General features: G+C 60.9%; 94 protein-coding genes, 2 pseudogenes and 2 riboswitches. Of the genes and pseudogenes, 54 read left to right on the forward strand and 42 right to left on the reverse strand.

Annotated elements, in window-relative coordinates:
- Nucleotides 1-125: 125 nt before the first annotated feature.
- The 4 genes from AC13RC_RS26335 to AC13RC_RS26350 form a co-directional block, all read right to left on the reverse strand.
- On the reverse strand, nucleotides 126-1,007 hold the full coding sequence (locus tag AC13RC_RS26335) for an ABC transporter permease (protein WP_488559005.1): 882 nt from the start codon (nucleotides 1,005-1,007) through the stop codon (nucleotides 126-128).
- Between the two features lie 13 nt (nucleotides 1,008-1,020).
- Nucleotides 1,021-1,839, reverse strand: coding sequence for an ABC transporter ATP-binding protein (locus AC13RC_RS26340; RefSeq protein WP_488559006.1), 819 nt, complete (start codon nucleotides 1,837-1,839; stop codon nucleotides 1,021-1,023).
- A 109-nt stretch (nucleotides 1,840-1,948) separates the two neighbouring features.
- Nucleotides 1,949-2,962, reverse strand: coding sequence for an ABC transporter substrate-binding protein (locus AC13RC_RS26345; protein ID WP_488559007.1), 1,014 nt, complete (start codon nucleotides 2,960-2,962; stop codon nucleotides 1,949-1,951).
- Nucleotides 2,963-3,159: 197 nt separating this feature from the next.
- On the reverse strand, nucleotides 3,160-4,173 hold the full coding sequence (locus AC13RC_RS26350; RefSeq protein ID WP_488559008.1) for an ABC transporter substrate-binding protein: 1,014 nt from the start codon (nucleotides 4,171-4,173) through the stop codon (nucleotides 3,160-3,162).
- Between the two features lie 273 nt (nucleotides 4,174-4,446).
- On the opposite strand from AC13RC_RS26350, the gene AC13RC_RS26355 reads away from it, so the two are divergent.
- The 3 genes from AC13RC_RS26355 to AC13RC_RS26365 all read left to right on the forward strand — a co-directional run bounded on the left by AC13RC_RS26355 (nucleotide 4,447) and on the right by AC13RC_RS26365 (nucleotide 6,074).
- Nucleotides 4,447-4,755 carry a hypothetical protein gene (locus AC13RC_RS26355; protein ID WP_113331586.1) on the forward strand — a complete coding sequence of 103 codons (309 nt, stop codon included), beginning with the start codon at nucleotides 4,447-4,449 and terminating at the stop codon, nucleotides 4,753-4,755.
- 186 nt (nucleotides 4,756-4,941) lie between these two features.
- On the forward strand, nucleotides 4,942-5,400 hold the full coding sequence (locus AC13RC_RS26360; RefSeq protein ID WP_113331585.1) for a helix-turn-helix domain-containing protein: 459 nt from the start codon (nucleotides 4,942-4,944) through the stop codon (nucleotides 5,398-5,400).
- A 434-nt stretch (nucleotides 5,401-5,834) separates the two neighbouring features.
- Complete coding sequence (locus tag AC13RC_RS26365) at nucleotides 5,835-6,074, forward strand: hypothetical protein (protein ID WP_092719326.1); 240 nt, start codon at nucleotides 5,835-5,837, stop codon at nucleotides 6,072-6,074.
- A 205-nt stretch (nucleotides 6,075-6,279) separates the two neighbouring features.
- Here the strand turns inward: AC13RC_RS26365 and AC13RC_RS26370 are convergent, their stop codons facing one another.
- A complete protein-coding gene (locus tag AC13RC_RS26370) occupies nucleotides 6,280-6,957 on the reverse strand; it encodes a TetR/AcrR family transcriptional regulator (protein WP_488559009.1) in 678 nt (225 codons plus the stop codon).
- A 101-nt stretch (nucleotides 6,958-7,058) separates the two neighbouring features.
- On the opposite strand from AC13RC_RS26370, the gene AC13RC_RS26375 reads away from it, so the two are divergent.
- The 4 genes and pseudogenes from AC13RC_RS26375 to AC13RC_RS26390 all read left to right on the forward strand — a co-directional run bounded on the left by AC13RC_RS26375 (nucleotide 7,059) and on the right by AC13RC_RS26390 (nucleotide 12,314).
- A complete protein-coding gene (locus AC13RC_RS26375) occupies nucleotides 7,059-8,363 on the forward strand; it encodes an efflux RND transporter periplasmic adaptor subunit (RefSeq protein ID WP_113331583.1) in 1,305 nt (434 codons plus the stop codon).
- A gap of 9 nt (nucleotides 8,364-8,372) precedes the next feature.
- Nucleotides 8,373-11,516: an efflux RND transporter permease subunit gene (locus AC13RC_RS26380; RefSeq protein WP_145635868.1), complete on the forward strand. Its 3,144-nt coding sequence runs from the start codon at nucleotides 8,373-8,375 to the stop codon at nucleotides 11,514-11,516.
- Between the two features lie 129 nt (nucleotides 11,517-11,645).
- A complete protein-coding gene (locus tag AC13RC_RS26385) occupies nucleotides 11,646-11,891 on the forward strand; it encodes a FitA-like ribbon-helix-helix domain-containing protein (RefSeq protein WP_488559010.1) in 246 nt (81 codons plus the stop codon).
- Nucleotides 11,888-12,314 (forward strand): annotated as a pseudogene (locus tag AC13RC_RS26390) (PIN domain-containing protein). The gene AC13RC_RS26385 and the pseudogene AC13RC_RS26390 overlap by 4 nt, the downstream one beginning before the upstream one ends.
- 106 nt (nucleotides 12,315-12,420) lie before the next feature.
- On the opposite strand, the gene AC13RC_RS26395 reads toward AC13RC_RS26390, so the two are convergent.
- The 4 genes from AC13RC_RS26395 to AC13RC_RS26410 all read right to left on the reverse strand — a co-directional run bounded on the left by AC13RC_RS26395 (nucleotide 12,421) and on the right by AC13RC_RS26410 (nucleotide 21,470).
- Nucleotides 12,421-15,531, reverse strand: coding sequence for an efflux RND transporter permease subunit (locus AC13RC_RS26395; protein ID WP_488559011.1), 3,111 nt, complete (start codon nucleotides 15,529-15,531; stop codon nucleotides 12,421-12,423).
- Nucleotides 15,528-18,647: an efflux RND transporter permease subunit gene (locus AC13RC_RS26400; RefSeq protein ID WP_488559012.1), complete on the reverse strand. Its 3,120-nt coding sequence runs from the start codon at nucleotides 18,645-18,647 to the stop codon at nucleotides 15,528-15,530. The genes AC13RC_RS26395 and AC13RC_RS26400 overlap by 4 nt, the downstream gene beginning before the upstream one ends.
- On the reverse strand, nucleotides 18,644-20,146 hold the full coding sequence (locus AC13RC_RS26405) for an efflux RND transporter periplasmic adaptor subunit (RefSeq protein ID WP_488559013.1): 1,503 nt from the start codon (nucleotides 20,144-20,146) through the stop codon (nucleotides 18,644-18,646). Before AC13RC_RS26405 ends, AC13RC_RS26400 begins: the two co-directional genes overlap by 4 nt.
- 214 nt (nucleotides 20,147-20,360) lie before the next feature.
- A complete protein-coding gene (locus AC13RC_RS26410; protein ID WP_488559014.1) occupies nucleotides 20,361-21,470 on the reverse strand; it encodes an RHE_PE00001 family protein in 1,110 nt (369 codons plus the stop codon).
- A gap of 171 nt (nucleotides 21,471-21,641) precedes the next feature.
- Between AC13RC_RS26410 and AC13RC_RS26415 the strand changes: the two genes are divergently transcribed.
- The gene (locus AC13RC_RS26415) at nucleotides 21,642-24,149 is read left to right on the forward strand and encodes a heavy metal translocating P-type ATPase (protein WP_488559015.1); all 2,508 of its coding nucleotides are present in this window, start codon (nucleotides 21,642-21,644) and stop codon (nucleotides 24,147-24,149) included.
- Between the two features lie 339 nt (nucleotides 24,150-24,488).
- Here the strand turns inward: AC13RC_RS26415 and AC13RC_RS26420 are convergent, their stop codons facing one another.
- A complete protein-coding gene (locus tag AC13RC_RS26420) occupies nucleotides 24,489-25,679 on the reverse strand; it encodes an acetyl-CoA C-acyltransferase (protein WP_488559016.1) in 1,191 nt (396 codons plus the stop codon).
- Between the two features lie 167 nt (nucleotides 25,680-25,846).
- On the opposite strand from AC13RC_RS26420, the gene AC13RC_RS26425 reads away from it, so the two are divergent.
- Together AC13RC_RS26425 and AC13RC_RS26430 are read left to right on the forward strand one after the other, a co-directional pair.
- On the forward strand, nucleotides 25,847-26,074 hold the full coding sequence (locus AC13RC_RS26425; RefSeq protein WP_488559017.1) for a type II toxin-antitoxin system VapB family antitoxin: 228 nt from the start codon (nucleotides 25,847-25,849) through the stop codon (nucleotides 26,072-26,074).
- Nucleotides 26,074-26,469 (forward strand): type II toxin-antitoxin system VapC family toxin, encoded by a 396-nt coding sequence (locus AC13RC_RS26430; RefSeq protein ID WP_488559018.1) that lies wholly within the window; start codon nucleotides 26,074-26,076, stop codon nucleotides 26,467-26,469. Before AC13RC_RS26425 ends, AC13RC_RS26430 begins: the two co-directional genes overlap by 1 nt.
- A 23-nt stretch (nucleotides 26,470-26,492) precedes the next feature.
- Here AC13RC_RS26430 and AC13RC_RS26435 read toward each other — a convergent pair whose 3' ends face one another.
- The 7 genes from AC13RC_RS26435 to hutI form a co-directional block, all read right to left on the reverse strand.
- On the reverse strand, nucleotides 26,493-26,798 hold the full coding sequence (locus AC13RC_RS26435; RefSeq protein WP_112341489.1) for a hypothetical protein: 306 nt from the start codon (nucleotides 26,796-26,798) through the stop codon (nucleotides 26,493-26,495).
- 103 nt (nucleotides 26,799-26,901) lie between these two features.
- Nucleotides 26,902-28,341, reverse strand: a complete 1,440-nt coding sequence (locus AC13RC_RS26440; RefSeq protein ID WP_113353752.1) for an MFS transporter — start codon at nucleotides 28,339-28,341, stop codon at nucleotides 26,902-26,904.
- A gap of 197 nt (nucleotides 28,342-28,538) precedes the next feature.
- Nucleotides 28,539-29,201, reverse strand: coding sequence for a sulfite oxidase-like oxidoreductase (locus tag AC13RC_RS26445; protein ID WP_113353753.1), 663 nt, complete (start codon nucleotides 29,199-29,201; stop codon nucleotides 28,539-28,541).
- 735 nt (nucleotides 29,202-29,936) lie between these two features.
- On the reverse strand, nucleotides 29,937-30,506 hold the full coding sequence (locus tag AC13RC_RS26450; RefSeq protein WP_488559019.1) for a HutD/Ves family protein: 570 nt from the start codon (nucleotides 30,504-30,506) through the stop codon (nucleotides 29,937-29,939).
- Between the two features lies 1 nt (nucleotide 30,507).
- A complete protein-coding gene (hutU, locus tag AC13RC_RS26455; RefSeq protein WP_113331567.1) occupies nucleotides 30,508-32,193 on the reverse strand; it encodes a urocanate hydratase in 1,686 nt (561 codons plus the stop codon).
- Nucleotide 32,194: 1 nt separating this feature from the next.
- Entirely contained in the window at nucleotides 32,195-33,730 is a 1,536-nt protein-coding gene (gene hutH, locus AC13RC_RS26460; protein WP_488559020.1) for a histidine ammonia-lyase, read from the reverse strand.
- The gene (gene hutI, locus AC13RC_RS26465) at nucleotides 33,727-34,983 is read right to left on the reverse strand and encodes an imidazolonepropionase (protein ID WP_488559021.1); all 1,257 of its coding nucleotides are present in this window, start codon (nucleotides 34,981-34,983) and stop codon (nucleotides 33,727-33,729) included. The genes hutH and hutI overlap by 4 nt, the downstream gene beginning before the upstream one ends.
- 101 nt (nucleotides 34,984-35,084) lie before the next feature.
- On the opposite strand from hutI, the gene AC13RC_RS26470 reads away from it, so the two are divergent.
- Together AC13RC_RS26470 and hutC are read left to right on the forward strand one after the other, a co-directional pair.
- The gene (locus AC13RC_RS26470) at nucleotides 35,085-36,428 is read left to right on the forward strand and encodes a formimidoylglutamate deiminase (RefSeq protein ID WP_488559022.1); all 1,344 of its coding nucleotides are present in this window, start codon (nucleotides 35,085-35,087) and stop codon (nucleotides 36,426-36,428) included.
- Between the two features lie 79 nt (nucleotides 36,429-36,507).
- On the forward strand, nucleotides 36,508-37,227 hold the full coding sequence (gene hutC, locus AC13RC_RS26475; protein ID WP_488559061.1) for a histidine utilization transcriptional repressor HutC: 720 nt from the start codon (nucleotides 36,508-36,510) through the stop codon (nucleotides 37,225-37,227).
- Between the two features lie 17 nt (nucleotides 37,228-37,244).
- On the opposite strand, the gene AC13RC_RS26480 is transcribed toward hutC, so the two are convergent.
- Nucleotides 37,245-37,397 (reverse strand): hypothetical protein, encoded by a 153-nt coding sequence (locus AC13RC_RS26480; protein WP_173002556.1) that lies wholly within the window; start codon nucleotides 37,395-37,397, stop codon nucleotides 37,245-37,247.
- 312 nt (nucleotides 37,398-37,709) lie between these two features.
- Between AC13RC_RS26480 and AC13RC_RS26485 the strand changes: the two genes are divergently transcribed.
- A complete protein-coding gene (locus AC13RC_RS26485) occupies nucleotides 37,710-38,324 on the forward strand; it encodes a single stranded DNA-binding domain-containing protein (RefSeq protein ID WP_488559023.1) in 615 nt (204 codons plus the stop codon).
- Nucleotides 38,325-38,420: 96 nt separating this feature from the next.
- On the opposite strand, the gene AC13RC_RS26490 is transcribed toward AC13RC_RS26485, so the two are convergent.
- Nucleotides 38,421-38,891, reverse strand: coding sequence for an Lrp/AsnC family transcriptional regulator (locus tag AC13RC_RS26490; RefSeq protein WP_069611593.1), 471 nt, complete (start codon nucleotides 38,889-38,891; stop codon nucleotides 38,421-38,423).
- A 149-nt stretch (nucleotides 38,892-39,040) separates the two neighbouring features.
- On the opposite strand from AC13RC_RS26490, the gene AC13RC_RS26495 reads away from it, so the two are divergent.
- The 5 genes from AC13RC_RS26495 (at nucleotide 39,041) to AC13RC_RS26515 (ending at nucleotide 44,909) form a co-directional block, all read left to right on the forward strand.
- Complete coding sequence (locus AC13RC_RS26495) at nucleotides 39,041-39,790, forward strand: tryptophan 2,3-dioxygenase family protein (RefSeq protein ID WP_488559024.1); 750 nt, start codon at nucleotides 39,041-39,043, stop codon at nucleotides 39,788-39,790.
- A gap of 381 nt (nucleotides 39,791-40,171) precedes the next feature.
- Nucleotides 40,172-41,530, forward strand: a complete 1,359-nt coding sequence (locus tag AC13RC_RS26500; protein WP_488559025.1) for an Nramp family divalent metal transporter — start codon at nucleotides 40,172-40,174, stop codon at nucleotides 41,528-41,530.
- Nucleotides 41,531-41,662: 132 nt separating this feature from the next.
- Nucleotides 41,663-43,534: a peptidoglycan DD-metalloendopeptidase family protein gene (locus AC13RC_RS26505; RefSeq protein ID WP_488559026.1), complete on the forward strand. Its 1,872-nt coding sequence runs from the start codon at nucleotides 41,663-41,665 to the stop codon at nucleotides 43,532-43,534.
- Nucleotides 43,535-43,696: 162 nt separating this feature from the next.
- Nucleotides 43,697-44,353 (forward strand): TetR/AcrR family transcriptional regulator, encoded by a 657-nt coding sequence (locus AC13RC_RS26510; RefSeq protein ID WP_113353759.1) that lies wholly within the window; start codon nucleotides 43,697-43,699, stop codon nucleotides 44,351-44,353.
- 178 nt (nucleotides 44,354-44,531) lie between these two features.
- Entirely contained in the window at nucleotides 44,532-44,909 is a 378-nt protein-coding gene (locus AC13RC_RS26515) for a DUF427 domain-containing protein (protein ID WP_488559027.1), read from the forward strand.
- Here AC13RC_RS26515 and AC13RC_RS26520 read toward each other — a convergent pair.
- The 4 genes from AC13RC_RS26520 to AC13RC_RS26535 form a co-directional block, all read right to left on the reverse strand.
- Nucleotides 44,906-45,976 (reverse strand): ABC transporter ATP-binding protein, encoded by a 1,071-nt coding sequence (locus AC13RC_RS26520; RefSeq protein ID WP_113331557.1) that lies wholly within the window; start codon nucleotides 45,974-45,976, stop codon nucleotides 44,906-44,908. The genes AC13RC_RS26515 and AC13RC_RS26520 overlap by 4 nt on opposite strands.
- Nucleotides 45,977-45,998: 22 nt before the next feature.
- Nucleotides 45,999-46,847 carry a carbohydrate ABC transporter permease gene (locus tag AC13RC_RS26525; protein WP_015341575.1) on the reverse strand — a complete coding sequence of 283 codons (849 nt, stop codon included), beginning with the start codon at nucleotides 46,845-46,847 and terminating at the stop codon, nucleotides 45,999-46,001.
- Complete coding sequence (locus AC13RC_RS26530) at nucleotides 46,840-47,778, reverse strand: carbohydrate ABC transporter permease (protein ID WP_113331556.1); 939 nt, start codon at nucleotides 47,776-47,778, stop codon at nucleotides 46,840-46,842. The genes AC13RC_RS26525 and AC13RC_RS26530 overlap by 8 nt, the downstream gene beginning before the upstream one ends.
- 72 nt (nucleotides 47,779-47,850) lie before the next feature.
- Nucleotides 47,851-49,152: an ABC transporter substrate-binding protein gene (locus tag AC13RC_RS26535; RefSeq protein ID WP_145321946.1), complete on the reverse strand. Its 1,302-nt coding sequence runs from the start codon at nucleotides 49,150-49,152 to the stop codon at nucleotides 47,851-47,853.
- A 221-nt stretch (nucleotides 49,153-49,373) separates the two neighbouring features.
- Here AC13RC_RS26535 and AC13RC_RS26540 point away from each other — a divergent pair, with 221 nt between their 5' ends.
- The 10 genes from AC13RC_RS26540 to AC13RC_RS26585 all read left to right on the forward strand — a co-directional run bounded on the left by AC13RC_RS26540 (nucleotide 49,374) and on the right by AC13RC_RS26585 (nucleotide 60,394).
- On the forward strand, nucleotides 49,374-50,576 hold the full coding sequence (locus AC13RC_RS26540) for an ROK family transcriptional regulator (RefSeq protein ID WP_113421204.1): 1,203 nt from the start codon (nucleotides 49,374-49,376) through the stop codon (nucleotides 50,574-50,576).
- A gap of 40 nt (nucleotides 50,577-50,616) precedes the next feature.
- A complete protein-coding gene (locus AC13RC_RS26545) occupies nucleotides 50,617-51,717 on the forward strand; it encodes a Gfo/Idh/MocA family protein (RefSeq protein WP_488559028.1) in 1,101 nt (366 codons plus the stop codon).
- Between the two features lie 24 nt (nucleotides 51,718-51,741).
- Nucleotides 51,742-52,383, forward strand: a complete 642-nt coding sequence (locus AC13RC_RS26550) for a ThuA domain-containing protein (RefSeq protein ID WP_113331552.1) — start codon at nucleotides 51,742-51,744, stop codon at nucleotides 52,381-52,383.
- A 757-nt stretch (nucleotides 52,384-53,140) separates the two neighbouring features.
- Nucleotides 53,141-54,223, forward strand: a complete 1,083-nt coding sequence (locus tag AC13RC_RS26555) for an ABC transporter ATP-binding protein (protein WP_113421207.1) — start codon at nucleotides 53,141-53,143, stop codon at nucleotides 54,221-54,223.
- A gap of 9 nt (nucleotides 54,224-54,232) precedes the next feature.
- Nucleotides 54,233-55,303, forward strand: a complete 1,071-nt coding sequence (locus AC13RC_RS26560; protein ID WP_488559029.1) for an ABC transporter ATP-binding protein — start codon at nucleotides 54,233-54,235, stop codon at nucleotides 55,301-55,303.
- Between the two features lie 2 nt (nucleotides 55,304-55,305).
- Nucleotides 55,306-56,178, forward strand: coding sequence for a carbohydrate ABC transporter permease (locus AC13RC_RS26565; protein ID WP_113331545.1), 873 nt, complete (start codon nucleotides 55,306-55,308; stop codon nucleotides 56,176-56,178).
- A gap of 47 nt (nucleotides 56,179-56,225) precedes the next feature.
- Entirely contained in the window at nucleotides 56,226-57,098 is an 873-nt protein-coding gene (locus AC13RC_RS26570) for a carbohydrate ABC transporter permease (RefSeq protein ID WP_488559062.1), read from the forward strand.
- Between the two features lie 12 nt (nucleotides 57,099-57,110).
- On the forward strand, nucleotides 57,111-57,398 hold the full coding sequence (locus tag AC13RC_RS26575) for a DUF2160 domain-containing protein (RefSeq protein ID WP_113331541.1): 288 nt from the start codon (nucleotides 57,111-57,113) through the stop codon (nucleotides 57,396-57,398).
- Nucleotides 57,399-57,524: 126 nt separating this feature from the next.
- Nucleotides 57,525-59,255, forward strand: coding sequence for an ABC transporter substrate-binding protein (locus tag AC13RC_RS26580; protein ID WP_113331538.1), 1,731 nt, complete (start codon nucleotides 57,525-57,527; stop codon nucleotides 59,253-59,255).
- A 284-nt stretch (nucleotides 59,256-59,539) separates the two neighbouring features.
- Nucleotides 59,540-60,394 (forward strand): 5'-nucleotidase, lipoprotein e(P4) family, encoded by an 855-nt coding sequence (locus AC13RC_RS26585; RefSeq protein ID WP_488559030.1) that lies wholly within the window; start codon nucleotides 59,540-59,542, stop codon nucleotides 60,392-60,394.
- 477 nt (nucleotides 60,395-60,871) lie between these two features.
- Here AC13RC_RS26585 and AC13RC_RS26590 read toward each other — a convergent pair whose 3' ends face one another.
- Nucleotides 60,872-62,167, reverse strand: coding sequence for an ABC transporter substrate-binding protein (locus tag AC13RC_RS26590; protein ID WP_488559031.1), 1,296 nt, complete (start codon nucleotides 62,165-62,167; stop codon nucleotides 60,872-60,874).
- A gap of 151 nt (nucleotides 62,168-62,318) precedes the next feature.
- Here AC13RC_RS26590 and AC13RC_RS26595 point away from each other — a divergent pair, with 151 nt between their 5' ends.
- The 4 genes from AC13RC_RS26595 to AC13RC_RS26610 all read left to right on the forward strand — a co-directional run bounded on the left by AC13RC_RS26595 (nucleotide 62,319) and on the right by AC13RC_RS26610 (nucleotide 67,067).
- Nucleotides 62,319-63,341 (forward strand): LacI family DNA-binding transcriptional regulator, encoded by a 1,023-nt coding sequence (locus tag AC13RC_RS26595; RefSeq protein WP_488559032.1) that lies wholly within the window; start codon nucleotides 62,319-62,321, stop codon nucleotides 63,339-63,341.
- Between the two features lie 42 nt (nucleotides 63,342-63,383).
- The gene (locus tag AC13RC_RS26600; RefSeq protein WP_488559033.1) at nucleotides 63,384-65,240 is read left to right on the forward strand and encodes a DUF2264 domain-containing protein; all 1,857 of its coding nucleotides are present in this window, start codon (nucleotides 63,384-63,386) and stop codon (nucleotides 65,238-65,240) included.
- Nucleotides 65,237-66,262, forward strand: a complete 1,026-nt coding sequence (locus AC13RC_RS26605; RefSeq protein ID WP_488559034.1) for a hydroxyacid dehydrogenase — start codon at nucleotides 65,237-65,239, stop codon at nucleotides 66,260-66,262. Before AC13RC_RS26600 ends, AC13RC_RS26605 begins: the two co-directional genes overlap by 4 nt.
- 217 nt (nucleotides 66,263-66,479) lie before the next feature.
- Nucleotides 66,480-67,067, forward strand: coding sequence for a transglycosylase SLT domain-containing protein (locus AC13RC_RS26610; protein WP_113331524.1), 588 nt, complete (start codon nucleotides 66,480-66,482; stop codon nucleotides 67,065-67,067).
- Between the two features lie 30 nt (nucleotides 67,068-67,097).
- On the opposite strand, the gene AC13RC_RS26615 is transcribed toward AC13RC_RS26610, so the two are convergent.
- The 3 genes from AC13RC_RS26615 to AC13RC_RS26625 all read right to left on the reverse strand — a co-directional run bounded on the left by AC13RC_RS26615 (nucleotide 67,098) and on the right by AC13RC_RS26625 (nucleotide 71,039).
- Nucleotides 67,098-68,360 carry a Gfo/Idh/MocA family protein gene (locus AC13RC_RS26615; protein ID WP_488559035.1) on the reverse strand — a complete coding sequence of 421 codons (1,263 nt, stop codon included), beginning with the start codon at nucleotides 68,358-68,360 and terminating at the stop codon, nucleotides 67,098-67,100.
- A 139-nt stretch (nucleotides 68,361-68,499) separates the two neighbouring features.
- Nucleotides 68,500-69,921 carry a mandelate racemase gene (locus tag AC13RC_RS26620; RefSeq protein ID WP_488559036.1) on the reverse strand — a complete coding sequence of 474 codons (1,422 nt, stop codon included), beginning with the start codon at nucleotides 69,919-69,921 and terminating at the stop codon, nucleotides 68,500-68,502.
- A 422-nt stretch (nucleotides 69,922-70,343) separates the two neighbouring features.
- Complete coding sequence (locus AC13RC_RS26625; protein WP_113352696.1) at nucleotides 70,344-71,039, reverse strand: TetR/AcrR family transcriptional regulator; 696 nt, start codon at nucleotides 71,037-71,039, stop codon at nucleotides 70,344-70,346.
- Between the two features lie 180 nt (nucleotides 71,040-71,219).
- Between AC13RC_RS26625 and AC13RC_RS26630 the strand changes: the two genes are divergently transcribed.
- The 6 genes from AC13RC_RS26630 to AC13RC_RS26655 all read left to right on the forward strand — a co-directional run bounded on the left by AC13RC_RS26630 (nucleotide 71,220) and on the right by AC13RC_RS26655 (nucleotide 77,654).
- Nucleotides 71,220-72,503, forward strand: coding sequence for an ABC transporter substrate-binding protein (locus AC13RC_RS26630; protein WP_113331514.1), 1,284 nt, complete (start codon nucleotides 71,220-71,222; stop codon nucleotides 72,501-72,503).
- A 61-nt stretch (nucleotides 72,504-72,564) separates the two neighbouring features.
- Nucleotides 72,565-73,476 (forward strand): carbohydrate ABC transporter permease, encoded by a 912-nt coding sequence (locus AC13RC_RS26635; RefSeq protein ID WP_488559063.1) that lies wholly within the window; start codon nucleotides 72,565-72,567, stop codon nucleotides 73,474-73,476.
- Nucleotides 73,469-74,353, forward strand: a complete 885-nt coding sequence (locus tag AC13RC_RS26640; RefSeq protein ID WP_488554933.1) for a carbohydrate ABC transporter permease — start codon at nucleotides 73,469-73,471, stop codon at nucleotides 74,351-74,353. Before AC13RC_RS26635 ends, AC13RC_RS26640 begins: the two co-directional genes overlap by 8 nt.
- A gap of 73 nt (nucleotides 74,354-74,426) precedes the next feature.
- Nucleotides 74,427-75,452, forward strand: a complete 1,026-nt coding sequence (locus AC13RC_RS26645; protein WP_488559037.1) for a Gfo/Idh/MocA family protein — start codon at nucleotides 74,427-74,429, stop codon at nucleotides 75,450-75,452.
- Between the two features lie 7 nt (nucleotides 75,453-75,459).
- Nucleotides 75,460-76,530 (forward strand): Gfo/Idh/MocA family protein, encoded by a 1,071-nt coding sequence (locus tag AC13RC_RS26650; protein ID WP_488559038.1) that lies wholly within the window; start codon nucleotides 75,460-75,462, stop codon nucleotides 76,528-76,530.
- A gap of 44 nt (nucleotides 76,531-76,574) precedes the next feature.
- Nucleotides 76,575-77,654 carry an ABC transporter ATP-binding protein gene (locus AC13RC_RS26655; RefSeq protein ID WP_113421266.1) on the forward strand — a complete coding sequence of 360 codons (1,080 nt, stop codon included), beginning with the start codon at nucleotides 76,575-76,577 and terminating at the stop codon, nucleotides 77,652-77,654.
- Between the two features lie 64 nt (nucleotides 77,655-77,718).
- Here the strand turns inward: AC13RC_RS26655 and AC13RC_RS26660 are convergent, their stop codons facing one another.
- The 7 genes from AC13RC_RS26660 to epmA all read right to left on the reverse strand — a co-directional run bounded on the left by AC13RC_RS26660 (nucleotide 77,719) and on the right by epmA (nucleotide 86,060).
- Nucleotides 77,719-80,187 carry a glycoside hydrolase family 2 protein gene (locus AC13RC_RS26660; protein WP_488559039.1) on the reverse strand — a complete coding sequence of 823 codons (2,469 nt, stop codon included), beginning with the start codon at nucleotides 80,185-80,187 and terminating at the stop codon, nucleotides 77,719-77,721.
- Nucleotides 80,188-80,264: 77 nt separating this feature from the next.
- Complete coding sequence (locus tag AC13RC_RS26665) at nucleotides 80,265-81,224, reverse strand: DUF1839 family protein (protein ID WP_113331600.1); 960 nt, start codon at nucleotides 81,222-81,224, stop codon at nucleotides 80,265-80,267.
- A gap of 8 nt (nucleotides 81,225-81,232) precedes the next feature.
- Entirely contained in the window at nucleotides 81,233-82,141 is a 909-nt protein-coding gene (locus AC13RC_RS26670; protein WP_488559040.1) for an amino acid--[acyl-carrier-protein] ligase, read from the reverse strand.
- Between the two features lie 5 nt (nucleotides 82,142-82,146).
- Nucleotides 82,147-83,340 (reverse strand): acyl-CoA dehydrogenase family protein, encoded by a 1,194-nt coding sequence (locus tag AC13RC_RS26675; RefSeq protein ID WP_488487148.1) that lies wholly within the window; start codon nucleotides 83,338-83,340, stop codon nucleotides 82,147-82,149.
- Entirely contained in the window at nucleotides 83,340-83,591 is a 252-nt protein-coding gene (locus tag AC13RC_RS26680) for an acyl carrier protein (RefSeq protein ID WP_075853503.1), read from the reverse strand. The genes AC13RC_RS26675 and AC13RC_RS26680 overlap by 1 nt, the downstream gene beginning before the upstream one ends.
- A gap of 355 nt (nucleotides 83,592-83,946) precedes the next feature.
- Entirely contained in the window at nucleotides 83,947-84,999 is a 1,053-nt protein-coding gene (locus tag AC13RC_RS26685) for a lysine-2,3-aminomutase-like protein (protein WP_488559041.1), read from the reverse strand.
- On the reverse strand, nucleotides 84,996-86,060 hold the full coding sequence (epmA, locus tag AC13RC_RS26690; protein WP_488559042.1) for an EF-P lysine aminoacylase EpmA: 1,065 nt from the start codon (nucleotides 86,058-86,060) through the stop codon (nucleotides 84,996-84,998). The genes AC13RC_RS26685 and epmA overlap by 4 nt, the downstream gene beginning before the upstream one ends.
- A 151-nt stretch (nucleotides 86,061-86,211) precedes the next feature.
- Here epmA and efp point away from each other — a divergent pair, with 151 nt between their 5' ends.
- Nucleotides 86,212-86,781 (forward strand): elongation factor P, encoded by a 570-nt coding sequence (gene efp / locus AC13RC_RS26695; RefSeq protein ID WP_069611558.1) that lies wholly within the window; start codon nucleotides 86,212-86,214, stop codon nucleotides 86,779-86,781.
- 133 nt (nucleotides 86,782-86,914) lie between these two features.
- Here the strand turns inward: efp and AC13RC_RS26700 are convergent, their stop codons facing one another.
- Complete coding sequence (locus tag AC13RC_RS26700; protein ID WP_488559043.1) at nucleotides 86,915-88,765, reverse strand: ABC transporter ATP-binding protein/permease; 1,851 nt, start codon at nucleotides 88,763-88,765, stop codon at nucleotides 86,915-86,917.
- A gap of 163 nt (nucleotides 88,766-88,928) precedes the next feature.
- Here AC13RC_RS26700 and AC13RC_RS26705 point away from each other — a divergent pair, with 163 nt between their 5' ends.
- The 10 genes and pseudogenes from AC13RC_RS26705 to AC13RC_RS26750 all read left to right on the forward strand — a co-directional run bounded on the left by AC13RC_RS26705 (nucleotide 88,929) and on the right by AC13RC_RS26750 (nucleotide 98,109).
- Nucleotides 88,929-89,771 carry an AAA family ATPase gene (locus AC13RC_RS26705; RefSeq protein WP_488559044.1) on the forward strand — a complete coding sequence of 281 codons (843 nt, stop codon included), beginning with the start codon at nucleotides 88,929-88,931 and terminating at the stop codon, nucleotides 89,769-89,771.
- On the forward strand, nucleotides 89,771-90,193 hold the full coding sequence (locus AC13RC_RS26710) for an NUDIX hydrolase (protein WP_488559045.1): 423 nt from the start codon (nucleotides 89,771-89,773) through the stop codon (nucleotides 90,191-90,193). The genes AC13RC_RS26705 and AC13RC_RS26710 overlap by 1 nt, the downstream gene beginning before the upstream one ends.
- 78 nt (nucleotides 90,194-90,271) lie before the next feature.
- A riboswitch (SAM riboswitch) is annotated at nucleotides 90,272-90,349 on the forward strand.
- A 47-nt stretch (nucleotides 90,350-90,396) separates the two neighbouring features.
- Entirely contained in the window at nucleotides 90,397-91,323 is a 927-nt protein-coding gene (gene metA / locus AC13RC_RS26715; protein ID WP_183809591.1) for a homoserine O-acetyltransferase MetA, read from the forward strand.
- 3 nt (nucleotides 91,324-91,326) lie between these two features.
- Nucleotides 91,327-92,519, forward strand: a pseudogene (locus AC13RC_RS26720) (vWA domain-containing protein).
- Between the two features lie 105 nt (nucleotides 92,520-92,624).
- Nucleotides 92,625-93,119 (forward strand): hypothetical protein, encoded by a 495-nt coding sequence (locus AC13RC_RS26725; RefSeq protein WP_488559046.1) that lies wholly within the window; start codon nucleotides 92,625-92,627, stop codon nucleotides 93,117-93,119.
- 133 nt (nucleotides 93,120-93,252) lie between these two features.
- Nucleotides 93,253-94,278, forward strand: a complete 1,026-nt coding sequence (locus tag AC13RC_RS26730; protein WP_488559047.1) for an aldose epimerase family protein — start codon at nucleotides 93,253-93,255, stop codon at nucleotides 94,276-94,278.
- 122 nt (nucleotides 94,279-94,400) lie between these two features.
- Nucleotides 94,401-95,174, forward strand: coding sequence for a GntR family transcriptional regulator (locus AC13RC_RS26735; protein WP_488559048.1), 774 nt, complete (start codon nucleotides 94,401-94,403; stop codon nucleotides 95,172-95,174).
- Entirely contained in the window at nucleotides 95,171-96,202 is a 1,032-nt protein-coding gene (locus AC13RC_RS26740) for an SIS domain-containing protein (RefSeq protein WP_488559049.1), read from the forward strand. Before AC13RC_RS26735 ends, AC13RC_RS26740 begins: the two co-directional genes overlap by 4 nt.
- The gene (gene nagA / locus AC13RC_RS26745; protein ID WP_488559050.1) at nucleotides 96,202-97,359 is read left to right on the forward strand and encodes an N-acetylglucosamine-6-phosphate deacetylase; all 1,158 of its coding nucleotides are present in this window, start codon (nucleotides 96,202-96,204) and stop codon (nucleotides 97,357-97,359) included. The genes AC13RC_RS26740 and nagA overlap by 1 nt, the downstream gene beginning before the upstream one ends.
- A 21-nt stretch (nucleotides 97,360-97,380) precedes the next feature.
- Nucleotides 97,381-98,109 (forward strand): SIS domain-containing protein, encoded by a 729-nt coding sequence (locus AC13RC_RS26750; RefSeq protein ID WP_113352713.1) that lies wholly within the window; start codon nucleotides 97,381-97,383, stop codon nucleotides 98,107-98,109.
- A 208-nt stretch (nucleotides 98,110-98,317) separates the two neighbouring features.
- On the opposite strand, the gene AC13RC_RS26755 is transcribed toward AC13RC_RS26750, so the two are convergent.
- From AC13RC_RS26755 to AC13RC_RS26775, 5 genes are all read right to left on the reverse strand, one after another.
- Complete coding sequence (locus AC13RC_RS26755) at nucleotides 98,318-101,494, reverse strand: efflux RND transporter permease subunit (RefSeq protein WP_113352714.1); 3,177 nt, start codon at nucleotides 101,492-101,494, stop codon at nucleotides 98,318-98,320.
- Nucleotides 101,491-102,666 (reverse strand): efflux RND transporter periplasmic adaptor subunit, encoded by a 1,176-nt coding sequence (locus AC13RC_RS26760; RefSeq protein ID WP_173004603.1) that lies wholly within the window; start codon nucleotides 102,664-102,666, stop codon nucleotides 101,491-101,493. Before AC13RC_RS26760 ends, AC13RC_RS26755 begins: the two co-directional genes overlap by 4 nt.
- Nucleotides 102,667-102,989: 323 nt before the next feature.
- The gene (locus AC13RC_RS26765) at nucleotides 102,990-104,819 is read right to left on the reverse strand and encodes an ABC-F family ATP-binding cassette domain-containing protein (RefSeq protein ID WP_488559051.1); all 1,830 of its coding nucleotides are present in this window, start codon (nucleotides 104,817-104,819) and stop codon (nucleotides 102,990-102,992) included.
- Nucleotides 104,820-104,821: 2 nt separating this feature from the next.
- Entirely contained in the window at nucleotides 104,822-105,475 is a 654-nt protein-coding gene (locus tag AC13RC_RS26770; RefSeq protein ID WP_113331469.1) for a thiamine diphosphokinase, read from the reverse strand.
- A gap of 72 nt (nucleotides 105,476-105,547) precedes the next feature.
- The gene (locus AC13RC_RS26775) at nucleotides 105,548-106,075 is read right to left on the reverse strand and encodes a MarR family winged helix-turn-helix transcriptional regulator (RefSeq protein ID WP_113331467.1); all 528 of its coding nucleotides are present in this window, start codon (nucleotides 106,073-106,075) and stop codon (nucleotides 105,548-105,550) included.
- Nucleotides 106,076-106,241: 166 nt separating this feature from the next.
- Between AC13RC_RS26775 and AC13RC_RS26780 the strand changes: the two genes are divergently transcribed.
- From AC13RC_RS26780 to AC13RC_RS26800, 5 genes are all read left to right on the forward strand, one after another.
- A complete protein-coding gene (locus AC13RC_RS26780; RefSeq protein WP_488559052.1) occupies nucleotides 106,242-107,777 on the forward strand; it encodes an MDR family MFS transporter in 1,536 nt (511 codons plus the stop codon).
- A 70-nt stretch (nucleotides 107,778-107,847) separates the two neighbouring features.
- Nucleotides 107,848-107,964, forward strand: a riboswitch (TPP riboswitch).
- 50 nt (nucleotides 107,965-108,014) lie between these two features.
- Nucleotides 108,015-109,043: a thiamine ABC transporter substrate binding subunit gene (thiB, locus tag AC13RC_RS26785; protein ID WP_488559053.1), complete on the forward strand. Its 1,029-nt coding sequence runs from the start codon at nucleotides 108,015-108,017 to the stop codon at nucleotides 109,041-109,043.
- 10 nt (nucleotides 109,044-109,053) lie between these two features.
- Nucleotides 109,054-110,691: a thiamine/thiamine pyrophosphate ABC transporter permease ThiP gene (gene thiP / locus AC13RC_RS26790; protein WP_488559064.1), complete on the forward strand. Its 1,638-nt coding sequence runs from the start codon at nucleotides 109,054-109,056 to the stop codon at nucleotides 110,689-110,691.
- Complete coding sequence (locus AC13RC_RS26795; RefSeq protein ID WP_488559065.1) at nucleotides 110,684-111,412, forward strand: thiamine ABC transporter ATP-binding protein; 729 nt, start codon at nucleotides 110,684-110,686, stop codon at nucleotides 111,410-111,412. Before thiP ends, AC13RC_RS26795 begins: the two co-directional genes overlap by 8 nt.
- 378 nt (nucleotides 111,413-111,790) lie before the next feature.
- Entirely contained in the window at nucleotides 111,791-113,215 is a 1,425-nt protein-coding gene (locus AC13RC_RS26800) for a M48 family metalloprotease (RefSeq protein WP_246661196.1), read from the forward strand.
- A gap of 28 nt (nucleotides 113,216-113,243) precedes the next feature.
- Here the strand turns inward: AC13RC_RS26800 and AC13RC_RS26805 are convergent, their stop codons facing one another.
- Together AC13RC_RS26805 and AC13RC_RS26810 are read right to left on the reverse strand one after the other, a co-directional pair.
- A complete protein-coding gene (locus tag AC13RC_RS26805; RefSeq protein ID WP_092719018.1) occupies nucleotides 113,244-114,107 on the reverse strand; it encodes an RNA polymerase factor sigma-32 in 864 nt (287 codons plus the stop codon).
- Between the two features lie 407 nt (nucleotides 114,108-114,514).
- The gene (locus tag AC13RC_RS26810) at nucleotides 114,515-115,087 is read right to left on the reverse strand and encodes a CarD family transcriptional regulator (RefSeq protein ID WP_069611538.1); all 573 of its coding nucleotides are present in this window, start codon (nucleotides 115,085-115,087) and stop codon (nucleotides 114,515-114,517) included.
- Between the last annotated feature and the right edge of the window lie 256 nt (nucleotides 115,088-115,343).

A 115,343-nucleotide genomic window follows, 5' to 3' on the forward strand; every position in this document is an offset into this window, starting at 1 on the left:
CCCGCCTCCATATGCGATAGCCCTGCCGCGAGCGGGGAGAGAGAGAGAGTTCCTACATCGGCACAACAAAAAAGGCCGGGCGAAACGCCCGGCCCTGGCCTTGGGAGGTGCCAGAAAAGCAACACTTAATGCGTGTCGAGGCTCTGCTGCGGACGCCAGCGGGTGATGCGGTTTTCGATGAGCGTCATCACATATTCGGCGCCGAGCGTGACGATCATCACCAGGATGATCGCGGCATAGAGGCCGGCTGCGTCATAGGTGCCCTTGGCAATCGAGATCAGGTAGCCGATGCCGGCCAGCGATCCGACGAACTCACCGACGATTGCGCCGATGATGGCAAAGGAGAAGGAGATGTGCAGGCTTGCAAAAATCCAGCTCATCGCCGACGGCAAAATCACCTTGCGGGTGACCTGCCAGTTGGAAGCACCGAGAATGCGGGCATTGGCGATCATGTTGCGGTCGGCTTCGCGAACGCCCTGGAAGGCATTGGCGAACACGACAAAGAACACCATGATGAAGGCCAGCGCCACCTTCGACGCCAGGCCGAGACCCATGATCATCACGAAGATCGGCGCGAGAACGACGCGCGGGATCGAGTTGATCGCCTTGATGTAGATCGAGAGGATATCGGAAGCGAGCTTGTCGCGGCCAAGGGCGACGCCGACAAGGACGCCGGTCACAGAGCCGATGATAAAGCCGATCAGCGCTTCTTCCATGGTGACACCGAGGTGATACCAGAGCGAGCCGCTCTCGGTGCCGTCGACGATCCACTCCCAGAGGCGCAGCGCGATGCCATAGGGGCTAGAATAGAAGAACGGATCGATCCAGTGCAGGTCGGAGGCGAGCTGCCAGAGGCCGAGGATGGCAAGCAAAATGCCGATCTGCCATGCCTTGACGACATACTTGCGACGAGCGAGCGCCTTCAGTGCTGCGGCTTCGATTTCCGCGTCCGAGGTGCCGGCGCGGAAGATCGGGGCATTGCCTGCTTCGAGAGCTGTGTTTGCCATGATCAATCCTCCCTTATGCCGCTTCCGCGGCACGGCGATAGCTGGTTTCGACTTCTTCGCGCAGGTCGTCCCAGATCGTCTTGCAATAATCGATGAAGTTCTGCTCGTAACGGATTTCCGAGACGACGCGCGGGCGCGGCAGGTCGATCGTGTAGACCGATTTCACCGTCGCCGGCCCGGCCGTCAGGACATAGACCTTGTCGGCGAGCGCGACAGCCTCTTCGAGATCGTGTGTCACGAAGACGACCGAGGCCTGGCGCTCGGCCCAGAGCTTCAGCAGCTCCTCATGCATGACCGTGCGCGTCTGTACGTCAAGCGCCGAGAAAGGCTCGTCCATCAGCAGGATTTCCGGCTCATTGATGAAGGTCTGCGCCAGCGAGACGCGCTTGCGCATGCCGCCCGACAGCTGATGCGGATAGTGGTGCAGGAACTTTGAAAGGCCGACGCGGGCGAGCCAGTCCTTGGCCATCTTCTCAGCCTCGGCCTTCGACTTGCCGCGGAACAGCGGGCCGGCCATGACGTTTTCGATGACATTCTGCCAGGGAAAGAGCGCATCCGTCTGGAAGGCGAAACCGACGCGCCGGTCGATGCCGTCGACCGGGCCGCCCATCAGGCGGACTTCGCCCGCGCTCGGCTTGGCAAGGCCAGTGACGAGATTGAGCGTCGTCGACTTGCCGCAGCCCGTCGGCCCGACAACCGCGACGAATTCGCCGCGCTCGACGGTCATGTTGAAATCGCGCAGTGCGGTCAGCGACTTGCCGGTCGGCGATACGAAACGGCGGCTGACATTGATGAGTTCGATCGCCGGTGAGCGGCGTTCATCCTGTTGCATGGTGCTGATCCTGACGCGTGCCTTTAGGGCGTGCACGCAAAGCCCAGTGAACTGCGAAGTCTCTTGGACCGCCGCTTCCGGAAACTGCCGGAAGCGGCGTCATGACTGCTTACTTGACGTTCTTCACGAATTCCGTCGTGTAGGTCTTCGACAGGTCGATCGTTTTGCCCTTGACGTTCTTGGAGAACTGCGAGAGCACGGCGAGAACCGTCTTCGGACCATCTTCGGGCATCACGCCGTCGGCCGTGAACATTTCCTTGCCGGCATCGAGAGCCTTGATGTAGCCGTCCTTGTCGCCGACGTAGAAGTCCTTCGGCATCTTCTCGGCAATTTCAGCGGCGGAATGCGTATGGATGAAGCGCAGCGTCTTGACGAAGGCGTTCGCAAGCTTCTGCACTTCTTCCTTATGGGCGTCGACCCATGCGGCATCCATATAGAGCGAAGCAGCCGGATAGGTACCGCCGAGCGCTTCCTCGGTACCCTTCAGCGTGCGCAGATCAACGAGGATCTTGGCTTCGCCGGTCTTCAGCAGGCGCGAGATCGTCGGCTCGGTGGTCATGCCCACCTGGATGGCATCCTGCTGCATGGCGGCGATGAAGGTCTGGCCGGCACCGACCGGAACCGGCGTGATGTCAGCCGGGGAGAGGCCCGCCTTCGACGCCATATAGAGCGTCAGGAAGTTGGTGGACGAGCCGAGGCCGGTGACGCCAGCACGCTTGCCCTTCAGGTCGGCGAAGGACTTGATATCCGGATATTTGGCCGAAACCAGCTCGACTTCGCCCGGTGCCTGGCTGAACTGCACGACGGACTTGATGAACTTGCCCTTGGCCTGCAGGTCGACACAGTGATCGTAGAAGCCGACGACGCCCTGAACGGCACCTGCCAGCAGCTGGTTTTCGGCGTCGACGCCGGCGGATTCGTTGAGAAGCTCGACCTCGAGGCCTTCATCCTTGAAGTAGCCGAGGGATTCGGCGAGCTTGGCCGGCAGATAGATCTGCTTTTCGTAGCCGCCCACCATGATGGAAATCTTGTCGGCAGCATTGGCGGCCGTGGCTGCAAGCGAAGCAGCAGTCATGACGAGGGAAAGGGCTACGGTATGAAAAAAGGTGCGCGATGGACGCATCAATGTCTCCTCCTGTTTTATTCTTGCGCCACACGACGCTCTGGAAAGGCGCTTCCTCCACGAAGCTCGGCGAGACTAGCGCGGGCAACCTTTCAGTCAGCTTTCAGTGCGCAACCCTGCGAGGGAACATTGCGATTTTATGAACGCGGACGCCGACGGCTGGATTATACCGACGGCGCCGGAAACGCTATCGCGCGCTATTTAGCGTTCTTGACGAACTCGGTCGTATAGGTCTTCGACAGATCGATCGACTTGCCCTGCACATTCTTCGAGAATTCGGAAAGTACGGCAAGAACGGTTTTCGGACCGTCTTCCGGCATCACGCCATCGGCGGTAAACATGGTCTTGCCGTTTTCGAGCGCCTTCACATAACCTTCCTTGTCGCCGACATAGAAGTCCTTCGGCATCTTGTCGGCGATCTCCGCGGCTGAATGGGTGTTGATGAAATGCAGCGTCTTGACGAAAGCGTTCGCAAGCTTCTGCACCTCCGCCTTGTGATCCTTGACCCACGACTCCTGCATATAGAGGGACGCGGCAGGATAGGTCCCGCCCAGAGCGGCCCTTGTTCCGTCCATCGTGCGCATGTCGATCAGAACCTTGGCCTCGCCGGTCTTCAGGAGACGCGAGACCGTCGGCTCGGTCGTCATGCCGGCCTGAATGGCATCCTGCTGCATAGCAGCGATGAAGGTCTGACCGGCACCGACCGGAACGGAGGTGAATTCCCCCAGCTTCAAGCCGGCCTTGATGGCCAGATACTGGGTCAGGAAATTGGTCGACGAACCGAGGCCGGTGACGCCCAGGCTCTTGCCCTTGAAATCGGCGGGAGATTTGATTTCCGGATGCTTGGCCGACACCAGCTCGACTTCGCCCGGTGCCTGGCTGAACTGCACGACGGATTCGACGAATTTGCCCTTGCCCTGAAGATCGATGCAATGATCGTAGAAGCCGACGACGCCCTGAACGGCGCCTGCCAGCATTTCGTTTTCCGCATCGACGCCTGCAGGCTCATTGAGAAGTTCGACGGTCAGCCCCTGTTCCTTGAAATAGCCAAGCCCTTCGGCAAGCTTGGCCGGCAGATAGATCTGCTTCTCATAGCCGCCCACCATGATGGAAATCTTGTCAGCGGCATTGGCCGCAGTGGCAGCAAATCCGGCTGCAGCTATCGCAAGGGAAAAAATCGCGGAATATCTGAGAATGCTGGATGCACGCATGAAGTCCTCCTCTCCATTTGTGTACCGGCGCCGATTGACAACGGCACGGCACGCGCTTCCTCCTGAAGCGGAAAAGACATGCACGCCCAACCTTTCATTGAGCTGAAAGCAACTCGTCGCCCCATTTGGCAATTTACTTCAGGACGGCTGCGACTGCCGGCACCCGAACAGTGTGAAAGCATACAGCCGCACAACGGGAAGCGTCATTGCATCTTGGCATTTCCCGTATCGCGACTATTTTAGATTGAGCGCTTTCGCTGGGAGGAACCATCGATGAGGATCATTGCCGCAGCCCTTATTCTGACGGTGATGGCGATAGCCGGGCCGGCATCGGCAATTTCCCGCTATGAGTCGCTCGGCAAGACTTGCGCATCGGTGCAGCAACTGATTGCCGCCGAACGCGCGGTGATATTGCGCTATCCATCGTCCCGTGGCGGCCCCGTTCTCTACGACCGCTATGTGGCTGGCCGCGGGCAATGCGACATCTCCGACTATGCCAGCCGCAGCTACGTGCCGACGAAAGATAACCCGGCCTGTCCTGTCTATAATTGCAAGCCGTCCTCGGTCTTCAATCCGCATTGACGCGAATCAGCTTTTCTGCGGTTTATGCGTGTACGGAGTCACAAAACTTAATATAAAAAGACTTTTAGTTGAGCTCCACCCACATTTAACGCACATTTCGCGGGCAGATAGAGCACGCGCCCTTTGTCGTTAAGGGCCAAAGTATGGTGTAATCCGCCAGCCCTATTTGAATAAGGAGATTGCGCAGTGAGTGCAAAAGTACCGAACCCGATCGATGCCTATGTAGGCTCTCGCGTCCGCACGCGCCGTCTTATGCTTGGCATGAGCCAGGAGCGGCTTGCCGAACAGATCGGCGTGACGTTTCAGCAGGTGCAGAAATACGAAAAAGGCACCAATCGCATCGGCGCCAGCCGACTGCAGGCCATTGCCGGCGTGCTCGCCGTGCCGGTTGCCTTCTTCTTCCAGCAGGACAATTCCCAGCCGCTGAACACCGACGGCCTCGGCGCAATCAACGGGCTGGAGGATCTGTCGGATTTCCTGACGTCCAAAGAGGGCCTGAGCCTCAACAAGGCGTTCATGAAAATCAACGATCCAAGCATTCGCCAGTCCGTGCTGACATTGATCAAATCGCTGGCAAGTACTTCCGATGCGCTGCCGGACCACCTTCCGCGCGCAACGAACGCATCGGTCGGCCTGCGCAACTAAAGCATTTGCGCAAAAGTGCGCAGCGCTTTTGCGAGGACGACATGCGCGAGATCAAGGCCCTAAAGCGCAAGGAGCGAATCCGAAGGATCGCGACTCTCTTTGGGTCCTGAACTCTCCACGAAAATTCCAGTCCGTCTAGCCTGGCATCGGCGCGAAGCGGGCCGCCAAGATTGACATCCAGGCGGCACCAAAATCACGCTGATGGTGGAAGCATAGGCGGATTTTGCGCGCAAATGGTCGACGCGAAGCGCCCTCCTACTCCTTGCATGCCGTATTTCACGCCTTGAAATTGCAAAAGCAAAATTTTGCAGCAATCACGCATCGTGTCACGCTGCATGTCACGCGCCAAGCTGCAAAACATCCGTTACGGTTTGCTCATGTTTCCGGCCAGACACGATTCGTCTGCCGGGAACGGGGGCAATAGAGGGTACGAAATGACAGCAGCACTTCCGATCGACGCAGCATACCAGGATCCGGACTCGCTCAAGGAACTGGCCTCAATCGCTCGGCTCATCACTTATGCACGGCAGAGCGCCAAAAACCTGAATGCGGAATTCCCGGTCTGGTGTCTGGACTTGGCGCTCGGGGCCGTGCTGCAGGAAATGTATGAAAATGGCTTGCCCAATCCCTTATTCGAAGAGGGAACGGACACGGCAAACGTGGTGGCACACTGAATTAAAGTAATCCCGGCCTTTGCCGGATACGGAACGATGCCGGTATGGCTCAGCAGGCCATGTCGGCATTTTTCTTCGTGAACCAAGATCGTCGGGGACAGCCGACCAAAAGCATGTCGCGCAGAAGCCTGCAGCGGCTTTGCGACAATGACCGCCATAAAATCAAAACCCCACGCAAGAAGCGAATTCAAAAGATCGCGGCGCTTCAGCAGCCACCTTTGCGCGGCTGGACGCCAGCGGTAAAAATCCCGATGCAATGGCGCAAATGGCGCAACCGCGTTTCGCGGTCCGGCCAATCCTTCGGACGGCCCGGCCTGGAGATCATCGCGTCGAAGATCATGCTCATCAGCATGCGCGCTCCGCTTACCGCATCGGCAATTTCGATCAAGCCGCGCCGCTGCTGCTCGATAAGCCAGTCCGCCAGCAACTGCTGTGATTGTCTGGCGCCATAAGTATGTAGCAGCCTGGCGATTTCCGGAGATTGCTGCGACTCACTGATGGCAAGTTGAATGAAGGCGTCCCGTTCGCGCTCCTGATCTTCATCGATGTCGATCATGAATATCAGTTCGAGCGCCTTGTCGAACGGCAAATTCTCGTCTGCAGGCCGCGGCAGGGCCAGCATCGATGCGCGATGCTCGGCGATGATGGCCGCGAAGAGATCGGTCTTGCTCGGAAACAACCTGTAGAGGGTCTGCTTCGAAATCCGGCACCGGGCAGCAACCAGATCCATGGTTGTGCCGCCGTAACCCAGCTCATAGAAGGTTGCGCGCGCCTCCGCGACGATCTCCGCGCGGCGCGCATCGTCGTTCACGGTTTTCGGGCGACCGCGCGGGCGGCGCTTGGCAACCTGGTCGGCCTTGGCTGCTCGTTCCTTTGTCAGCACACCGTCTTGACCCCAACAGTCGAATACGATTGACATTTGAAGCAGTACAAATATTTTCTGTACGACTTGGTACTATAAATAAGGCAACAGGAAATAGCAACGTGCGAAAGCTCGCCCCTCCCACTTCTGTACCCGCATATCCGGTGATATCAGCCCGCCTTCCGGTTGGCCGCGGCTCGCTGACCGCCGTCGGAATTGTCGCAGCGATGTTGCTGGTGGGCTGCAACCAGCAGAATTCCGCCCAGAGCACTGCTCCCGCCGTCAAGACGGAAGTGAGCGCGATGTCGCTGCATCCGCAATCCGTTGCCATCACCGCCGAACTGCCTGGCCGCACCAGCGCCTACCTCGTCGCCGAAGTGCGGCCGCAGGTTGGCGGCATCATCCGCAGCCGCAACTTCAAGGAGGGCAGCGAGGTCCGGGAAGGCGATGTGCTCTATGAGATCGATCCGTCCTCTTATCAGGCATCGTATGACAGCGCCGCAGCCTCGTTGCAGAAGGCAGAGGGCGCCGTGCCCAGCGCCCAGGCCAAGCTCGACCGCTACAAGGGCCTGAGCGCCCAGAACGCGGTCAGCAAGCAGGATTTCGATGACGCGCAGTCCACGCTCGTCCAGGCACAGGCCGATGTCGCCTCTGCCAAGGCGGCACTGGAGACAGCTCGCATCAATCTCGATTATACCAAGATGAGAGCGCCGATCTCCGGCCGCGTCGATGCCTCCACCGTCACCGTCGGCGCGCTCGTCACTGCCGATCAGACCACGGCGCTGACCACCATTCGCCAGCTCGATCCAATCAATGTCGATGTCACGCAGTCGAGCACCAACCTGCTCGAATTCCGCCGCGCCGTCGCCGACGGCCGGCTGAAAACGAGCGGCGACAACGTTTCCGTGCATCTGACGCTTGAGGACGGCAGCCAATACAAGGAAACCGGCAAACTGGAATTTGCCGAATCCTCCGTTGCGGAAACGGTCGGCACCATCACCGTGCGCGCCGTCTTCCCCAATCCGGATCGCATCCTGCTGCCGGGCATGTATGTGCGCGCCACCATTCAGGAAGGCATTGCCGAAAACAGCTTCCTCGTGCCGCAGCGTGCCGTGACCCGCAACACGAAGGGCGAGCCGATCGCCATGTTCGTGACCGCCGAGGGCAAGGTGCAGCAGCGGGTGTTGAAGGTGGAACGCAGCATCGGCAACAGCTGGCTTGTCAACCAGGGCGTTGCCGATGGCGATCGCGTGATCGTCGAAGGCGTCCAGCGTGTTCGCGACGGTCAGGAAGTCACCGTTTCTCCGGTAACGATTGACGATGCGACCGGCGAAGTGAAGCAGGCTGCCGCCGATAGCAAGCCGTCCGCGGAGCAAGCCGGCCTGGAAAAGACCGATATGAAAGCCGCCTCCGGCGTCCAGAAGTGAGGTTAGACGATGTCTCGTTTTTTCATCGACAGGCCGATCTTCGCCTGGGTGATCGCCATCGTCATCATGCTGGCGGGCACACTTTCGATCTTCACGCTGTCGATTTCGCAATATCCGCAGATCGCGCCGACGACAGTCAGCATCAGCGCTACCTATTCAGGGGCTGACGCCGCAACCGTCGAAAACTCGGTGACCAAGGTCATCGAGCAGGGCATGACTGGGATCGACAATCTCGACTACATGACATCGACCTCGACCTCGACGGGTCAGGCCTCGATCTCATTGACCTTCACCAACAAGGCCGATCCCGACGTCGCGCAGATGCAGGTGCAGAACAAGCTGCAGCTCGTCACCGCCCAGCTGCCGCAGACCGTTCAAAATACCGGCATCACCGTTTCGAAATCGACCTCGAACTTTCTGATGGTCGTCGGCTTCGTGTCGACGGATGGCAAGCTCAACTCGAACGATCTTGCCGATTACGTCTCCAGCACCCTGAACGACACGCTGAAGCGTATCGAAGGCGTCGGCAATACGCAGATCTTCGGTGCCGGCTATGCCATGCGCATCTGGGTGGATCCGGACAAGCTTGCCAAATATCAGCTGATGGTGAGCGACGTAACGAGCGCAATCCAGGCCCAGAACTCGCAGGTCTCGGCTGGCCAGCTGGGTGCCTTGCCGCAGCGCAAGGGCCAGCAGCTCAATGCGACGGTCACCGCAAAGAGCCGCCTGCAGACGCCGCAGCAGTTCGAAAACATCATCCTGAAAAGCCAGTCCGACGGCTCGCTGGTACGCATCAACGATGTCGCCACCGTGGAACTCGGCGCAGACAGCTATACGACGTCGACCACCTATAACGGCCATCCCTCCGCCGGTCTCGCGGTGATGCTCGCCTCCGGCGCCAACGCCATCAATACGGCCGAAGCGGTGCGGACAGCCATCGGCAATATGAGCGAGACCCTGCCGCCGAACGTGGAGATCGTCTATCCCTACGATACGACGCCCTTCGTGAAGCTGTCGATCGAGGACGTGGTCAAGACGCTGTTCGAAGCCATCGTGCTCGTCTTCATCGTCATGTTCGTCTTCCTGCAGAACCTGCGCGCCACGCTGATCCCGACGCTCGCCGTCCCGGTCGTCCTGCTCGGCACCTTCGGCGTGCTGGCGATGTTCGGCTATTCCATCAACACATTGACCATGTTCGGCATGGTGCTGGCGATCGGCCTTCTGGTCGACGACGCCATCGTCGTCGTCGAAAATGTCGAGCGCGTGATGGAGGAAGAGGGGTTGTCGCCGCGCGAGGCGACGATCAAGTCGATGCAGGAAATCACCGGCGCGCTGATCGGCATCGCCACGGTCTTGTCGGCCGTGTTCATCCCGATGGCCTTCTTCTCCGGTTCGGTTGGCATCATCTACCGGCAGTTCTCGGTGACGATCGTCTCGGCGATGGTGCTGTCCGTCATCGTCGCTCTTATCCTCACGCCAGCTCTCTGCGCCACTATTCTCAGGCAGCCCAAACATGGTGCGAAAGAAAAGGGCGTGTTCGGCTGGTTCAACCGCAATTTCGAGCGGGGAACGAGAGGTTATCAGCGCGGCGTGCACGGCATGATCCGGCTGAGCATCGTCTTCCTGCTGGTGTTCGTCTTGATCGGCGGCGCGGTAGCCGTCCTGTTCAACCGCCTGCCGAGCTCCTTCCTTCCGGAGGAAGACCAGGGCATTCTGCTGACCGCGATCCAGCTGCCTCCGGGCGCCACGGATTCCCGTACCTGGGCGGTGCTCGACCAGGTGAGAGATTACTATCTCAACAACGAGAAGGACTATGTCGAGGGCGCATTCGCGGTCGCCGGATTCGGATTCAGCGGTCAAGGCCAGAATGTCGGCCTCGTCTTCGTCAGGTTGAAGGATTTCGATCAGCGCAAGACACCGCAGTCGAAGGCACAAGCCATCGCCGGTCGCGCCATGGGAGCCTTTTCCAAGATCAAGGACGGTAGCGTCTTCGCGCTGGCACCGCCGGCAATCCCCGGCTTCGGCAGCTCGAGCGGCTTCGATTTCTTCATCAAGGATATCAATGGCGCTGGCCATGATGCACTCATAGCGGCCCGTAATCAGCTGCTTGGGGCAGCCGCACAGAACCATAAGCTGCTCGGAACGCGCCCGAACGGCCAGGAAGACACGCCGCAATATTCCGTGAATATCGATCAGGAAAAGGCGAGCGCACTGAACATCGGCCTTTCGGATATCGACACGACGCTATCGACGGCCTGGGGCGGCACCTACGTTAACGACTTCATCGACCGCGGCCGCGTTAAGAAGGTGTATGTCCAGGCCGACAAGGATTTCCGCATGCAGCCCGAAGACCTGGGCCGCTGGTATGTGCGCAATTCCGGCGGCGACATGGTGCCATTCTCCGCTTTCTCGAGCGGCGAATGGACCTACGGTTCACCGCGTCTGGAGCGTTATAACGGCTCGTCCGCGGTCGAAATCCTCGGCTCCGCGGCGCCTGGCGTCTCCTCGGGCGACGCCATGAACGAGATCGACAAGATCATGGCAAGCCTGCCGCCGGGCTTCAGCCACGAATGGACCAGCCTGTCCGCTCAGGAAAAGCTTTCGGGTAACCAGGCAAGCCAGCTCTACGCGATTTCGATCCTGGTCGTCTTCCTGGCACTCGCCGCCCTTTATGAGAGCTGGTCGATCCCGCTTGCCGTCATGCTGTCGGTCCCGATCGGCATCTTCGGCGCGCTGCTGGCAGCCACCATCTTCGGCCAATCGAACGACGTCTACTTCAAGGTGGGCCTGCTGACGACAATCGGCTTGGCGGCAAAGAACGCCATCCTGATCGTCGAATTCGCCATCGAGCAGCAGAACCAGGGCAAAAGCCTGATCGACGCAACACTGGAAGCATCCCGTCAGCGCTTGCGACCGATCCTGATGACCTCGCTCGCCTTCATCCTCGGGGTGCTGCCGCTGGCGGTCGCCAACGGGGCCGGTTCTGGTAGCCAGAACTCGATCGGTATCGGCGTCATGGGCGGCATGATCTCGGCAACCGTGCTCGGCATCTTCTTCATCCCGCTGCTCTTCGTCTCCGTCCGCCGTGTCTTCAAGGGCAATGTTCGGTCGACGGCAGCTCCGGAGGCCACCAACCCTGACGTGGCGCATTAAGGCCTCTCCACTCGCTCTCTCTCGAAAGAGAGCGAGTGGAGATCTCGATCAGGCACCGGATGTGTCGTCTTGAATTGCCAAATTTGTCATCAATGATGAATATGCAATCATTGATGACAGGGTATTGCTATGGCCAGTATGACGATCCGCAACATCGACGATCATTTAAAGACCCGGCTGCGCATTCGCGCCGCCGCACACGGGCGATCGATGGAGGATGAGGCGCGAGACATTCTGCGGGCGGCCTTGTCGGCGGAAGAAAAGCGTCAACCCAATTTGGCCGAGACTATCCGTCGCCGCATGGCTGCAAGTGGTGGGGTCGTGCTGGATATGGCTCCCCATGAACCGATCCGCCTAGTCGATCTCGATCCATGATCATTCTCGACACAAATGTCATTTCTGACCTATTGGCACCCATCGCCATCGCCAATGGCTGAAGCGTGGCTCGCCGCCCAGCCTCCTCTCGCCATCTTTACGACGGCAACGACGCAGGCGGAAATCCTTTACAGTCTCCGGCTGCTGCCTGCGGGCCGACGCCGAAGCGAATTGGAAGCTGCTATTCTCCCCATATTCGAAGAGGATTTCGCCGGAAGAGTTCTCCCCTTCGATAGCGAAGCTGCGGGAGCTTATTCCTTCATTGCAACATCGCGGCGTCGGGCCGGCAAGCCGATCAGCCAGTTCGATGCTCAGATCGCCGCAATTACAGCGTCGCGAGGAGCAACCCTTGCCACCCGCAATGTGTCCGATTTCCTGGACACCGGAATAACTATCGTCAATCCGTGGGACTATAAGGGCTGATCCGGTCCATCCATGCAACGCTAGAGCCGGATGATTTTAGGTCGAGTCGACCTAAGACCTGTCGTCCGAAATCCCATGACGCTTTTCGGCATCACGCTCTAACCACTCAAGTTGATAGCGGAGATATTGGTGGCGCCGTGGCTTGCGCCTTCGGCGACCATTTCGCATGCAGCTTGGCAAGCATCAGGTAGATGATCGGCGTAGTATAGAGCGTCAGCACCTGCGACACGACGAGGCCGCCGACGATGGTGATCCCGAGCGGGCGTCGCAGCTCCGAACCGGGGCCGGTGGCGATGATCAGCGGGATGGCGCCCATCAATGCTGCCAGCGTCGTCATCAGGATCGGCCGGAAACGCTTCAGGCACGCCTGATAAATGGCCTCTTCCGAAGACAGGCCGAGTATGCGCTCGCCCTGCAGCGCGAAGTCCACCATCATGATGCCGTTCTTCTTGACGATGCCGATCAGCAGGATGATGCCGATGAAGGCGATGATCGTCAGCTCGGTACCGCTGATCGCAAGCGCCAGCAGCGCGCCGAGGCCGGCGGACGGCAGCGTCGAGATGATCGTCAGCGGATGCGCCAGGCTCTCATAGAGGATGCCGAGGACGATATAGACCGTCAGCAGTGCCGCCAGCAGCAAGAGCGGCTGGCTGCCGGAAGATTGGGTGACGCTCGCCGCATCGCCGGCGAAATCCGCATGCAGCGTGTCGGGCAGGTGCATGTCCAGCACAGCCTTCTGGATGGCATCGTTGGCGACCTGCAGCGGCGTGTTGAGCGCCAGATTGTAGGAGATGGTGACGGAGGGATATTGACCCTGGTGATTGACCACCAGCGGCGCCAGCGTGCGGTCGATCGACGCCACTGCGCTCAACGGCACCTGCGTACCGCCGGAGGCGGGCACGTAGAGCTTCGAAATGTCATGCGGATCGAGCGCATAGTTCGGGTCCGCCTCCAGCACGACGCGATACTGGTTGCGCTGCGTGTAGATCGTCGAGATCTGCCGCTGCGCGAAGGCATTGTTGAGCGCGGAATCGATAGACTGGATGTTGACGCCGAGCTGGGAGGCAAGACTGCGGTCGATATTGACGGTCGCCTGCAGGCCATTGGGCTGCCTGTCGGTCGCGACATCGGTCAATCCCGGCAGGGCCTGCATCCGCTCCAGCACCTTGGGCGCCCATTCCACCAGCTCATCGTAATTCGCACCCCAGAGCGTGAACTGATACTGCGATTGCGACTGGCGCGCACCGGCGCGGATATCGCCCGGCGAAAACAGGAAAGTGCTGAGGCCGGGAACAGCCATCAGCTGCTTGCGCAGCCTGTCTATGACCTCGGCCGTTGGCGCACGCTCTGATTCCGGCTTCAGCGAGATGAAAAGCTGGCCACGATTGATGGAGCTGGAAAAGCCGCCACCGCCGACGGAAGAGCCAATACCGGAAACGGCGGGATCCTTCGAAGCGATATCCGCCGCCTCCTGCTGCAGCTTGACCATGGCGGGATAGGAAATATCGGTCGCAGCCTGCGTTCCGCCCTGGATGAAGCCGGTATCGTCCTGCGGGATGAAGCCCTTCGGAACCTTGACATAGAGATAGCCGGACATGACCACGCAAGCGATGATGACGACCACGGAAAGGAAACGGTGGTGCAGCACCGCCCGTAGCGTCCGGCCATAAAAGCCGGTAATCGCACCCAGTGTGCCCTCGACGATGCGGCCGAACAGGCCAGGCCGGGCATCGATATCGTGCTGGCGCAGGCGATGGCCGCAGATCATCGGCGTCAGCGTCAGGGACACGAGCGTCGAAACGACGATGGTAAAGCCGAGCGTCAGCGAGAAGGTCTGGAAGAAGCGGCCTACGATGCCGCCCATGAAAAATAGTGGAATGAAGGCGGCAAGCAACGACAGGCTGATCGAGATGACGGTAAAGCCGATCTGCTTGGCGCCTTCGAGCGCTGCCCGCATCGGCTTCATGCCCGTTTCCAAATTGGCATAGATATTCTCGATCATGACGATGGCATCGTCGACGACGAAGCCGACGGATACGGCAAGCGCCATCAGCGAGAGATTGTCGATCGACAGCCCGAAGAGCCACATCGCGGCAAAAGTGCCGGCGAGCGATAGCGGCACAGTGACGCCGGCAGCGACTGTGGGGGTAGTGCGCCGCAGGAACACGAAGACGACGGCCATGACCAGACAAATGGTGGCAAGCAGCGTCCACTGCATGTCGTTGACGCTGGCATGGATCGTCGTGGTGCGATCGGAAAGGATCGAGATATTCACACCGGCGGGAATGAGCCGCTGCAGTTCGGGGATCAGCTGCTTGACGCCATCGACGGTGGCGATGACGTTCGCATCCGCCTGCTTGGTGATGTTGAGCAGCACGGCCGGCTTGCCGTCATACCAGGCATCCGAGCGGCTGTTGCGCACCCCAGGCTCGACGGTGGCGATGTCGGAGAGGCGAACGGCAGTGCCATCCCCGCTCTGTACGATGATCCGTCCGAAGGCTTCCGGCGTCTTCAACTGGCTGTTGACGGCGACGGAGAAAGCTCCGCCGGCACCGTCGATCGAACCGAAAGGCCCGAGCACATTGGCATTGACGATTGCCGTGCGAACGGCATCGAGCGACAGGCCCATCGCCGAAAGCCGGTCCGGATCCAGCCGGACGCGGATGGCGGGCTGGTCGGCGCCGCTCACGGTCACCCCGCCGACGCCATCGACCTGCGAGATGCGCTGCACCACAACTGTATCCGCCGCATCATAAATAGCGCTCGGAGAGACATTGTCTGAGGTTAGCGCCAGAATAAGAACCGGGGCCGCCGCCGGGTTGATCTTGCGGAAGGACGGGAGAGTGGGCAGATCGCCGGGCAGGTCCGTCGCAGCCGCGTTCAACGCCGCCTGCACATCCTGCGCCGCACCATCCACGCTACGCGAGAGATCGAACTGGACGATGATCGTGCTCGAGCCGAGCGAGCTGACAGACGTCAATTGCGTAACGCCGGCAATGGTCCCGAGATGACGCTCCAGTGGGGCGGCCACGCTCGCCGCCATACTGGCCGGATCGGCCCCTGGGCGGCTTGAGGAAACGACGATTGTGGGAAGATCGACGGTCGGCAGGCTCGCGACCGGCAGGAAGCGATAGGCAACGATGCCGAGGATCATCAGCCCGATCGCCAGAAGCGTCGTCCCGACAGGGCGTTTGATAAACGGCTCGGAGATGTTCATCTCTCGCCACCCGCCAATTCGTTCATCTCGGCGCTCGGCATGCCACTAGTGCGGCCGACGATCTTGGCGCGCAGGCGCTCGAAGGCGAGATAGATCACCGGCGTCGTATAGAGCGTCAGGAGTTGTGACAACACGAGACCGCCGATGATGGTGATGCCAAGCGGAATACGCAGCTCGGCGCCCGTGCCCTGCGCCAGTGCCAGCGGCAGCGCGCCGAAGAGTGCTGCGAGCGTGGTCATCATGATCGGCCGGAAACGCAGGATCGAGGCTTTCAGAATGGCCTCGCGCGGCTCCAGGCCTTCCTTGCGCTCCGCCTCCAACGCGAAGTCGATCATCATGATCGCATTCTTCTTGACGATACCCATCAGGAGCACGATGCCGATGAGCGCGATAATCGACAGATCCTGCCCGAACAGCATCAGCGCCAGCAGCGCGCCGACACCGGCCGAAGGCAGCGTCGACAGGATCGTCACCGGATGCACGGCGCTCTCATAGAGCAGGCCGAGCACGATATAGATCGTCACGACCGCTGCCAGGATCAACCAGGGTTCACCCGCAAGCGAGGATGCAAATTCTTCGGCATCGCCCGAATATTTGCGCTGGATATTATCGGGCATCTCGATATCTCGCTCCGCCGCCTTGATCTCGGCGACGGCATCGCTGAGCGAGGCACCCTTGGCGAGATCGAAGCTGAGCGTCACGGCCGGGAACTGCTCATCATGGCTGATGACCAGTGGCGCGGTCGTGAAACTCGCAGTGGTGAAGGCGTTGAGCGGCACCTGCGTATCGCTGGCGCCGGCGACATAGAGTTTGTCGAGCGATTTCGGATCCGACTGATATTGCGGTGCAGCCTCCAGAATGACGCGATACTGATTGGCCTGGCCGTAGATTGTCGCGATCTGCCGCTGGCCGAAGGCATCATTCAAAGTATCGCTGACAGCCTGCATCGATACACCGAGCCGCGAAGCAGTCTCGCGATTGACATCGACGAAGATGCGCCCGCCGCCCATCTCCACTTCGGAGGCGACATCCGTCAGCTTCGGGCTTTCCTGCAGCCGCTGGACAAGCTTCTGCGCCCAGTCGACCACCGTATTCGTGTCCGTGCCCGTCAGGGTATATTGGTAGGGCGCACGGCTGGCCCTTGTGCTGATCGAGATGTCGCGCACGCTCTGGAAGGTGACGTGGATGCCGGGCAAGCCCGTCACCTCGCCGCGCATCCTCTCGATGATCTTATCGGCGGACGCGTTACGCTCACTCCGCGGCTTCAGCACGAGACTGAGATTGCCGGTGTTGAGCGTCAGATTGCTCGCGCTGGCGCCTATGACGGCAACGACGCCAGCAACATCCGGATCCTTGCGCAGCCGGTCGGTCACATCAGCCTGGATCTGCTTCATGGTTTCGAAGGAGGTCGTCGGCTCGGCTTCGATGACGGCGGTGATGAGGCCCGTGTCCTGCGCCGGCAGAAAGCCCTTGGGGATGACGACATAAAGCGCGACCGTCGCAGCCAGCGTCGCCACCGTCACCAGCAGCATCAGACGGCTGCGATCCACGGCCCAGACAAGGCTGCGCCGATAGCCTTCAACCATCCAGTCGGTGAAACGGTCGGCACCGGCCAGAAAGCCGCCCTGATGCTCTTTTGGCTTGCGCAGGATGCGCGCGCACATCATCGGCGTGAGCGTCAGCGAGACCACGGCCGATACGACGACGGCAATGGTGAGCGTCAGCGCGAATTCGCGGAACATGCGCCCGACGATGCCAGTCATGAACAGCAGCGGAATGAAGACCGCAACCAGCGAGACGGTCAGCGAAATGATCGTGAAGCCGATTTCGCCGGCACCCTTCAGCGCCGCCTGCATCGGATTTTCGCCCTCTTCGATATGGCGCGCGATGTTCTCGATCATCACGATGGCGTCGTCGACGACGAAGCCGGTGCCGATGGTCAGTGCCATCAGCGAGAGATTGTCGAGACTGAAGCCGGCGAACCACATGACGCCGAAAGTGGCAATCAGCGACAGCGGCAGCGCGACGCCGGCAATGAAGGTCGCCGTCATCGTCCGCAGGAAGAGCAGGACGACGAGGATGACGAGACCGATACTGATGACCAGCGTCCATTGCACATCATGGATCGAAGCGCGGATGGTCTCGGTGCGATCATTGACGATATCAAGGGAGACGCCGGCCGGCATCGCCTGCTTCAGCTTCGGGATCTGCTTCAGCACATTCTCGACCGTCTGGATGACGTTGGCGCCTGGCTGACGCATGATATCGAGAATGACGGCGGGCTGGCCCTGATACCAGGCGCCGACACGGTTGTTTTCCAGTCCTTCGACGACGGTTGCGACGTCCTTCAATTGCACCGGCGCGCTGTTGCGGTAGGCAACGATGACCGATTTATAGACGTTCGGATCGACGATCTGGTCGTTGGCGGCAAGCGTGAAGCTTTGCTGCGTGCCGTCGAGCGAACCCTTCGCACCGGCAACGCTGGCATTGGTGATCGCCGTACGGATGTCCTCCAGGGCAAGTCCATAGGAGGCAAGACGCGGCAGATCCGCCTGGATGCGGATGGCAGGCTTGACGCCGCCCTGGATATTGACGTCGCCGACCCCCGACACTTCGCTCAGGCGCTGCGCCATCATGGTATCGGCAAAATCGCTGAGCTCGCGGATCGAATAGCTGTTGGAGCGCAGCGCCAGCGTCACGATCGGCGTATCGGCCGGGTTCACTTTCGAATAGGTCGGAGGATAGGGAAGCGTGCGCGGCAGGGTCGAGCCGGCGGCATTGATGGCCGCCTGCACATCCTGCGCCGCGCCATCGATATCGCGGCCAAGATCGAATTGCAGCGTGATCTGGCTGATGCCGAAGGCGCTTGATGAGGTCATCGAAGCCAGCGATGGGATCTGGCCGAGCGGCCGCTCCAGCGGCGCCGTCACCAGCGCCGCCATCGTATCGGGATCGGCTCCCGGAAGCTGCGTCGTCACCTGGATCGTCGGAAAATCCACCTGCGGCAGCGGCGCGACCGGCAGGAAGAGAAAGCCGAGAATGCCGCCCAACAGCACCGCCACCCCGAGAAGCGAGGTGGCGATCGGCCTGGATATAAAGAGCGACGAGACGTTCATTGTTGCTGCGTCGGCGTAGCGGAGGAATTGTTGGAGGCCGAGCCGCCGCCCGTATCCGCACCCTGTTCGCCATCGGCGGCTGGCTGACCATCCTGGCCGCGATGGCCACTATGACCGCCGGCACCGCCCTGCCCACCTTGACCACCCTGGCCATTGTGGCGGCGATGCGGACGTTCGCCCGCATTTGCGGTGCCTGGAGCAGCATTCTGTTGGTCGTTCTCCGCAACAGGCTGCCCGTTATTGTCGGTTGACGGAGCAGCCGGCGACGCCTGATCCGGATTGGCCGAAATCTGCACCTTCGACCCATTCTGAAGCCGCGCGAAACCGGTCGTCACCACTTTGTCGCCAGGCGTCACGCCATCGGCGATGACCGCAAGCGTATCGTCCTGCTGGCGCACCTTCACCGGCTTCATCGCAACAGTCTGATCCTGGCCGATGATATAGACGAAGGTGCCGTTCGGTCCGCGCTGCACGGCGCCGCTCGGAATGACGGTAACGCCCTTCAGCGTCTCCACAAGCAGGCGGGCATTGACGAAGGCGCCGGGCCACAGCGCCAACTTGTCGTTGGGGAAATTCGCCTTCAGCTTGACCGTGCCGGTGGTGGGATCGACCTGATTGTCGACCACTCCAAGCGAACCATTGTCGACTACCGTCTCGCCATCATTGCCCAAAGCCTGAACGGAAAGCGTTCCGGCCGCACTTGCCGCATTGACGCGGGCAAGCTGTTGCTGCGGAATGGAAAACAGCACGGAGATCGGCTTGATCTGCGAGAGCGTTACGATGCCGGTCGCATCCGAGGAGCTGACGAGATTGCCGACATCGACGTTGCGGATGCCGGTGCGCCCATCGAAGGCTGCCCTGATCGTCGTATAATCGAGCGTTGCCTGCGCGCTCTCGATGGCAGCCACATCCGCCTGGACCTGTGCGGTATATTGCGCCACCAGCGAAGTCTGCGTATCGACCTGTTGCTGCGTACCGGATGCGCTCTTCACCATCATCTGGTAGCGGGCTAGATCGCGTTGCGCACCCGCGAGCAAAGCTTCGTCCTGCGCCTTCTTGGCAATCGCCTGATCGAGCTGTGCCTTATAGACGGAATCGTCGATGCGGGCGATGACGTCGCCCTTCTTGATGTCCTGGCCCTCGACGAAATTGATTTCGACAATTCGTCCGCTGACCTGCGGGCGCACTGTCACTGTATTCAGCGCCTTCACCGACCCAACGCCGTTGATGTAGACGGGGACATCGGCGGTCGTCGCATCGGCAGCAAGTACGGGAACCGGTCCGCCGAACTGCGACATGCCGCGCCGTCTGCCGCTGCCGCCGCCCTGCCCCTGGCCGCCGCGGCGCTCACCCTGGGCTTGCTCGGCTGGCGCAGCCGCGCTCTGATAGCCGAGCAGCTTCTCTGCCGGCCCAAGCCAACGATCGCGGGTCGCATAGGCGCCGTACCCAACCGCGCCAATCACAGCCAACCACACGACGACCCGAAACGTCCGAGCCATTCACGCACCTTCCTTCAAAGCTCGGGGTGATCGACGATCCCCCGATATTCATGGCGCGACCTTAGCTTGCATCGTGCCGCTTAGGAATTTGGTATGGCCATTAAATTTTGTCCATTTTAGCGCCACTTAGCGTAACAAACTGTAACATTGGACGAAAAACTAGGGTTGTGGTTGCAAGGTGGATGCGTCTACCCGCACAAGCCGCTGCAGCGCCTCAAAGCACGCCCCAGCCACGGTAGCGACCACGGCCTGTCATCTCGCGCAGGCCGAGTTCGGCCACCAGATTGAGCGCACCTCTGGAGGTGACGCCGACATGACGCGCGATCATCTTCGCCGAAACGATGGGCCGCGACAGCACGATATCGATGACTTCGGGCAAGCTGCTGTTGGACCGCCGATCCTTGAGCCGGAGCTCCATCTGCAGCCGGGCAAGCGAAAGGCGATCGAGCTCCTTCAGACCTGAATCGGCCGAAAGTGCCATGGCTTCGAGAAAGGCTGTCAGCCGCGTGGTGCGATCTGGCGCACGCCGGCGGTCGTGACGGACGGCTTTCAGGCCGACATTCAGGCAAAAGAGATGGGATGTGACCTTGCCCCGGCTGCGCAGATAGGCGCTGACCAGCAAGCCGCCAAGCCAATGCTGCCGCCGCAGTGGCTCTATTCGCTCCCAGGCATCGAAAAGCACCGCCGCACCAAGAGCGGGCGGCAGCAGGTCCGCCTCGCGAATGACAGCGCGCCAGCTCTCCAGCCGCTCATCCTCATCCCAATCCTCATCACGGATGAGTGCAAGGGGGTCGTCAACATCAACGGTCGGCTGCCGAGCTTCCGGAACGCCGCCATTCAGGATCTTGTCGGATCGGGCGAGGATCGCGTCGATCTCGGCGAAATCAACGCCGAAATCGTCTTCCTCATCCACCGGCTCGTCCGGCTCCATGGCCGGGGCAGGCGTCGAACGCGGCGCAATGATGTCTTCGGTTTCGCCGACGTCACCGCGCAGGACGGCAAGACCCGCCGCCTCCAGGCCCCAGGAAGGATCGGCGGTCCAAAGGCGGCGCCTGCTGCGCAGCACCGCATGGGCGATGGTCAACTCGTGCGTCGGTGTGCGCGTATCCATGCGCGCATCATGCAGGACGAGATCCTCCACATGCACGAGTTCGCCGCCGACCCAGAGCGCACCAGCGGCATCGAAAAAGTGCCCCCGCTCGCGAAAACCATCCGCCACCGCATGCCTCAAGACACGCTCATCCAGCCGCGCCAACATATCCTCCGCCTTGACGATGGCAGGCAGAAGCGTGGCAAGTGGCAGCGTGGTCAGATCATATCGCATTGGAATCACATCATTGCATCGATCTAACGGAACTTATCATCGCCGTCCGCGGCGAGATAGGAAGGCAACCCTGTGAACTGTGGATGGCAATCACTATTTTCCGTCTTGACCTTCCAGCGATGGGAAGGTTCATAAGGCTTTCCGACGCCCTTTCGGGCAAAGGAGTATGACATGGTACAGCACAACGAGCACGATCACGGCCATCATGGCCACGGTCATCACCATCATCATGATGCCGACATTCAGGATGTGGTGATCCGCGATCCCGTCTGCGGCATGACCGTCGATCCCGATGCTGGCAAGCCATCGCTGGATTATCGCGGCCGTACTTTCCACTTCTGCAGTGACGGCTGCCGTGCAAGGTTCCAGGCTGCACCGGAAAACTACCTCACGGCGAAAGACCCGGTCTGCGGCATGCCGGTGGACCGTGCCACCGCCCGCCACTTCCTGAAGCACGGGGGCGAAAAATTCTATTTCTGCTCGGCCAGTTGCAAGGCAAAGTTCGAGGCAAATCCAGCCTCCTATCTCGACGGTAACAAGCCCGCATCAAAACCGGTGCCGAAGGGTACGCTCTATACCTGCCCGATGCACCCCGAGGTCATCAGCGACCATCCCGGCGACTGCCCGAAATGCGGCATGGCGCTGGAGCCGATGGGTGTTCCCGCCGCCGATCATGGCCCAAACCCGGAACTTACAGATTTCACTCGCCGGTTCTGGATCAGCGCTGCCCTATCGCTGCCGCTGCTTGTCATCAGCATGGGCCCGATGATCGGCTTGCCCCTTCGCGACTGGATCGGCGAACCTCTTGCCACATGGGTCGAACTTCTGCTCGCGACGCCGGTCGTGCTCTGGGCGGCGCTGCCCTTCTTCCGCCGCGCCTGGAATTCGCTCGTCAACCGCAGCCCCAATATGTGGACGCTGATCGGCCTCGGCGTCGGCACCGCCTATGTCTACAGCGTCATCGCCACACTCGCCCCCGGCCTGTTTCCCATGAGCTTCCGAGGCCATGGTGAGAGCGTGCCCGTCTATTTCGAGGCAGCTTCCGTCATCGTCGCATTGGTCTTCGTCGGCCAGGTACTCGAGCTGAAGGCCCGCGAACGCACCGGCTCGGCCATCCGCGCGCTTCTCGATCTCGCCCCGAAAACGGCACGGCGCATCGGCGCCGATGGCAGCGAAACCGATGTGCCTGTCGATGAGATCCAAGCCGGCGACCGGGTGCGTGTGCGCCCGGGCGAACGCGTGCCCGTGGATGGTTCCGTCATCGAGGGACAATCGACCATCGATGAATCGATGATCACGGGCGAGCCCCTGCCCGTCGAAAAGGCCAAGGGCGACGCCGTGACCGGCGGCACAATCAACAAAAACGGCGCGCTCATCATGCAAGCCGAAAAGGTCGGCGCTGAGACCACCCTCTCACGCATCGTCGAGCTTGTCGCCAAGGCGCAACGCTCGCGCGCCCCGATCCAGACGATGGTCGATCGCGTCTCCGCCGTCTTCGTGCCGGCTGTGGTCGCGGCCGCCATTATCGCCTTCGTCGTCTGGGCCTTTGTCGGGCCGGAGCCGAGGCTGGCGCATGCGCTGCTTGCCGCCGTTGCGGTGCTCATCATCGCCTGCCCCTGTGCGCTGGGGCTGGCAACGCCCATGTCGATCATGATCGCCACGGGCCGAGGCGCACAGGAGGGCGTACTGGTGCGCGATGCCGAGGCGCTGGAACGCTTCGCCAAGGTGGACACGCTGATCGTCGACAAGACAGGCACGCTGACCGAGGGCAAGCCGAATCTGACCGACATCGTCCCCGCGACAGGCACAGACGAGGCCCGCCTGCTCTCGCTTGCTGCCAGCCTGGAGCGCGGCTCCGAACACCCGCTCGCCGAAGCGATCGTTGCCGGCGCCGAGGAACGCGGTGCCCGCTTTGTGGAGATCTCCGGCTTTGCGGCGGTGACGGGCAAAGGCGTCGAAGGCAGCGCCGGCGACACCGCGATCGCGCTCGGAAATGCCGCTATGATGGCCAATCTTGACGTTTCGACCGACGATTTGAAGGCCGAGACCGAGCGCCTGCGCGGCGAAGGCAAGACCGTCATGTTCGTCGCCATCGACAGGAAGCTGGCCGGCCTCGTCGCCGTCGCCGACCGGATCAAGCCGACCACGGCCGCCGCCATCAAGGCGCTGCATGAGAGCGGCCTGATCATCGTCATGGCAACCGGCGACAACGGCAAGACCGCCGCTGCCGTCGCGAAGCAGCTCGGCATCGACGAAGTGCGCGCCGATATGCTGCCGGAGGGCAAGAAGGCGCTCATCGACGAGCTGCGGGCCAAAGGCCGTGTCATCGCCATGGCCGGCGATGGCGTCAACGACGCACCCGCACTGGCCGCCGCGGATGTCGGCATCGCCATGGGCACGGGCGCCGATGTCGCCATGGAAAGCGCCGGGATCACTCTGGTGAAGGGCGATCTCAACGGCATCGTGCGGGCGCGCCACCTGTCGGAAGCGACCATCCGCAACATCAAGCAGAACCTTGCCTTCGCCTTCGGCTACAATGCGCTCGGCGTGCCGCTGGCAGCCGGCGTGCTCTATCCGGTCTTCGGCCTGCTTCTGTCGCCGATGATCGCTGCCGCCGCGATGAGCCTGTCCTCGGTCTCGGTGATCGCCAACGCGCTGCGACTGCGGCTGGCGAAATGAGGACATCGACCGCGTTTGTTCGCCTTCTCCGCACCCACGCGGTCCCTCACCCCTGCCCTCTCCCCGCCAGCGGGAGGACAATCGCATATGACCCGAAGTTGTTGTCGCGTCCCCTTCTCCCCTTGGGGAGAAGGAGCTTAGGATGCTCATCCGCACCATATGCGATACCCCTGCCGCCAGTGGGGAGAGGGGGCTTTGATCTAATAGCCTACGATCTGCCTGCAAATTCGCCGTCTGGCGCGGTCGTCCCTTCTCCCCGCCAAGCGGGGAGAAGGCTAGGATGAAGGGCATACTCGCAGGCGCGGCATCGGCAGATGCACCTGACTTGCCCGAATTTGCTTACCCAACCCGCTCCACAGCAATCGCCGTTGCCTCGCCGCCGCCGATGCAAAGGGCTGCGACGCCCTTCCTTGCACCCTGACGCTCGAGCGCATGCAGCAGCGTCACTATGAGACGCGCACCGGTGGCACCGATGGGATGGCCGAGCGCGCAGGCGCCGCCGTTGACATTGAGGCGGTCACGGGCAATGCCGAGCTCCTTGGCGGCCGCCATGGCGACGACGGCGAAGGCCTCGTTGATCTCGAAGAGATCGACATCGCCGATCTTCCATCCAGTCTTATCGAGCAGCTTGCGGATCGCCGGGATCGGCGCGGTGGTGTACCAGGCCGGCTCCTGGGAATGCGTCGCATGCGCCTTGATCTCGGCAAGAATCGGCAATCCCTCGCGCTCGGCAACCGAGCGGCGTGTCAGGATAAGCGCGGCCGCACCATCGGCATTGGCTGAGGCGCTGGCCGCCGTAATCGTGCCATCCTTGCGGAAGGCGGGCTTCAGTGTCGGGATTTTTTCCGGCGAGACCTTTTGCGGATGCTCGTCCTTGGCAATGGTAATGGGACCGCCTTTCGCCATCACCGAAACCGGCGTGATTTCGGCTTCGAAGGCGCCGTTCTCCGTTGCGGCACGGGCGCGCGATAAGGTCTCGACCGCGTAAGCATCCTGATCGTCGCGGCTGAACTGATAGGCCTCAACCGCCAGCTCGCCGAAATCGCCCATGGAACGCCCCTTCTCATAGGCGTCCTCGAGCCCGTCGAGCATCATGTGATCGAAGATGCGGTCATGGCCCATGCGATAACCGCCGCGAGCCTTGGCCAGCAGATAGGGCGCATTCGACATGGATTCCATGCCGCCGGCAACGGCGATCGAGGCCGAACCAGCGAGAAGTAGGTCATGCGCCAGCATGGTCGCTTTCATGCCGGAACCGCAAACCTTGTTGATCGTGGTGGCGCCGACGGCATCGGGCAGGCCAGCCCCGCGCGCAGCCTGCCGGGCCGGCGCCTGTCCCTGCCCCGCAGGCAGAACGCAGCCAAACAGAACTTCATCCACTTTCTCCGCCGAAAGTCCGGCGCGCTCCAGCGCAGCACGGATGACATGCGCGCCAAGCTCGTGCGCCTGCAAGGGCAAGAGATCTCCCTGGAAACGGCCAAGGGGCGTGCGGGTAGCGGAAACGATGACGATGGGATCGGTAGCGGACATGACATCTCCTCACGGATAGCAAACCATATCTTCGGACCATTCCTATCACGTTAGATGATGATCGTCATCTAAATATCGCAGAAAATAGGATACAGCCAACGGCGCACATGATTGCCTTCCTCGCGCAGAGAGCTTAAGGATATCCGCAGAATTTGAAGGGATATTCCATGCCGCTTTACATCAAGGACGATGCCATTGATCGATTGGCGCGGCGCTATCAGGCGCTGACCAAGGCCACGACCAAGACGGAAGCCGTGCGGCTTGCCTTGCAGAAGGCGCTGGATGAGGAGCTGACCAAGCCGGCGCTTGCCGACGTCGCCGTGGCTTTCTGCCGCAATCTCAAACAGAAGGCCATCGCCAAAAGCGAAAGCGCCGGCATAGCGGAAGAGATTTGATGTTTATCGACGCTTCAGTGCTGTCGGCGATGATGACCGACGAGGAGGAGGCGCGTGCCTTCGCCATCCGCATACAGCCGGCAACAGCGCGAATGACTTCGCCGCTTGTCGCGGCGAATGCCGCAATCCTTGTCTCCGATACTTTGGGATTGTCGCCGACCGAGGCCGGCGAAGCTGTCCGCACGTTTCTGCAGCTTATGAACGTTCAGCTGCTTGCTGTGCCGCCCCGCGCCGCCACCTTGGCGACAGAAGCCTACGAGCGCTATGGCCAAGGCGACCATATAGCGCGCCTCAGCCTTGACGATTGCTTGACCTATGCCTGCGCTCGCTATTATCGCCAGCCGCTATTGTCGAAAAGCGACCGGTTCAAGCAGACGGATATCGAGCTGGCTTAAGACCAGCTCGAGCCATCACGCCGTTACGGGCAAAGCGAAGCGGAGCCTGCACTATAGGTGCTCGAACGAGCGCCGACGGAGTTAGGGGCAGCGGCGCATTGCAGGCGGGAAATGGAGTCGCCGGCGCGGATCGGGCCTGTCACCGACGGGTCGGTGTTGATGGTGCCGTCCGGGAGAATTGCGTCCTTGGAATGGTCGACATTGCCGACATCCGCCTGGAACGCCTCGACATTGACGCGCTTGGGATGATGCTTGTGAGCCTGCTCCGCCATGGCGGCGCTGGACATGCCGAGGACGAGAGCGGAGATGGCGAGGGTTCTGAGCAGCATGGGACTGCCTCCTGTGGGAGTTGACGCGGATTTCATATGGGAACTGGCAGCCCACTTTACAGCGGCTTGCCTGTCAATATCGTTAAGAATTTGAAGGTTTTGATCAGGTCTTCACTTTATGACGGGATACCTCTGCACCGGCATCGTGCGGCAGGCTGATAAAACGCAATGCGGAGATGCCACCGATAAGGCCAACGATGAGGAAAGCCCAGCGAAAATCGACAAGCGAAAGCGTTTCCCCACCATGAATCGTGCGCGAGAGATTGAGAACCGCAGCAGCGACGGCAACGCCAAGCAGCAGTGAAACCTGCTGCAGCATGCTCGACAATGTCGAGGCGGAGCTGCGCTGCGCGGCATGGATATCGGCAAACCCCAGCGTATTCAGCGCCGTGAAATTCATCGACCGCGAAAGCCCGGCAATGAATAGCAGGCAATATATCAACAGTTCCGGCGTCGACGGAGACAGAAACGCGCATCCGGCAATGCTGGCCGACGAGATCAGGCCATTGACGACGAGCACGTTGCGGAAACCGAAGATTCTCAACATCTGCGTGGTGATCGCCTTCATGCCGAGATTGCCGGCGAAATAGAAGAGCAGATAGGTGCCGGCATCGATCGCCGTGCGCCCGAAGCCGACCTGGAAGAGCAGCGGGATCAGGAACGGCGTGGCGTTGATCGCCACACGGCTCGCCGTGCCGGCCGAAAGCGTCGACATGGCGAAGGTCTGCACCTTGAAGGCGGAGAGATCGAGCAAGGGCGCATCAACCGTCATAAAGTGACGGGTGGCGATGATGGAAAACACCACGCCTGCAGCGATCAACCCTATGCTGGGCGCCAGCCCCGTCGTGCCCTGCACCACGAATTCAAGGCCGGCAAGCAAGAATGTCAGCCCTGCCGCCGATTGCAGGAAGCCGACGAAATCGAGGCGGGCGACCTTTTCCTCCCGCTGATCCGGCACGAAGCGCAGGACGAGACCCAGACCGATAATGCCGATCGGGATATTGATCAGGAAGTTCCAATGCCAGCTGAGATAGGTGGTGATGAAGCTGCCGAGGACGGGGCCGATGACAGGCGCCGTCAGCGCCGGCCAGGTGATCATCGACATCGCATGCACCAGATCGGACTTGCGCGCGTTTTTCAGCACGATGATGCGGCCAACAGGCGTCATCAGCGCGCTGCCGACACCCTGCACGGCGCGGGCAATGATGAACTCGGTCAAATTCCCCGAAAGACCGCAGAACAGCGATGCCACGGTGAAGATGGTGATCGACGCCAGGAACACCCGCCGTGCACCATAGCGATCGCCGGCCCAGCCGGCCAGCGGCACGAAGGCGGCCATGGTGAGAAGATAGACCGTGATGCCGATGCTCATCGACACCGGCTCGACTCCAAAGGTTGTCGCCATCTGCGGCAGCGAGGTGGTGACGATGGTGCCGTCCAGGATCTGCATGAAGAAGGAGACGGCGACGACGAAGGCGATGATGCGGGACTGCCGGCCGAAACTTGCTTCGGAAGGCTCTTCTATGGTCCTGGCAACGGTCATGAGATGAAATTTCGGATATTGGCGTTCAAGGAAGCCGAGTACTCCCGGCAACAATCATACGATCATTGAATACGCCCATCATGGCGGCTTGCAAAGCCACAAACCCAGACGTCGCCATCAAAAATTGCCACGGTGACATAAGAACCGCGATTCGGGAGGGCCAGTGCAGGGTACTCACCCGCAAAGCGCCGAGAGCGTCAATCGTCCGAGTAACGCTGCTCCCGCCAGGGATCGCCATACATGTGATAGCCGTTCTTCTCCCAGAAGCCGGCCCTGTCGGCACCGATGAGCTCGATGCGATTCAGCCACTTGGCGCTCTTCCAGAAGTAAAGATGCGGCACGACGAGACGCATCGGGCCGCCATGCTCGCCGGTCAGCGGCTGGCCCTCCCAGGCGGTGGCCAGAATCGCATCCTCAGCCGCGAAATCCGCAAGCGGCAGATTAGTAGTATAGCCGTCATAGCTCGTCAGCAGCACATGCTGCGCCTCCGCCGTCGGCATGGCGAGATCGAGGAGATCGCGCGTCGAAACCCCTTCCCAGCGATTGTCGTAGCGTGACCAGGTCGTCACGCAATGGATATCGCTGACACGGGTGCTTTGCTCTATCGCCTGGAAAGCGGCCCAATCGAGGCTGAGTCGATTTTCCACGAAGCCGATTACATCGAGCCGCCAGCTCGACAGAGAAATTTGCGGCTGCACGCCGAGATCCAGCACCGGCCAGTTCTTAACGAGATGCTGCCCCGGCGGCAGCCGCTCCGTCTCCGGCCGGCTGATACGCCCCGTCAGAAACTTACCCTCCGCCGCCCAGCGGCGCTTGGATGTGGTGAGCTTGCTATCGGCGGGGATCTGATCGTCGCTCATGGAGGCATCCTTGCAAAGTCCCGCTATTGGAGCGCCGGAGAGGCTGGGGTGTCAAGAAGATCAACTCGACCCAAGAAAGGAATATGCTTTTCCGAAGCCTTTAGACTTTGAATTTACATGGTGGTAATAGTAATGTGCATTTCAATCTTGGCGGTCAATTTGCCTTGCCTAGCGATGAATTCCTCTATGACGATGTAGCCGTTCACCGTATCCACGAGATCCGCTATTCGAAATTTGCGGCGATACGTGCAACCATACTGATTTTGACAATAATGGCCTTCTTTGTCGGGCTATTGATTGTTACCCGTCATCAAAATTCCGACCCGCTAATTTGGCGATTTCGCATCAATGCAGTCGTCATTCTCATTATATTTTGTGCGGCTGCGATAGTGCGTGTTCCGATCTACATTCGCCGAAACTATGCCGATCCGGTAATCATTATCAGCCCGGAGGGCATTCAGGATAGACGCATCACCACGGCTGTTATTCCTTGGACTGACGTAGGAAAAGCCGATCGCATATCCGCAGCCAAGATGTCCGGGTATCTTACGCTTCACTTGATCGCGAATGACGCACCGCTTACCGGGTCGGCGATAGGAACCACAACCAACGCTTCAGACATCCAAGAGACTGAAGTTCAGATCAAGGCCGACCTATTCGACCGGCGTTACTCGGACATCTGCAACATAGCGATGGCCTTCTATCGAGCCCATCGTTTCGGCTGGTTATCTTCGCCTAGCGACGACGATTGGCCTGAATGTCAATCTGAAACAGTTCCGCTTTTCCGAAGAAGTCTACTTCCGGCCCACCCGCTTCCAGAAGCAGGCAATCCAATGTCGAGAGCGAAAGCTTGGCGACTTCGGCGTGGCCACGATGACAAAGGATAAGGCTCACCCCACCATGAGGGGCGAGCTTGATGGTCCCGTCAACCGAAACCCGCCGCACGGAATGCGTAAAACGGCCCCGCCGCGTCATCACATTGAGATCGGTAATCGTGCCGTCGATCAGCGTCGCCGAAGTCGGCGCATCGGCAGCGAAGGGCAGCGGCTCGCTCGCCTGCGTCAGACGCTCGGGCGCGCGCCCCTCTATGAAGAGCGTCATGCCCTCACCCTCGAGAATGGATAGTGTGCGATCAATGCCGGGAAAGACCGAGAACGGCCCATCTGTGGCAACGGTCGCCATGCTGACGCGCCAGTCGAAGTCGGCAAGCCCGGCGCCGTCGGGCGAAACGGCGATCTCCACCGTTTCGCCGCCGCCGTTTTTCCAGGGCATGCGCTTGTGGTCACTGGCGCGCAGCAGCTTCATCTTAGTTCCCCAGGATGGCCGGCAGGCGCAGGCCCTGCTTCTTGGCCCAATCAAGCGCGATGTCATAGCCGGCATCGGCATGGCGCATGACGCCGGTCGCCGGGTCGTTCCAGAGAACGCGCTCCAGGCGCTTGGCCGCATCGTCAGTGCCGTCAGCGCAGATGACCATGCCGGAGTGCTGGGAAAAACCCATGCCGACGCCGCCGCCATGATGCAGCGATACCCAGGTCGCACCCGATGCGGTGTTGAGCAGAGCGTTCAAGAGCGGCCAGTCGGAGACGGCATCCGAGCCGTCCTTCATCGCTTCCGTTTCGCGGTTCGGCGAGGCGACCGAGCCGGAGTCGAGATGGTCGCGGCCGATGACGACGGGCGCCTTCAGCTCGCCGTTCCTGACCATTTCGTTGAAGGCGAGGCCGAGGCGGTGGCGATCGCCGAGACCGACCCAGCAAATGCGCGCCGGCAGACCCTGGAAGGAAATGCGCTCGCGCGCCATGTCGAGCCAGTTGTGCAGGTGCTTGTTGTCGGGCAGCAGCTCCTTCACCTTGGCGTCGGTCTTGTAGATATCTTCCGGATCACCCGAGAGGGCAGCCCAGCGGAAGGGGCCGATGCCGCGGCAGAAAAGCGGGCGGATGTAGGCCGGCACGAAGCCCGGGAAAGCGAAGGCGTTTTCGAAACCCTCTTCCTTGGCGACCTGGCGGATGTTGTTGCCGTAGTCGAGCGTCGGCACGCCGGCATCCCAGAAAGCGACCATGGCTTCGACATGCACCTTCATAGAGGCGCGGGCGGCAGCTTCGACGGCCTTTGGATCGCTCTCGCGCTTGGCCCTGTGTTCGGCGACCGTCCAGCCGATCGGCAGATAGCCGTTCAGCGGGTCGTGAGCGGAGGTCTGGTCGGTGACGATATCCGGACGCGGTCCGCCGGCCTTCATGCGCTTCACCAGTTCCGGGAAGATTTCTGCGGCATTGCCGAGCAGGCCGACGGACTTTGCTTCGCCAGCCTTCGTCCACTTGTCGATCAAAGCAAGCGCTTCGTCGAGCGTCTTCGCCTTTTCGTCGACGTAGCGGGTGCGCAGGCGGAAATCAATGCGGGTTTCGTCTGATTCGACGGCAAGGCAGCAGGCGCCGGCCATGACGGCCGCCAGCGGCTGTGCACCGCCCATGCCGCCGAGGCCGCCGGTCAGGATCCACTTGCCCTTGAGATTGCCATTATAGTGCTGGCGACCGGCTTCGACGAAGGTCTCGTAGGTGCCCTGCACGATGCCCTGCGTGCCGATGTAGATCCACGAGCCGGCCGTCATCTGGCCGTACATGGCGAGGCCCTTCTTATCCAGCTCGTTGAAGTGATCCCAGGTCGCCCAGTGCGGCACGAGGTTGGAGTTGGCGATCAGCACGCGCGGCGCATCCTTGTGGGTGCGGAACACGGCGACCGGCTTGCCGGACTGCACGAGCAGCGTCTCGTCTTCGTTGAGCGTCTTCAGCGTCGCGGCGATACGGTCGAAGTCGTCCCAGGTGCGGGCGGCGCGGCCGATGCCGCCGTAGACGACCAGCTCGTTCGGGTTTTCCGCAACGTCCGGATCGAGATTGTTCATCAGCATGCGCAGCGGCGCTTCGGTCAGCCAGCTCTTGGCGTTGAGCTCGGGACCACGGGGCGCGCGGATCTCGCGGATATTATGGCGTGGGTTGGTCATGTCACATCTCCAAGGAGGGCAGGATGTCGGTTGAAATCGAGGCATTGAGCGCGCCGGAGCCGATAAGCTCGCTGGCAGCTTTCAGGTCGTTTGCCATGTAGCGGTCCTCTTCCAGCGACGGCACGGCGGTACGGATGGCGGCAATGGCAAGGGTCAGTTCCGGGCTGGTCGTCAGCGGCGCGCGCAGCTCGACGCCTTGGGCGGCAGTCAGCGCTTCGATGCCGATGATGCCGAAGAGGTTTTCGGTCATTTGCAGCAGGCGGCGCGCGCCATGACAGGCCATGGAAACATGGTCTTCCTGGTTGGCGGAGGTCGGGGTCGAGTCGACGGAGGCCGGATGCGACATCTGCTTGTTTTCGGACATCAGCGCCGCCGAGGTCACTTCGGCAATCATCAGGCCCGAGTTCAGGCCTGGCTTCTTGGCGAGGAAGGCCGGCAGGCCGTAGCTGAGCGCGGGATCGACGAGCAGCGCAATGCGGCGCTGGGCGATCGCGCCGATTTCGCAAACGGCGATGGCGATCTGGTCGGCGGCAAAGGCGACCGGCTCGGCATGGAAGTTGCCGCCGGAAACGACAGAATTATCCGAAAGCACCAAGGGATTGTCGGTGACGGCATTGGCCTCGACTTCAAGCGTGCGGCCGACAGAGCGCAGGAGGTCGAGGCAGGCGCCATCGACCTGAGGCTGGCAGCGGATGCAATAGGGATCCTGCACACGCTCGTCGCCTTCGATATGGCTTTCGCGGATCACGGAACCGGCCAGCAGCCCGCGAAGGGCTGCGGCGGTATCGATCTGCCCCTTATGGCCGCGCAGCGTATGAATATCGGGATGGAACGGGGCGGAGGAGCCCATCGCAGCATCCGTCGACATCGCGCCGGTGATGAGAGCGGCCTGGGCGGCACGATGGGCGCGGAAGAGACCCGCAAGCGCAAGACCGGTCGATACCTGCGTGCCGTTGATGAGCGCCAAGCCTTCCTTGGCGGCCAGCACGACCGGCTTCAAGCCGGCCTTTTCGAGCGCTGCCGCGCCGGAAAGCCGCTCGCCGGCATAAAAGGCTTCGCCATGGCCCATCATCACGGCTGTCATATGCGCCAGCGGCGCAAGATCACCCGATGCACCGACAGAACCCTTTTCGGGAATGACGGGAACGACGCCCTTTTCGAGCATGCCTTCAATCAGCCGCACCAGCTCCAGCCGCACGCCGGATGCGCCGCGTCCGAGCGAAATGAGCTTCAGCGCCATGATCAAGCGAACGACGTTTTCCGGCAGCGGCTGCCCGACGCCGCAGCAATGCGAGAGAATGAGATTGCGCTGAAGCGTCGCGACATCGGCGCTGTCGATCTTGATGGATGCGAGTTTGCCGAAGCCGGTATTGATACCATAGACCGGCGCATTGCCGGCGGCGATCTCCGCGATGCGGGCGGCGGCCTTGGCGATGCCGGCATCGAAGGACGCATCGAGCTTAGCCGGCTCACCGCTCCAATAGATCGTCGCCAGTTGCTGCAGCGACACGGAGCCGGGATGGAGAACGATAGTCATCGGTTGAACCTTTTTCCCTTGAAGACATGTGCATGGAGCGGATTGAAGCCGATGCGGTAGACCAGCTCCGCCAGGCTTTCGACATCCCAGATAGCAAAATCGGCCGACTTGCCGGCTTCGAGTGTCCCCGTCTCGGAGAGCAGCCCAAGGGCGCGAGCGCCCTCGCGCGTCGCGCCGGCAATGCATTCCTCGACCGTGAGACGGAAAAGGGTAGCAGCCATATTCATGGTCAGCAGCAGCGAGGTCAGCGGCGAAGTGCCGGGATTGGAGTCGGTCGCGATGGCGATCGAGACGCCCGCATCACGCAGGGCCTGAACCGGCGGCTTCTGTTTCTCGTTGATGGCATAGAAGGCGCCGGGCAGCAGCACGGCAACCGTACCCGCCGCAGCCATCGCCTTGACGCCATCCTCATCGAGATATTCGACGTGATCGGCTGATAAAGCACCATAGGAGGCGGCAAGCTTGGCACCGCCGAGATTGGAAAGTTGTTCGGCATGCAGCTTAACCGGAATACCGAGCGACTTGGCAAGATCGAAGACACGCGCGATTTCCGCCGTCGAAAAGGCGATACCTTCGCAGAAGCCGTCGACGGCATCGACAAGACCTTGGGCATGGGCCTGGCTGAGGCCCGGCAGCACGACGTCATTAATATAATCGTCGTTGCGGCCCTTATACTCCGCTGGCGTCGCATGCGCGCCGAGATACGAGGTGACGACGCGAACCGGGCGGACTGTCTCCAGCTTGCGCGCGGCCCGCAACATCTTCAGTTCGGATTCAATGTTGAGGCCGTAACCCGACTTTACTTCGATTGTCGTTAGGCCTTCGGATAGCAGCGTATCGAGGCGCGGCAAGGCCACAGCGACAAGCTCATCCACCGACAGCGCCCGCGTTGCATTGACGGAGGAGACGATACCGCCGCCGGCACGGGCGATTTCTTCGTAGCTCGCGCCTTCCAGCCGCATCTCGAATTCGCGGGCGCGATTGCCGCCATAGACGATATGGGTGTGGCAATCCACGAGCCCGGGGGTCACCCAGCGCCCTTCAAGGTCGATGCTCTCGGCGCCCGATGTATTGGGCAGATCGGCTTCGCTACCGGCAAAGACGATACGGCCGCCCTTGGTCAGGATCGCGCCCTTCTCGATAGTGCCGAGCCGGGCCTCGCCCTCTTTCAAGGTTGCAAGGCGAGCGTTGCGCCAGACGCGGCCTGCCGCATCGCCGTCCTTGCCATCTTCGGAAAAATTATTCCCACCCATCAGCTTTACGCCTTTCCTCGTTGGCTCATAATGTATATACATAATCGAAAGGCTGACAAGAGGGATTTTGGACTCCATGTCCGAAAGGAAAGGGTGAGACCATGACGAGACTTCATGCACGCTCGGCACTGCTTGGCGACGGATGGCACGAGAATGTGCGGCTGACCCTCGAAGGCGGCCGCATCGCCGAGATCGCGACCGATGTCGCTCCCGAAGCCGGTGACGACAGGCAGGATGTTCTGGTTCCGGCGATGCCGAACCTGCACAGCCACGCCTTCCAGCGCGCCATGGCCGGCCTTGCCGAAGTCCGCGGCCCGGCCAATGACAGCTTCTGGAGCTGGCGCACCGTCATGTACAAATTCGCTTTGTCGATGACGCCGGACCATGTCGAGGCCGTCGCCGCACAGCTCTATATGGAAATGCTCGAAGCCGGCTTCTCCCGAGTGGGCGAATTTCACTACCTGCATCATGACAAGGATGGCAGCCATTATGCCAATATCGCCGAGCTGGCCGAGCGCATCGGCGCCGCCAGCGCCGAAACCGGCATTGCGCTGACGCTGCTGCCCGTCTTCTACGCTCATTCCGGCTTCGGCGGTGCCGCTCCCATCGAGGGCCAGCGCCGCTTTATCAATTCGATCGAGAGCTTCGAAGCCCTCATGGCCGGCTGCCGCACGGTCACGAGCCGCCTGCCTGGCGCCGAACTCGGCATCGCGCCGCACAGCCTGCGGGCCGTGACACCGGAAGAGCTGGCAAAGCTCGTGCCGATCGCCGGCGATGGGCCGATTCACATCCATGTCGCCGAGCAGGTGAAGGAAGTGGAAGACTGCATCGCCTGGTCGGGTGCCCGGCCGGTGCAATGGCTGCTCGACAATGCGCCTGTCAATGAGCGCTGGTGCCTGATCCATGCCACGCACATGATCGAGGATGAGACGCGACGCATGGCAAGAAGCGGCGCGATCGCCGGCCTTTGCCCGATCACCGAAGCCAATCTCGGCGATGGCGTGTTCCCGGCACCGCTATTCTTGGAGGAAGGCGGCCACTACGGCGTCGGTTCCGATTCCAATATTCTCATCTCCGTGCCGGAGGAGTTGCGGCAGCTCGAATATTCGCAGCGCCTGGCGCTACGCGCCCGCAACGTCATTGCCACGACGGGCGGTTCGACCGCCCGCATGCTGTTCGACGGTGCGCTGGCAGGGGGCGGCGCGGCTCTCAAGGCGCCGGCCGGCCTTGCCGTTGGCAACCACGCCGATATCGTTTCGTTCGATGTAAGTGCGGTACCCTATCTCTCCGGCGACCGCATTCTCGATCACTGGACCTTCGCCGGCGGCGTCACCGTGGACGGCGTGTGGGCCCTGGGTAAAAAGCAGGTGGACGGGGGCCGACATCTGAGGAGAGAGGCAATCACCACGCGATTCCGCAAGGCGATGGTTGAACTTATCGGTTAAAAACCGCTTTTCCTCCCATCGATTGACCCCTAAATAACTTGCGGGAAATCCCATGTCTCACACGGAACAGATGGGTGGCATGACCACGAGCAAAGAGGCGACCCTCCATCAGCGCATCCTGAGCGATATCGAGGGCCGGATCGTTTCCGGCGCCTGGCCTCCAGGACATCGCATTCCATTCGAGATGGACCTGGCGGAGCAGTATGACTGCTCGCGCATGACGGTAAACAAGGTGCTGACCCAGCTTGCGCGTGCCGGCCTGATCGAGCGGCGAAAGCGCTCGGGCAGCTTCGTCACGCATCCGCAGGCACAATCCGCCGTGCTTGAGATTCACGATATCAAATCGGAAGTCCTGTCACTCAATCTGTCCTATTCACACCGGCTAATAAAGCGTGCCGAGCGGCGTGGGCGGCCGGAGGACGCTCGCAGGCTGCAGTTCGTCGGCTCTATCCCGGTGATAGAGATCACCTGCATCCACTATGCCGGCCCGCGCCCCTTCTGCCTGGAAAACCGCGTCATCAATCTCGATGCGGTGCCGGAAGCGGCGAAGGCAGATTTCGAGACATTGCCGCCAGGCCCCTGGCTGCTCAACCAGGTGCCGTGGAGCACCGCCGAACATCAGATCCGTGCCATATCGGCCGAAGGCGACGCCGCCGCCAATCTCGATATCCAGAAGGGTGCGGCATGCCTCGTCGTCGAACGACGCACCTGGAGCGCCGCCGGTCCGATAACCCATGTCCGCCTCACCTATCCCGGTGATCGCCACAGCCTCGTGGCACGCTTTACACCGGCAAGCTGACCATTCCCGGCGCCAACTTAGGGGCGTTGCGGCGACTCTGTAGGCGGCGGAATGAGGCTATCGGATTGCCGGACAGGCTGGGCAGGATCGACCAGCAGGATACTGAGCGCAATCAGAACCAGTGCCAGAATCAAGAGGATTCCGATCAAAAGCGGACGAATCGCGGTCATTTCGTTCTCCAATCTCCCCAGCCCAGCGCCAAGCGCGATAGGGAATTCGAGATAACCAGCGCAGTCTAACGGTAAACGTTAAGCAATGCTTGATGTTCTGCGAAAAAATGGGCCTTTTCCAGGAATTTCTGCCCGCGCCGAACGGGATGGCAATCTCACGCTTGTTTGAATGGCGGGTGATGGAAGCGGCGCATAGGATCGCGATGCAGATGGCTTCGAAGCCGCCCCGCGGCTTCCGTCGACCAATTCCAACCCTCTTATCAAGCACGACCGGCGCATCGCGCGGCCGATATCTCAAGGGAGACCCCACCCATGGATCGCAAACGTCTGATCGCGGCTGCGCTGACGCTCTCCGTCGCCATGCTTGCCGCGTTGCAAAGCGCCGAGGCTGCCGAGCGTGTCAGGGTGCGTGGCACCGTGGAAAGCCTCGATGGCGACACGCTGAAGGTCAAGTCCCGCGACGGCAAGGACGTGACAGTCGCGCTGAGATCCGGCTGGAACGTCGGCGGCGTCGTCAAGGCTGCCATCAGCGACATCAAGCCTGGCGATTTCGTCGGCATTGCTTCGCAGCCGACCGACAGCGGCATCAATGGCGCGATCGAAGTCGTCATCTTCCCGGCCGCGATGAAGGGAACCGGCGAAGGCGACCGCCCCTGGGATTCAGCGCCGAACAGCTCGATGACCAACGCCACGGTCGCCAATGCCGTGACGTCCGTTAGCGGCCCGACATTGACCCTCACCTACAAGGGCGGCGAACGCAAGATCAAGATCCCGGATGGCACGCCCGTAGTAACACTGACATCGGCAACGAAAGCAGATCTGAAGCCCGGTGCCGGCGTCTTCATCACCGGCGAGCAAACCGGCGAAACCACCGTCTCTGCCGATCGGGTTGCCGTCGGCCTCAACGGCACCGTGCCGCCGATGTGATCGCTTCGGTCCAGTAACTCCTTTTCCCTTGTCGATGTCGGCGAACGACTGATACGCCGTGTCGTCGGCTCGACGCCATATGACGACGGCCGATAGTTATTCGCCGACATGCAGCATGGCCTCGGCCAACGAAATGTCCGACTTGATCTCCCGCGTCGACATCGACGTCACGGTATGCCGGACGCCCGGCAGCCGGTTGAGCTCCTGCCGAAGCAGCCGGTCGAGCGCCGCCATATCGGTCGCCAGAATATGCAGGAGATAATCCGCCTCGCCCGTTGTCGCATGACAGCGCCAAATCAGAGGATGGCGGCGTACGGCGGCTTCGAAGGCATCGAAGCGCTCGACATCGATCGACACCTGCACGAAAGCCTCCAGCCCGAAGCCGAGCTTGGCCGGGTCGAGAAGCGTCCTGTATCCCCGGATCACACCCGCTTCCTCCAGCGCTTTTACCCGCTTCCAGCATGGCGTCTTGCTGAGACCGGCCAGATCGGCAAGCGCAGCAAAGGAGAGGCGGGCATCAGCCTCCAGCGCGGTAATGATCTTACGATCTAAGGCATCTAACTCCATCGTTCTCTCCATAGCCAAATAGATGATCGATCGTACTCTATTTCTTCCGAAATGGATGACAAATAGGAACAATGTTCAAGCTGAATTTCGTATCCTTGAAAGCGAGCAAATATGCTGGAGGGCCGAAGGCCGGAACAAAGGGGACGAAGATGCAGAAGAAAGACTATTACGCGCGCATCGAGGCGCCCGAAATGCGCGACTATGGCGTCTACCTACAGTGCGACAAGCTACTCGCCTGTCAAAAGCCGTTGAACGGCATGGTCAACGGCGACGAACTGCAGTTCCAGATCGTCCATCAGGTCGAAGAACTCTGGATGAAGCTGATGGCCTATACGCTGGTCGATGTCATCGGCTTCATGGAGGAGCGCAACACGCATCGCGTCGTGACCCTTATGGGACGCGTGCACCGGATCATGCGCATGATGACGACCCAGCTCGATCTTCTGGAAACCATGTCCCCGAAGGAATATCAGCAGATTCGTCTGCAACTCGGCAATGGCAGCGGCCAGGAATCGCCCGGCTTCGGGTTTCTGCTGCGCATGCCGCCGGATCTCTGGCACGCCTTCAAGGCGAACTATCTCGATGCCGCCGGCCTGACGGTCGCGGATATCTATGACGGCAAATACGATCACGGCGACAGCTACGTGGTCGCCGAAGCACTGGTCGAGTATGACGAACTGTTCCAGAAATTCCGCGCCAATCACATCTATCTGATCCAGCGTTCCATCGGCCTCGGCTCGAAATCGCTGAAAGGCCGTCCCGTCGAGCTGCTGCAGGCCGGCACGCGCCATCGCTTCTTCCCCGATCTATGGGATATCCGCCACGAAATGACCGATCGCTGGGGCGGCCAATATGGCGTCGTCCGCGATTCCATTTCCAAGCACGACGCCGCCGAATAGGTTCTGACCGGCGACCGCCTTCCGCCGCTTCGGTGGCGGAGGACCTCCTTGCACAGACGAGACTCCGGACGAGATTGAGCGAGCTGCGCCAAGCCTCGGCTCTCTCGCTCCAAGACGCATCGGCCCGCCATGTAAATCCGTCATTGCAAAACGACACCGTCTCGCCGCTCGCATCCCCCTGGTTGATCCAACTTTCCCTTCACCAACGCAGGCATTACCAGCGCCGCCCATCTCGACACCTGTCTCCCAGGCAAACGACCGGCAGGCCAAGGCCCCGGCCGGAGACGATGCAATGACCATTGAAATATAGCCTATTGCATAATTCTGATATCGGTCATATTTATTTAGTAGTCTCATAGCATGACCCTCCCGGAGCCCCGCATGACGCAAGTTCAGGAAGCTGCAGTAGAGCGGCGCGCATGGCAGTTTGCCAGCCGCGACGAGGACGATCGTCCGAGCCTTCCTGAAGTCAACGCCACGGTCAAGGTTCCTCATGGCGGCAGCTGGATTCGACGCCTGATGGCTTTCGTCGGCCCCGGTTACATGATCTCCGTCGGCTATATGGACCCCGGCAACTGGGCGACCGATCTCGCCGGCGGCGCGCAGTTCGGCTACACGCTTCTCACCGTCATCATGCTGTCGAACCTGATGGCGATCCTGCTGCAGGCGCTTTCCGCAAGGCTCGGCATCGCCACCGGCCGTGATCTCGCCCAAGCCTGTCGCGATCACTATCCACGGCCGGTCAATCTGGCACTGTGGTTCGCCTGTGAGCTCGCCATCATTGCCTGCGATCTTGCCGAAGTCATCGGTACGGCGATCGCATTGCAGCTGCTCTTCGGAATTCCGCTGATCGGCGGCGCGCTGATCACCGCGCTCGACGCATTTTTGTTACTGCTGCTGATGAGCAAGGGCTTCCGCTACCTCGAAGCTTTCGTCATTGCGCTGCTGACCGTCATCGCCATCTGTTTTGCCATCCAGATCGCCGCGGCCGCACCGCCTGTAGCGGCGATCCTCCAAGGCTTCATCCCCTCGCCCGAAATCGTCACCAATCACGAGATGCTCTATATCGCCATGGGCATCATCGGCGCGACGGTCATGCCGCACAATCTCTATCTGCATTCCTCCATCGTCCAGACCCGCGCCTACAAGCGTACTGAAGAGGGCCGTCGCGATGCGATCAAATGGGCAACCATCGACAGCACCGTCGCGCTGATGCTGGCGCTCTTCGTCAATGCTGCAATCCTGATCGTCGCAGCTGCCGCCTTCCACACCAGCGGCCATTCCGACGTCGCCGAGATCGGTCAGGCCTACGAGCTGTTGTCGCCGCTGCTCGGCCTCGGTATCGCCTCCACCCTTTTTGCGATCGCGTTGCTCGCATCCGGTCTCAACTCGACCGTAACGGCGACGCTTGCCGGCCAGATCGTGATGGAAGGCTTTCTCCGGCTCAGGATTCCGCACTGGGCAAGGCGACTTTTGACCCGCGGCCTCGCAATTATTCCGGTTGTGTGCGTGACCGCCATTTATGGTGAAAAGGGCACTGCAAACCTGCTCGTGCTGAGCCAGGTCGTGCTATCAATGCAATTGCCTTTTGCCGTCATTCCACTGGTCCAATTTGTCACGAATCGCGAGAAAATGGGCAGTTTCGTCATCCCCAGAAGCGTCGCGGTTCTCTCGTGGATAGTTGCGGCGATCATCCTGGCGCTGAACTTCAAACTGCTCTACGACACCATCTTCGGTTGACGAATCATCTTGAACGCGCAAATCTCGCCCTGTGGATGATCACGGCAGTTAACCGACTCGTAATATTTGCCTAGATTTTGCCATGATTTGCCCTAGTTTGGGCCCACCGCAATCTGCAGGGTTCCTCACTTCATGGCCGAAAGTCCATTGCGCGTTCAATTTCCTGCAGAGGCTGCGATCCAGGCGCGGCCGCATCACGATTTTCATATTCCCTTTCTGCCGCGCTCTGCCCATCTTCGCCACCTGATCGTCATCGGTCTCGCAGGCACTGCCTCCTTCGGCCTGCTCGCCACCGTGCTCTATCCCTTGCTGGCGCGTCACACGATCGAACGGGCGACGCCGGTGCGCACGGCCCAGCTCGCGCGCTCTCAGCCAGCCATGCGCAAAGCCAGCCGGCTGGCTGCAAAACAGCGCTTCGACGGCGCCCGCTTTGCGCAGGTGGCCGAAAAATTATCCAGCGGCGAAACCCGCATTTTCACCTATCATCGCACGACGCTGGTCTTCAAATCCGACGAAACCGCCCTGGCGCGTGACGGCGGGGGCGCCATGAGTGCCTCCTATGGCGACGAACGCGCCGACAATGTGGCATTTTCGCCGCCTTCGCTTTCCGATATCCGCCACGGCATCTATCCGCAGACCACGCATTACGATGCCGTGCGCCGCTCTCGCTTTCCGGTTCGCGGCGTGCCGCTGAACGTCAGCGTAGCGCGCGCGACGACCGGCGAAGCCGGGCGCGAGTTCCACAGGCTCGTATCCATGCCGAAGGACAAGCAGGATCTTCAGGATATCCTGGCGTCTGCCGGCCTCGGCAGCGACGCCGGCGACGAGCTGCAGCGCGCCCTGGAGACCGATACCGTTTCCCCCGGCGACAGCCTGGAACTGCTGCTTGAGAAAAAAGGCCCCAATGCCCGCCCGAAGCTGATCATGGCGCGCCTCAGCGGCGACAAGACGCCGGAGCGCGTCGTTGCCCGCGATGATGCCAATGGCTTTGTTCCGATGGCCAATGACAGGCTGTTTTCTACGCTCTACAGCGAAAGCCAGGCCGACGCTCCATCCTCGACGGAGGTCGCCGCGGTCGATTTGAAGGGTGTCGACGAGAGCGACGAGCGGGCAGTCAGCGACAAGCTCGAAAGAGCCGGCCTCACCAAGGAATATGCCTCGCAGCTCATCAAGCTCGCCAAGGCCAAGGGCATTTCGCTCACCAGCATCGACGATGCTCCCGACAGCGTCGACCTGCTCTTCCGCAAGGCGGAAGATGGCCGCACCGAACTGATGTTCATCGAATTCCATGCCGACGGCGACACGCATCGTTTCTATCTGCATAAGAATGAAGGCGAAGGCCCCTCGGAATTCTACGACGAGAGCGGCCACTCGATCGCGAAGTCGCTTGTGCACCGGCCCGTGCCGAATGGCACGCTTGGTGACGGCTTTGCCTGGCGCATCCATCCCATTCTCGGCGTGAAGAAATTCCACAACGGCGTCGATTTCCGTGCGCCGATGGGAAGCCCTATCCAAGCCGCCGGCGACGGCGTCGTCGAAAAGATCTCCTGGGAAACCGGCTACGGCAAATATGTCCGCATCCGCCACGACGGCGGCTACGAGACCACCTATGCCCATATTTCGGCAACGCCGTCGGATCTTCGCGTCGGCCAGCGCGTCACCCAGGGCCAGGTCATCGCCTATGTCGGCTCGACGGGCTACTCCACCGGCCCGCATCTCTATTACGAACTGCGCGTCAACGGCCGTTACGAAAATCCGCTGACAGCGCAATTGCCCGCCGGCACCAATCTGACCGGCAAGTCGCTCGACAGCCTGCGCTCACAGGTCAACCACGTCGAGAACATCATGAGCTACCTCGACGTTCCGCCGGCTCGCAGCAATCCCTCCGCCCCCTTCGCCAACTTCGAGCAGGGGCCGAGCTTCGGGCCGAATTCAGGATCGGACTTCGGACCGAATTTGGGACCGGGCTTTGGGCCGAGCCATTTCGGCGCGCCGTCTCCATAAGCCAGCCAGAAATCCGCACGAATGTCCTTCCCGATCCTTGCAAACCCGATTCCCGCGGGCGGCAATGGCGCCTCGATGCCGAATGCGATAACAATCCTTCTGTATTTCGCCATGGAGAAGATATCGCCGCGCGCCATCTGACGCGATGCCGGATATCCTCACATGGTAACCTGCAAGGAGCAGAAATTGGCGCGCAAGCCGTTGCCGGAACCAAAACCCATGCTGCCGAATGAAAGCAGGCGTCTGCGCGCAGATGCGCGACGCAACTATGGCAAGTTGATCGAAGTTGCAGCACAAGCTTTTGCCAGCCACGGCACCGCCGCCTCCCTGGAAGACATAGCTCGCCGCGCGGATGTCGGCATTGGCACGCTCTATCGCCATTTTCCGAGCCGGGAACACCTGGTGGAAGCGGTTTATCATCACGAAGTCGAAGCACTATGCGATGCCGCCGAAGAACTTTCACGCGAGCGCCCACCGGATGAAGCTCTGGAGGAATGGATGCATCGCTTCGTCGGTTACATCGCGACGAAGCGGGGCATGGCCGACAGTCTGCGCATCCTTTTCAACAGCAATTCCAAGCTCTTCGCCGACAGTTACGGCAAGGTGCCGGTCGCGCTCGCAAGTCTCATCGACCGCGCAGTCGCCGCCGGCGCGATCCGCACCGACGTCGACAGTACCGACGTGCTGCAGGCACTTTCCGGCACCTACTCCATGCCCGATTCACCGGAATGGTATGACCGATCCCGCCGCCTCGTACGCCTCCTGATGGATGGCCTACGCTGGGGGGCCTTGAAAACGCCGGGGTCGCAAGGGACCTGATAATCGGCAGGATGCTTCCTATATCCCTTTGAACTGAGATCGTCAGGCGAGTTTGGTTCTGCTGCAGTTTCGTGCATGGCCCCGCATCGCGGGGAGAGGGCTAGGGTGAGGGGCAGACCACATAAGCGACAGCAGAACCAAACTCATCTGACATTCACCAAAGTTGAGGAGAGCCAGAATGTCCGAAAGAGCAGTCAAGATCCCCGGTCCCGATCATCCAATCACGATCGAGGAAAAGCAGGCCCATGTCATTATCTCCGTCGCCGGCAAGGTGATCGCCGATACGCATGAGGCCCTTTCGCTCAAGGAAGCATCCTATCCGGCCGTCATCTATATCCCGCGCAGGGATGTCGACATGTCCTCGCTGGAAAAGACCAGCCACGAAACCTACTGCCCCTACAAGGGCGAATGCTCCTATTACAGCATTCCGGCCGGCGGCGAGCGCTCGGTTAATGCCATATGGAGCTATGAAAACCCCTATCCATCCGTCAGCCGGATCAAGGATTACATGGCCTTCTATGCCGATCGCGTCGATTCCATCGATGTGAGAACCTAAAGAGCCAGGCCGCTCGCGGCGTCGAAGACATAGACCTGCTCCGGGCTCACCGAGACATTCAGCGGCTGCCCATAGCGCACCGGCGCCTCGCCATCGACAACAGCCGTCACCTGTTCGCCGGCAAGGTCGAAGAGCACGTGTGTCTGGGCGCCGGTCGGTTCGACCAGCAGCGTCTGACCGGTAAGGGGCGAACCGGCACTTGCAAGGCTCAGATGCTCGGGCCTCAAACCAACCTTCACGCTCTGACCCGCCTTCACCTTGCGTTCCCCAGCGATGCGGATCGGCGTGCTGTCCTTCAGCCGCACGGCAGGAACGCCCTCGACGCCTTCGACCACGCCATCGAGAAAATTCATGGCCGGCGAGCCGATGAAGCCCGCGACGAAGAGATTGGCCGGCTTGCGGTAAAGCTCGATCGGCGTGCCTTGCTGCTCGATGCGGCCCTGGTTCAACACCACGATCCGGTCGGCCAGCGTCATCGCCTCGATTTGGTCATGGGTGACGTAGATCGAGGTCGTCTGCACCTTCTGATGCAGTGCCTTGATCTCGGATCGCATCTGCACGCGCAGCTTCGCATCGAGGTTGGAAAGCGGCTCGTCGAACAGGAAGACGGCGGGATTGCGCACGATGGCGCGGCCCATGGCGACGCGCTGGCGCTGGCCGCCGGAAAGCTGCGCCGGCTTGCGGTCGAGCAGCTTGGTGAGATCGAGCATGCGTGCGGCTTCATTGACCCGCTGCTCGATCACCTGCTTGGTCTCGCCCGAGAGTTTCAGGTTGAAGCCCATATTCTCGGCGACCGTCATATGCGGATAGAGCGCATAGGACTGAAAGACCATGGCGATATTGCGCTCGCGCGGCGTCATCGAGTTGACCACCTGCCCGCCGATCGACACGTCGCCATCGGTGATTTCCTCCAATCCGGCGATCATCCGCAGAAGCGTGGATTTGCCGCAGCCGGAGGGGCCCACGAGCGCGATGAACTCTCCGTCCTCGATCGAAAGCGAGATATCGTGGATGACGGTCAGCGCCCCATAGGCCTTGTGGATGTTGTGCAGTTCGACGGATGCCATGTTGTTTGCGCTCCAGTAAGGCTCAGGATTTCACGGCGCCGGCAGTCAGACCGGCAATGATGTGCTTCTGCGCCAGGAAGAAGACGATGACCGTGGGCAGGATGGTCAGCGTGATGAAGGCGAGCACCAGCTCCCATTCCGTGCCGAATTCGCCGCTATAGACCATCATGCCGAGCGGCCAGGGATAGATTGAATCCGAGTTCAGCATGATCAGCGGCAGGATGTAGCTGTTCCAGCTGCCGACGAAGGAGATGATGCTGACGGTCGCGATGATCGGCCGCGAAAGCGGCAGCGAGATATGCCAGAAGAAACGGATATAGCCGCAACCATCGACAAAGGCCGCCTGGAACAATTCTTCCGGAAGGTTTCGAAAATAATTCCGGAAGAGCAGAATGCTCATACCGAGGCCGAACGCCACCTGCGGCAGCACGACGCCCCAATAGGTGTTGAGGAGGCCGAGATCGCGGATGCGGATGAAGAGCGGCAGGATGGCGGTGGCGGCCGGAAACATCAGGCCGATGAGGAAATAGTTCAGCAGGAAGTTCGAGCCGAAGAATTTCACATGCGCGAAAGCGAAGGCGGCCATGGCCGAGACCGACAGCGTCAGGAACACTGTCAGCACGGCGATGATGAGGGAATTCATCATCTGCCGCCAGTAGCGGTCGCCGAACAGAATGCCGGTATAATTCTCGAAATGCCATTCGGCCGGCAGGCCGAACGGGTTGGTGCGGAGATCACCGAGCGTCTTGAAGCCGCCGAGCGCCGTCGTCAGAAGCGGGATCAGCACGATCGCGGCAATGATGGTCAGCGACACATAGAGATAGATCTTGGTGCCGGTGGTCAGTCGAACGGATGAGGCCAGATCAGTCATTGCGCATAAATATCCGTTTGTAGCCGAAGGCGAGGGTGACGCAGATCACGAACAGAACGACGCCGACGGCGCTGCCAAGGCCGACCTGCATGCGGGTGACGCCGAAATTGTAGAGGAAGGTCACCATCGTCTGGGTCGAGTTGAACGGGCCGCCGCCGGTGAGCGGCATGATCATGTCGAAGAGCTGCAGCGATCCGACAACGGCGAAGAAGACGGAAAGACGCAGCGTCGAGCCGAGCAGCGGCAGCGTCACATAGCGGAACTTCTGCCAGCCGGTGGCGCCGTCGATCTCGGCCGCCTCGAGCACGCTCTTGTCCAGCGACTGCATACCGGCGATGAAGAGCATCATGTGAAAACCGAAATATTTCCACACGATCACGCCGAGCACGGCATACATCGCGAGATCCTTATCGGCGAGCACGTAGGGCGTCGGCGTGCCGAGGAAATGCGCGATCGCGGCAAACAGGCCGTAGTCGCCGTCATAGACGAAGCGCCAGATCAGACCGGCGGCCACTTCGGCTAGCACGTAAGGCAGAAAGAAGATCAGCCGGAAGAGCACGACGCCGCGAATGCGGTGCGCCAGCATCGTCGCCAGCCAAATGGCAAGCGGCACCTGGATGGCGATCGACACGACGATGATCAGCGCATTGTTCTTGAGCGACGTCAGGAAGGCGCCGTTCTTGAAAAGAACCTGGAAATTGCGCAGCCCGACGAACTCGGTCGGCGGGCCGTAGCCGTTCCAGCGATAGAGGCTGTACCAGGCAGCTTCACCCATCGGCAGGATGACGAAAATGGTGAAGAGCAGCAGCGCCGGTGGCAGGAACAGCAGAATGACGGGCAGGCGGCCACGCGCCGCTGGCGACTTTCGTTTCGCTGCGGGTCTTACTCTTGCGACGGAAGGCATGGCGGTCGTGGCGCTGACATCGGTCATGGGCAGTCTCGACAGTTGCAATTCAAAGAAGAACCGGCGCCGGCACAAGGGAGAGGCCGGCGCCGGAGGGCGCTAGAGCTGGTCCTGCTCGAAGGCATCCTGGACCTGCTGCGCGCCATCCTTCGGCGAAATCTGGCCGGAGACGATGCCGACAGCCACATCATTGACGACGCGGCCGACCGAGGGGCCGAGATCCTGGTCGAAGAAGTTCTGGTGCCAGGTCGAATGCGCCAGCTGGTCGGCAGCCTCGTGCATCAGCGGACCCTTGACGCCATCTTCGGCACCGACGGCAACCGGGATGATCATGCCGGCTTGCGCCATGGTGCGCTCGTTTTCAGCATTGGTGAGATAAGCGAGGAAATCGAGCGCCTCGGGCGGGGCTTTCTTAGTGACGGCCCAGCCGTTCAGCCCGCCGAGCGTATCAGTCGGAAGGCCGGCACCGCCGGTCACGGCCGGGAAGGCGAAGCGGCCGATATTGTCATCCGCCAGACCCTTACCGTCACCGGAATTGGTGCGCTGGTTGGCAACGGTATTTTCGAAGCCGAGGATCATTGCAGCCTTGCCGTCGCCGAAGACGCCGAGCGCCTGCGGCCAGGTGGTGCCGAGATAGCCGGGCTGGAAAGGCTCGAGCTTGCCGAGTTCGGCAAGCTGTTCGCCGGCCTTGATGATTGCCGGATCGTTGAAACCGTTACCCTTGCCGTTCTTGGCGTCGTTGAAGACCTGCTGACCGCCGTCGCGCATCACCAGATAGCTCCAGTAGAAATGGATCGGCCACTTCTCGCCGCCGCCACCGGCGATCGGCGCAATACCGGCAGCCTTGATCTTCTTGACTGCGGCCAGATAATCGTCCCAGGTCTTGATAGAGCTCGCATCGACGCCAGCCTTGGCGAACAGCGCCTTATTGTAGAAGAAGGAAACCGTGCCGAGCTTATACGGAACGGCGCTGATTTTGCCGTCGAAGGTCAGGCCCTTGATGGCCGCCTGATTGTAGCTCTTGAGCCAAGCGCCATCCTTGGCGTTCATTGCCGAAGTCAGATCCAGCAGCGCGCCGGTCTGCTGCTGCTGCTTCAAGACACCACCGCCCCAGCTGAAGAAGAAATCGGGCGCGTCCTTCGATTGCAGCAATGTCGGCAGCTTCGCCTTGAACGCCTCATTGGCCAGGAACTGCATCTCTATCTTTGTGCCGGGATGCTTGGCCTCATACTGATCCGCGATCTTGCGCCAGACGGCGACATAATTCGGATCGGTTTCCAGATGCAGCCATTTGACGACGGTGTCGGCAGCAGCGCCCGTCGCGCCGGCGAGAATCGCCAGTCCGGTCGTGGCGGCGACAGCCGCGATGCGAAGGGCTTTGGCCCCACGTAGATGGATCATGATTTTCTCCTCCCAAGGGAACCAAGAGCCTCAAATATTTTTTCCCTTATGCGGAATAATTCAACGGAGCTTTGCTGAAATGTCAACCGCCAACGCTAAATTTTCGGCAGGCGGCCTGCAAAATGGCTTGACATTGGGCAATGCCCATAGGCTATTTAATTCGCACTCCGTTAAAAATATCAGGCCGCAGCCGAGCGGGTCCGTCATTCGGCGCCATTCTCATGAAAACAGCAGATCCCGAGCTTATGCGGGCGATAAACCGCTTCAATGTGCTGGATACGATCCGGCGAGCGGGCTCCATCGCACGTATCGAAATCAGCGACCGCACCCAGCTTTCGACCACCACCGTGTCGGCGATCACCGCGTCGCTGCTGGATGACGGGCTGATCCTGGCTCGCACCGAAGGCGACCTGCGCGAGGCGGCCAGCCGCGGCCGGCCCCGCGTCATGCTGGAGCTCAACCCGGATGCCGCGCGCGTCGTCGGTGCGAAAATCGCCGCCAATCGCATGGTCTTCGTCGTGACGGACTTTTGCGGCGAGGTTCTCTCGACGCTGACACTGGCGCTGCGTGTCGACCGGCAGCCGATCGGCGTCATCGCCGATCTCCTGGAGGATGGCGTGCGCCGCTGCGTCGTCGACGCCAATCTGGCCTTGGACGAAATCGATTCCGTCTGCCTCGGCCTGCCTGGTGTCGTCGAGCACCGCACCGGCCATGTCCGCACCAGCCCGATCTTCCGAGAAGCCGGCGTCGATTTCGCCAAGGAAATGTCGGAGCGGCTGGGCGTGACCACCATCGTCGAAAGCGATGCACATGCCATCACGCTCGCGCACCACTGGTTCGGCAAGGCCAGGGACCTGGACGACATGGTGCTGGTATCGCTAGAGCAGACGCTGGGCCTGGGTGTTCTGCATGGCGGCCAGCTCTTTCGCGGCGCCGGCGGCCTCAGCCACAATCTCGGCGATCTCGTTCTCGGCATGGGTCCGCAGGGTATCATTCGTCTGGCAAGCCTCGCCGGCGAGAGCGCCATTCTCGGCGACCAGCCGAGCGGACGCTTCGCCGAAGCCATCCGCCTTGGCCGCGGAATGGCGCATGCCAAGACACTGATCGATGCCGAGGATGTCCCGCTGATCAATGCTGCCATTCGTGCCGGCGAGGCCTGCGGCATGGCGCTCGCCAACATCGTCACGCTGTTTGCCCCGCCGCGCGTCATTCTCGTGGGTTCGAGCCTGGCGCTCGGCCAGCCCTTCCTCGACAGCCTGCGGGAGGCCTATTCATTGGCTATTCCGCCATCGATCAGGGGCGTGACCGAACTGGTTTTCGACCAGTCGACCGACGAGACCTGGGCGCAGGGCGCCGCCGTCGTGGCACTGCGCGAACTCTACGAATCGCCCTGGGGAACGACGGGACCGGCACCGGCCCTGTGATTTCGCAAGACAGCAAAGACAATTCATCTGGAGGAATCTTATGAACAAGGTCGGCATCGGCATCATCGGCTGCGGGAACATTTCCGGCGCCTATCTCACCGCCATGAAATCCTTTCCCATTCTCGACATCAAAGGTGTCGCCGACCTCAATCGCGAGCTCGCCGAGGCAAAGGCCGCTGAATTCGGCCTGAAAGCGGTCGACATCGCCACGCTGCTTGCCGATCCCTCGATCGAGATCATCGTCAACCTGACCATTCCGAAGGCGCATGTCGCCGTCGGTCTGCAGGCGCTCGATGCCGGCAAGCACACCTATTCGGAAAAGCCGCTCGGCATCAATTTCGCCGAAGGCAAGAAGCTGGCGGATGCCGCTGCCGCCAAGGGGCTGCGCATCGGCGCTGCCCCCGATACCTTCCTCGGCGGCGGTCACCAGACGGCGCGCGCCATCATCGACGAGGGCGCGATCGGCATCCCGGTCGGTGGCACCGCTACCTTCATGTGCCCCGGCCATGAGCGCTGGCATCCGAATCCGGCTTTCTATTATGAAGTCGGCGGCGGCCCGATGCTCGATATGGGTCCCTATTACATTACCGATCTGGTCAATCTGCTCGGCCCCGTTTCCCAAGTCGCCGGTTTTGCCGTCACGCCGCGCAAGGAGCGCATCATCACCAGCGAACCCCGTAATGGCGAGCGCATCCCCGTGCATGTGCCGACACACGTCGCCGGTGTCATGGCCTTTGCCAATGGCGCGGTCGTCCAGATCGGCATGAGCTTCGATGTCGCCGGCCACAAGCATGTGCCGCTCGAAGTCTACGGCACCGAAGGCACGCTGATCGTGCCCGATCCCAACCGCTTCGGCGGCCCGGTGGAGTTTTTGAAGAAGGGCGGCGAATTTGCCGAGCGCGAGATCACCGCGCCCTATGCCGACGGCAATTACCGTTCGCTCGGCGTCGCCGATCTGGCGCACGCCATCCGCTCGAACCGTCTGCACCGCGCCAATGGCAGCCTCGCGCTGCATGTGCTCGAGGTCATGGAAGCCTTCCAGACGGCTTCCGATACGGGTCGCACAGTCGCCATAACGACGCAAACGGAGCGTCCCGCCCCTCTGTCCGAATCCCTGGTGGATCGGCAGATCGGCCGCTAACCAAGTAATTTCAGGAGGATTATCATGCGTGAAGCACTTATCGTCTGGGGCGGCTGGAGCGGTCACGAACCGCAAGAATGCGCTCACATCATCCGCGACATGCTGGAAGAGGACGGTTTCAAGGTCTATCTCGAAAACAGCACCGAGGCCTTTGCCGACCCTTCGATCCATGATCTTAGCCTGATCGTGCCGATCGTCACCATGTCGAAGATCGAGAAGGAGGAGGTGAAGAACCTCGCCGCTGCGATCGAAAGCGGCGTTGGCATCGCCGGCTATCATGGCGGTGCTGGCGATAGTTTCCGCGAAAGCGTCGAATACCAGTTTATCATCGGCGGCCAATGGGTCGCCCATCCCGGCAACATCATCGACTACACGGTCAATATCACCCGCCCGGACGATCCGATCATGGAGGGGATTACCGATTTTCCCTACACGTCGGAGCAATATTACATGCATGTCGACCCGTCGAACGAGGTGCTGGCGACCACCACCTTCACCGGCGATCATGCCTACTGGATCGACGGCGTCGTCATGCCGGTCGCATGGAAGCGCAAATACGGCCAGGGCCGCGTTTTCTATTCCTCGCTCGGCCATCAGGCCAAGGAATTCGACGTCCCGCAGATGAAGACCATCTTCCGCCGCGGCGCCAACTGGGCGGCCCGCTAAGTCCTGTCCATTTCGAAAACTGCCGCTCCTCATAATGCTTGAGGGGCGGTTCTGCGTCGGTAAACGATGACGGCGCGAGCGCGCACATGGCAGATTTCATCGTTTCGAGCAAATGATAAGGAGGCAGGGCAGACGCCCGTGAATGGAGCTTGGGCATGAGCTTCATCCCGCATCCTGCCATCGATCACCTTCCCTATTCACCACTGGATATTGCAGATCCTGCCTCGCACTCGGTGCCAGGCTCCGAAACGCACGACTGCTCGGACGGGCGATCAGGCTCCGTCCGGCCATGATGCGAGTGGACGCATCGAAAGGGGCACCGGCCTCCATTTGCAATTCCGATCAATTGCTTACCGGATTGATAATAAATCGCTAAAGCACGCCAGAGATGAGATTCATGAAGCGAAACTGAAACGCGGTCAGTTTTCGTTTGACATTCCTTTATCTTCATTTATCGTCATTCTTGTTTCGGTTTTCGCGTGAGGGATGCAAATCGAAACAAGGGGAGGAATAATTGTCCGAAAATCAGATCAATACGGAAAACGGCATGGTTAGCGGCATCTGCCGCACCACCATTGACCTCGCGCGGCACCATTCAGGCCGATGCGATGTTTCCGCAGGCAGATCGGCACAATCCACCTCCCGACAACCATAATCTCAGCAATAGACACCGCCCGGCGACGGTATTTCCGGACGGATCAGTCTCTTCGCGATCCTCGCGGCAGCATCGATATGCGGCGCATGGAAGGAATCTATCGTGCTTGAACTCAGGGGCGTATCGAAGTCTGTCGGCGGCGAAACGCATATTGCGGAAACAAATCTGACGCTGCAGCGCGGCACGCTGAACGTGCTTTTGGGACCGACGCTGTCTGGCAAGACGTCGCTGATGCGGCTGATGGCCGGCCTCGATAAGCCGACTACTGGCACGATCCACGTCGACGGCAAGGATGTCACCGGCCAGCCGGTGCAGCGCCGCAACGTTGCCATGGTCTACCAGCAATTCATCAACTATCCCGCCATGACCGTTTATGACAACATCGCCTCGCCGATGCGGTTGAGCGGCAAGAGCGCGGCGTCCATCGACAAGGAAGTAAAAAAGGCAGCCGATCTTTTGCGCCTCGGCCCCTTCCTTGATCGCCTCCCCTTGAGCCTTTCCGGCGGCCAGCAACAGCGTACGGCACTCGCCCGCGCCATCGTCAAGAATGCCGGCCTCGTGCTACTCGACGAGCCGCTTGCCAATCTCGACTACAAGCTGCGCGAGGAACTGCGCGCCGAATTGCCGAAGATCTTCGCCGAATCCGGTGCCATCTTCGTCTACGCCACCACTGAACCGTCCGAAGCCTTGCTCCTTGGTGGCAATACGGCGACCCTGGCGGAAGGCCGCATCACGCAATTCGGGCCGACGATCGATGTCTTCCGCAATCCTCGCGACCTGATTACCGCCACCACCTTTGCTGATCCGCCGCTGAATACGATCGCGCTTGATAAACGCGGCCGGGAATTCCTGCTCGACAGCAATATTCGCCTGCCCGTACCGAGGGGTTTGGAAGACCGGCCGGATGGCCGCTACACGATCGCCTTTCAGCCGCATCATCTCGCGCTGGCGCCGCAGACGCCGGAAGCCGTCGCCGCCCCGGCGCGTGTCATGGTGACCGAAATCACCGGCTCGGAGAGCTTCATCCATCTCGATTTTGCCGGTCAGCGCTGGGTGATGCTGACACAGGGCGTGCAGGATATCGATGTCGACGATGCGATCGATGTCTACATCGATCCGCGCCACATCATGGTCTTCGACACCGATGGCGCCGCCGTCACTCCCGCCCTGCAACAAGCCGCCTGAGGAGAGACAATGGCCCGCATCGATCTTGACCACATCAGGCACGCCTACAACGACCACCCCAAATCCGACGCCGACTATGCGCTGAAGGAAGTGAACCACAGTTGGGAAGACGGCAGTGCCTATGCGCTGCTCGGCCCTTCCGGCTGCGGCAAGACCACGCTTCTCAACATCGTTTCCGGTCTGGTGCAGGCCTCCGAAGGCCGCATCCTCTTCGATGGCAAGGATGTGACGCGGCTGTCGACCCAGGAGCGCAACATTGCGCAGGTCTTCCAGTTCCCGGTCGTCTACGACACGATGACCGTCTACGACAATCTCGCCTTCCCGCTGCGCAATCGGCATGTTCCGGAAGCGGAGGTTAAGCGCAAGGTCGATGAGATCATCGAGATGATCGGCCTTTCCGACAGCGCCCACCGCAAAGCGCGCGGACTGACGGCGGATGCCAAGCAGAAGATCTCGCTCGGCCGCGGCCTCGTGCGCTCGGACGTGAACGCCATCCTGTTCGACGAACCATTGACCGTCATCGACCCGCATATGAAGTGGGTGCTGCGCTCGCAGCTGAAGCAGCTCCACCGCCGCTTTGGCTTCACCATGGTCTATGTCACCCACGACCAGACGGAAGCGCTGACCTTCGCCGACAAAGTGGTGGTCATGTACAATGGCGAAGTGGTGCAGATCGGCACGCCAAACGACCTTTTCGAGCGCCCGCGCCACACCTTCGTCGGCTATTTCATCGGTTCGCCCGGCATGAACGTCATGCCTGTCGAAATCGAAGGCAGCAGTGCGCGCCTCGGCAACCGCACGATCGCGCTGCCCGGCGCGCCGAAAGAAAAGCGGGCCGGCCGTTCCGAACTCGGCATTCGCCCCGAATTCGTCCGCATCGGCCGCGAGGGCATGCCCGCCACAGTTACCAAGGTCGAGGATCTCGGCCGCCGCAAGGTGGTCCGCGCCAAACTCGACGGCCAGGAGATCGTGGCGGTCATCGGCGAGGACCAGACGGTGCCGGCCGAGCCGCATATCGCCTTTGATCCCGCCGGCATCAATATCTACGCCGACTCCTGGCGCATCGAGATGGGAGCCTGACGATGGACAAGACCTGGAACAACAAAGCCTGGTTCATGCTCATTCCGGTTCTGCTGCTCGTCGGCTTTTCCGCCGTCATTCCGCTGATGACCGTCGTGAACTATTCGGTGCAGGACACCTTCGGAAACAATCAATTCTTCTGGGCGGGCACGCAGTGGTTCGAAGAGATCCTCCATTCCGGGCGTTTCTGGGATTCGATGATCCGCAACCTGATCTTCTCTTTCGTCATCCTGGCGATCGAGGTGCCACTCGGCATCTTCATCGCGCTCAACATGCCGAAGAAGGGCATCGGCGTTCCAGTCTGCCTGGTGCTGATGGCCTTGCCACTGCTCATCCCGTGGAACGTCGTCGGCACGATCTGGCAGGTCTTCGGCCGCAGCGACATCGGCTTGATGGGTTATGTCCTCGTCAATCTCGGCATCGACTACAATTACGTCTCCGATCCGGCGGACGCCTGGGCGACGATCATCATCATGGACGTCTGGCACTGGACGAGCCTCGTCGTGCTGCTTTGCTATGCCGGCCTCGCCTCCATTCCGGATGCCTTCTACCAGGCGGCCAAGATCGACGGCGCCTCGCGCTGGTCCGTCTTCCGCTACATTCAGCTGCCGAAGATGAACCGCGTGTTGCTGATCGCCGTGCTGCTGCGCTTCATGGATAGTTTCATGATCTACACCGAACCCTTCGTTGTGACGGGCGGCGGCCCCGGCAATTCCACGACCTTCCTGTCGATCGATCTCGTGAAGATGGCGCTCGGCCAGTTCGACCTCGGCCCGGCCGCGGCCATGTCGCTGATCTACTTCCTGATCGTGCTCCTGCTGTCCTGGGTCTTCTACACCGTCATGACCAATTACGATGCGGGAGAAAGCCGATGAGCGGCAAACCCCTCTCCACCACGGCCGATAACGCCGCGATGCACAAGATGGCCGCTTCCGACGCCGCCGCGAACACGACTGCTGCGACAAGCGCGCGGGTTGCCCGCCGTCACGGCGAAAAAGGGCGATGGGCGTGGCTGGTGCCGACGCTTTATATCGTCTTCCTGCTGCTGCCGATCTATTGGCTCGTCAATATGAGCTTCAAGACCAATGAGGAGATCGTCAGCGGCCTAACGCTCTATCCGCACCAGCCGACGCTGCGCAATTACACGATCATCTTCACCGATCCGTCCTGGTACAAGGGCTATATCAACTCCATCACCTACGTCGTCATGAACATGGTGATCTCGGTTGCCTGCGCCCTTCCCGCAGCCTATGCCTTCTCGCGCTACCGCTTCCTCGGCGACAAGCACGTCTTCTTCTGGCTGCTGACGAACCGCATGGCGCCGCCGGCGGTCTTTGCACTGCCCTTCTTCCAGCTCTATTCGGCCTTCGGATTGATCGATACCCATATCGCCGTCGCGCTGGCGCACTGCCTCTTCAACGTGCCGCTGGCGGTCTGGATCCTCGAAGGCTTCATGTCCGGCGTGCCGAAGGAAATCGACGAGACGGCCTATATCGACGGCTATTCGTTCCCGCGCTTCTTCATCAAGATCTTCATTCCGCTGATCGCAAGCGGCATCGGCGTCGCCGCCTTCTTCTGCTTCATGTTCTCCTGGGTGGAACTGCTGATCGCCCGCACCTTGACCACGACCGACGCCAAGCCGATCGCCGCCATCATGACGCGCACCGTCTCGGCCGCCGGCATGGATTGGGGCCTGCTTGCCGCCGCCGGTGTCCTGACCTTGGTCCCCGGCGCGCTCGTCATCTATTTCGTCCGCAACTACATCGCCAAGGGCTTCGCGCTCGGCCGCGTCTAAAGGAAAACCGCTATGAATACAGACTTCTCCTGGATGGCCTGGACGCTGCCGACGGCGCTGTTTTTCGCGACGATCCTGCTGCTGCTGATCGGCATGGCTGTGTGGGAGTATGTTTCGCCCGGCGGCCATCCGCGCCTCGGCATCCTGCGCTTCGAAACGACGCGTGGCGACCGGCTGTTCATTTCGCTGCTCGGCGCCGCCTTCATCCATCTCGCCTGGCTGGGTCTGGGAGGCCCAAGCCTGTGGTGGGCTCTTGCTCTTTCCGTGATCTACGCCATCGGCGTCTTCCGTCTGGTCTGACGCGGAAATTCAAACCGTTACCGCCCCGTTGCCCATCCGGTCATGCGGAGCAGTAAGGCAAATCGATACAGATGGCCGGAAATCCGGCTGGCTGACAATGCACTCGCAACCTGTAGGGAGGAATATATGCGACGGCATCTCTTGACGACAACGGCAGTTGCCTTGCTGGCGCTCGCCGGCACGGCGCATGCCGGCATGAACGAAGCCAAGGCATTCCTGGACAAGGAGATCGGCGATCTCTCGACGCTCTCGCGCGCCGACCAGGAAAAGGAAATGCAGTGGTTCATCGATGCGGCCAAGCCTTTCCAGGGCATGGAAATCAAGGTCGTGTCGGAAACCCTGACGACACACCAGTATGAATCGCAGGTTCTGGCCCCGGCCTTCACCGCCATAACAGGCATCAAGGTCACCCACGACGTCATCCAGGAAGGCGACGTCGTCGAGAAGATCCAGACGCAGATGCAGACCGGCCAGAACCTCTATGACGGCTGGGTGAACGATTCCGACCTGATCGGCACGCATTGGCGCTACAAGCAGGTTCGCAACCTGACCGACTGGATGGCTGGCGAGGGCAAGGACGTCACCAATCCGGGCATCGATATCGCCGATTTCATCGGCACCAGCTTTACGACAGCTCCCGACAAGAAGCTCTATCAGCTCCCCGACCAGCAGTTCGCCAACCTCTACTGGTTCCGTTACGACTGGTTCAACGACCCGAAGAACAAGGCTGATTTCAAGGCCAAGTATGGCTATGAGCTCGGCGTACCGGTCAACTGGTCGGCCTATGAGGATATCGCCCAGTTCTTCACCGGTCGCGATGTCGACGGCAAGAAGGTCTTCGGCCATATGGACTATGGCAAGAAGGACCCGTCGCTCGGCTGGCGCTTCACCGACGCCTGGCTCTCCATGGCCGGCAACGGCGACAAGGGCCTGCCGAACGGTCTGCCGGTTGACGAATGGGGCATCAAGGTCGATGCCAATTCCCGTCCTGTCGGCTCCTGCGTTGCCCGCGGCGGCGATACCAACGGACCGGCCGCCGTCTACTCGATCCAGAAATATCTCGATTGGCTGAAGGCATACGCTCCGGCGGAAGCCCAAGGCATGACCTTCTCGGAATCCGGCCCGGTTCCGGCACAGGGCAATATCGCCCAGCAGATCTTCTGGTACACGGCCTTCACCGCCGACATGGTCAAGCCCGGCTTGCCGGTCATGAATTCGGATGGCACGCCGAAGTGGCGCATGGCGCCGTCGCCGCATGGCGTCTACTGGAAGGACGGCATGAAGCTCGGCTATCAGGACGTCGGCTCCTGGACGCTGATGAAGTCGACCCCGGTCGATCGCGCCAAGGCCGCATGGCTCTATGCGCAGTTCGTCACCTCGAAGACGGTGGACGTGAAGAAGAGCCATGTCGGCCTCACCTTCATCCGCGAATCCACCATCCGCGATAAGAGCTTCACCAAGCGCGCGCCGGAGCTCGGCGGCCTGATCGAGTTCTACCGCTCGCCGGCCCGCGTGCAATGGTCGCCGACCGGCACGAACGTTCCTGACTATCCGAAGCTCGCACAGCTCTGGTGGCAGGCGATCGGCGATGCCGCTTCCGGCGCCAAGGATGCGCAAGGAGCCATGGATGCACTTTGCGCCGATCAGGAACGTGTCATGCAGCGCCTGGAACGCGCAGGCGTTCAGGGCGACATCGGACCGAAGCTCGCCGAAGAGCACGATCTTGCCTACTGGAACGCCGATGCCGTCAAGAACGGCCATCTCGCTCCGCAGCTGAAGATCGCCAACGAAAAGGAAAAGCCGATCACCGTCAATTATGACGAACTGGTCAAGAGCTGGGCCGACGCGAAGAAATAAGCAACCGCACTTGGAGATGCGGCGGTGCCGGGGTCTGAAAGGATCCCGGCATTTTATCGTTTCAGAGCTCCAGCATGACCTTTGTCAAAAACACCGCCGCATGGAAGCGCCTGGCACAGGGGGACCGCAAATCAAAATCAACTGAACCCGGATCCGCAAGCTGTCATATACTTGACACATTCCGTCTACGCGCGAACTATCCTTATCTGGATCAAGACTTTGACGCCTATTTGAAATCGTTGATGCGATGAGTTGATTTCCAGAATTTCATAAAGGAGAACGGAGTGGAAAATAGATATCTAGGGCGCCTGACATTCGTGATTGGCCTCGCGTCTGCCTTGCCGGCTTTGGCCGCCGATCTGCCGGCCGCCATGCCCGACGACAATCTCAATGCCGTTCTTTGGGATCAGACGTCGGTGGAGGCGCAAGCCAACGCGCTTGGTGCCTATGCGCTCGGCCGTATCAGGCTCGACGAAGCGCTGGCCGACAAGAACTGGACCGCAGCTCCGGTCGAGCAAACAGGTAATTTCCAGGACTTTCCGCCGGCCATCATCCTCGATGTCGACGACACCATCCTTAACACCTCGCCCTACCAGGCGCGTAACATCACGTCGGGTACGAGCTTCAAGCCGGAAACCTGGACACAATATGTGAATGCCCAGCAGGACAAGCCGATTCCCGGCGCGGTGGAATTCACCCAATATGCCGCTTCGAAAGGCGTGAAGGTCTTCTACGTCACCAACCGCACCGCCGATGAGGAAGGTCCGACCGTTGAAGAAATGAAGCGCTTCGGTTTTCCGATGGGCGACAATGTCGACACTTTCCTGAGCGCCAAGGAACAGCCGGACTGGGGTTCTGCCAAGGGCACGCGCCGCGCCTTCATCGCCAAGAACTATCGCATTCTCCTGATGTTCGGCGACAATTTCGGCGACTTCACTGACGACTACAAGGGTACGGTCGAAGAACGCCAGAAAGTCTTCGAAGCCAATGCCGCGCATTTCGGCCACGACTGGATCGCCATCGCCAATCCGACCTATGGCTCGTTCGAAAGCGCACCCTATAAGGGGGATTACAAGCTTGCGCCGGAAGAACAGCGCAGGATGAAGCAGGATGCACTGAAGCCCTGGGACGGGAAGTAACGGCAGACTTTGAGGAGGGTGCGATACCCCCCTCTGTCCCTATCGGGACATCTCCCCCACAAGGGCAGGGCTATCGCATATGAGCGGAGATCGCCGCTGTCCCCCTTCTCCCCGGCGGGGAGAAGGTGCCGCCAGGCGGATGAGGGGGTGCCCGCCAAGACCACCAAAATCCATGAATTCAAATCGATAACCCCCTCATCCGACCCTTCGGGCCACCTTCTCCCCAAGGGGAGAAGGAGCTTATGGTGCTCATCCGCCTCCATATGCGATAGCCCTGCCCACAAGGGGGGAGATCGTTAGGAGTTTGCCGCTCGTCACTCGTAAAACAATAAACAGCAATTTGACCGGATTCGATGTTTCCTTGAGGTACGGCATGCCCGCGAGTTACCGATCTCCCCCCTTGTGGGGGAGATGTCACGAAGTGACAGAGGGGGGTGACAGCGGCGCGGCATATAACAAAGCCCGGATAAACTCCACTCAACCCTTCCGCTTCAATTTCGCCGCACCTTCTTCCACCAGCCGCTTCGCCGCCTCGGCGACCGTGATCTTGCCGAAGGCGAGCTGGTCGGCGACCGGGCGGGCGACGTTCGCGTCGAATTCCTGGGAGCCCAGCGGCGCCGGCACGGGATAGGTGCCGACCTGATCCTTCAACAGCTCGATATAGTGCACCGTCTGCTGCTCCACCGGATTGAGTGTCGGTAGGATGGCGGCGCGTACGGCGGGCGACATCGGCACGCCGCGTTCGACACCGAGAATCTTACCGGCGTCGACATCGTTGACGAAGAAATTGATGAATTTCGCCGCCGCTTCGCCATTCTTGCTGGTGGCGCCAACGCTCCAGATCAGCGCGGGGCGATAATAGTGACCGGAGGGGCCGTCCTTCTTTTCGCGCGGCAACGTGGTGACGGCGAGCTTGCTCTTGACCACGAGCTGATAGCCGACCAGCTGGTTGGAATAGGCCATGCCGATCGCCGATTTTCCGAGCGCCAGGCAGTTGCTCTCGATGACGTTCTGGTCGAGCGTCTGGACATCGGCGGAGACCGTGCCGCCGCGTTTGCGCAGGTCTTCCCAGTAGCTATACCACTCCTTGGCATCGTCGACACCGAAGCCGAGCCCGCCCTCTTCCGTAAAGAGGCTCTTGCCGCGCTGGCGCAGCCAGACATCGAGCACATAATTATAGCGTGCGCCATAAGGACCGCCCCAATAGCCGCGCTTGCCGGCAGCCTTGGTCATTTCCACGGCGAGATCGGCATATTCGGCCCATGTCGTGGTCGGACCGGGCGGCGTCAGGCCGGTCTTCTTGAACATGTCCTCGTCATAGAACATCGCGAAGGAATTCAGCCCGAGACCGACGCCATAAAGCTTGTTGTCAACCGTGGTCAGCTTCAGCACGTCCTTGCCGAAACTGTCGACATTCAGTGTCGAGGGCACGAATTGGTCGAGCGGCATGCAGGCGCCGCGCTTGGAATAGTCGGAGATCGTGCTTGGCTCGAGCTGGAAGACATCGGCGATGTTCTGGCTGGCCATGCCGGTGGCAAGCTTGGCCCAATAGCCGTCGCCGCTGATGCTCTCGCCGATAACGGACAGATCGGGGTTCTTACTGTGAAACAGCTCGGCCACGGCGACGGTGCGCTTGCCGCGATCGGGCGAGCCCCACCACATGGCCCGGAGCTGCGTCGCATCGGCAAAGGCGGGCATTGTGCTTCCCCCAAGGGCAAGGCCAGCTGCGGTTCCGGCAGCTCCGATCATGAAAGAACGACGATTCATGCGCATGAGATTCCTCCTTCTCTTGCGGTGTCATCCGCGGCGATCTCCCCGACGCCTTCAGCGGACAAGTCAGCGCGACGATATGCAATTTCATTGCACTGTGCAATAAAAAATCTTTCTATTGCAAATTTGCATAAGTTTGCATAGTGTTTGCGATATGAACGATATTCGCTCCAAACGCATCAGGCAGGCCGACATCGCCACTGCCGCCGGCGTCTCCGTCTCGACGGTGTCGCGGGTCCTCACCAATGAACCCGGCATCAGCGAGACGATCCGCCAGCACATCTTCAAGGTGGCAAGCGATCTCGGCTATCCGCTGAAGACCGCAGCCGAGACAGCGGCCGGCGGCTTGGCATTGATCGCCAGCGACAGCGTCACCGGCGGCTTGAGCGTCTTCTATGAAGGCATTCTGGAGGGCCTTCGCGCTGGCGCTGCCGAGCGCGGCATGCGCTTCGACATCCGCCTTGTCCGCGAGGCGAGAACCGAACCGGAGCTGGTGAAGGAATATCTGCAGAGCGCCGGGGCCGAAGGCCTCTTTCTCGTCGGCATCGACCCCTCGGAAGAGCTCTGCCGGTGGCTTGCGGCCAGCGGCACGCCGACCGTGCTCGTCAACGGCACCGATCCGAAGCTGCGCTTCGACGGCGTTTCTCCCTCGAATTTCTTCGGCGCCTACAACGCAACCCGGCGTCTACTCGATGCCGGTCACCGCCGCATCCTGCATCTGACCGGCTCGCATCGCCAGACGATCCGCGAGCGCATCCGCGGCTTCGAGGCGGCGATCGCTTCGGTGGAAGGCGCTGAAGGCCGCATCGTGCCGATGAATTTTCGCGGCAGCTCCAGCCAGGAAGCCCATGACAAAACCGCCGAGATCCTTGCCGCAGGCGAAGGCTATACCGCCGCCTTCTGCATGAACGATTTCATCGCCGTCGGCGTGCTGGACGCCGTTGTTGAAGCCGGCCTGCGGGTGCCGGAGGATTTTGCCATTGTGGGCTTCGACGATCTTCCCTGTGCCCTGATGACCAATCCCCGCCTGGCAACCATGCGCGTCGATCGCGCAGCTCTCGGCCGAGAAGCCATCGGCCTAATGATCGCACGCTTCCGCGACCGCGATGCGCCGGCCCGCCACATCTGCCACGGCGTCCCGCCGATCGCCGGCGGCACGCTGCCACCCGAAACCTGAAATCCAATCCCAGCCGCGGAAACGATCGAGAAAGCCGAACCGATGATCTATGACCCCGCCAGCTCCAATCCTCTTGCCGGCAACCCGCTGAAGACCCTTACGGACATGCGCTGCGCGCTGACCGATCTGTTCGATCCGCTGCTGCCCTATTTTTCCGAAGGCAATGCCCGCGTTCGCATCGATGGCGCAGGTGCCCATTTCGACCGCGCCGCCGCCGATCTCGAAGGTTTCGCCCGTCCCCTCTGGGGCTTGGCTCCGCTCGGCGCCGGCGGCGGCGACTTCAGCCACTGGGGCCGCTACGCTGAAGGCCTCGCCAATGGCGTCGACCCAAAGCATCCGGAATATTGGGGCGCGGTTAACGGCCGCGATCAGCGCATGGTCGAACTGGCCGCCCTCGGCTTCGCGCTGGCGCTCGTGCCCGAAAAAATCTGGGAGCCGCTCGATCGGCGCGCGCGCGACAATCTGATCGCCTACCTCAAGCACGCCCGCACCTTCGACTACGCCGACAACAATTGGAAATTCTTCCGCATCTTCGTGGATATCGCGCTCGATCGCCTCGGCGCCACCTTCGACCGCAGCCTGACGGAAAGCTACCTGAACGAGCTCGATGGCTTCTACATCGATGACGGCTGGTATCGCGACGGCAATGTCCGCCGCATCGATCACTACATTCCCTTCGCAATGCACTTTTACGGGCTGATCTATTCCAAGCTCGTCAATGACGACCGCTCCGAGCGCTACCGCGAGCGCGCCATCCTGTTCGCGAGGGATTTCCGCCATTGGTTCGCGCCCGATGGCGCTACGATCCCCTTCGGCCGCAGCCTGACCTATCGCTTCGCCTGCGCCGGCTTCTGGTCGGCGCTCGCCTTTGCCGATGTCGAGGCGCTGCCTTGGGGCGAAATCAAGGGCCTGTGTCTCCGGCATCTGCGCTGGTGGGCCGACAAGCCGATCGCCCATCGCGACGGCATGCTGCCGATCGGCTTTGCCTATCCCAACCTGCTGATGTCGGAGAATTACAATTCCGCCGGCTCGCCCTATTGGGCTTTCAAGGCTTTCCTGCCGCTGGCACTTCCCGAAACGCATCCATTCTGGACAGCGGAAGAAAAGCCACCAGAGAGTGAGCCGGCTATCATCCCACAAAGACACCCCGGCATGGTTTTGCTGCGCAACAAGGACGATGTCGTGGCACTCTCCTCCGGCCAGGAAAACCAGCAGATGCGCTTCGGCGCCGAGAAATACTCGAAATTCGCCTATTCCGCCCGCTACGGCTTCAGCATCGAAAGCGACGAGCGCATCTTTGCCGGCGGGGCCTTCGACGGCATGCTCGCCTTCAGCGACGACGGCCTCCATTATCGCGTGCGCGAAACCAATGAAGAGGCGAAGCTCGCCGGCGAGACGCTCTACGCCAAATGGTCGCCCTACCCGGACGTGACGGTAGAGACATGGCTCATCCCCTCGTCGCCCTGGCATGTCCGCCTGCACAGGATCACCACGCCACGACCCCTGCAGACAGCCGAAGGCGGCTTTGCCATTGCCCGGCGCGACTTCGAAGCCGACACGCTTTCCTCCGCAACCGGTGCCGCTTATGCCGTCGGCGAAGAGGATTTCAGCGGCATTCTCGACCTCGGCTCGACGATCACACGTGAAGGCATCGCGCAGAAAGCGCCCCCAAACACCAACCTCATCGTTTCCAAAACGCTGGTGCCGCAATTGCGGAGCACGATTCCTGCTGGCGAGACCATTCTCGTCTCAGCCGTACTTGCGGAGAAAGACCCAGCTGCCGTCGATCACGCCTGGAGCAGGCCGCCAGCCAAACCCGATATCGACGCGCTGCGCGCCCTCATCAGAGACAAGGGCGTTACGGTCAGCGCCATTGAGGCGCCGGGCCGCCTGCCATGACGCCATCCCTCTCCGGCCGCCCCGCGATATCATTCGCCATGCTACCGTCGCGCACACAGCACGTCCTGCCCGAGGCGCTCATTCAGCGCCTCGATTCTATCGGCCGCGTACTCGATGCCGCACCGATGCAAAGCTTCGACGATTCGCGTGCGGCCAAGCTGCTCGCGGAAACCGAAATTCTGATCACCGGCTGGGGGGCGCCGACGATCGATGGTGCCGCGCTCGCACAGGCGCCGCATCTCAAGCTGGTGGTTCATGCCGCAGGCACGGTGAAAGGACTAGTGGGCGACAGCCTATTCGATCGCGGTATCCTGGTGAGCCACGCGGCACAGGCCAATGCCCTGCCGGTTGCCGAATTCACGCTTGCCGCCATCATCTTCGCCGGCAAGAAGGTCTTCCGCTTTCGCGATTTCTACGTCGCCGACCGCAACCGCAACCGGACGGTACCAATGCAGGCCGACGCCATCGGCAATTACGGCCGCACCATCGGCATCATCGGCGCCTCGCGGATCGGCCGGCGGGTGATCGAACTGCTGGCGCCCTTCAACTACCGCGTCCTGCTCTATGACCCGATGGTCAATGCGGCCGAAGCGACGCGCCTCGGTGTTGAAAAAGCCGAGCTGGACGCACTGATGGCATCGGCCGACATCGTCTCGCTGCATGCACCCTCGCTGCCTGCCACGCGCCATATGATCGACGCCCGACGACTCTCGCTGATGAAGAAGGGGGCGACGTTCATCAATACGGCACGCGGCGCACTGGTCGATGAAGCGGCCCTGATCGCCGTGCTGAAAACTGGCCACATCGACGCGATCATCGACGTCACCGATCCGGAAATTCCAGAAGCCGCCTCGGCGTTTTACGAGCTGCCGAACGTCTTCCTGACGCCGCATATTGCAGGTGCCGTTGGGCTGGAACGGACCCGCCTCGGTGAGATGGCGGTGGATGAAGCCATCCGCTTTATCGAAGGCAAGCCGCTGCTCTATGAAATCCGCCGCGAAGACATGGCCAGCATGGCATGATGCGGCGCAGCAAATCCATGAAAACACCCTGAAATCGCCCCATTTCGGCACAGGCAAACAACCCGTTTTTAATCATTCCGCGCTAGCAATCTCATGAGCGTCGGTCCGCCAAAAGCTCTGCCTCGAACTTTTGGAAAGGATCATGCGTCGGCAGGTTGTTGCTGCGTACCTCGTGCCTCCGGAAGACGCACGGCGCAGCAATGAAGAGGTTCTAGTAATGCGTACCCGCGTCCTTTCCATTCTGGCCGTAATGCTGCTCGGAGTACTGGCGGGCTGCGCCACCGCACCCCGCCATACCCGCAACATCTGCGCGATCTTCGACCAGCGCGATGGCTGGTTCAACAATTGGCAGCGCGCCGCCGAACGCACGGAACGCAAGTACGGCGTGCCCGTGCCGATCCTGATGGCGACGATCTATACCGAATCCGGCTTCCGGCCGCGCGCCCGCCCGCCGCGGCGCTATTTGCTCGGCTTCATTCCCTGGAAACGCCCGACGACGGCTTACGGCTATTCGCAGGCGCTCGACGGCACCTGGGACAAATACAAGCGCGAAACCGGCAATTGGACGGCAAGCCGCACCAATTTCGCCGACGCCATCGACTTCGTCGGCTGGTATCACTACCAGACGCACCTGCAGACCGGCATTGCCCTGAACGATTCCTACGATCTCTATCTCGCCTATTATTCCGGCGCCAAGGGTTATCTGCAGGGAGCGTGGCGCGGCAATGGAACCGCTCTTGCCGGCGCCAAGCGCTTCAACGGCATGACGCGGATCTACGCGCAGCAGCTGCCGAGCTGCAGCTGATCTCGAAACGGGAAGCTCAATACCGCGGCACTAAGGCCGCGGCTCCAGCAAGTTCAACCCGCCATCTTCGCCCCAGATATCGGCAACCGACACCTGCTGGCCCGTGCGGCTGCTCTGTAGCGCGGCAATGCCACAGAGGACCGACAACGCCCCTGCCCGCGAACCTGCTCGCTGCTTGAGTTCGTCATTCGGGCCGGAGCGCAGCAGCATGTTACGTAGCCGGTCGTCGCCGCCATAGTGCCCGCCGGAGGAGTGCGGCACCCATATGCGCTCGACATCGCCGAAATTCTTCATCACGACGATCTCGTCGGCCGGCGGCGTTGTCCAGTTCTGCTTCTCGTATTGGCGCAGCTCGATGCGGCCCTTGTGTCCGTTGAAGGCGATATGATGACCTTCGATCGGCATATAGGTATTCAGGGAATAGGAGACGTTGATGCCGTTGCGATAGCGGATGGAGGCAACCATCGTATCGGGGATATCGATATCCTCACGGAAAACGCAGGCATCGCGCACATACCCATCGACGGATGAGGGGTCTTCATAGAGGCTCTCGAGCAGCGGCGTTGCGCTGATGTCGAGATAATAGTCGCACTCGCCCTTGTAACGACAGGTGCGACAGCGTTCCCCGCGGAACGGGCCTTTGCGGCCATAATGCTTGAGATCCGCAAAGGCGGCGACCGTTTCCGGATCGGAGTCCAGGTACCAATTCAGAAGGTCGAAATGATGCGTCGCCTTATGAACGAAAAGGCTGCCGGAATTTTCGACATAAGCATGCCAGCGGCGGAAGTAATCGGCGCCATGGCTGGTGTCGAGATACCAATGGAAGTCGACCGAGGTGACATCGCCGATGATGCCTGAATTGATCAGCTCCTTGATCTTCGCAGCGGTCGGCGCGAAGCGGTAATTGAAGGAAATATCCAACCGCTTGCCGGTACGTGCCTCGGCATTGATAATGCGCTTGATTTTGTCGACGGTCGTCGTCATCGGCTTCTCGCTGATGACATCGGCGCCAGCCTCCATCGCCTTGACGATCAGATCGTCATGGGTGGAATCGCGGGTGCAGACGATGACAAGATCCGGCTTTTCCGTCCGCAGCAATTCGTCGAAGTCGGTATAGATGGGCACCGATGCGCCGATATACTCCAGAGCCCGCTTTGCCCGCACGGCATTGAGATCGCAGACCGCCACGAGCTCGACCTCGTTGCTCCAACGCTCGACCAGATCCTTGCCCCACATAGTCGTGCCGCGATGACCCGTGCCGACGAGGGCGTAACGTTTTTTCGATGACTGCATGTCTCTTCCTCCAGAGTCTGCAAATGATGATGGGGCCGCAATGACCTGCGTTTACTTCGGCAAAAGCCCCTCACCGCGACCCTCTCCCACTTGCGGGGAGAGGGCTAGGGTGAGGGGCCAAGCACGGCAGCATCTGCAGCTAGTGCGGCGACCTCTCCATCGCCGTCCAATCCGGCGCGACCGATGAACCGAGACCGACAGCACCGATAACGGAACTGATCGCAAGCTGTCCCCCCTCGATCCGCAGTCGCGTGCGGCCATTGCTGATGCGGTAGAGATCGGAATGCACCTCGGCGAAAGCGGCCTGCTCCGCCTCCGGCGCGCCGGCCATGCCGTCGACATAATGATGACCGTTGCGCTCGATATGCGTCATGCCGATGAGCGATGCGAGCGCCAGATCCTGCTGCACGGCGAGACCTCCTTGCGTCGTCAGATCCTCGGCCGACATGAAATAGGGAATGCCGTCCTCGGCACTCCATTTGGCAACGCGCGCCCGGTTCAATAGCGAGCGATAGAACCCTTTGCAGGATTTCGAGGAGATGCCGGTATAGCCAAGCCCCCTCGCCGTGACGAAGGCATCGATATCGGCATCGGATTCGTCGATCTCCACCGGCTTGAAGGCAGCAAGCGCCTTCACCGGCTTCTCGAAGGCATGGGCGCGGGCGATCGGCTGCTCAACGAACAGGATCGAAGAGGCAAATCTTGCCAGCCTTGGCTCTTCCTTCACCCGGGAAAGCAGATCAGCGACGGCTTCGGCGGATGAGAATTGTTCGTTGCCGTCGAGCGTCACCGAATAGTTCGGCACCTTGGCATCGATGACGGCAGCGACGCGGCAAAGGCGGTCGATATCCGCGTCGGGAACGCCCGACACCTTCACTTTGAAGAACGTCAGCCCATAGGCGTCGATCGCCTCTTCGAAACTTTCCGGCAGGCCATCGTTCAGCCGCTCGCTTGCCGGAATATCGCCTGGCAGGATAGCATCGACCAGACCGACAGTATGGCGGGCAGCAAGGCTTGCCGATGGCTGCAAACTTGCTAGGAAGCCTGTGAGATCGAAGCCCGCGAGATCGCGCGCCGTGGAAGCATCGATACCGGGGCGGTTCGCCTTGATCGCTTGCGCGACGGTCAGTCCCTCCAGCCGGCAGAGCGCATCGAGAATAGCCCGGTTGGCAAGCGCGAGACCGAAGGATGCGACAAGCCCGTTCAGCTTCTCCGCCGCCGCTTGGGCATGATGTGAGGCCTCGGCGGCAGCATGCAGGCCGAAAGCCGTTCCCGCGCCCGCACTTCTTAAGGAATCGAGCGCCAGAGCCAGCGAACGCCGCAGCTGGTTTTCATTGTCCGCATTGGAAAGCTCGGGCGACTTGTCGAACCATTTCGGCACCATCAACTCGGCGGCCATGCCCTCAGCCGAACGCCCCAGCACATCCTCGATGCGCACCCGCAGAAAAATCTGCCGCGCCTCGCGCAAGGTTGCTGCACCGAAACGGAAGGGAAGCCGCAGCTTGACCTGACGCTCAAATGCTTCGGCCTCGACAAGCCTGATGGTCAATGGTTCGGTCATGATGCTGGTCGGCTCCTGTGATGGTCAGGCAAGTCTATTTGCATAGGGCACCAATATGCGTGGCCCCTCACCCAGCCCTCTCCCCGCCTGCGGGGAGAAGGAGTTTTCAAGCCCATGACCAGCACGAAACCAGTAACGGCCAGCTGGTTTGCTCTGTCGCCCCCTCTCTCCGCCTCAACGGGGAAAGGGCTGGGGTGAGGGGCTATTCAGTCCATTGCAGAAGCGGTTCTTCAAATCTCCGGCCACGCCGCATTGTAGCGACAGGCACACGCTATCTCCTCCATGCCCGATTCCCTCCAGAACCAGGAAAGCAAATGCTTAGTCGCCCAAGCAATGTAACCATATGGTTACAAGATCGCGCGTTACCTCCGGCGTTGTCAATCACCTTTTGAAAATTTCTCGAACCGCCGCACTGCCGAACACTACGCGCGGATCGAAGCGAGCGTGACGGCAACGATATGCTCACCCCACTCATTCAGCGCATCCGGTGCCATCAGCTTCCGCGCGAAAATCGTCGACAAGGTGTGCCGGTTCGACAGATAGAAAAAGCCGAGTGCCGCGATCGTGAGATAGACTGATATGGGATCAACCGCCGGCCGGAAAATGCCAAGCGCCTCCCCACGGCGCAGCACGTCTGCGAGTTCGTCGATCAGATGCGAATGCATGGCCGAGACTTTGTCGGAGCGCTGCAGATAATGCGCATGATGCAGGTTTTCGGTGGCAAGCAGGCTCAGAAACTCAGGATGCGCTAGAAAATGCCGCCAGGTGAACAAGGCCAGCTCCCGCATCCCCTCTTCCGGATGACGATGCGCCAGATCCAGCTGCTTTTCTGCGTTGCGGATCGTCGCATATGTCGCCTCCAGCACGGCGAGATAGAGCCCCTCCTTGTCGCCGAAATAATGATAGAGCATCCGCTTGTTCGTTTGCGCCCGCGCTGCAATCGCATCCACCCTGGCGCCACCGAAGCCATGCGCGGCAAATTCCTCCGTCGCCGCGTCCAGGATCGTGGCATGGGTGCGCTGCGGATTGCGAGACGCTTTTCTCGACCGCTTGCCCAAGGTCTTGCCGGCATCCGCTTGCGCTTTATTTTCAGGCTCTTGTCTCGCCCTGACCGCCATGGACGATCTCCTTCCGAACGGTAGCATTAGCGACGGATGCTGCCGGTTCCGGCATACATCGTTTTGATTGCCGCACGATTGGCGCTTGACAGCGGTCGCGTTTCTATCCAACTTGTAACCAAATAGTTATATCATGCAAAGCAGTTCGTAAATCATCGGTTCACTGGGGAGGAGACCAGGATGACGTTGACGATCGATCGCCGGCAGTTGCTAGCCGGCATGGCAGCCACACTCGCTTTCAGCGGTATCGGACTTTCAAGCGCCCATGCGGCAACCGCGATGCGCCTTCTTTGGTGGGGATCGAAGGAGCGTAGCGACCGGACATTTGCGGCGGTAAAGGCCTATCAGGCCAAGAACCCGGATATCGCCATCGCCGGCGAATCCTTCGGTTGGGACAGCTATTGGACGCGCTTGGCCACCCAGACCGGCGGCGGCAACGCGCCCGACCTCATCCAGATGGATTATCGTTACATCTTCGAATATGCCCGCCGCGGCGCGCTGCTCGACATGACGCCCTATCTCGGCAAGAGCTTGGCGATCGAGGATTTCGGCCCGGCCAACATCGATTCCGGCAAGGTCGACAACAAGATCTACGGTGTCAGCCTCGGCGTGAACTCCTTCATGGTCGTCGTCAATACGGCCGCCTGGACCGAGGCCGGCGTCGAACCGCCACATGACGCCATGACATGGGAGCAGATCGGCGATGCCTGCGCCAAGGTCACGGCTGCCAAGAAGCGTCGCGGTTTCTACGGCACGGCCGACGCAAGCGGCGGGGAGCCGGCGCTCGAATGCTGGCTGCGCCAGCGCGGCAAGGCGCTGTATACGACGGACGGCAAGCTCGCCTTCGAAGCAAAGGACGCGACCGAATGGTTCGATCTGTGGGGTCACATGCGCAAGATTGGCGCCTGTGTTCCGGCCGACGTGCAGGCGCTCGATCAGCAGACGCTCGAAACTGATATGCTTGTCACCAAAAAAGCAGCGATGAGCTTCGCCCATTCCAACCAGTTCGTTGCCATTCAAGGTCTGAACAAGGAAAAGCTCGATATCGTCTCCTATCCGGCCAATGCCGACAGCAAGCCCGGCCAGTATCTGAAGCCGTCGATGCTGATGTCGGTTTCGGCGACGTCAGCAAACAAGGATGCCGCCGTCGCCTTCGTCAATTATCTGGTCGAAGACCCGGAAGGCACGAAGGCACTCGGAGTCGAGCGCGGCGTTCCGCCTTCAAAAAAGATCCGCGACCTCCTGACGCCGGATCTGGATCCCGTCAGCAAGCAGGTGGTCGACTATATCGGCCGGCTGACGCCGCACGTCGGAGCGCTGCCGCCATCCCCACCGAACGGCGCCGGCGAGAATGCATTCCTGTTGAAGAAGATCGCCGAGGAGGTGGCCTTCGGCAAAACCAGCGCACAGGACGCTGGAACGAAGTTCACCGAACAGGCAGCAGCAAACATTACGCGAGGCTGATACCGTGGGTACAAACAGCAAGAGCGTTGCCGGCGGCTTGGCCGTCGGCGCGCGCGCGCCGTTGCGCGTGGAGACCTCCTACAAGGCGCCGAGCGCATTCTCGCGCAACGCACCCGGCTATCTCTTTCTTCTGCCGTGGTTCATCGGCTTCTTCGGACTGACCCTCGGACCGGCGATCGCCTCGCTCTATCTATCCTTTACCGACTATAATCTGTTGCAGTCTCCCAATCTCGTCGGCATAGACAACTATGTGCGGATCGCGACGGCGGACGACAAGTTCCTGTCGTCGATGAAGGTGACGCTGTTTTATGTCGTCTGCTCCGTGCCGCTGAAGCTCGCCTTCGCGCTGCTGGTGGCGCTGCTGCTCAACCGCGGCATCAAGGGCCTGCCGGTCTACCGTGCCATCTTCTATCTGCCGTCACTGCTCGGCTCCAGCGTCGCCATCGCCGTGCTGTGGCGGCAGATCTTCGATGCCGACGGTATCGTCAATACCCTGCTTTGGTACGCCTTCGGCATCAACGGGCCGAGCTGGATCTCCAATCCCGATTACTCGCTCTATACGCTCGTCATTCTCGCCATCTGGCAGTTCGGCTCGCCGATGATCATCTTCCTCGCAGGCCTGCGCCAGATCCCGACCGATCTTTATGAAGCCGCCAGCCTCGACGGCGCCTCGAAAACGCGGATCTTCTTCAAGATCACCCTGCCGCTTCTGACGCCGGTGATCTTCTTCAACGCGGTGGTCCAGACGATCGACGCCTTCAAGGCCTTCACGCCTGCCTATGTGATCTCCTCCGGCACCGGCGGGCCGATCGACTCGACACTGTTCTATACGCTCTATCTCTACCAGGAAGCCTTCGGCTATTTCCGCATGGGCTATGCCGCGGCACTCGCCTGGATCCTGGTGATCATTATCGCGATCTTCACCGCCTTTTCCTTCCTCTCCGCTCGTTATTGGGTCCACTACGATGACTGACGCGAAGCTCACCCATTTTGCCGAGGACATGAAGCCGCCGCGCGAGCGACCATGGTTCCTTTCCCTCCTCATCCACGTCGCTCTCGTCGCCGCATCGATCGTAATGCTCTATCCGCTGCTGTGGATGCTTTCGGGCTCGATCAAGGACCAGAACGAGATCTTCGGCACGGCCTCGCTGATCCCCTCGCAATTCGATTTCAGCTCCTATGCCCGCGGCTGGTTCGGCGGCCAGGTCACCTTCGGCAAATTCGTCTGGAATTCGGCCGTCATCGCCGTGCTTTCGGTCATCGGCAACGTCATTTCCTGCTCGTTGGCGGCTTACGCCTTCGCGCGGCTGAACTTCTGGGGCAAGAATTTCTGGTTCGCGCTGATGCTGGGCACGCTGATGCTGCCCTATCACGTCACGCTGATCCCGCAATATATACTCTTCCTCAAGCTCGGCTGGGTGAAGACCATGCTGCCGCTCGTCGTGCCGAAATTCCTGGCCGTCGATGCCTTCTTCATCTTCCTGATGGTGCAGTTCTTCCGCGGCATTCCACGCGAGCTGGACGAGGCCGCCATGATGGACGGCTGCAGCCCATGGCGCATCTACTGGCGGATCATGCTGCCGCTGTCGCTTCCCGTTCTGGCGACGGCCGCCATCTTCTCCTTCATCTGGACCTGGGATGATTTCTTCGGGCCGCTGATCTACCTCTCGGACATCAACACCTACACGGTACAGCTCGGCCTGCGCTCCTTCGTCGACTCCACCGGAAGTTCCGACTGGAGCAGCCTGTTTGCCATGTCGAGCCTGTCGCTGATCCCGGTCTTCCTGATCTTCCTCTTCTTCCAGAGGCTGCTGATCGACGGCATCGCGACCGCCGGCCTCAAACGCTGATTATGAACCCCGCAGTCCCGAATACCCAAGGTTTGGGACTGCGAACCAACAAACCCACGAAAGGAAATGTCGCATGAGCGCGCTGCGCTTCGCCGCCATCGGCCTCAATCACGATCATATCTACGGCCAGGTCAACGTCATGCTGCGGGCCGGCGCCGAACTCGTCGCCTTCCATGCAGTGGAAGACGATCTCGCCGCCACCTTCGCCGAGCGCTTTCCGCAGGCGAAACGCGTTGCCGATAAAAGAGAAATTCTCGAGGACAACTCCATCACGCTGATCGTCAGCGCCGCGATTTCCAGTGAGCGCGCCGATCTCGCTATCGAGGCCATGCGCCACGGCAAGGACGTGATGCTCGACAAGCCCGGCATGGTGACGCTGGATCAGCTCGCTGAAGTGCGAAAAGTGCAGGCCGAGACCAAGCGCATCGTCTCCATCCTCTATTCCGAACATTTCGAGACGGCATCGACGGTCAAGGCCGGCGAATTGGTCAAGGCAGGCGCCATCGGCAAGGTCATCCACACGACCGGCCTCGGCCCCCATCGGCTCCGCAAACCCACCCGGCCGGACTGGTTCTTCGACCGTAAGCGCTATGGCGGCATCATCGCCGACATCGCCTCGCATCAGTGCGAGCAGTTTCTGTTCTTCGCGGACTCGCTGGAAGCCGAGGTGCTGTCGGCGACGGTGTCCAACCGCGCCAATCCGGAAACGCCGGGCCTGCAGGATTATGGCGATTTCCATGTGAGGACGCCTGACGTCACGGGCTATGTCCGCGTCGACTGGTTCACGCCGGATGGTCTGTCGACATGGGGCGACGGCCGCCTCTTCATCGTCGGCACGGAAGGGACAATCGAGCTGCGCAAATATATCGACGTCGCCGGCCGGCCCGGCACCGATCACCTCTTCCTCACCGATCGCAAGGGCATGCAGCATATCGACTGCAGCGGAGTGGAGCTGCCCTATGGCCGCCAGCTTGTAGCCGACATCAGAGACCGTACCGAGACGGCTATGGGTCAGGAACATTGCTTCAAGGCCATGGAGCTGGCGCTGAAGGCGCAGGCGCTTGCCGAGGCTACATCGCTCAAGAACGCTCAGAGGTAACTGCGTCATGTCCGACATCAAGAAAGTCGCGATCATCGGCCTCGGCATCGGCCGCTCTCACATCGTCGAAGGGTATCTGCCACATCCGGATCGTTTCGAAGTCGCGGTTCTCTGCGATCTCAACGAGGAACGCCTGAATGCCGTCGGCGACGAATTCGGCATCGCGAGACGCCTCAAGGACTTCTCGGAAGTCCTCAACATGCCCGATATCGACATCATCGACATCTGCACGCCGCCCAGCTCGCATTTCCAGCTCATCATGGAGGCGCTTGCCGCCGGCAAACACGTGGTCTGCGAAAAGCCGCTTGTGGGATCGCTCGCCGATGTCGATGCGGTCATCGCGGCCGAAAAGACCGCCAAGGGCCGGCTGATGCCGATCTTCCAGTATCGCTATGGCGACGGCATCCAGAAGGCCAAGCGCATCATCGCTTCGGGTATTGCCGGCAAGCCCTATGTCGCCACGTCGGAGACGCATTGGGTGCGCGGCGCCGATTATTATGCGGTTTCCTGGCGCGGCAAGTGGGATACCGAACTCGGCGGCGTGCTGATGACGCACTCTATCCATCTGCACGACATGCTGACCTATCTGATGGGGCCGATCGCGGGCCTCTTCGGCCGCGTCGCCACCCGCGTCAACGATATTGAGGTGGAGGACTGCGCCAGCGCCAGCCTGTTGATGGAAAACGGCGCGCTCGCCACCATCAGCGCAACGCTCGGCTCGCAGGAGCAGATCAGTCGCCTGCGCCTCGCCTTCGAAAACGTCCTGATCGAAAGCAATCACGAGCCCTACAGCCCCGGCCAGGACCCCTGGAAGATCGTCCCCGCTAATGACGAGATCGGCGCGAAGATCGATGCGCTGCTCGCCGACTGGTCGCCTATTCCCAACCGTTTCAACACGCAGATGAGGCTGTTCCACGACGCGCTGGTGTCCGGCGGACCGCTGCCGGTGACGACGGCCGATGCCCGCCAGGCACTGGAACTGGTCACGGCATTCTATGAATCGTCGGAAACGCGCACCGAAGTCCGCTTCCCCGTCGGGCCGGAAGCCAAGAAATACAAGAGTTGGAGGCCGTCATGAACGTTGCCCCGCGAGCCATCAGGACCAACAAGGAGGGAGCGCCTATGGCGACAAGCGTATCGCTGCAGAAGGTTATCAAGCGCTACGGCGAGCTTCAGGTGGTTCACGGGATCGACCTGGAGATCGAGCCGGGGGAATTCACCGTTTTCGTCGGCCCCTCCGGCTGCGGCAAGTCCACGCTCCTGCGCATGATCGCAGGCCTCGAGCCGATTTCCGGCGGTGGCCTCTATCTCGACGGCAGCCGCATGAACGATGTCCCCGCCTCCAAGCGCGGCATCGCCATGGTCTTCCAGTCCTATGCGCTCTATCCGCATATGACCGTCTACAAGAACCTCGCCTTCGGCCTGGAAACGGCTGGCATGAAGAAACAGGACATCCAGCCGCGCGTCGAAAAAGCGGCCGAAATCCTGCAAATCAAGCAGCTGCTGCAGCGCAAGCCGAAACAGCTTTCCGGCGGCCAGCGCCAGCGCGTCGCCATCGGCCGCGCCATCGTGCGCGAACCGAACATCTTCCTCTTCGACGAGCCACTTTCGAACCTCGACGCGGAACTGCGCGTGCAGATGCGCGTCGAGATCGCTCGCCTGCACCAGCGGCTCGGCAATACCATGATCTACGTCACCCACGACCAGACCGAGGCCATGACCATGGCCGACAAGATCGTGGTGCTGAACGGTGGCAAGATCGAGCAGGTGGGCGCGCCGCTCGACCTCTACAACAAGCCGAAGAACAAGTTCGTCGCCGGCTTTATCGGCTCGCCAAAGATGAATTTTCTCGATGCGAAAATCGTCGCCTCCGACGACGGCTCCGCCGTCATCGATCTCGCCGGCCAGACGGTGCGCCTGCCGCGCCGGCTGGGCAGCCTCCAGCCGGGACAACCCGTGACCCTCGGCGCCCGCCCGGAGCACCTGAATGTCGGCGATCGGGGCCTGGCTCTCGGCAATGCCCGCGTCGATCTCGTCGAACATCTCGGCGGCCAGACGATCCTCTACGTCACGCTGCATGGCGGCCAGGCGCTGACGGTCGCGCTGGAAGATCAGCAAGCCATCCGCGCCGGCGAGACGGTTAGCATTCATATCGATCCCGAGCGCTGCCACCTGTTCGGGCCAGATGGGATGACGTTGTAGGAGAGCTGGTGTGAAGAGTTATCTCGCCCCTGGCGGGCGAGATAACTCCTCGTGCCGCCATCAACTACACCTCGACGATCCGCCGGCTGCCGATGGCGCGGATCTGACCGGATGGAATGACATCGACCGGAACGCCCTCCCGCCGGTACAGGTGAATCCGCCGGCTGCCCGGCGCAAGATGGAACCAGTCGTCCTCGGCCCGATAGGCTTCCAGATCGATCTGCACGGATTGTGCCAGCCGGTCGCTGATCAGCTCCAAATACCAATCCTCGCCTTCCTGAAGAACCGATGCAGTGATCTCGGCGTCGTGAAGAGCTTTCGTTCTGCCTAACGGGAAGTAGAAGGCCTCAGCGATCACCGCGCCGGTTACCGAGTTCGTCAGCCGAGCCGCTACGACGTCATGTGATGGCGGACCGAAACGGAAAGCATAGGTCGTGTCAAAGAAGGCGCCAAACAGATCAGTGCAGGCTATCTTTTGCTTGGCGCGGGCTTCGAGCACCAGATCGCGGCCGCCACCGACGACGATCTGACGCCCGTCACGCAGGCAGGAGACTTCGACGGTGAGGTCAAGCGCCGCATCGCTCTCATTCATGACGTGTACGTCGAGACCGTTCGTACCTTCATCCATCAGAAGCACCTGCACTGGCCGGAAGGCACGGCGCAGCCCATACCAGACCGGCTTCGGCTCTCCGGTCGAATCGATCACGCCCCAGCCGGCGCCGGGAAGCAGATCCTGCAGAGTCCAGACAAGCGCGCCATTGCAGCCGGAACCTCGGCGGCGCCACTCCGCATAGGTCTCCTCGGCCACTTCACCGGTCACCGCCCGCGAGAGGTTGAGATAGAGATCCGGGTCTTCCCGCCGCAATCGGTTGGGCTCGAAACCGTAAAGCTCCTGAAGATAATGATCACGCACATCCTCGAAATCCCAGGATGCGCCGCGATCGCGCGGTACCCGCTCTTTCCATAGCGGGCTATGGACTGCCGGAACCGGCAGATGCTGCCCCAGAGTACGGGCTTGCGGCACATGCGCGAAAGCCAGGCTCTCTGCGGCGAAGCGGACGTCGGCGCGGCGCGCATCGGCAAGCGGCCGCATATACGCCCCGACGCCATAATAATGCGTGACGCCGGCATTTGGCGAAAACGGCATCGGCCCGCCCGAGGGCGAGTTGACGACATAGGGCACATCCGGCCGCAACGATTGCACCAGTGGCGGGATGATCTCCTCGACAACAGGGCTTTTCCAGAACTGTTCGGGCAGGCCCATCATGGCTGCCTGCTGATGGATCTCGCTGCCGCCGCAAAGGATGGCCAGCGAAGGCGACAGCCGAGTGCCGCTCAGGAACTGCGAAACCTCCGCCTCGACATGGGCGTTGAACGCCTTGTCATTCTTCGGATAGTCGAAATTGGCGAACATGAAATCCTGCCAGACCAGCAGGCCAAGTCCGTCGCACAGGCGGAAGAATTCCGGCGTTTCATATGCCATGGTGCCGCCGATACGGATCATGTTCATGCCGGCTTCAGCCGCCAGCCGTAGCCAGGGTTCATAATCGTCGCGGCCGCCAGGCAGGCGTACGATATCGGCAGTGGTCCAGACCGCGCCGCGGCAGAAAATCCGCTCGCCATTCACGACAAGAGCGAAATCCTGGCCATCGGCGCCGCGATCGACCGACAGCCGACGGAAACCGGTCTTTCCGAGCGCATGCTCCACGCCATCGACGACGAGCGAGATATCATGGAGCTGCGGCACGCCATGCGTATGCGGCCACCAGGGCACCACATCGGGAATTTTGAGGATTGCGGTATAACGGCCGGCGCTATCCTTTTCGAAGGCCTGCTCCGTCTCTCCGCAGCGCAAAAGCAGCTCCTCAACCGTGCCCTCGATCGAGAGCGAGGCATAGAGCCTACCCTCGCCATTCTCAAGCAGGTCCGGCCGCAAGGAGAGATCACGAATGACAGGCGCGCTCGGCCGCAGCAGCGAGATCGGCCGCCACGGACCGACGGCCTGAACATCCGGACACCAGCCTGGCATATGGCCGAGCAATGTCGTGCGCACCATGCGCAGGCCCTGGGGCGTGATCATCTGCGGCCGCCAGCGGGCGCGTGGCCCGGGCTCGGAAAGCTTCGGCTCCAGCGCACGGAAGCAGAGCGCCAGCTCGTCACCGCCGAGCAGGGTGACGTCGATGTCATGGGCCTCGAACATGCTTTCGGACACAAGGATTTGCTGGCCGTTGAGGAAGACTTCGCAAAGCGTCGCCAGCCCCTCCAGTCGCAGGACCGCCTCGCCCGCCTCCACATCCACCAGACGGCAGATGTACCAGGCATCGCGATCATGAAGCGGCTGCGGCCTTGTCCGGTCGAAACGCCCGGCCTTTTCCAGCGCCTCCGCCACCGTGCCCGGCACGGGCGCGGGAATGAAACCTGAGGTCAGCGGCACATCGGACGGTAAGAGGCAGGTGCCTGCCTCCGTCAGTACCAGATTCCAACCTTCGCTCAGCCGCATTCCGCCGCCGAGATCCGCCAAGCGCCCGCCCATGACATCTTCGGGGGATTACCCCCGCCCCAATATGTTCAGAAATAACCCAGCCGTATCGCGGATCAAACGGAAGCCCGTCAAAGCTTCCGTTCAAGTTCGCTCATCATGGAATCCCACGCATCGGCGGCGGGATCAAGCGCCGTGCGCAGCGGCTCGAATTTCTTGCGCGTGATGGCGCGGGCAAGCTGGAACTGCACCGATTTTGCCGTCTCGGAAATTTTCCGCGCTTCGCCAGCCGCGTTACCCAAATCAGCCGCGAGCCAATCGAAATGGCTGCCGGCCAGTTCGAAATTGGCGCCGAGCTGACGCAGCGTGTTGAACGCATATTTATGGAAGAAGCCGAAAGGCCGTTCGGCGATCGCCTCCACCTGCGCCGGGAAGACCTCGGCGAAGGCACGGATCGGATTGGCCTTGGGGCGACGGCGGAAATGGAAGGACAGAAGCTGCCGCGCCGTCTCGCGGATCCCAGCGTCAGCGGGTACCTTCTCCGGAAATTTCGCAAATTCCGTATAGGGCAGGAAGGGCAGGTCCTCGTCCGTCAGATGCAGCTGGAACAGTCCGTCGAAATCCTCGCCCGACAGCTGGAAGAAGCCGCCATTGTGGAAATAATCGAGCGTGCGGCCCTGCATGTCGAGCCGGTTGATCGCGACCGTCGTCTTGCCGTGTTCGCGGCGATAGCCGACGCCTTGCGTGTCCGGCATGAAGAAGGAATCCATCTCCACCAGGCAGAGCCGGCCGCGGCCGATCTGCTCGGCGACATGGTTCTCAACCTTGTCGTAAATCGCAAGCTCGGTGCAGCGCACGCCATAGAGCGCTTCCAGATCCTCGAGCGGCACCTTGAAGAAGGTGAACTGATCGCCCTCGAAATCCTGTGTCACCGTGAAGCCGAGCATGGCTTCGGGCGGCAGCTTCAGGCTCGAAAGCACCTCGATCCAGAGATCGATGTAGCAGTTGGTCTCAGGCCACATGCGCTCGCTGTCGTGCAGCGCATGTGGCTTGTAGGCGGCGGGATCCAGTCCCTGAAACACGGAAGCCATGGGTGCGATCAGCCCCACAGTGCCTTGCGCACGCTCTCGGGCCATTCCTTGGTGTCGAGACCATGGGTGTGGAACAGCGCCAGCGCGATGCGCTCCAGGCCGAAGCCGACGCAGGCCGTGTGCACGACGCGGCCATCGGCAAAGTTCAGGCCCCATTTCGTGCCGAAGGCATCCTGATGGTAGTTGAAGCTCATGCAGGCGGTCGGCTTGGCGGCAGACGTGATCGGGATCAGCAGCTCGAACTTCAGGTTCTGGTCGCGCTGGTTATTGGCGAGCATCTTGCCGGCCCGGCCGAAGAACGGGTCGTTGGCGACATCGATGGTGACGTCGAGGCCGACGGCCTTCATCATCTCGACACCGCGATCCATCCAGCTCTGGCGGAAATCCGTCACATGCTTTTCGCTGCCCATGCAGACATATTCGCGCATGCGGAAGAGCTGCTGGCGGGCCGGGTCCTTGGAAGGCTCGTGGCGGAAGCAATAGGATTGCAGATCGTAAAGCGCGCCGTCTTCCGGAATGGCGCCGCGCTTGGCAACCGTCGGATAGAGCGGATAGCAGGCGGCGGGCGTCAGCACGATATCGGTGGCCTGCTGGTCTTTCGTCCAGTCGTCGCCGACTTCCATGCACTTCAGCAGGCTCATGTGATCAAGCTCGTTGCCGCAGAAGCTGTGCACGGTGCCGGCTAGCTGTGGGAAGCTCTTCATATAGCCGCTCGTCTCAAAGAAGGCGCGGTTCATGCCCGGCGGAAAGCGGATTGCTTCGGCGCCATCGGCGCCGCCGAATTTGTCGATCAGGCGCTCGAAAGCGGAAATAACGTCTTCGAACTGGCCGCTGCGGCCGTAGAGACCATCAACGCCGGTGTCGATCAGCAGGCCGGATTCGAAAAGAAGGTCGAGAAACGATGTTTGCATATCCATGACGGTTACCCCAACAGGCTGGTATCTTGTTTGTGGACGAGCAGCATGGTCGACGTATTGCCGAGAATGCGGTCATTCGAAATCATCAATTGCGCCGAGTGCGCGTCGCGCAGGTGGCGGCCGAGGCTGTAGGGCGTACCGTTCTTGTAGCCCATGATGCCGCAGATCAGCATCGCATGATTGATGATGGGCAGGATCATCTCCGAGGATGCGATCTTGACGTTGTTCATCGCCACGGCGAAAGCCATCGACGACAGGCGGTCCGCATCGAGCTTCGCCTCCTCATAGGCCTTCAGCCCGGCAACCACATTGGATTTCACCATCTGCAGCATGCTGGAGGCTTCGGCGAGACGCAGCGCACCGGGCGGCGGTGCGCCGGGAGACTTGCGGGCAGCGGCACGAACGAAAGCTTGTGCGCGCGAAACCGCATCGGCGGCAATGCCATACCACACACCGCTCCAGAGCAGGTGCGAGCTTGCCAGCATCGATTGCGCGGCGATCTCGGCAAACGGCTTCGGCAGGATCTGCTTGGCCGGCGCCACGCCCTTGAACAGGAAGCCGTCGGAGCAAGTGCCGCGCATGCCGAGCGTATTCCACTCGACCGTGCGCTTGATCTCGTATTGATCCCTAAGAAAGCAGGTCAGCACCTGATCGGAAGACGCCGCCTCGGCATGGCTGCGCGAGGTGATCAGAATGGCGTCGGCATGAGCGCCGTAGGAGATGACGGTCGCATCCTTTTCGAGGGTGCAGGTATCGCCTTCGACCTTGATGGCGCAGATGCTGTTGCGCAGATTGCCGCCGATCCCGCCCTCGGTCGTCGCCGAAGCGAGCAGCAGCTGTTCCCTGGCGATGCGGCGCATGAAGTCACGGTGCCAGTCGCTGTCGGCGCCATGCTCGACCAGGCTCGACAGCTTGATCTGGTGCATGGCGAAGACCATGGCGCTTGCAGCGCAGGCCTGACCAAGGATCGAGCAGAGCTCGGCGATTTCGGTCACCGACGCGCCTTCACCGCCGAGATCGGCGGGGATCTGAATGGAGAGCAGCTTCTCGGCGCGCATGGCGTCGACGGCTTCGCGTGGGAACCGGCCTTCGGCATCGACGGCATCGGCGTGCTGGCTGGCGATCGCTGCGACGCGGGCGGCGCGCACCGCCGCTCCTTCGCCCGACCCAACCTCGAGTAAAGCGACCGCCGCAGTCATTATGCGACCTTTCTACTATCGAGGATCATGCCGACGGTTCTTTCGATCGCGGCGATGCTGGCGAAGGACTTGCGGTTCAGCAGGTTGTCGGGAAACTCGATGTCGAAGGCTTCCTCGATGCCGAGCATCAACTGGACGGAAGCGAAAGAAGACAGGCCGGTCGCATAAAGATCGGCATCGTCTTCGATTTGATCGATAGCAACGGGAAGCGCGCCGAACTTGGCCAGCAAATCGCGAATCGTCTTGTTCATAGTCTAGTCCCTTCTGGCAATGGTAAGCATAACCGCAGTTACGCCGTCTTATCCTTCACCAAGAAGTAACAGGCAAAATAGAACATTCCGCTAAGCGACGTGGTAAATACAAACAACTTATACTTCGTTGAAAATTGCTATATTCAACACTTGTCTGATTAAAATTTACCTTCCGTAAGCCATATAAAGGATGACTTCCGCAAAAATATTATATTTACCTAATATTATGCCATGTCGATTTTTGGAAGAGCGAGGTATCAAAAAAGGTTAACGCACCAAAATTCGCCACTACGTTTTATTCGAAAATGACAATCACAATCAGAGCGTCAGTGCAATAAGATCATAAGTACGCACTTTAGCTTTGCGGCGGATAAATATGCTCGCCGCTGCGATAGTCTGAAATCGAGTAGCAACCTTCACCCAGCTCACGGACGGAGCTCTGGCCGATATCGGCCTTGCCGTAGCCGCCAGGAATATCGAGAATGTAGGTCGGTTGGCAAAGGCCGGAAATGCGGCCGCGCAGGCTTGCTACGATTGCCTGCCCTTCGGCGATGCCAAGGCGGAAGTGGCTGGTTCCGGGCGCAAGGTCCGGATGATGCAGGTAATAGGGCTTCACCCGCGTCTCCACGAAAGCCTTCATCAGCGCCGCCAGCACCTCCGGATCGTCGTTGACGCCCTTCAGAAGGACCGACTGGCTGATAAGCACGATTCCGGCATCGACCAGCCGGGCGCAGGCGGCGCGCGCCTCCTCCGTCAGCTCGCGTGGATGGTTGGCATGCAGCGCCACATAGATGGTCTTGCCGCTCGCCTTCAAAGCCGCAATCAGCGCCGCATCGATCCTTGACGGGTCAACGACAGGGATGCGGGTATGGAAGCGGACGATCTTCACATGGTCGATCTCGGCAAGCTGCCCGAGAATCTCTTCCAGCCGGCGCGGCGAGAGAATGAGCGGATCGCCACCGGTCAGGATGACCTCCCAGATCTCCTTATGGTCGCGGATATAGGCAAAGGCGCCGTCCAGTGCATCGCCATCCAGCGTGCCAAGTCCCTGCGGTCCGACCATCTCGCGGCGGAAACAGAAGCGGCAATAGACCGGGCAGACATGCACGGCCTTCAGCAGCACGCGGTCGGGATAGCGATGCACGATGCCCTCGACCGGGCTATGCGCGTGATCGCCGATCGGATCGGCGCGTTCCTCCGGGGAGACGGTAAGTTCGGCGGCATCCGGCACGAACTGCCGGGCAATGGGGTCGGCAGGGTTTGCGGGGTCGATCAGGCGCGTCACGGTCGGCGTCAGGGCAACGGCATACCGCTCCGCCACCGCCTCGAGCGCGATCGCCTGATCGCCATTGATCAACCCGGCGCGCTCAAGCTCTCCGATGGTCCGGATCGGGCGCATCACATTCATGCGTCATACTCCGCGACCGGTGCCCACAGCACCTGCTCGATCCGTGAGGCGCCGGTTGCCAACATCACGAGCCGGTCGAAGCCCAGCGCGATGCCGCTCGCCTCGGGCATGACGGTAAGCGCCTCCAGAAACTCCTCGTCCAGCGGATAGGTCTCGCCATAGACACGCTGCTTTTCCGCCATCTCGATCTCGAAGCGACGACGCTGCTCTTCGGCATTGGTGAGTTCGCCGAAAGCATTGGCCAGCTCGACGCCGCAGGCATAGAGCTCGAAACGCTCGGCAACGCGATGATCCCTGGCCGATGGCCGCGCAAGCGCCGCCTCAGAAACGGGATATTCGTCGAGAATGGTGGCGCGTCCGAAGCCCAGATTCGGCTCGATCTTCTCCACCAATACGCGGCTGAAAAGATCCTGCCACAGATCGTCGTCGGCAACGCGAATGCCCGCCTTGCGCACATCCGCCGCCAGGCGCTCGCGATCCGTCGATCCGTCGAGACCGATGGAGGCGAAGAGATCGATACCGGCATATCGTTCGAAGGCGGCCGCGACGCTGATTCGCTCGGGCGGGAGAAATGGATCGATCTCCGCGCCGCGGTAGCTGAGTTTCTTCGCCCCGACCGTCTCGGCCGCCAGCGCCAGCAGCGCGGCACAATCCGCCATCAGGATTTCGTAGCTCTCTCCTGCCCGATACCATTCCAGCATGGTGAATTCCGGATGGTGCAGCGGCCCACGCTCGCGATTGCGATAGACATGGGCAAAGCAGGCAATGCGTTCTTCACCCGCCGCAAGCAGCTTCTTGCAGGCAAATTCGGGTGATGTATGCAGATAAAGTGGCGATGCCTTGCCGTCGGTCGTCAGCGCCTCGGTCTCGAAAGCATGCAGATGAGCCTCGTTGCCGGGCGACACCTGCAGCGTCGCCGTATCCACCTCGATGAAGTCGTTGCGCGTGAAGAAAGTCCGCAGCGCCGCCTGGATGGCATTGCGGCCGATCAGGAACGGCCGCCGGTCCGCATGGACATTGCGGGTCCACCAGGGGGACGCTTTGCTCGTCTTTGGCTTCATTCCTAGCTTTCTTCAGGGCACCGGCCGCCTTGGGGGTGGCTATTTCCGTTGATTTAGGGTAGTTGCGCCCCCAAGCAAACAAAAGCTGCGTCTCGGAGAGCATTTCGACAGTCACTCTACGACGCAAAAGGCAGCGTTACAAGGAAGTCTTATGGTCAAGGTCATCGCCTCTTCGGTCCGCAAGGGCAACGTTCTCGACGTCGACGGCAAGCTCTACGTCGTTCTCACCGCACAGAACTTTCATCCGGGCAAGGGTACGCCGGTCACGCAGGTCGACATGCGCCGCATCGTCGACGGCGTGAAGGTGTCCGAGCGTTGGCGCACCACCGAGCAGGTCGAGCGCGCCTTCGTCGAAGACGTGAACTTCCAGTACCTCTATGAAGACGGCGAAGGCTTCCACTTCATGAACCCGGCCACCTACGACCAGGTCGTCGTCGATGCCGAAACCATGGGCGACCAGAAGGCCTACCTCCAGGAAGGCATGACCTGCATTCTGTCGATCCATGAGGGCGTTCCGCTGGCGCTCGAACTGCCGCGCCACGTCACGCTCGAGATCACCGAGACCGAGCCGGTCGTCAAGGGCCAGACGGCATCTTCGTCCTACAAGCCCGCCATGCTCTCGAACGGCGTGCGCACCATGGTTCCGCCGCACATCAACGCCGGCACCCGCGTCGTCATCGCAACGGAAGACAATTCCTACGTCGAGCGCGCCAAGGACTGAGCCTCGGCCACCTGCTTGCATGAAGAACGCCTCGTCCTGGTGACGGGGCGTTTTGCGTTTTGGGAAAATTGAAGCCGGAGGGGCAGCGACTGCGCGAAGACTTACCGTGCCGCCCTGGTTGCGGTGGGCCTGGTTACGGCGCACTGGCCTTTTTCTCATCCACCTGCGCCGCACCGGCAGTTTCGGAAGGCGTTTGCATATCGGTGCTGTGCTCATGCGGAGCCAGGGACTGCAGATGCAGGACGCGCGGCGACATGGCGTGCATGAAGGCGTCGGAGCGGCCGATATAGATAAGGGTTGCATCTTCCAGCTCGGCCAGCAGAGCAAAGGCCTTCGCCTGAACCTCGGCCTCCAGCCCTTCCAGGGCATCGTCGAAGACGACCCATTTCGGCTTTGCAAGCAGCAAATGCGCAAAACCGACGGCTTTCTGCTCTTCAGTATCGAGCAATCGATCCCAGCGAGCCTGCGTATCGAGACGGCTCTTCAGACGGCCAAGCCCTACCTTGTCGATGACGGCATCGACGGCGGCATCGTCATAGGCGTCCCGATCGTCCGGAAAACAGATTGCCTCCCTGAGGGTGCCGGTCGGCACATAGGGCGTGTGCGGCACGAACAGCATGTCGTCCATCGGCGGCAGGCTGACCGTGCCGGAACCGCTATACCATTGATGCGCCAGCACCTCGAACAGCAGCCTGCGGTTCACGCCGTGATCGCCGTTGATCATCACATGCTCGCCGGCATTGATCGTGACCGTACCCTCCGCGATCCGGAAGCCGTTTTCCGTCGCCTCGTCGCTGGTCTTCGTCGAAATCTCCAGATCGGTCCAGACCATCGTGCCCGGCGCCGCCTTTTCGAAGACGAGGGTGTGCGGCATCGGCATTTTATCGTCCATTTCCGTCAGTGCCTTGCGGAAATCAGTGACGCGCATCAGCGTCGCACGCCATTCGGCAATCGGGCCGAAATTGGCGACATACCAGCGCAGCGCCGAATTGACCTGATTGAAGGCGCCGACGGCCACCATCAGCTGACCGAAGGTCAGACCGCCGGAGAAATAGGCGGGCGCGGCAACGAGGATGGGAATGATCAGTACCAGCCAGCCATAGCCGGCCGAAACCCAGGTGAGATTGGTATTGGCGATGGCAAGCTGACGGATGACGGCAAGCACGGCCGATATATCGAGATTGATCCGCCGGCGCTCGTTCTCCTCGCCTCCGGCGATGGTGATTGCCGGCATATGCTCATTGGCATGCATGAGCGCGAAGCGCAGCTCGGCTTCCTTCGAATAGCGGTCTGCATTCAATCTCACCAGACGCCGGCCAACAAATTGGCTGAGGAAAGAGGCGGATCCGGCATAGAGGATTGCCGCCCAGACCATGTAGCCGGGAATGGAGAAGCTCATGCCCCGGAGGTGAAAGACCATGCCGCTGGAGAGCTCCCAGAGCACGCCGATGAAGCTCAAAAGCAGGATCGTCGCCTGTACCAGTCCGATGGCAAGCCCCGTCGAGCTTTCGGCAAGATTGCGGGCGTCCTCATGCAGTCGCTGGTCGGGATTGACGCCGATCAGGCCGGAGGAGGCAAGACGAAGCGCACGCTTGGCCTGCAGCCATTGATCGACTAGATCGCGCGCCAGCCCCTCGCGCATGTAGAGCGCGGTCATCTGGTTGAGCCAGGCCTGAACGACATTGAGGACCAGCAGCGAGCCGGCGATGATGCCGAAGACACCGAGCTGATGGAAGAAAGCGGAAATATCGCGCCTTGCCAGCGAATCGTAGAAGGGCGCATTCCAGTTGTTGAGCAGCACCTGGACATAGGCCGTGACCAGAATGATCACGAAAAGCGCGATAGTCAGGGAAATGATCTTGATGCGGACCGGCGAATTCCAGAAAGCGGAGAACATCATCCTCAGCCGAAAGAAAAGGCTCAAATCGTATCCGACCTGTTCATTTCCCTCGATATTCGGCTTGGCTTGCTTTTCAACTGCCATCAGCACTTCCCTGCGACGCGTCCCGTCAGTTAATCATGACCCGCCCTCATGTCCACCCTTGCAATAGATCGGTGGGATCACATTCCTATATACACGGTTTCGCGTCTTGAACCGAATAAGGTCAGCAATTAGCTTGCGCTCGAAAGATTGAGAAAGCCTTCCGATGCAATTCCAGGGAACCGCCGACTATATCGCCGACAAGGATCTGATGGTCGCCGTCAATGCCGCCATAAGGTTGGAGCGACCACTTCTCGTAAAGGGCGAACCCGGTACGGGTAAGACCGAACTTGCACGCCAGGTGGCGGCCGCGCTCGGTCTCGACCTGATCGAGTGGAATGTCAAATCGACGACGAAGGCCCAGCAGGGTCTCTACGAATATGATGCAGTTTCACGTCTGCGCGACAGCCAGCTCGGCGACGTCAGAGTTCATGATGTCAGGAACTATATCCGTCAGGGCAAGCTCTGGCAGGCCTTCACCTCGCTGAAGAAGTGCGTGCTGCTGATCGACGAGATCGACAAGGCCGATATCGAATTCCCGAACGATCTCCTGCAGGAACTCGACCGCATGGAATTCCATGTCTACGAGACCGGGGAGACGATCCGGGCCGCGATCCGCCCGATCGTCATCATCACCTCGAACAACGAGAAGGAACTGCCGGACGCCTTCCTGCGCCGCTGTTTCTTCCACTATATCCGCTTTCCCGACATGGAGACGCTGAAGCGCATCGTCGAGGTGCATTATCCCGGCATCAAGCAGGCGCTCGTTCATGCGGCACTGACGCAATTCTTCGAAATCCGCGACGTGCCGGGCCTGAAAAAGAAGCCTTCTACCTCCGAAGCGCTCGACTGGATCCGCCTGCTGGTTGCCGACGATATCGATCCGGAAACGTTGCGCGCCGATGCGAAGAACGCGTTGCCGAAGCTGCATGGCGCACTGCTGAAGAACGAGCAGGATGTCCATCTCTTCGAACGGCTAGCCTTCATGGCGCGAGGGCAAGGAAAGTGATGCTGCCGGATGCCGTGAAAGTCCTAATCTATGCGGTTCGAGATGGGCATCTGCTTGTCTTCGATGAGCCAGATTTTCCCGCTGTCCAGCTCCAGGTTCCTGGCGGCACGGTCGAGGATGATGAAGATCTTGAGCTCGCAGCCGCACGCGAGTTCGAGGAGGAAACGGGCCTCACTTCGGGCCTTCTGCGCAAGTTGGGCGTGCATGACTATCGCTTTGAACGCGAAGGGCGCACCTATCATCATCAGCGACACTACTTCTGTTGCAATCTGCCGGAGACAGTACCCGACACGTGGCACCATTTCGAGATGAAACCGTTTGGCGGCGGCGGGCCGATCTGCTTCCGTTTTTTCTGGATACCGCTAGCTGAAGCACACAAACGCCTTGGCTACAATATGGACGCACTTCTCAACCGTCTGTAGGCGAGAACGGACATCAGAACACGGCCGCCAACCATCGCGACCTTGCCCCATTGACCCGCGGAGATGTCGGGTTTATGAAATTTCTCTCGTGGTGATTTGGCCGGCCGGCTTGCAGCCACGTTAAATAAGTCGCTAAAGGGCCGCGTGCGGACCGGTAGCGATTCTTATCGCGGCCGGTTTTTTTGTATTTGGCGAGTGAAACAATGCCCATCAAGATTCCCGATACGCTCCCCGCGTTTGAAACCCTTCAGAACGAGGGTGTGCGGGTGATGACCGAAACGGTGGCGTTCCGTCAGGATATCCGCCCCCTTCAGATCGGGCTTCTCAACCTCATGCCGAACAAGATCAAGACCGAGATCCAGATGGCGCGCCTGGTCGGCGCATCGCCACTGCAGGTGGAGTTTTCGCTGGTGCGCGTTGGCGGCCACAAGGCCAAGAACACCTCGCAGGAGCATCTGCTTGCTTTCTACGAAACGTGGGAAGAAGTGAAGCACCGCAAGTTCGACGGCTTCATCATCACCGGCGCGCCGATCGAACTGCTGGAATATGAAGACGTCACCTATTGGAAGGAAATGCAGGAGATCTTGGATTGGACAACCACCAATGTCCATTCGACGATGAACGTCTGCTGGGGCGCCATGGCGGCGATCTACCATTTCCACAAGGTGCCGAAATATACGCTGACGGAGAAAGCCTTCGGCGTCTATCGCCACCAGAACCTGAAGCCCTCCTCGGTCTATCTCAACGGCTTCTCCGACGATTTCGCCATTCCGGTGTCCCGCTGGACCGAAGTGCGCCGCGCAGACATCGAAAAAGTGCCCGGCCTGGAAATCTTGATGGACTCGAGCGAGATGGGCGTCTGTCTCGTGCACGAACAGGCCTGCAACCGGCTCTACATGTTCAATCACGTGGAGTATGATTCTACCTCGCTGGCAGATGAGTATTTCCGGGATGTGAATGCGGGCGTGCCGATCAAGATGCCGCACAACTACTTCCCGCATAACGATCCGGAAATTCCTCCGCAGAACCGGTGGCGCAGCCATGCGCATCTGTTCTTCGGCAACTGGATCAATGAGATCTACCAGACCACGCCGTATGATCTGGAGGAGATTGGCCAGGAAAGGACGTGAGGCTTGTTCATTCCCTTCTTCCTGAAACTTAAGGAAGCGAAGGTTCCGGTGACGCTCCGGGAATTCCTCTCGCTGCTTGAGGGAATGGAAGAAGGGATTTCCGATTACGACGTGGAGGCTTTCTACTATCTGGCCCGCGCGACGCTGATTAAGGACGAGCGCTTTATCGATCGCTTCGACCAGGTCTTCGCCGATTACTTTCGCGGCGTCGAGGCGATCGGCGGCAATGCCGATGGAGAAGCAATGGAGCCGACCGCCATTCCCCAGGAATGGCTGCGCAAACTTGCCGAGCGGCATCTGACCGAAGACGAAAGACTAGAGATCGAGGCGCTCGGTGGCTTCGACAGGCTGATGGAGACGCTGCGCGAGCGCCTCGCCGAGCAGAAGGGCCGGCATCAGGGCGGCTCGAAATGGATCGGCACATCAGGCACTTCCCCCTTCGGCGCCTACGGCTACAATCCGGAAGGCGTGCGCATCGGCCAGGAAACCTCGCGCCATCGCCGCGCGGTAAAAGTCTGGGATCGGCGCGACTTCAGGAATCTCGACGACGGCGTCGAGCTCGGCACCCGCAACATCAAGGTGGCGCTAAAGCGCCTGCGCCGCTGGGTGCGCGAGGGCGCGGCCGAGGAACTTGATCTTTCCAGCACGATCCGCTCGACCGCGGAGCATGGCTATCTCGACGTTCAGACACGGCCGGAGCGTCGCAACGCGGTGAAGCTTCTGATGTTCTTCGATGTCGGCGGCTCGATGGACGACCATATCCGCGTCGTGGAGGAACTCTTCTCCGCCGCCCGCGCGGAGTTCCGCCACATGGAGTATTTCTACTTCCATAACTGCCTCTACGAAGGCGTGTGGAAGGACAATCGCCGCCGGCGCGTCGATATTACGGCAACGACCGACCTCATCCGCACCTTCGGTCCCGATTATCGCGTCGTCTTCGTCGGCGACGCCTCCATGAGCCCCTACGAGATCACTCAGCCGGGCGGCTCGGTGGAGCACTGGAACAAGGAGGCCGGCGAGGCCTGGCTTGGCCGCGTGACAGGCCATTTCCGCAAATGCATCTGGATCAACCCCGTGCCGGAAAGCTATTGGGGCCATACGACCTCGATCTCAATCATCCGCCGTCTGATGAGCGACCGCATGTATCCCTGACGCTTGGTGGGTTGGAGAAGGCGACAAGGGAATTGTCGCGCTGAGCGGATCAGCATTTGCATGCCGTATCGCCACCAAATGGACACAACCATTTGTAGAAAGAGGAGTGCAGTGGATATCGCTACGACTTGCTGCGGAAAGCGATGGGGATGTGCGTGCGCTACGCTTTAAAAATACTTTTCTTCATCGCAACCATTTTGTTCGCCTCGCAGCAGGCAAGATCCGAGGAAGGGGGCTTCTCCGGACAATGGGAACAGATCGGCTCCAAGGCCAGCATTGGTGAAAAATGCCGAATGGGAATAATCAGCCAGGGCAGATTTATGAGAATCAGCACCAGCAATGGCTGGAGCGCTACTGCGGAGACAAGCAGCTACGGAAATTCCAACTACGCGGCAGGCATGGGACGTTGGAACTCGTACGTGGAAAAATACAGTCAAAAGGCGTTCTACATCCTTCTCGCCGTTCGCGGCGACAGGTTGATGGTGATCATGAAGACCGAAAAAGCGGATGGGTCGAACCAAATGATCAGAACGCTTTTCAGCAGACGGACAGCCAGCTCTCTTCACGATAAGCCGAACGGATCAGGACGAAATCGACCGCCTGTCTTATGCGCCTCACATTCACAGCATAGCCTGTCAGTCTAGCTATGGGCAAAGCCTAATCAGACCTTGATCCCTTTCCGCTTGCCCTTAAATTTCGCCTTCTGCCCGGTTGCGGAACCGCGCGAATGGAGGCAGGGTCTGGCCTCACATACTCAAAAGCAATGGATGAGCTGATATGACGGAAAGCACTTTGCAGCGGGAACATTTTGGGACGACGGCCGATGGGGATACCGTTTATCGCGTCAAGATCGTCGGTGGCGGCCTGACGGCTCATATCATGTCATGGGGCGCGGTCATCCAGGACCTTCGCCTTGATGGCCATGAGCCGGCGCTCCTGCTCGGTTTCGACAATTTTTCTGACTATCCGGCTCATTCCTCCTATTTCGGCGCCACGCCCGGCCGCTGCGCCAACCGCATCGGCGCCGGTCGCTTCACGCTTGATGGTAAGCAGTATCAGCTGGAGCTCAACGAAAAGGGCGTCACCCATCTGCATGGCGGCAAGAACAATATCGCCAAGCGCAACTGGACCATCGTCGAGCACGATACCGACCGCGTCGTCCTGAAGATCGTCGATCCCGATGGTCGTGCCGGCTATCCCGGCAATTGCACGATCCAGGCGACCTATTGGGTCCATGGCAACGGCGAATTGTCAGTCACCTACGAATCCACAACCGACCAGCCGACGCTCGCCAATGTCTGCCAGCACGCCTATTTCAATCTCGACGGCCGCGACGATGCCCTCGGCCACGACATCATGATCGCCGCCGATCACTACACACCGACGGACGACAAGCAGGTGCCGACCGGCGAGATCCGCTCCGTCGAAGGCACCGCCTTCGATTTCCGCGAGATGGCGCCGATGAAGCGCTTCGAAGGAAGCGAGCAGGCGCTTTACGACCATAATTTCTGCCTCTCGACCGAGCGTACCGCCAAGCGGTCCGTGGTCCTTGCCCGCAGCGTCAATTCCGGCGTCTCGCTCGAGGTGCGCACCACCGAGCCCGGCGTGCAGTTTTATACCGGTTTCAAGCTGGACGTGCCGGTTCCCGGCCATGACGGCCGCAAGATCGGCCCGTTTGCCGGTTTCTGCCTGGAAACGCAGGTCTGGCCCGACGCCATCAACCACCAAGGCTTCCCCAATGCCGTGCTCCGCCCGGGCGAGGTATTGCGGCAGGAAACGGATTACATCTTCACCAAGAACTGAGTTGGGCATGGCCCGCTCATTTGAAAGTCGGCCGGGCGTCCAAAGCGCCCGGCCGATTCTTTTTTGCGATGCGACCAGATTCGCCTTGTGGATTGGTTCTAAATAGGTTCTATATAAACACCATGGATAGAACCAGTTTGATCCTCGAATTGAACAATCGCGGTTTGAGCGACGAGACCGCGAGCGGACCGCTTTACAAGCGCCTGGCGCAGGCGCTGATCGGCCTCATCCAGGAAGGTTTGCTGAAGCCCGGCACGGCGTTGCCGGGCGAGCGAGACCTAGCCGGAGCGTTGGAAATCGGCCGCGTCACGGTGCGTACCGCCTATCGCGATCTCCTCGCCTCGGGCATCATCGAATCCCGCCACGGCAGCGGCACCTTCGTCTCGCAGCATGTCGAGCGCATCGAGCAACCGCTCTGGCGCCTCTCCTCCTTCTCCGCCGACATGCGCTCGCGCGGCCGCGAACCGGCGGCGCGCATCCTGTCACGCACCGTCAGCGCACCGGCGCCGGAGGAATCGTTCCTGCTCGGCCTCCGCCTTGATGAGCCCGTGTTGCGGCTCGACCGACTGCGCCTGGCGGATGGCCAGCCACTCGCTATCGAGCGCGCCGTCGTTCCCATCAAGTTTCTGGGCGAAGATGCCATATCCGAAGGATCGCTATATGACGCCCTTGCCGCCAAGGGTTTCAAGCCGGTGCGTGCCCAGCAAAGGCTGACTGCAGTGACGCTCGACCCGACCTCCGCCTCGATCCTGACCGTGAAGGCCGGCGCGCCGGCGCTTCTGATCGAACGCGTCTCCCGCCTGGCCGACCAGCGCGTCGTGGAATATACCCGCTCGCATTATCGCGGCGATGCCTATGATTTTGTTGCTGAATTGAGAATTGGAGATGACCTATGAGCGAGACCCAATCCCTGATGCTGACGGAAGCCGGCCAATCGCCCGAGGTGGTTGCGACGCTGCTTGAAAAGGAAAAGCCCGCTTTCGCCGAGATCGCAAAGCTCTTCTCGACCGGTCGTCCATCGCTGATCACGACGGCCGCGCGCGGCTCTTCCGACCATGCCGCCACTTTCTTCAAATATCTCTTCGAAATCTCCTGCGGCATCCCGGTCGCCTCCGTCGGTCCATCGATCGCCTCCGTCTATGGCGCACCGCTGCATCTGAAGGGGGGCATCCACTTCACCGTCTCGCAGTCCGGCGGCAGCCCTGACATCATCGCCCTGCAGGCCGCTGCCAAGAAGGGTGGCGCCACCACGATCGCCGTCGTCAACGTCACCGACAGCCCGCTCGCCAAGGAGGCCGACATCGTGCTCGGCCTCAATGCTGGCAAGGAACAGAGCGTCGCTGCGACAAAATCCTTCATCGCCTCGGTTGCCGCCCTTGCCGGCGTGACGGCAGCGATTTCGCAGGATAAGGCCCTGATCGACGGCCTTGCGAAACTGCCGGAAGCGCTTGCCGCCACCTCGGGCATCGACGGCAAGGCTGCCGAGGATGTGCTTTTCAATGCCTCCTCACTCTATACCGGCGGCCGCGGTCCCGCCTTCGCCATCGCGCTGGAAGCAGCTCTGAAGGCCAAGGAAACCGCCGGCCTTCATGCCGAAGCCTTCTCGCTGGCCGAACTCATGCACGGCCCGATGCGCCTCGTGCAGCCGGGATTCCCGATTGTCGCCTTCTCGCCCGACGATGCTGCCTTTGCCAACAATGCCCAGGCGCTCGAACGCCTGCAGAAGCTCGGCGCCACCGCCGTCTCCTTCTCAACCGCACCGCTTGCCGGCATCAACCTGCGCATGCCGACGACGGGCAACGGCCTGCTCGATCCGCTCGTGTCGCTGCTGTGCTACTATCGTCTCATCGAGTCGGTGACGCGTCGCAAGGGTTTCGACCCGGACAAGCCGGCTAATCTCCTCAAGGTAACGGAGACCATGTGATGGACTACAAGGTCTTTACCGGTGCCCGCATCTTCGATGGCGACCGGTTTCACGAGGATAGCGCATTGGTGATCGGCAATGGCCGTATCCATGCCATTACCGGTGCCAATGATGTGCCCGACAATGCCGAAACGATCGCGTTGAACGGCGGTGTGCTCGCTCCCGGCTTCATCGATGCGCAGGTCAATGGCGGCGGCGGCCGCATGCTGAATGACGAGCCCTCGGCCGACTCCATGTTTATGATCGCCGCAGGACACCGCCCCTACGGTACGACATCGCTACTGCCGACGCTGATCACCGATGTCGCGGCCGCGAGCGCGGCGGCGATCGAAGGCGCGATCGAGGCCGTGAAAGCCAATCGCGGCGTCGCCGGACTGCATCTGGAAGGCCCCCATCTGGCGCCGGCCCGCAAGGGCGCGCATCTTGCCGAGCTGATGCGCCCGGTCGAAGACAGCGACGTCCGGACCTTCATCCGCGCCCGTGAGGCGATCGGCACATTGCTGGTGACGATTGCGGCCGAGCAGGTCACCGAGCGGCAGGTGCAGGCACTCGCCGAAGGCGGCGTCATCGTTAGCATCGGCCATAGCGATTGCACGGCGGAAGCCGCCGATGCGCGTTTCGATGCCGGTGCGCGCGGCGTTACCCATCTTTTCAACGCCATGAGCCAGATGGGCCATCGCGCACCCGGTCTCGTCGGTGCGGCGATCGATCACCCTGCCCCCTGGTGCGGCATCATCGCCGACGGCCATCATGTCGATCCGATAGCGCTACGCGTCGCGCTGCGTGCCAAGCGCGGTGAAGGCCGGCTGTTCTTCGTCACGGATGCCATGTCGCTCGTCGGCACCGATCTTCCGAGCTTTACGCTGAACGGCCGCACGGTCTATCGCACCAAGGGCGGCTATTGCTCCAAGCTGACGCTCGATGACGGCACGCTGGCGGGCTCCGATGTCGATATGGCCTCCACCATCCGCTACGGCGTCAATATTCTCGAGCTGCCGCTGGCTGAGGCCCTGCGCATGGCGACGTCCTATCCCGCCCGTTTCCTGCGGCTCGCCGACCGCGGCCATCTGACGCCGGGAACCCGCGCCGATCTCGTCCACATCAACGACGCCATCGAAGTCACCGAAACATGGATCTCCGGCCAGCCTTCGGCCTAAAATTTGAAAAGGAGGCTCGGCATGACCGCAGTCACGGACAGCTATTTCACCGCCCTCATCGGCCGGCTGGAAACCTTGCGTGAAACGCTGGCCGAGCCGATGTCCAGGGCTTCGGCCGCCATTTGCGCGGCCGCACGCGCCGATCGCCGCGTCTATGTCTTCGGCACCGGCCACTCGCACATGCTGGCCGAGGAGGTGCATTATCGCGCCGGCGGCCTCGCCTTCACCATTCCCGTGCTCGTGGGCTCCGCAATGCTGCATGAAGGCGCTGTGATCAGCTCGGTCTATGAGCGCACCGAAGGGCTTATCCGCCCGGTCTTCGAACGCTACGGCATGCAGCCGGGCGACGTGCTGATTATCGCCTCCAATTCCGGCGTCAACGCCGCGCCGATCGAGGCGGCCGATTATGGCCGCGAAATCGGCGCGACGGTCATCGCCATCACATCGCTCGCCTATTCGGCCGCCATCGCCAATGGACGCCGGAGATTGGCCGATATCGCCGATATCGTGCTGGACAACGGCTTGCCGCCGGGCGATGCCATGATCGATCTGCCGGGCACGGAGCTGAAGGTCGGGCCGGCCTCGACAGCCGTCGGTACGACGGTCCTGAACGCCATCTTCGCCGACGTCGCTGCCGAACTCTGCAAGGATGGCAATCCGCCCGTCTACCTCAGCGCCAACATGCCGGGCGCCAAGGAAACCAACCAGCAGCTGGTCAAGAAATACCGGCCTCGCAACCCGCATCTCTAAAGCAATTCTAGGAAAAGTGCGCAGCGGTTTTCCGTCCGGGATTGCGTGAAAACAAAGAGATAGAGCGGCTTAGAGATTCCGTGAAAAACTGAAACGCTCTCAGGTCCTATCCGAAAGCTCTCAGCAGCTTCCTACCTGAACCCCGTAAAAACAATGGGATAGGGCGGCTGAGCGTTTCCCGTGAAACACCCAGCCGCTTGGTCAGGCATCATTGTGCCGCGGCATCGGTGGCCGAAGGCTCCTGCGCGGCTTCCGCCTGCTTGCGCCGCCGGCGCAGGACGACATAGAAAACCGGCGTCAGGAACAGGCCGAACAGCGTCACGCCGAGCATGCCCGAAAAGACGGCCGTGCCGAGCGATTGCCGCATTTCCGCGCCGGGGCCTGTGGCAATCATCAGCGGCACGACGCCGAAGATAAAGGCGAAGGCCGTCATCAAGATCGGACGCAGACGCAGGTGGCTGGCCTCGATGGCCGCCTCGACGGCGCTCTTTCCCTCAGCCTGCGCTTGTCGGGCAAACTCCACGATCAGGATCGCGTTCTTGGCCGCAAGGCCTATCAGCACGATAAGCCCGATCTGCGTGAGGATATTGTTGTCCATCCCCCTCAGATGCACGCCGATCAGCGCCGCCAGAACCGCCAGCGGCACGATGAGAATGATCGCAAGCGGCAGGATCCAGCTTTCATATTGCGCCGACAGCGCCAGGAAGACGAAGATGACCGACAGGGCGAAGATATAGATCGCGGTATTGCCGGTATGCTTTTCCTGATAGGCAAGCTCCGTCCATTCGAAGGTCGTGCCCGAAGGCAGGAGGTTCTTCGCCAGCCCCTCCATGATATCGAGGGCCGAGCCGGTAGAGACGCCCGGCCCCGGATTACCTTGAAGGGGGACCGAGACATACATGTTATAGCGCTGCACCAGCGTCGGCCCGGTCGTATCCCGGATATCGACCAGCGTGCCGAGCGGCACGAGCGCTCCGGTCGCCGAACGCACCTTCAGCGCCAGAATATCCTCACGGTCCATGCGATATTGCTGATCGGCCTGCGCCCGCACCTGATAAACGCGGCCGAAGGCATTGAAGTCGTTGACATAGGACGTGCCGAGATTGATCGACAGCGTCTCGAAGATATTCGGGATCGGCACGTTGAGCGCCCGCGCCTTGTCGCGGTCGATCGCCAGGAAATATTGCGGGCTGTTGGCGGAGAAGGTGGTGAAGACGCCACTGACACCCTTATTCTGCGCGGCAACACCCATCATCTGATAGGCGAGCGGCAGGATGCGGCGCATGTCAGCATTTTCCCGGTCCATGATCTGCATCTTGAAGCCGCCGGAATTGCCGATGCCACGGATCGACGGCGGCGGAATGGCGATGATGAAAGCCTCCTCGATGCCTTGCAGGCTGCCGAAGAGCTGGCCGATGATCTTGGTGGCCGTGTCGCCGCTCTTCAACCGCTCCTCGAATGGCTTGAACGGCGTGAAGATGACACCCGAATTCGAGGCATTGGTGAAGGTTGCACCGTTGAAGCCGGCAAAGGCGACCGCATTGGCGATGCCGGGCGTCTTATTGATGATATCGGTCGCCTTCTGGATGACGGCGTTGGTGCGTGCCAGCGAGGCTCCATCAGGCAGCTGCACGACGACGATGGCATAGCCCTGGTCCATCGTGGGCACGAATCCCTGCGGCACGATCCGGCCCATGTACCATGTGCCGGCGAGCAGCCCGGCGAAGACGAGAAGCGCGCAGGCGAGAGCCGCCCACGTCGTGACGAGGTGGCGGACGATCCAGGAATAGCCGCGGCTCATTCGCTCGAAACCCCGGTTGAACCCGTCACCCAGGGCACGGCCGAAGCGCGCGAAGATATTGTTGGATTTCTCGTGGCTGTGCGGACGAAGGACGATCGCGGCGATCGCCGGCGAGAGCGTCAGCGAGTTCAGGCAGGAAATCGCCGTCGCGACCGAGATCGTCACCGCGAACTGCCGGTAGAATTGCCCGGAAATGCCGGGAATGAAGGCTGTCGGCACGAAGACCGCAATCAACACCAGCGAGATTGCCAGCACAGCCGTACCGACCTCGTTCATCGTCACATGTGACGCCTCTTTCGGCGTCATACCGAGTGCGAGGTTGCGCTCGACATTCTCCACCACCACGATCGCATCGTCGACGACGATACCGATGGCGAGCACCAGGCCGAACAGTGTCAGCATGTTCAGCGAGAAGCCGAAGGCGAGCAGGAAGGCGAAAGTGCCGATCAGCGAAACGGGGATTGCGACAATCGGAATGATCGCCGTTCGCCAGGATTGCAGGAAAACCAGCACAACGATGGCGACGAGAACCGCCGCCTCGAAGATCGTCTTGTAGACCTCGTGGATCGACTCGGCGATGAACTCCGTCGGGTTGTAGATGATGCGGTATTCCAGCCCCTGCGGAAAATCCTGCGACAAGTCCTCCATGGTCTTCTGGATATCGGCGGCGGCGGCGAGCGCATTGGTGCCGGGCCGGGCAAAGACGCCGAGCGCCACCGCCGGGCTGCCGTTCAGATAGCTGTTGGTGACGTAATCCTGAGCGCCGAGCTCGATGCGCGCAACATCCTGCAACTGCACGAGACGCCCGTTGCCGGTTGCCTTGACGATGACGTAGCGGAATTGCCGTGCGTCGGAAAAGCGCCCCTGGGTCGTGACGGTGTATTGGAAGGCGTTGGTGCCCGAAACCGGCGGCCCGCCGATCGCGCCGCCCGACACCTGCACGTTCTGGTCCCGCAGCGCCTGCACGATATCGCCGGCGGTCATGCCGTAAGCCGCAAGCTTTTCCGGATCGAGCCAGATGCGCAGCGAATATTGCCGCTCGCCGAAGAGCTGCACGTCGCCGACACCGTCCAGACGGACGAGAATGTCGCGGATGCGCGTACGCGCATAGTTGGAAATGTAGAGCTGGTCGTAGCGATTGTTCGGCGAGAGGAGATGCACGACCATCATCAGATCGGGCGAGCTCTTGACCGTCGTAATGCCGATGCGGCGGACGTCGTCGGGCAGGCGCGGCTCGGCGATGGCGACGCGGTTCTGCACCAGCACCTGCGCCTTGTCGAGATCGGTGCCGAGCTTGAAGGTGACCGTCAGCGACATGGAGCCGTCGGCACTGGAATAGGAGGACATGTAGAGCATGTCCTCGACGCCGTTGACCTCCTGCTCAATCGGCGTCGCCACCGTATCGGCGATAGTCTGGGCGTCGGCGCCGGGATAGGAGGTGCGAATGACGATAGTGGGAGGCGCAACCTCGGGATATTGCGCTACCGGCAATTGGAAATACGCGATGCCGCCGACGATCAGCAGCACGATGGAGAGGACCGATGCGAAAATCGGCCGATCAACGAAGAAGTGGGAAAACCTCATTGGCTGGTCCCCTGTGCATCGGCCTGGGCCGGCGGCTCGTCGTTCGTCGCCTGCTGCGGCAGCTCGATCAGCTGCGGTGTCACCTTGACGCCGGGCCGGATCCGCATCAGCCCGTTGACGACGATCGTCTCGTCGCCGGTCATGCCGTCACGGATGACGCGATAGCCATAGAGCTTCGGCCCGAGGCGCACGGGCTTCGGCGTGATATTGCCGGCGGTATCGGCGACATAGACGACGCGCTGATTCTGATCCGAGCCGATAGCTTCGTCTGGGATCAGGATCGCCTTGTAGCTGTTCGAGCCTTGCACCTGAACGCGTCCGAACAGCCCGGGCTGCAGGATGAAATCAGGGTTCGGGAAGCGGGCGCGGACACGGATCGTGCCCGTCTCGTTGTCGACGCGGTTTTCGGCGAAATCGAGCTTGCCCTTGAACGGCTTCTGGCGGGAATCGGCGATGGTCACCGTCACATCCAGCCCGCCGCCGCCCTGCTGCAGGGCACTGCCGTTCTTACGAGCCTCATCGGCATAGGAGAGCAGCCGGCGCTCGTCGACGTCGAAATAGAAATCGATGGGATCGAGTGACACGATGGTCGTCAGCACGGTCTGATCGGCCTGCACGAGATTGCCGACGGAAATCAGCCGACGGTCGATGCGGCCGCTGAGCGGTGCGGTGATCTTGGTGAAATCCATGTCGAGATTGGCGCGATCGACAGCGGCCTGCGCACCACGCACATTCGCTTCGGCGGAAACGAGATCGCGGCGGCGGTCGTCGAGGGTCGACGCCGACTGGCTGCCCGTTGTCGACAGCGATTGCGCACGCTTGAATTGTGCATCGGCGAGCGTCAGCGACGACTTCGCGACTTCCAGCGAGGCCGTCGCTTCATTCAGTGCGGTCACGAATGGCCGCTGGTCGATGACGAAAAGCAGATCGCCCTGCTTGACCATGGCGCCATCCTTGAAATGCACTTCCTGCAGATAGCCGCCGACCCGCGAGCGCACGGAAACTTCATCGACCGCCTGGAAGCGCCCAATGAACTCGTCGCTGTCGACAACATCGCGGACGATGGGCTTGGCAACCGTGACGGGCGGAGCCGGCGGCGCACCCTGCGCCAGCGCCTGGGCGCCCGAAAAAACGGCAAGAACACAGCTGAACAACACGGCACGCGGCAGCATCGGCATGAAGCCCCCCCTCGAAAAACCGCATGCGGCATCAGGCGCCGTCATCACGGTAAGCGCTCACGAAATTTGTCTGCAACTTTCTACGAAGAACCTGTCGCCATCAGGCGCAATCCAATCAGGCCGCTTCGGACTTCCCCAACATGCGCCACGGGCCACGTCGGCCCGGGGGTATCAACCGGCCCGTCGTCCGGCAGCATGCTTTAATGTATAAACGGTTTATCGGATTCGACAACAGGGAATGAACCGGCCGCGACCGAGCGCAACCGATTGTTTTTACTGCATAGTAAAGACGCGCATAGGATGAGCGGATATAGGCCTTAGCCCTCCAGCTCCTCGCGCAGCATTTCGAGCTCCAGCCATTCCTCTTCCATCCTGGTCAGGCTTTCGCGCAGCTTTTCCATCTCCGCGGCAAGACGGTTGAACGTTGCGGCATCCTTGGAAAAGAGGTTCGGATCGGCCATTTTCTTCTCGCGCGTGGCAATCTCGGCCTCCGCCTTGGCCATTTCCTTCGGCAGGTTTTCGAGCGCGAATTTCTGCTTGTAGGAAAGCTTGCCCTTGCCCTTCGAAGCCTCGGAAGCCGACGCCGAAGCTTCGGTCGATTTCGGCTTTTCGGCCGCCTTTTCAGCCCGTCTCCGTTCCTCGATCGCTCCCTTGCGCTGAGCGAGCATGTCGGAATAGCCGCCGGCATATTCGATCCAGCGACCATCGGGCTCTTCCGGATCGGCGGGCGCTATCGTCGAGGTCACGGTACGGTCGAGGAAGTCACGGTCGTGGCTGACGAGGATGACCGTACCGGCAAAGCCGGACACGATTTCCTGCAGTAGATCGAGCGTCTCGATATCGAGATCGTTCGTCGGTTCGTCGAGGATCAGAAGATTGATCGGCCGCGACAGGATGCGCGCCAGCATCAGCCGGGCGCGCTCACCGCCGGAGAGGTTCTTGATCGGCGTGCGCGCCTGTTCGGGCTGGAAGAGGAATTCCTTCATATAGCCGGTCACATGCCGCTGCTCGCCATTGACGAGCAGGTTCTCGCCGCGGCCATCGGTCAGATAGTTGGCGAGCGTATCTTCCGGGTTCAGCTCCTCGCGCTTCTGGTCGAGCGTCGCGATCTCCAGATTGGTGCCGAGCTTCACCGTGCCGCTATCAGGCTCGAGCTGACCCGTCAGCATCTTCAGAAGCGTCGTCTTGCCCGCGCCGTTCGGGCCGACGAGACCGATGCAATCGCCGCGATGCACACGGATCGAAAAGGGCGCGACGATGACCCGCTCATTATAAGCCTTGGTAATCTTGTCTGCCTCGATCACCAGCTTGCCGCTTTCCTGCGCATCGGAAGCAGCCGCCTGTACGGTGCCCAAAGCACCTCTATGGCCGCGGTAGCGCGAACGCATATCCTGAAGCTCGCCGAGGCGGCGCATGTTGCGCTTGCGCCGCGCCGTCACGCCGTAGCGCAGCCAGTGCTCCTCGCGCTCGATCTGTTTGCCGAGCTTGTGCTGCTCCAGCTCCTCGGCCTCCAGCACCTGATCGCGCCAGGCCTCGAAATGGGCAAATCCCTTATCCAGCCGGCGCGAGGTGCCGCGATCCAGCCAGACGGTCGCGGTCGAAACCTTCTCCAGGAAACGCCGGTCGTGCGAGATCAGCACGAGCGCGCTGCGGCTCTTCTGCAGTTCGCCTTCCAGCCACTCGATGGTCGGCAAGTCGAGATGGTTCGTCGGCTCGTCGAGCAGCAGGATATCCGGTTCCGGCGCCAGAACGCGGGCAAGCGCCGCACGGCGTGCTTCCCCGCCGGAAAGATTCTTCGGATCCTCTTCGCCGGTCAGGCCGAGATGCGACAGAAGATAGGTGACGCGATAGGGATCATCGCCAGGCCCGAGGCCGGCTTCGGCATAGGCCGCGACCGTCTTGTAACCGGCAAAATCCGGTGCCTGCTCGAGATAGCGCACGGTCGAAGACGGATGACGGAAGACTTCGCCTGACTGCGCCTCGACGAGACCAGCAGCGATCTTCAGGAGCGTCGACTTGCCGGAACCATTGCGCCCGACAAGGCAGATCTTGTCACCCGGCTCCACCTGCAGGCCGGCACCGGCGAGCAAGGGCGCACCGCCAAAGCTCAGGAAGATGTCGTCGAGTTTCAGAATGGGAGGGGCCAAGATCAGACTCCGGAAAGGTCATAAGGGCGGGCAAGAACGATGGCTCTGCCGCTGCCGAGCGAAAAGCGCACGTCGCCTTCCGCCACATTGGAAATGGTGCGCGACGCGCCGAAGGGCAAATGAAAATCGTGCAGGGGGTAACGGGCATTCTCGATGAAGAGACCCGTCAGGTCGCTGAATCCGAGGACCGAAAACAGCGAGCCAGCCGGCAGCGCCAGCGTGAGTTCACCCGGCGGAAGCGGCACCGCCTCCTCGTCACCGGAGGTCAGCAAGATATCGAAGCCCTTTTCGGCCAAATGCACACCGTAAAGCAGGTGCTGGATCGCGTGATCCGACCGCTCGCCGCCCATGGCACCGGCAAGGATCAGCCTCGTGGCGCCGCGATCGATCGCTTCCGAAACGGCGATCTCGCCATCAGTCGCTGCCTTCGCCGCCGGATAGGGCTGCCTGGGGACATTCGGAAAGGCCCCCTGCAGATCGGCAGGCGTGGAATCGAAATCGCCGACCCACAGCTCCGGCTCCGCCCCGAGCGCGAGCGCATGGCGCATGCCGCCATCGGCCGCGATGAAACGGCTGCCGGAAACCGCATCGCGCAATCGCTCCGTCAGGCGAAGCTCGCCGCCAAGCAGGATGGTGAAGGTGGTGGACTGGCTCATGAGGCAAGCCCATAGCGCAAAGTCGTATCCCTAGGGAAGAGCGCCATGCTCAAGAACAACCGCGCCAACCGCTCAGTCGTCCGTTTCCTTGATGCGCGCCTGGAAAACCCGCTCGTAGCCGCTGACGTAGCGGTCGAACAGCAGCGAGAAATTCTCGATTTCCTCCGGCGTCCAATCGGCGAAGATGCTGCCGATGACGGAATATTTCTGCGCCTGGATCTCCGACAGCAATCGCTGCCCGAGCGCGGTCAACACCACCACGATACGCCGTGCGTCCGCTTGCGATGCCTTGCGCCGCAACACGCCGCGCGTCACCATGTCGGCAACGATGCGGCTCGCCCGCGACGGATCGATCCGCAGCATCTCGGCAATCGTGCCGACGGTGACTTCGCCCGTCTCTTCCGCCCGCCGCACGACATCGAGCACGTCGAGATGAGACAGCTCGAGACCTGGCGCGACGCTCTGAATGGCAAGCCTGCCGATCATGCGGCGACCTGTCAGTAGGCGCATGCGCGTCATCGCATGGCCGATACGCAGGAGATTCTCGTCGTCGGTCAGGGCCTGGGCTTCAATTTCACGTGTATTCGTCGCAGATGTCATCTTTCCACCATATCAGAGGCGGTAAAGAAATAAAACATGCAAACAGCATTCACCTGTTGTTGACATTTATATGCTAATGGCACATATATCTCAACTATGAAAACCGGGCGTCCCGCGCATTCGATCGACCGCGCAACGTTTCGGCCAAGTTCGGATTTCCTGCCCCATGGACATGCAGACAAGCTTCACGCCGCTCGTGGCGGATCATAAGCGGCGGCTTATTCTTTTCCTTTTTCTGATGACCGCCATGTTCATGGCAACGCTGGATAACCAGATCGTCTCGACGGCGCTGCCGACGATCGTCGGCGAATTCGGGCATCTGGAGCGCTTCGGCTGGATCGGATCGGCCTATCTTCTTTCGCTCTCCGCCGTCATGCCCGTCTACGGCAAGCTCGGCGATCTCTTCGGCCGCAAATATGTGATGATGACGGCGATCGCGATCTTCACGGTTGGCTCTGCCGTCTGTGGCCTGGCCGTCTCGATGGATACGCTGATCGCCGCCCGCGTCCTTCAAGGCTTCGGCGGCGGCGGCATCATGGTCTCGATCTTCGCTGTCAACGCCGATCTTTTCGAGCCGCGGGAACGCGCCCGCTACCAGAGTTACTCGAGCCTGGTACTCATGGCTTCCGGCGCCATCGGCCCGGTTCTCGGCGGCACGATGAGCGATCTCTTCGGCTGGCGTTCGATCTTCCTCGTCAACGTCCCGATCGGCTTTATCGTGCTGGCCGGCCTTGCTACCATGCTTCCCTATCGCAAACCGGCCCGACGCCCGAAGATCGACTATGCCGGCGCAATCGTTCTTGCGCTGACAACGACGAGCATCGTGCTTGCCGCCGACGGCAGCGAACTCTTCGGATCTCTGCTGTCGCCGCAGTGCCTGGGCATCATCGCCTTCGGCGTGATCTGCGCTATCGCCTGGGTCTTCATCGAGCGTCGCGCACCGGAGCCCATCGTGCCGATGACGTTGTTCCGCAACCCGACATTCGGCCTTCTGCTGATCATTTCGATCACAAGCGGCGCCGTGGCCATCGGCATGGTCAATTATTTTGCGCTCTTCCTGCAGACGACGACGGGCCTTTCGCCATCGATGGCCGGGCTGCTGTTCATTCTCCTGACCGGCGGCATCGTCTGCGGCTCGCTATCGGCCGGCCGGCTGATTGCCGCGAGAGGGCGCTACAAGCCCTTCGCCGTCGCGAGTGCTGCCTGCAGCGCCATCGCGTTCGGCTCACTTGCCTTCCTGCCTGCCGGTACGCCCATCGTCATCATCGGCGGCCTGATGCTGCTGCACGGCATCGGCATCGGCCTTGCGCAGCAGGTACCCGTCATCGGCGTGCAGAATGCAGCAGCTTCCCGTGACGTCGGCGCGGCAACGGGCGCCGTCACGCTCTCGCGCATGGGCGGCGCCTCCATCGCCATCTCCATCTACGGCGCCATCATCGCCGCCAAACTCGGCAATGTCGGTATCTCCATATCAGGCGTATCCGATATCGAGCAGCTGACGCCGAAGATGATGGCGGCTTTGCCGGAAGCAACCCGCGAGGCGGTCGCCAATGCCTATGCGAGCGCCTTCAGCCCGCTGTTCGTGACCGCCGCCGGCATCTGCCTTCTCGGCCTTTTGACCGCGCTGACGCTGAAGAACGTGCAGCTTCCGGGGGCGACGAAGAAATTAGAAAGCCCGGCGGTCGCGGAGGCTGCCGAGTAAATCGTTCATGCTGCAATCGGCAAGGGCATCATTTCCCTTGTCATCCCTTCGTCACAAGGCTAAATCTGCCGACGCTCTAACGGGGTGCCTTATGTCCTTCGGACATTTCGGCTGAGAGGCTTTCACCGGCCAACCCGCGGAACCTGATCCGGCTAACACCGGCGGAGGGATTAGACGCGTGACGAAATCATAGCGCCCTTTTCCCCTTCAAGACGAAACCAAAAAGGAGGCGCTGTCATGCAACACCGTTCGCTATTGTCATTCTTCGCAGGCCTGGCCTTTGCCGCCGGAACGTCGTTTTTTGCCGCCCAGACGGCCGAAGCAGCCGACAAGACTCTGACCATCTACACCTATGAAAGCTTCACCGCCGACTGGGGTCCGGGCGCCAAGGTCGAGGCCGCTTTCGAGAAGACCTGCGGCTGCACGGTCAATTACGTTGCCGTCACCGATGGCGTGGCGCTTCTCTCGCGTCTGAAGCTGGAAGGGACGGGCACCAAGGCCGATGTCGTTCTCGGCCTCGATACCAATCTCATCGATGAAGCGAAGGATACCGGCCTTTTCGATGCCAGCGGCGTCGACACCTCGGCCCTCAAGGTTCCCGGCGGTTTCAAGGACGATGTTTTCGTGCCCTACGACTACGGCCATTTCGCCGTGATCTATGACAGCCAGACGGTCAAGAATCCCCCCAAGAGCATGAAGGATCTCGTCGAGGGCGATCCCAATCAGAAGATCGTCATCGAGGACCCGCGCACCTCGACGCCGGGTCTCGGTCTGCTGCTCTGGGTCAAGTCGATCTATGGCGACAAGGCCGCCGATGCCTGGACAAAGCTCAAGGGCCGCATCCTGACTGTCACTCCCGGCTGGTCGGAAGCCTATGACCTCTTCACAAAGGGCGAAGCGCCGATGGTGCTCTCCTATACGACGTCGCCTGCCTATCATATGATCGAGGACAAGACCGACCGCTATCAGGCAGCCGCCTTCTCGGAAGGGCATTACATCCAGATCGAGGTCGCCGGCCTCATCAAGTCCTCGCCGAACAAGCAGCTTGCCCGCGACTTCCTCAAATTCGTGATCTCCACGGGCTTCCAGGACATCATCCCGACAAGCAATTGGATGATGCCGGTTTCAGCCACTTCGGAGCCGCTGCCGGACGCCTTCAACAAGCTCGTGGTGCCCTCGAAGACCTTCCTGATGAGCCCCGCCGATGTCGACAAGAACCGCAAGACCTGGATCGACGAATGGCTGGCCGCCACCAGCGGCAACTGATGCCTTGACGATACTCACGGCACCAGAGCGAAGACGCGCCATTTCCGGCGGGGCAGTCAACCTCGCCGGCATCGTGCTCTTCGTCGGGATCGCGGTGCTCGTTCTGCTCGCCGCCGGCATCGACTCCGGCGGTACCAATCCGCTGGCAGATCCCTACTTGCTGCGCGTCCTGCGCTTCACGCTGCTGCAGGCGGTGCTCTCGACGCTGCTTTCCGTTGTACTCGCTATTCCGGTCGCGCGCGCATTGGCGCGCCAGCCGCGCTTTCCCGGCCGCCTTTGGCTCATCCGGCTGATGGCCGTGCCGATGGGCCTGCCCGTGCTGATCGGCGCGCTCGGCCTGCTCGGCATATGGGGCCGGCAAGGTCTGCTCAATCAGGCCCTCGCCACTCTCGGCCTGTCGCAACCTATCAGCATCTACGGCCTTGCCGGCATCCTGCTTGCCCATGTCTTCTTCAACATGCCGCTCGCCAGCAGGCTGATGCTTGCCGGGCTGGAACGTGTTCCTGCGGAATATTGGCTTGTGGCCGGCGGACTCGGCATGCGGCCCGCCTCGGTCTTCCGCTTCATCGAATGGCCCGTCCTGCGTGGCCTCATTCCCGGCATCGCCGGGCTGATCTTCATGCTCTGCGCCACCAGCTTCACACTGGTCCTGATCCTCGGCGGCGGTCCGGCTGCGACAACGCTGGAAGTGGCGATCTATCAGGCGCTGCGCTTCGATTTCGATCCCGGCCGCGCCGTCATGCTGTCGCTTCTGCAAATCGTCGTCACTCTCGTCATCCTCGGCGCCATGACATTGTTTCGTGCCCCTGACGATCATGGCCTCACCAGCGGCCGCGCGCTGCGGCGCATCGATGGGCAGGCGCCTGCCCGTCGATGGATCGATGCCGCTCTGTTGTCGGCGGCCACGCTCTTTCTCGGCCTGCCGCTCGCTTCGGTCGTCGTCACCGGCCTTGAGGCGAACCTCTTCAAGCTCGCCGGCCAGCCGATCTTTCTGCAGGCGGCCGCCACCAGCCTTGCGATTGCGCTCGCCGCCGGACTCCTGGCCGTCCTGACATCCTTTGCGATCATCCGTGCCCGATCGGTGATATCGGCGGATCGCCGAAAGACCTTCGGCCTCCGCGGCCTGGCAATCGCGCTGAGCGGAAGCTCTTCCCTCATCCTGCTGGTCCCACCCATCGTGCTGGCGACCGGCTGGTTCCTGGCACTCCGGCCCTTGGGCGACCCGAGCCGCTTTGCGGCCATTCTGATCGTCGTCATCAACGCGCTGATGGCGCTGCCCTTCGTCATCCGCGTCATCGAGCCAGCCTATGCGGTCCATGTCCGGCGCACCGAACGTCTGGCGGCAAGCCTCGGCCTTCGCGGCATTTCCCGCCTTCGCCTCATCGATTGGCCCGGCCTGCGCAAGCCGCTCTTCACAGCCCTCTCCTTCGCCATGGCGCTGTCGCTCGGCGATCTCGGCGCGGTGGCCCTCTTCGGCTCGGACAGCCTGATGACCCTGCCCTGGCTGGTCTATAGCAAGCTCGGCAGCTACCGCACCAATGATGCCGATGGATATGCCTTGATCCTTGGCCTGGTATGTCTTCTCCTGACCATTGCCGGTACGGCCGGCCAGGGTGCACGCGATGACGAAAGCAGAAGACATGGCTGACGGCCGCGACATGAAGGAACAGGGCATTGCCATGGCCGGTGTCGAGCTGCGCCTCGGCACCCATGATTTCCGCTTCGACTGTGATTTGCCACAGGGCAAGATCATCGCCGTCGCCGGCCCGTCGGGATCAGGAAAATCGACCTTCCTCAATTTGCTAGCCGGCTTCGAACCGCCGGATCGAGGCCGCATTCTGCTTGCCGGACAGGACGTAACCGGCCTGCATCCCGCTGAACGGCCCGTGTCGCTCGTCTTCCAGGACAACAACCTCTTTGCTCATCTCGATCTCTTCACCAATGTCGGCCTCGGCATCAGCCCGTCATTGAAGCTTTCGAAGGAGGACGGGGAAAGGGTTTCGCAAGCCCTGGCGCGCGTCGGGCTGCCGGGCTTCGAGACGCGCAAACCGGGAACGCTTTCCGGCGGCGAGCGGCAGCGCGCCGCCTTCGCAAGGGCTCTCGTGCGCGACAAGCCCGTCCTATTGCTTGACGAGCCTTTCGCGGCGCTCGATCCCGGCCTGCGCTCCGGCATGGTCGAACTCCTGAAAACCCTGCATCGCGAAACCGGCAATACGGTGCTGATCGTCTCGCATGATCCGGCCGAAGTGCGGCGCCTTGCCGACCACGCCGTCTTCATCGATGGCGGCACCATCAAGCTCGCCGCTCCCATCGGGACCTTCCTGGAGACAGACGGCATTCCGGCGCTGACCACATTTCTGCAACATTGATTGCGCCGCAGCATCTTGCCGCCGGTTTTGCCTTAATTTCGTCGCGGCAAGCGGCTGAAAGTCTTGGGGAATGCTTGCTAAAATACAACGCCGCCACATTTAAACGGAGTCTCGCTATGCAACCGGTGCCAAAATCGGCTACAGCAAGGGGTGGAGACCGTCCGGGTAAATGCGGATAGATGGGGGCGGAAGTAACCTTTGTCGGCGCACGACGATGATCGGCCCGGTAAGGATCAACCGGATTTGGCGCCGAGCCGGCATGACAGCGAAATGAGTAGGATGCAGGTCCTGAAGCAGAGCAAGCGAGCACAACGAAGGATCGATGCGACCGTCGCAGCCCGTTTGCGCCGCTTTGTCCCCGTCCTTACGGCCGCGGCGATGTTGAACGGCTGCCAGACGGTGCTGGATCAATCCTACCAGCCGAGCGTTTCTCCCTCCGCCAATCCGCAGATCGTCTCCGAAGTCCAGAAGAACGATCCTCGCGCGCAGATGGGCGCTCGCGAACATCCGCGTATCCTCGCAAGCTATGGCGGCGAATACAAGGATGCCAAGACAGAGAGGCTCGTTGCCCGCATCGCCGGCGCCTTGACCAGCGTGTCGGAAAATCCGCAGCAGTCCTACCGCATCACCATTCTCAACTCTCCCTCGATCAACGCCTTCGCGCTGCCGGGCGGCTATCTCTATGTCACGCGCGGCCTGTTGGCGCTCGCCAACGACGCTTCAGAAGTCGCCGCCGTGCTGGCGCATGAAATGGCGCACGTCACCGCCAACCACGGCATCGAAAGGCAGAAGCGCGAAGAGGCCGAAGTCATCGCTAGCCGTGTCGTTTCGGAAGTCCTGTCGAGCGATCTGGCCGGCAAGCAGGCGCTTGCCCGCGGCAAGCTGCGCCTTGCCGCCTTCTCGCGCCAGCAGGAGCTGCAGGCCGACGAGATTGGCATTCGCACGCTCGGCCAAGCCGGCTATGATCCTTATGCCGCCGCTCGCTTCCTGAACGCGATGGAAGACTACAGCCGCTTCATGTCGGCCAATTCCGACGTCGACCAGAGCCTGGACTTCCTTTCGAGCCACCCGAGCACGCCGCAGCGCATCGATCTTGCCAAGGCGCATGCCCGCGAATTCGGCGAGGAAGGCAAGGTCGGCGACATCGGCCGCGATTATTACCTGAACGGCATCGATGGACTGCTCTATGGCGACAGCCCCGAGGAAGGCTATGTGCGCGGCCAGACCTTCCTGCACGGCGGCCTCGGCATCCGCTTCGACGTGCCGCCCGACTTCCGCATCGACAACAAGGTCGAAGCCGTCATGGCGACTGGCCCGGGCGATATCGCCATTCGTTTCGATGGCGTTGCCGATACCCAGAACCAGAATCTGACGAACTATATTTCCAGTGGCTGGGTCACGGGCCTCGATCCCAATTCGATTCAGTCGATCACCGTCAATGGCATGCCGGCCGCGACAGCGCGCGCCTCTGCCGATCGTTGGGATTTCGATGTCACGGTGATCCGCGATCGCACGCAGATCTTCCGTTTCCTGACGGCAGTGCCGAAAGGAAATATCGCCCAGCTCGATCAGACCGCCAATGTCCTGCGCGCGAGCTTCCGGCATATGACGCCGGAGGAGGCGGCCTCGCTGAAGCCGCTGCGCGTACGTGTCGTCACCGTCAAGCCTGGCGACACCATCACCACGCTCGCTGCCCGCATGATGGGCACCGATCGCAAGCTCGACCTGTTCAAACTGATCAATGCCCTACCAACCGGGGCGACGATTGCGCCGGGCGATAGGGTCAAAATTATCTCGGAATAGATCGCTCCCAGCCGGGAGAAGATCTGCCTCAGGCGTAGCTTGCCATGCGCGGGTCCGCATCGACAAGCGCATTGCGGAGCTTGTCCATGGCGCGGCTTTCGATCTGCCGCACGCGCTCCTTGGAAATGCCGAGATCGGCGCCGAGTTCCTCCAGCGTTGCGCCATCTTCGACAAGACGACGCGCCCGGATGATCTTCATTTCGCGCTCGTTGAGATGCTTCAGAGCCGATGCCAGCCAGATGCGACGGCGTTCGCCATCGATCATGTCGGAGACCTGCTCGTCGGGAAGCGGTTCGTCGCTGATGAGAAAATCGATGCGTTCGGCGCTTTCGGAATCGCCAGCAATCGAAGGCGCCTGCAGCGAGGTGTCGCTGCTGGAAAGGCGCGCATCCATCGTCTGCACGTCGGCGAGGCTGACGCCAAGCGTGACGGCGATTTCCTCGTGGATGGACTGGACGGTAACGCTGGAATTGCTGCGGGCAAGCTTGGCGCGCAAACGGCGCAGATTGAAGAACAGTGCCTTCTGGGCGGAACTCGTGCCGCCGCGTACGATCGACCAGTTGCGCAGGATATAGTCCTGGATCGAAGCGCGGATCCACCAGCTTGCATAAGTAGAGAAGCGAACCTCCCGTTCCGGTTCGAAGCGGGCTGCCGCTTCCAGCAGGCCGACATAACCCTCCTGCACCAGATCGCTCATCGGCAATCCGAAATTACGAAATTTCCCCGCCATGGAAATGACGAGGCGCATATGGGCGGTTGCGATCTGATTACGGGCACCCCGATCCTCGTGATCCTTCCAGCGAATGGCGAGATCGTGTTCTTCGTCGCGATCGAGATAGGGAGCAGCCATCGCAACTTTGATCATGCGCCGATCTGCAGACATATTCGTCATATGCATCTCCTGGGTTCGGCCTCAAATCGTCTCTATGCCGCGGTCGACGAAAAGGGCAGCAAGCATCGTTTCCGAACATCGCTGTTCGGACGGAAATCAATGAATGAAATTGCGAATTGGAAACCGATATCCGGCTGGCCGGATAATCGATGACTAGTCTAGTTCGATCTCATCGAACGGGTCTGACGATTGAAGCATCTTCAGATCGCCGGGGAGCTTCGAGTGAAAACGCATAGGCCGGTCCTCGTGAATGTCTACAATACGGCCTGTATGGAACCCCCTCTCCACAGGAGAGTACCCACACCGACCGCCAACACGAGGCTTAAACGCGGCAGAACGGAAAAGGTTCCAAAGAAAAAAACCCGGCACGAAGGCCGGGTTTTTGAAGCAATGGTGGCGTCTTGGCCTTATGCGGCTTCGTCCTGCGAGTCGTCGTCGTCGACGACCTTGCCGCGCTTCGGGCCCTTGTTCAGATTGGTCTCGACAAGGCGAACGGCTTCGGTTTCCGACATCTTGTTGACGGCGGCGATTTCGCGCGCCATGCGATCAAGAGCAGCTTCGTAAAGCTGGCGCTCCGAATAAGATTGCTCCGGCTGGTTCTCGGCACGATAGAGATCGCGAACGACCTCCGCAATCGAGATCAGATCGCCGGAATTGATCTTGGCATCGTATTCCTGCGCGCGGCGCGACCACATGGTGCGCTTTACGCGGGCCTTGCCCTGCACGACCTTCAATGCACGCTCGACGAAATCCGTCTCGGAAAGCTTGCGCATGCCGATGCTCATGGCCTTGGCCACCGGCACCTTCAGGCGCATCTTGTCTTTCTCGAAGTCGATTACGAACAGCTCGAGCTTCATGCCTGCGACTTCTTGTTCTTCGATCGCAGTGATCGTACCGACGCCATGGGCCGGATAAACGATCGCTTCACCAGTCTTGAAGCCGTGGCGTGCTGCTGAAGGTTTTTTCTGCTGGGTCGTCATTCTTTTCAAAAACTCCCTGTTACGCGCCCCGTTAGGGCCGGGGTGCCGGGTCAGTCAGGCCCGGATGAGACGGACGTACCGTCGGGTCACTTCATCCTGGTCCAGCCAGACTTATGCAAACAGAAACCCATCCATCGCGATCCGGGACCCGACAACACAATACGTTGATATGTCAAGGAAACCGCGTACGGATTGGTGATTTGCTTTCGTGATGGTTTTGGGCATGCGAAATGCCGCAGTGGATCAGTATGAGGAA

Source organism: Martinezella sp. CNPSo 3890 (assembly GCF_057784455.1).

Excerpts from the sequence above, each read along its gene's own strand:
- hutI (WP_488559021.1), bottom strand. The coding sequence starts at position 34,983 with ATGGGTGGGAATAATTTTTCCGAAGATGGCAAGGACGGCGATGCGGCA.
- AC13RC_RS26405 (WP_488559013.1), bottom strand. The coding sequence starts at position 20,146 with ATGGCTCGGACGTTTCGGGTCGTCGTGTGGTTGGCTGTGATTGGCGCG.
- AC13RC_RS26640 (WP_488554933.1), top strand. The coding sequence starts at position 73,469 with ATGACTGACGCGAAGCTCACCCATTTTGCCGAGGACATGAAGCCGCCG.
- AC13RC_RS26560 (WP_488559029.1), top strand. The coding sequence starts at position 54,233 with ATGGCCCGCATCGATCTTGACCACATCAGGCACGCCTACAACGACCAC.
- AC13RC_RS26385 (WP_488559010.1), top strand. The coding sequence starts at position 11,646 with ATGGCCAGTATGACGATCCGCAACATCGACGATCATTTAAAGACCCGG.
- AC13RC_RS26400 (WP_488559012.1), bottom strand. The coding sequence starts at position 18,647 with ATGAACGTCTCGTCGCTCTTTATATCCAGGCCGATCGCCACCTCGCTT.
- hutC (WP_488559061.1), top strand. The coding sequence starts at position 36,508 with ATGACCACGAGCAAAGAGGCGACCCTCCATCAGCGCATCCTGAGCGAT.
- AC13RC_RS26680 (WP_075853503.1), bottom strand. The coding sequence starts at position 83,591 with ATGAACAAGACGATTCGCGATTTGCTGGCCAAGTTCGGCGCGCTTCCC.
- AC13RC_RS26505 (WP_488559026.1), top strand. The coding sequence starts at position 41,663 with ATGGCCGAAAGTCCATTGCGCGTTCAATTTCCTGCAGAGGCTGCGATC.
- AC13RC_RS26525 (WP_015341575.1), bottom strand. The coding sequence starts at position 46,847 with ATGACTGATCTGGCCTCATCCGTTCGACTGACCACCGGCACCAAGATC.
- AC13RC_RS26565 (WP_113331545.1), top strand. The coding sequence starts at position 55,306 with ATGGACAAGACCTGGAACAACAAAGCCTGGTTCATGCTCATTCCGGTT.
- AC13RC_RS26350 (WP_488559008.1), bottom strand. The coding sequence starts at position 4,173 with ATGCGTGCATCCAGCATTCTCAGATATTCCGCGATTTTTTCCCTTGCG.
- AC13RC_RS26515 (WP_488559027.1), top strand. The coding sequence starts at position 44,532 with ATGTCCGAAAGAGCAGTCAAGATCCCCGGTCCCGATCATCCAATCACG.
- AC13RC_RS26445 (WP_113353753.1), bottom strand. The coding sequence starts at position 29,201 with ATGAGCGACGATCAGATCCCCGCCGATAGCAAGCTCACCACATCCAAG.
- AC13RC_RS26725 (WP_488559046.1), top strand. The coding sequence starts at position 92,625 with ATGTGCGTGCGCTACGCTTTAAAAATACTTTTCTTCATCGCAACCATT.
- AC13RC_RS26485 (WP_488559023.1), top strand. The coding sequence starts at position 37,710 with ATGGATCGCAAACGTCTGATCGCGGCTGCGCTGACGCTCTCCGTCGCC.
- AC13RC_RS26600 (WP_488559033.1), top strand. The coding sequence starts at position 63,384 with ATGATCTATGACCCCGCCAGCTCCAATCCTCTTGCCGGCAACCCGCTG.
- AC13RC_RS26510 (WP_113353759.1), top strand. The coding sequence starts at position 43,697 with ATGGTAACCTGCAAGGAGCAGAAATTGGCGCGCAAGCCGTTGCCGGAA.
- AC13RC_RS26655 (WP_113421266.1), top strand. The coding sequence starts at position 76,575 with ATGGCGACAAGCGTATCGCTGCAGAAGGTTATCAAGCGCTACGGCGAG.
- AC13RC_RS26730 (WP_488559047.1), top strand. The coding sequence starts at position 93,253 with ATGACGGAAAGCACTTTGCAGCGGGAACATTTTGGGACGACGGCCGAT.
- AC13RC_RS26545 (WP_488559028.1), top strand. The coding sequence starts at position 50,617 with ATGAACAAGGTCGGCATCGGCATCATCGGCTGCGGGAACATTTCCGGC.
- hutU (WP_113331567.1), bottom strand. The coding sequence starts at position 32,193 with ATGACCAACCCACGCCATAATATCCGCGAGATCCGCGCGCCCCGTGGT.
- AC13RC_RS26645 (WP_488559037.1), top strand. The coding sequence starts at position 74,427 with ATGAGCGCGCTGCGCTTCGCCGCCATCGGCCTCAATCACGATCATATC.
- AC13RC_RS26625 (WP_113352696.1), bottom strand. The coding sequence starts at position 71,039 with ATGGCGGTCAGGGCGAGACAAGAGCCTGAAAATAAAGCGCAAGCGGAT.
- AC13RC_RS26355 (WP_113331586.1), top strand. The coding sequence starts at position 4,447 with ATGAGGATCATTGCCGCAGCCCTTATTCTGACGGTGATGGCGATAGCC.
- AC13RC_RS26620 (WP_488559036.1), bottom strand. The coding sequence starts at position 69,921 with ATGACCGAACCATTGACCATCAGGCTTGTCGAGGCCGAAGCATTTGAG.
- AC13RC_RS26380 (WP_145635868.1), top strand. The coding sequence starts at position 8,373 with ATGTCTCGTTTTTTCATCGACAGGCCGATCTTCGCCTGGGTGATCGCC.
- AC13RC_RS26420 (WP_488559016.1), bottom strand. The coding sequence starts at position 25,679 with ATGTCCGCTACCGATCCCATCGTCATCGTTTCCGCTACCCGCACGCCC.
- AC13RC_RS26440 (WP_113353752.1), bottom strand. The coding sequence starts at position 28,341 with ATGACCGTTGCCAGGACCATAGAAGAGCCTTCCGAAGCAAGTTTCGGC.
- AC13RC_RS26740 (WP_488559049.1), top strand. The coding sequence starts at position 95,171 with ATGAGCGAGACCCAATCCCTGATGCTGACGGAAGCCGGCCAATCGCCC.
- metA (WP_183809591.1), top strand. The coding sequence starts at position 90,397 with ATGCCCATCAAGATTCCCGATACGCTCCCCGCGTTTGAAACCCTTCAG.
- efp (WP_069611558.1), top strand. The coding sequence starts at position 86,212 with ATGGTCAAGGTCATCGCCTCTTCGGTCCGCAAGGGCAACGTTCTCGAC.
- AC13RC_RS26520 (WP_113331557.1), bottom strand. The coding sequence starts at position 45,976 with ATGGCATCCGTCGAACTGCACAACATCCACAAGGCCTATGGGGCGCTG.
- AC13RC_RS26500 (WP_488559025.1), top strand. The coding sequence starts at position 40,172 with ATGACGCAAGTTCAGGAAGCTGCAGTAGAGCGGCGCGCATGGCAGTTT.
- AC13RC_RS26800 (WP_246661196.1), top strand. The coding sequence starts at position 111,791 with ATGTTGAACGGCTGCCAGACGGTGCTGGATCAATCCTACCAGCCGAGC.
- AC13RC_RS26345 (WP_488559007.1), bottom strand. The coding sequence starts at position 2,962 with ATGCGTCCATCGCGCACCTTTTTTCATACCGTAGCCCTTTCCCTCGTC.
- AC13RC_RS26430 (WP_488559018.1), top strand. The coding sequence starts at position 26,074 with ATGTTTATCGACGCTTCAGTGCTGTCGGCGATGATGACCGACGAGGAG.
- AC13RC_RS26735 (WP_488559048.1), top strand. The coding sequence starts at position 94,401 with ATGGATAGAACCAGTTTGATCCTCGAATTGAACAATCGCGGTTTGAGC.
- AC13RC_RS26685 (WP_488559041.1), bottom strand. The coding sequence starts at position 84,999 with ATGAATGTGATGCGCCCGATCCGGACCATCGGAGAGCTTGAGCGCGCC.
- AC13RC_RS26610 (WP_113331524.1), top strand. The coding sequence starts at position 66,480 with ATGCGTACCCGCGTCCTTTCCATTCTGGCCGTAATGCTGCTCGGAGTA.
- AC13RC_RS26700 (WP_488559043.1), bottom strand. The coding sequence starts at position 88,765 with ATGGCAGTTGAAAAGCAAGCCAAGCCGAATATCGAGGGAAATGAACAG.
- epmA (WP_488559042.1), bottom strand. The coding sequence starts at position 86,060 with ATGAAGCCAAAGACGAGCAAAGCGTCCCCCTGGTGGACCCGCAATGTC.
- AC13RC_RS26605 (WP_488559034.1), top strand. The coding sequence starts at position 65,237 with ATGACGCCATCCCTCTCCGGCCGCCCCGCGATATCATTCGCCATGCTA.
- AC13RC_RS26395 (WP_488559011.1), bottom strand. The coding sequence starts at position 15,531 with ATGAACATCTCCGAGCCGTTTATCAAACGCCCTGTCGGGACGACGCTT.
- AC13RC_RS26570 (WP_488559062.1), top strand. The coding sequence starts at position 56,226 with ATGGCCGCTTCCGACGCCGCCGCGAACACGACTGCTGCGACAAGCGCG.
- AC13RC_RS26615 (WP_488559035.1), bottom strand. The coding sequence starts at position 68,360 with ATGCAGTCATCGAAAAAACGTTACGCCCTCGTCGGCACGGGTCATCGC.
- AC13RC_RS26705 (WP_488559044.1), top strand. The coding sequence starts at position 88,929 with ATGCAATTCCAGGGAACCGCCGACTATATCGCCGACAAGGATCTGATG.
- AC13RC_RS26415 (WP_488559015.1), top strand. The coding sequence starts at position 21,642 with ATGGTACAGCACAACGAGCACGATCACGGCCATCATGGCCACGGTCAT.
- AC13RC_RS26590 (WP_488559031.1), bottom strand. The coding sequence starts at position 62,167 with ATGCGCATGAATCGTCGTTCTTTCATGATCGGAGCTGCCGGAACCGCA.
- AC13RC_RS26535 (WP_145321946.1), bottom strand. The coding sequence starts at position 49,152 with ATGATCCATCTACGTGGGGCCAAAGCCCTTCGCATCGCGGCTGTCGCC.
- AC13RC_RS26755 (WP_113352714.1), bottom strand. The coding sequence starts at position 101,494 with ATGAGGTTTTCCCACTTCTTCGTTGATCGGCCGATTTTCGCATCGGTC.
- AC13RC_RS26575 (WP_113331541.1), top strand. The coding sequence starts at position 57,111 with ATGAATACAGACTTCTCCTGGATGGCCTGGACGCTGCCGACGGCGCTG.
- AC13RC_RS26775 (WP_113331467.1), bottom strand. The coding sequence starts at position 106,075 with ATGACATCTGCGACGAATACACGTGAAATTGAAGCCCAGGCCCTGACC.
- nagA (WP_488559050.1), top strand. The coding sequence starts at position 96,202 with ATGGACTACAAGGTCTTTACCGGTGCCCGCATCTTCGATGGCGACCGG.
- AC13RC_RS26750 (WP_113352713.1), top strand. The coding sequence starts at position 97,381 with ATGACCGCAGTCACGGACAGCTATTTCACCGCCCTCATCGGCCGGCTG.
- AC13RC_RS26710 (WP_488559045.1), top strand. The coding sequence starts at position 89,771 with ATGCTGCCGGATGCCGTGAAAGTCCTAATCTATGCGGTTCGAGATGGG.
- thiB (WP_488559053.1), top strand. The coding sequence starts at position 108,015 with ATGCAACACCGTTCGCTATTGTCATTCTTCGCAGGCCTGGCCTTTGCC.
- AC13RC_RS26340 (WP_488559006.1), bottom strand. The coding sequence starts at position 1,839 with ATGCAACAGGATGAACGCCGCTCACCGGCGATCGAACTCATCAATGTC.
- AC13RC_RS26410 (WP_488559014.1), bottom strand. The coding sequence starts at position 21,470 with ATGCGATATGATCTGACCACGCTGCCACTTGCCACGCTTCTGCCTGCC.
- AC13RC_RS26490 (WP_069611593.1), bottom strand. The coding sequence starts at position 38,891 with ATGGAGTTAGATGCCTTAGATCGTAAGATCATTACCGCGCTGGAGGCT.
- AC13RC_RS26805 (WP_092719018.1), bottom strand. The coding sequence starts at position 114,107 with ATGACGAATATGTCTGCAGATCGGCGCATGATCAAAGTTGCGATGGCT.
- AC13RC_RS26770 (WP_113331469.1), bottom strand. The coding sequence starts at position 105,475 with ATGAGCCAGTCCACCACCTTCACCATCCTGCTTGGCGGCGAGCTTCGC.
- AC13RC_RS26470 (WP_488559022.1), top strand. The coding sequence starts at position 35,085 with ATGACGAGACTTCATGCACGCTCGGCACTGCTTGGCGACGGATGGCAC.
- AC13RC_RS26335 (WP_488559005.1), bottom strand. The coding sequence starts at position 1,007 with ATGGCAAACACAGCTCTCGAAGCAGGCAATGCCCCGATCTTCCGCGCC.
- AC13RC_RS26425 (WP_488559017.1), top strand. The coding sequence starts at position 25,847 with ATGCCGCTTTACATCAAGGACGATGCCATTGATCGATTGGCGCGGCGC.
- AC13RC_RS26760 (WP_173004603.1), bottom strand. The coding sequence starts at position 102,666 with ATGCTGCCGCGTGCCGTGTTGTTCAGCTGTGTTCTTGCCGTTTTTTCG.
- AC13RC_RS26795 (WP_488559065.1), top strand. The coding sequence starts at position 110,684 with ATGGCTGACGGCCGCGACATGAAGGAACAGGGCATTGCCATGGCCGGT.
- AC13RC_RS26550 (WP_113331552.1), top strand. The coding sequence starts at position 51,742 with ATGCGTGAAGCACTTATCGTCTGGGGCGGCTGGAGCGGTCACGAACCG.
- AC13RC_RS26595 (WP_488559032.1), top strand. The coding sequence starts at position 62,319 with ATGAACGATATTCGCTCCAAACGCATCAGGCAGGCCGACATCGCCACT.
- AC13RC_RS26365 (WP_092719326.1), top strand. The coding sequence starts at position 5,835 with ATGACAGCAGCACTTCCGATCGACGCAGCATACCAGGATCCGGACTCG.
- AC13RC_RS26665 (WP_113331600.1), bottom strand. The coding sequence starts at position 81,224 with ATGGCTTCCGTGTTTCAGGGACTGGATCCCGCCGCCTACAAGCCACAT.
- AC13RC_RS26660 (WP_488559039.1), bottom strand. The coding sequence starts at position 80,187 with ATGGGCGGGCGCTTGGCGGATCTCGGCGGCGGAATGCGGCTGAGCGAA.
- AC13RC_RS26450 (WP_488559019.1), bottom strand. The coding sequence starts at position 30,506 with ATGAAGCTGCTGCGCGCCAGTGACCACAAGCGCATGCCCTGGAAAAAC.
- AC13RC_RS26675 (WP_488487148.1), bottom strand. The coding sequence starts at position 83,340 with ATGACTGCGGCGGTCGCTTTACTCGAGGTTGGGTCGGGCGAAGGAGCG.
- AC13RC_RS26540 (WP_113421204.1), top strand. The coding sequence starts at position 49,374 with ATGAAAACAGCAGATCCCGAGCTTATGCGGGCGATAAACCGCTTCAAT.
- AC13RC_RS26810 (WP_069611538.1), bottom strand. The coding sequence starts at position 115,087 with ATGACGACCCAGCAGAAAAAACCTTCAGCAGCACGCCACGGCTTCAAG.
- AC13RC_RS26495 (WP_488559024.1), top strand. The coding sequence starts at position 39,041 with ATGCAGAAGAAAGACTATTACGCGCGCATCGAGGCGCCCGAAATGCGC.
- AC13RC_RS26670 (WP_488559040.1), bottom strand. The coding sequence starts at position 82,141 with ATGGATATGCAAACATCGTTTCTCGACCTTCTTTTCGAATCCGGCCTG.
- AC13RC_RS26580 (WP_113331538.1), top strand. The coding sequence starts at position 57,525 with ATGCGACGGCATCTCTTGACGACAACGGCAGTTGCCTTGCTGGCGCTC.
- AC13RC_RS26780 (WP_488559052.1), top strand. The coding sequence starts at position 106,242 with ATGGACATGCAGACAAGCTTCACGCCGCTCGTGGCGGATCATAAGCGG.
- AC13RC_RS26630 (WP_113331514.1), top strand. The coding sequence starts at position 71,220 with ATGACGTTGACGATCGATCGCCGGCAGTTGCTAGCCGGCATGGCAGCC.
- AC13RC_RS26530 (WP_113331556.1), bottom strand. The coding sequence starts at position 47,778 with ATGACCGATGTCAGCGCCACGACCGCCATGCCTTCCGTCGCAAGAGTA.
- AC13RC_RS26650 (WP_488559038.1), top strand. The coding sequence starts at position 75,460 with ATGTCCGACATCAAGAAAGTCGCGATCATCGGCCTCGGCATCGGCCGC.
- hutH (WP_488559020.1), bottom strand. The coding sequence starts at position 33,730 with ATGACTATCGTTCTCCATCCCGGCTCCGTGTCGCTGCAGCAACTGGCG.
- AC13RC_RS26480 (WP_173002556.1), bottom strand. The coding sequence starts at position 37,397 with ATGACCGCGATTCGTCCGCTTTTGATCGGAATCCTCTTGATTCTGGCA.
- AC13RC_RS26435 (WP_112341489.1), bottom strand. The coding sequence starts at position 26,798 with ATGCTGCTCAGAACCCTCGCCATCTCCGCTCTCGTCCTCGGCATGTCC.